Here is a 113,576-nt window from a genome sequence, read left to right as displayed (position 1 = left end):
GCCGTGGAACATGAGGAAGGGTTGGACCCGCATAAATCACTCTCCTGTCAGGGCGCGCGATCCTGCGGGCCCGGTCACTCAGAAGTCCATCGTGGTATAATCGACCTCGTCAGGATAGAGCGTTTCTTCCGCGCTGGCCGTATGCACCAGCGACAGCTTCCCGCCCTCCACCTTGGAGATATACTGCGGACCGAAGACCTGGTGGGTCTTGCCGTTGAAGATCTTGGCGCCCTGCGGATGGGCGGGACCTGCCGGCATCTCCGTCATGGCTTCCACGGCTTCGATCAGCGCCTGACGGTCGTCCTTGGACTGGTAGCCCGCGGCCTCCATCCCGGCCTTGATGACATGCAGGGTTTCCCAGCAGCCGAACATATGCGCCGCCGTCGAGACATCCGATGGGTCAGAGGTGCTGGCCCCGTTTGCATCCAGCCCCACCGCATCGCGGTAGGCCTTGACGTAATCGGGGGCATCGGGCTGCAGGTATCGCGGCATGCCTTCCCAGAAATAGGTGCCCTCCAGGAATTCCAGCCCGGGAGAGTTGATATCCACCGCTTCCAGTGAATCGATGAAGCCGAAGATTTCCGGGCGGGAGGGGCCGAAGAATTCGCCCAGTTCCTTGACGAAGGTCAGCACCGCCGGGCCCACCATGACGTGGTAGATCACCTCGGTGTCGCGCGGGATCTGCGGGAAGTACTTGGTGAAAGAGGTCTCGGTCGGCGGGATCGCGATCTTGCCCACGACCTCGCCGCCCATCGCCTCGATGGCGGGGGTCAGGTTGTCGCGGTGATCATAGCCGAAGCCGTAATCCGGGAAGATCATGGTGACCTTCTTGCCCAGCATGTCGGTGATGAATGGGGCCATGGCGGCAACCTGGCTTTTTACGTCGGTGATGCCCGGCTGGACGGTCCAGCGGTTCAACATGCCGGAGGCCACGTGATGGCCTTCGGAGACCACGAAATAGGGCAGCTTCAGCTCACCCGCTCGCGGTGCGGCGCCGATGACGACATGGGAAAACAGCGTGCCGTAGGCGATATCGCAGTTGGACTGGTTGGCGAATTTCTCAAGCAGTTCGGCGGCGCGGCGGGGATCGGTGCCGTCATCCTCCGTCACCAGTTCGACCATGCGGCCGTTGATGCCGCCGTCACCGTTGATCTTGGCCACGGCCGCCTGGCTGACCCGGTCGTACCAACGGCCATAGGCCGCGCCGATCCCGGTGGCATGCTTGCCGAAGCCGATGCGGATCGGCTCTGCGCTCTGGGCAGAGGCATAGCGCGCCCAAAGGGGCATCGTCGCCGCGGCACCCGCCCCGGCAGCAAGCGTTTTCAGCGCCTGGCGGCGTGTCGGCGCCGCCGGACGATGGTCGGAAGCGGCCACAAGGCCGGTCTTCTTGGTCACGTCACTCATGTTCGGACAATCCCTGTTGGAAAGGTTGATGGCGGTCTTATTAGGCTGACCCTGCGTTACAGTCTGTAGGCGCGCATACGGACCTGTCCAGTTTCTCGTGAGAGGCAAACTTGTTTGTGTGCATCCTTTCTGCCTGCTGCCCAAGGAACAGGCGGCCCCTCACGCCCCGCGCGGAGAGGCCAGAAGCCATAGTCCGAAGAAGGTGTAGAAGATCATGAAAAGCGCCAGCGGCGCCTGGCTGATCGCCGCCCTGCGATGGCTTCCGGTCAGCTGCAGCGCCGCCGCGTGGCTCATCAGGATCGCAAGGATATGCCCCAGCACAACGAAGCCCGCCTCGCTCAGGAAGATCATCCGCACCTTGTCCGGAGAGAAAAGAAACCCGGTGGTGACGTGGTAGCCGGGCCCGCCAAGAAGATGGCTGACCATATCCGCAAGGTACTGCCCCTCGACCAGGGCGACGGGCAGGTAATGGGCCAGGTGGTAGCCGAAGGCGATGGGCAGGATGGCCGGGGCCAGCATGCGGAAGGCCAGGCCGAAGCGCTGCTCGCCCACCAGCCACAGCCCCGCCCGGACCGCCAGCCCGTAGACCGCCACCAGGGCTGCCACGCAAAGCGCCAGCCCCAGGGTGTTCTGCGTGATCACCTGGCTGCGCCCCTCGAAGGCCAGCGGGTTGACCCCGATGGCCGCCAGCCAGCGGAAGGTCTCGTTCAGACCGTCAAAGGACCCGGTGCCCAGCATGATCAGCATCAGCAGCGCCAGCGACCAGCCCGGCACCGGCCCGCGCAGCAGCGACCAGCCGGGCGCGCTCAGCCGCACCGCGCCGCCCGCCCGCCGCAGCGGCGTGAGCTGCGCGTAAAGGCCAAGCGCGACAGAGATCCCCTCGCCCCGGCGCAGCCAGATCGGCCCGAAGGTGACGCAGGCGGCCAGGGTCAGCCCCCAATATCCCAGCACGATGCCCGCCAGGCGGTCCGGATCCGCCGGGGCAATGTCGATCATCAGAAGGGCGCTGAAGCCCACCCAGACCAGCACCGCCGGCCAGTGCCCCAGCCAGCCCGGCCAGCGCAGCAGCCGCGGCAGCCCCAGCAGGCGCAGCACCCCGTAGCTGCCCCGGAATGGGTTCAGCCAGCGCCAGACGTCTCCGAAGACGCCCTGGGCGGCAAACAGGAAGACCCACATGCCGGTCCAGACCAGCAAGGGCAGCGGATTGTGCTTTGGGTCCTGGGCGCCGTGAAAGCCCTCGATCACCGCCCATAGAAGAAGCCCCGCCGACAGGATCGAGGTCAGCAGGGAAAACCGCCCGATCCCCGGCGCCCGGCCCAGGGCCACCGGGCGGAACATCCGCCGCGCCGCGCGCTCCGGAATGGCCAGGATCAGCAGCACCGTGGCGATCACGCTGGCAACACCACCCGCCACGTAGAGATCCGTGGGCAGCAACAGGATGATCCCCCCTTCGGAGGCATGGGCCAGCCCCGCGCCCGGGGCCCCCAGCAGCCCCGCCAAAAGCACGGCCCGCATGGCCGCGCATAGCCTCATGTTCCTATGCATCATCTTCCCCGCCTTGACCGCTCCACCCGGCGCCGATCCTGACCGGGGCCTCATCCAGAGGCAATGGCGGCCTTTCCTGCCCACCCCGATACGGTCAAAGATTGACAGGGCGCTGCTCTTCAGAAAATCATTTGCACACAAACGGATCAGATCGAGGACAGTCATGACGGAAAAGAGCGGCGGAGCGGTCATCGGCGTCGATGTGGGCGGAACCTTCACCGACCTCGTGCTGATGGATCCGGCCACGGGCGACGTGCGGCTGGCCAAGGTGCCCTCGACCCTGGATGACCAGTCGCGCGGGGTCATGATGGCCCTGGCGGAAGCGGGCGCCAACCTGCCCCGCACCGACCTGATCGTGCATGGAACCACCACCACCACCAATGCCGTTCTGGAACGCAAGCTGGCGCGCACCGGGCTGATCACCACCCGCGGCTTCCGCGACGTGCTGGAACTTGGCCGCCGCACCCGCCCGCAGGCCTACGGGATGAAGGGCGATTTCCGCCCTCTCATCCCGCGCGACCTGCGCCTTGAAGTGCCAGAGCGCATGGATGCCGAAGGCCGCGTCGTCACCGAGCTTGACGAAGACGCCCTGCGCGCCGCCGCCCGCGCCCTGCTGGACAAGGGATGTGTCTCCGTCGTGGTTCATTTCCTGCACGCCTACCGCAACCCTGCGCATGAGCTGCGCGCGGGCGAGATCCTGAAAGAGGTCTGGCCCAACGCCTATGTCACCCTTGGCCATGCGCTGCTGTCCGAAAGCCGCGAATACGAACGTGGCGTGACGGCGGCGGTCAATGCCTCTGTCCAGCCGATCCTTGACCTTTACGCCCAGAACCTGGCCGGCAGCCTGGCAGAGGGCGGCTACCAGGGCGAGCTTCTGGTGATGAACGGCAACGGCGGCATGGTCTCGGCCCGCCGCGTCGCGCAGGAGGCCGCGCGCACCGTCATGTCCGGCCCGGCCTCGGGCGTCATGGCCGCCGCCTTTACCGGGCGCGCCGCCGGAATGCCCGACCTGCTGACCTACGACATGGGCGGGACCTCCACCGACGTGGCCCTGATCCGCAACGCCCAGCCCGCCGTCTCCAACGAGATCGAGGTCGAACATGCCATGCCGATCCACGTCCCCATGGTGGACGTGCGCACCGTGGGCGCGGGCGGCGGCTCCATCGCGCGGGTCAATGCCGCCGGCCTGCTAGAGGTCGGCCCCGAAAGCGCCGGCGCCACCCCCGGCCCCATCTGCTACGGGCGCGGCGGGACAGAACCGACGATTTCGGATGCCAACCTGCTGCTTGGCCGCCTGGACCCGTCCCGCCTGAAATCCGTCGAAGGCGGCATCACTTTGCAAAGCGTGCGGGACATATTTGCAAAGAAACTGGGCGATCCCCTGGGCCTGACCCCGGAAGAGGCCGCAGAGGCCGTGATCCACATGGCCAATATCAAGATGGCCGGGGCAATCCGCATGGTCTCCCTCTCCCTCGGGGCGGATCCGCGTGACTTCGCGCTCTTTGCCTTCGGGGGCGCGGGCCCCCTGCATGCCGCCGCCCTGGCGCGGGAGCTTGGCGTGCCAAGGGTGCTTGTCCCCGCCCGGCCCGGCATCACCAATGCGCTCGGCTGCCTTGTCGCGGACCTGCGCCATGATTTCACCCGCACCGTGGCCACCCCGCTCGATACGCTCGACATGACCGCCCTGGCCCGCGTCCTGACAGACCAGGCTCAAGAGGGCCGCGCGCTGATCGGGCGCGAAAGGGTCTCCGTGACAGAGGTGAAGGTGCTGCACTCCCTCGACATGCAGTTCATCGGCCAGACCCACCTGCTGCGGGTCGAACTGGAAGGGCCAGAGATCACCCGCGAGGCCCTGCAAGCCGCCTTTGAAGAGGTCTACTTCAACCGCTTCCGCATCCGCCTGGACCGGATCCGCGCCACGGTGGTCAATGCCAATACCTCCGTCATCGGCACGCGCGAAAGCCTGGATCCGGCGGCGCTGTTGCCCCCCGCCGATCGCAAGGCGACGCTGGCAGAGGCACAGCGCGGCACCCGGCCCGTGCGCTTTGCCGGCACGGTGATGGAGACCCCGCTCTACCAGCGCGGCGCCCTGCCCCTCTCGGCCAGCTTCGACGGCCCCGCGATCCTGGAGCAGATGGACACCACCGTGCTTGTCCCGCCCGGCGACCGCGTCACCCAGGACGCCCTGGGCAATATCATCCTACAGATCGGAGCGGCCCAATGACCCTTGATCCCCTCACCCTCTCCGTGATCCAGGCCGGCCTGCAACAGGTCTGCGACGAGATGGACCTCAGCTTTTCCCGCGCCGCCTTCTCGCCTGTCATCGCAGAGGCCAACGACCGCTCCGATGGCATCTACGCGGCAGAGGACGGCGCCCTGATCGCGCAAGGCTCCCAGGGGCTGCCGGTCTTCGTCGGCACGATGCAATATTCCACCCGCGTGTTGACGGAACGGATCGCGGCCGGGATCACCGCCGCACCGCAGCCGGGGGATATCTACATCGTCAACGATCCCTACCTCGGCGGCACCCACCTGATGGACGTGCGCTTCGTCACGCCCTTCTACCGCGATGGCAGGATCTTCTGCTGGCTCTCCAACACCGGCCACTGGCCGGACACGGGCGGCAGCGTGCCCGGCGGCTTCTCTGCCTCCGCCACGGCCGTGGAACAGGAAGGGCTACGCCTGCCGCCCGTGAAACTTTTCAAGCAGGGCCAGCTCGACCAGGAGATCTACCAGATCATCTGCTCCAACATCCGCGTCGCGGACCAGCGCATCGGCGATGTCCAGGCACAGGCTGCCGCCCTGCTGATCGGCGCGGACCGGCTGGGCGCGCTGCTGGACCGCTACGGGGATGACACCGTGGCCGCCGCCATCGCCGAACTGCGCCTGCGTGCTGCCGCCCAGATGCGCGCCTGCCTGGCCCTGCTGCCCGAAGGCCGGTTCGAAGCTTCCGCCTTCATCGACAGCGACGGCGTGGTGAACGAACCGCTGGAAATCCGCCTCGCCGTCACCCGCCAGGGCGACCAGTCCACCTTCGATTTCACCGGCTCCTCCGCGCCCTGCATGGGGCCGATGAACTCGGTCCTGGCGACCACGCTCTCCTCGGTCTACCTGGCCATGCGCCATATCTTCCCGGAGGTGCCGATTTCCGCCGGCGCCTTCGACCCGCTCATCGTCACCGGCTACGAGGGCACCTTCCTCGATGCCCAGTACCCCCGCCCCGTGTCGGGCTGCGCGGCAGAGGTCAGCCAGCGCATCGCAGAGGCCGTCTTCCTCGCCCTCGCCCCCGCCCTGCCGAACCGCGTGACGGCAGCTCCGGCGGGCACCTCCGGCAACTTTGCCCTGGGCGGCCACGATCCCGAAAAGAACCGCGATTTCGTCATGTACCAGCTCTCGGGCGGCGGCTACGGCGGCAATGCGGACCACGACGGCCTCTCCAACGGCTGCTCCACCATCGGCATCTCAAAGGCGCCACCCGTGGAGATCATGGAAACCCAGTTCCCCGTGCTCTACCACCACTACGCCCTGCACGAGGGCTCGGGCGGCGCGGGGTCCCACCGCGGCGGCTTCGGGCTCGACTACGCGCTGGAGCTGCGGCGCGGCACCGCCACCGCCAGCTTCGTCATGGACCACGGCCGCTTCGGCCCCCCGGGCACCATGGGGGGCCGGGACGGCACCCCCAACAAGGTTGAGATCCACCGCAACGGCACCATCCACGTGCCCGAACACCTCTCCAAGGAACAGGATATCCCCCTGCAGCCAGGCGACCTCGTCCATGTCCGCACCCCCGGCGGCGGCGGCTACGGCGATCCCAGAACCCGCGCACCCGAAAAGGTGGCCGAAGACGTGCGCCTCGGCCGCTACACCGCCGATGAGGCGCAGCAGCTCTTCGCGGTCGCTCTTGGCCCGGACGGCACCCCCGACCTGCCAGCCACCGCCCGCCTGCGCGACTGACGGCCCCCGGCACCGGATCCCCTTCATCTGGCCCGAAATACTTCGGGGGAGTCGCCGCAGGCGACGGGGGCTGGCCCCCACCTGCGCCCCAACTGCCCCCACCCGCTCAAACCGCGCCCCTTTCGTGACGCAGCGAAACGGCTGACAGCCCCGCCGCCCCATGCCACCTCTTGACGCAAGAGGAGGACCCAAATGACCCTGCCAGCCATACTGCAGAACCTGCGACTGCCCCTGATCGGCAGCCCGCTTTTCATCGTTTCCGGACCGGAGCTTGTCATCGCCCAGTGCAAGGCCGGCATCGTCGGCTCCTTCCCGGCGCTGAACGCCCGCGAAGCGGAGGGAGAGCCGCCGCTGCTCGACGCCTGGCTGACCCGGATCAAGGAAGAGCTGGACCGCCACAACCAGGCCAATCCGGACAGTCCGGCGGCCCCCTATGCGGTCAACCAGATCGTCCACCGCTCCAACACCCGGCTGGAACGCGACGTGGAGATCTGCATGAAGCACGAGGTGCCGATCTGGATCACCTCCCTCGGCGCGCGCCCCGAGGTGAACGAGGCCGCCCATGCCGGCGGCGGCCTGGTGCTGCATGACGTGATCAACGACCGTTTCGCCCGCAAGGCGATCGAGAAAGGCGCTGACGGGCTGATCGCCGTGGCCGCCGGCGCGGGGGGCCACGCCGGCCCGCTCTCGCCCTTCGCGCTGGTGCAGGAGATCCGCGCCTGGTTCGACGGGCCGCTGATCCTGTCGGGCGCCATCGCGCGCGGCGATGCCCTGCTGGCCGCCCTCGCCATGGGGGCGGACCTGGGCTACGCGGGCTCGGCCTTCATTGCCACGCAGGAAGCCAATGCCGAGGCCGAGTACAAGCAGATGATCGTGGACAGCGGCGCCTCGGACATCGTCTATTCCGATCTCTTCACCGGCGTGCCGGGCAATTACCTCAAGCCCTCCATCGCGCGGGCGGGGTTGGACCCGGACGCGCTGGAACGCTCGGATCCCTCCAAGATGGATTTCGGGGCGGCAAAGGCCTGGAAGAACATCTGGGGATCGGGCCAGGGCATCGGCGCCATCACCGCCGTGGAAAGCGTGGCAGACCGCGTCGACCGTTTCGAGGCAGAGTACCGCGCCGCCCAGGACCGGCTGGCCGGACAGTTGGGCTGGCAACGCGGCTGAACAGGAAACGGGGCCAGGCTGCGCGCCTTTAGCCGGCCTGCCCCTGCGCCCCACCGGGGCGCATCGCCTGCGGCGGGCGGGGAACGGGGGCGCTGCCCCCGCGCCGGCCTGCGGCGGCTCCCCCCGGGCGGCACCCTGGTCCGGGCGCTTCACGCCCACCGGGTCGTCAGCGCCCCTGCAAACTGCCTCTTCACCCCCGCGCTGCGGCGCCCTGCAAGGCGGCCCAGACCCGCGCGGGGCTTGCGGGCATCTCCGGGGCCTCGACCCCGACAAAGGCCAGCGCATCTCGCACCGCCAGCATCCCCGCCGCCAGCGCCCCAACGGAACCGGCCTCTCCCACGCCCTTGACGCCCAGCGGGTTCAGCGCCGTGGGGACACCCAGGAACGCGGTGCTGAAACCCGGCAGATCCGTCGCGCGCGGCAGGGCATAATCCATCAGCGATCCGGTCAGAAGCTGGCCATCCCCTGCCCCGTAGCGCAGCTCTTCCATGAAGACCTGGCCAAGCGCCTGGGCTACGCCACCATGAAGCTGCCCCTCTGCCAGCTGGGGGTTGAGCACGGTGCCGATGTCCTCCACCGCGCAATATGCGACCGGCCGGGCAAGCCCCGTCTCCCGGTCGACCTCGACCTCGCAGACATGGCAGCCGTTGGGGAAGGTCGGGCCCTGGCTGGTGAAAGAACCCCGCGCGCGCAGCCGAACCCCGGCCTCTGCGGCATGGGCGGCGATATCGGCAAAGGACAGCACGCGGTTGCGCCCCGCACCCCGGAACAGCCCGGCCTCATAGGTGATCTCTGCCTCCGGCAACTCCAGCATCTCTGCCGCCCGCGCCCGCGCCAGCTCCAGCAGCTCCGACACCGCGCCGCGCAGGGCAGAGGCGCCCTTCACCATGGCCCCGGATCCCCCCATCCCGGCGCCGCGCTCCATGACGTCTGTGTCGCCCTGCAGGTAGCCCACCCGGTCCCGCGGCACTGCCAATTCCTGCGCGACCAGATCGCTAAAGGCCGTCTCCAACCCGGTGCCGGTGGAAAAGGCCCCCGCCGCGATCCGCAGCCGCCCATCCGCCAGCAGCTCAAGGTCCGTCCAATCCCGGCCCGGTCCCAGCATCGTGCCCCCGGCCGCCTCGATGCAGAAGGCCAGGCCCAGCCCCCGCAGCTGCCCCCTCTGCGCGCTGGCCTCCCGCCGAGCAGCGAACCCCGCCACATCGGCGCGCGCGACAGCCGCATCCAGGATCTGCTCGAAATCCCCGCAATCGTAATCGAAGACGAAGGGAGAGGCCCAGGGCATCGCCGCCCGCGGGATCAGGTTGCGCCGCCTCAGGGCGATCCGGTCCACGCCAAGCTGGGCAGCGGCGGCATCGACCAGGCGCTCCATGATATAGGTCGCCTCGGGGCGGCCCGCGCCGCGATAGGCCGCGACGGGCACCGTATGGGTCAGCCAGCCATCGATCCGCCCGGCAATCAGCGGCGTGCGATAGACCCCGGCAATGCCGCCGATGTTCAGGATCGGCGTGATCGACCGGCCAGAGGCATAGGCCCCCAGGTTCACATCCTCATGCACCCGCAGGGCGGTGAAATTGCCCTCTGCATCCAGCCCCAGTTCAGCCGTCGCAAGGATGTCGCGCCCGGCCTCGTCGGACAGGAACCCCTCTGACCGATCCGCCCGCCAGCGCAGCGGCACGCCCAGCTTGCGCGCGGCCCAGAAGACCAGCATTTCTTCGCGCAGCATCCCGGCCTTCATCCCGAAAGAGCCGCCCACATCGCCCGCCAGCACGCGGATATGCCCCGCCTCCATGTCAAAGGCCCCGGCCAGCGCGTCCCGCAGGCCCGTGGGGCTCTGGATCGACAGCTCCAGGCCCATCCCCTCCCCGTCAGGCCAGGCCAGCGCCGCGCGCGGCTCCAGCGCCATGGCCGTCACCCGGCTGACCGGAAGATCGACCCGCACAAGGTGGGCCGAGGCCTCAAGCGCCGCGCCGGTCGCCGCCCAGTCCCCCCGGCTCCATTGGTAGCCCAGGTTGCCGGGCCGGCTGTCATGCACCAGCGGCGCCTCGGGCGCGCGGGCCTCGGGTATGGAGATCACGGTGGGGCGTTCCGCGATATCGGCCTCCAGCGCCTCTGCCGCATCCATGGCCTGCGCCCGGGTTTCGGCCACCACCATGGCCAGCGGTTCGCCCAGGTGGCGGATAGGCTCCTGCACCAGAAGGGGGCGCTCCGTGGCCTGCCATTCCTGCCCATCGGGCCCCTCTAGGGCCATCGCGGGTTGGCAGGGCCCGATCCCATCGGCGGCCAGATCCGCGCCCGTGAAGATCGCCCGCACGCCCGGCATGGCGGCGGCCTCCTGCGTGGCGATGCCCAGCAGCTGGCCCGCTGCATGCGGCGCGCGCAAGAAGGTCACCCAAAGGGGCTGACCCGCGCGCCCGTCCCCGGCGCAATCGTCGGTAAAGCGCCCCTTTCCGGTCAGCAGCCTCAGGTCCTCGATCCGGCCTTTCCGCGTCATCCGATGCCCTTCCCCCACGTGGTGTTTCCCGCAGGCTAGCGCCAAGATCCCCGCTTCACGAGTCCCCGGATCCGCCCTTCCCCCGGCCCGATCCAGGCGCTTTTCGGCACAAGCCAGAGTTGACCTTCCGACCGCTGATTGGATATTGCCAAGCATTGTCCCGGTGTTACCGATGCTCGGGCCTTTGGCTTCGGGGCAAGTTCCGTCCCTGGGGACTGTAAAGATTTACCCTGTGGAACAATGTTCGTGTTCAGGGATTAGTTTGTGAGTTTTAGGAATTGAGACAGACTTTTCAGGGGACCGAATGGCCAGTTGGAACGGTGAAGTTGCATCACGGGAAGAGATAAGGGAACAGAAGCGGCGTGCGGCGCTGCGCATCGCCTCTCGCAGGTTCAACGAAAAAGGGTATCACGCAACCTCGCTTGACGAGATCGCGGATGAGATCGGGGTCACCAAGACCGCGCTCTATTACTATTTTCGCAACAAGGAAGAACTGCTCTACGATTGCCTGCAGGTCACGTTCCTCTGCGGGGAAACCGCCCGCACCAAGGCCGAACAATCCGGGGGCAGCGCCCTTGATCGTTTCGCCAATTTCTACCGGGAATTCATCACGCGCACGCTGGTGGAAAACGGCGCTTTCCTGACCCGGCCGAATATCCTCGCGCTTCCTGAGGGTTTGCGCAGCGATATCACCTCCCGCGAAGAGGCGCTGCAGACATATATCAGCGGGCTGCTGTCGGATGCTGCGGCAGAGGGATCCCTGCGCAATATCGACACGAATGCAGCCGGCAGCTTCTTCCTTAACTCGGTCAACTGGTTACTGTCCTGGCATCAGCACGACCAGGAAGCCATCGACCCGAAAGAGCGGTCCGCGAAGTTCCTGGACCACCTCATGAACGGGATCGCCACCAAGGGCTGAAGGACGCGGCACGCCGCCGACAAGGACGGACGATGGGGGCCAGAACGGACCCAGACCCACCGGTCAGGAAAGACGGATCAAGACATTCGGGCAGAACGCCCGGCATCCAGACCCGCTTCCTGACAACGCCCCGCATCACGCGGGCAGAGCATTCCAAGAACAGGATCATCCAAAGGGACCGCCCCGCCAGAAGGCGCGGCGCCAGGGCTCAGCCGTCTGCCCTTACAGGGTGACCACGTGGTTGTCCCAGGCGCAATCGGCCCGGCGCGCCGCGCTCAGGCCCTCTGCGCCCGCCTGCCAGACACCGCCCTGCCCGTCAGTCGCAAGGAAGCCCCCCGGGCTGCCCGCCAACCCGCAGACGTCGCCGCGATGCAGGCTGGCCGCGAAGGCCCCCGTGTCATCAAAGACATGGATCCGCCCCCCGCGCGGAGAGGTGATGCCCACCTGCCCGCCGATGCCGTCAAAGGCGACAGAACCCGCGTAGCCCCGCATCGCCATCTGCTCGCCCAGATCGGCCTCGGCCAGGATCGCGGGCGCGCCACGGCGGTGCAGCCCCAGCAAGGGCACCGGGTCGCTCACCTCGCCCTGCCATTGCATGGCAAAGGCCACCAGCCCGTCAGGCCGGGCCGCCAGGTGGCGGATGGAATTGCGGTGCAGCGCCTCTGGCAGGCGCAGCTCTTCCAGCAGCTCCCCTTGGGGAGAAACATAGGCCAGGCTGGGCTGCATGCTGGGGATGTTCAGCTTGTCGCGGCCCCTGTCGGGGTGCGTCTCGATCCCGCCGTTGGCCACCACCAGCACATCGCCGGGCAGCGCCAGCATCTCATGCGGGCCGATGCCGTGGCTTGGGATTTCACCGATCCGCCGGTAGCCCTGCCGCCGGTCCCACAGGCCGATGACACCCCGGCGCGCGGTGTAATCGTTCTCTGTGGTGCACAGGATGTCACCCCCGGCGATAAAGCAGCCATGACCGTAGAAATGCCGCCCCTCCGGGCTTTCCAGCACCTTCAGGACCTTGCCGTGCACGCAGTCGATCACCAGCCCGAAGGTGCCCGGACGGCGGGCAAAGGCCACGGCCTCAGGGGCTTTGGGATGGGCGGTGCCGGCATGGCCGCGTGCGGGCAGCGCAATGCGGAACAGCGCCGCGCCATCGCCAGCCAGACCGTGCAGCGCATAGCTGCCGTCGGCCTCCCTGGCGGCGGCAAGATAGGCGGGACTGCCCGCATCGGCCCAGCTCAGGCCGGGTGCGGTCGCGGCGGCGGCCAGGGCGGCAAGAAAGGCGCGGCGCGGGATCATGGATCAGTCTCCGTCGGCTGAATTGAAGCCCTGCGTCAGGTTCAGCTGCGCGCCGATCTCTCCCTCGACCGCGCGCCGCACCGCCTGGATGCGCTGTTGCAGGATCTCGACCTTGAGCCGCCCGGTGGGATCCTCCACCCCGGCAAAGACCGGATCGTCCAGCTCCTGCGCCGTTTCCAGCGCCTCGTCAAAGGCTTCTTCGGTGATCGGGATCGGCTGCGCCAGCTGCTCCGCCAGATCGCGCAGCGCGATCAGCGACAGCTCCACGTTGCGCAGCGACCGCTCTGACCGGCGGGCCTCTGCCCGGCGCGGACGGGGGCGATCGAAGGTGCCAAGCGGGCGGCCCAGCCGCGTGTCGGCGGTGAACTCCAGCCCGGTCAGCAGCGTGGTGTAGAAGACCTGCAGCGGCTCGTCCGGGCTGAGGTAGAAGTTGTTCCAGGGCTCGCCCGCGCTCAGCATCAGCGGCGCCTGCTCCTCTTCCCAGTCGGTCGCGATTTCCTGCGCCATGCGGGCCAGATCGGCAGACAGGCGCTGCACCAGGGTGCAGGAATAGCTGCCATCCTCATAGGCGAACTGCGGATCGTACAGCATCATCTCAAGCGCAAAGAGCCCCCGCGCGGCGACCGAGACATGGGCGAAATCCTCCGCGCTGTTCACGACCGGATCCTCCTGCGCGATCAGGCTGCCCAGCTGCTTGGGGGTGAACCCCCGGTTGTCGGGCCAGAAGGCGATGGCAGAGACGCGCCCGTCCACCTCAAGCGGGCCGAAGCGCAGGTGGGACAGCCCCAGCCAGGCATCGAAAGCCGCGTTGTAGGGCCCCTGCACGGCGGCGCTGGTGCAATCTGCCGCGGCGGCCTCCTGCAGCTGGGCGGAGGCCTGGGCAAAGCCGGTGACGGCGGGCATCACGTGCTCCGCGATCGCCTCCTCCGTGCCGGCCATGGCCGTGCTGCCAAGCACCGGCAGGGTCAGGGCGATCAGGGCGGCGCAGGCGGTCTGTCTCATCAAAGGCTCTCCAGGAAGGCGATCAGATCGGCGCGGTCTTCGGGTTCCAGCGCCACGACATGCTCACGGGCGGCCTCGGCCTCTCCGCCATGCCAGAGCACGGCTTCCAGAAGGCTACCCGCGCGCCCGTCATGCAGGTAGGCCTCGTGCCCCGACACCTGCCGCGTCAGCCCGATCCCCCAAAGCGGAGGCGTCTTCCATTCCCGGCCATTGGCGCGGCCCTCGGGACGGTTGTCCGCCAGCCCCTCGCCCATGTCATGCAGCAGCAGGTCGGTATAGGGCCAGATCAGCTGGAAGCTCTGCTCGGGCTGATCCTCAAGCCTGGCGGTGACAAATTTCGGCTGGTGGCAAGAGGTGCAGCCGGCCTCGTAAAAGACCCGCTTGCCGTTCAGCACGGCCGGTTCAGCCACGTCGCGGCGTTCCGGCACACCCAGGTTGCGGCTGTAGAAGGTCACCAGGTCCAGCCCCTCGGCGTCGATCTCCGTGCCGCGCTCATCGCCATCCCCATGCGGGGCGTTCCGGCAGGCCGCCTGGGCCTCGGTGCAATCGCCCCAGGGCGAGGGGAAGAGCGGCGAAGAGATCCCGATATCCCCGGCGAAGGCGGCAGCACTTTGTTCGCGCACGCTTGGCGCCCCGGCCTTCCAGCCGAAGCGGCCCAGCATGGGGCGATCTTCCTCGAAGGACCAGACGATCTGCGGCTTGCCGGAGATCCCGTCACCATCCGCATCCGCCTCATCCGCCAGCGCCAGGATATCCTCTGCCGGGATGGCCTCCAGCAGGCCCAGGCCGATCATCTGCGGCGCCAGGCGCGGGGACAGCATCGTGTCCGGGCCCAGCGGCCCATAACCCAGATCGGTCGCGCCCCAGTTGGGGTTGCGCAGGGTGATGCTTTCCCCGCCGTTCAGCGCGATATCCTCTTCTTCCCAGTCCGCGACGATGCGGTATTCCGCCGTCTGTCCGGCCACGCCGAAATCCTGCATCTGGCCGCCGTAGCTGGGATGCGGTCGCACGCGCAGCGGCTCTTCTCCCCGCGACAGCAGGAAGGATTCGATATCGCTGACATCGTCCTCGGGCGCTGCAGGAACGGAGATCCGCAGGAACAGCGACGTGGCATCATCCTCCGGTCCGGCCGGCAAATGGCCGCGCCCGTCCTTCAGGTGGCAGCGCTGGCAGGAGCGCGCATTGTAAAGCGGCCCCAGCCCGTCACTGGCCAGCGTGGAGGACGGAGAAGAGACCCAGAGCTTCTTGAACAGCCCGTTGCCCACCTTGAAATCCAGCTCGCGCTCGAAGGGCATGTTGGCCGAGGACATGGAAAAGGCATCCGCATCGCTGCGCGCGCGCACCGTGGCGGCCCCGGCCCCGTTCTGCTCGAACTTCTCCGGCGCAGAGAAATCCGTGGCGGGCGCGACCACACCGGCGATGCGCTCGGCCTCTGCGCTGCTGCGGGGCACCTCGTTCAGGTAAGGAAGCACCAGCCCGGCATCCTCTGCCATCCCGGGACCTGCCAGAAGCCCCATGATGGCTGCCCCAGCCCATCTGCACCCAGCTCCCCTGCGCATCGCCGTGCCTCCCGTCCTGTCCGTTCAGATCTGCTCTTGGGCGCTGGCCGACCGCTCCCCGGTCCGCGCGCCCTGTCATCAAGCGTTATGGAACCCGGAGTGCCACGCAAACCTGATCGTTTCAATCGGAAAAGCCTCTGGCATTTCGTCGCGCCCCGCCCGCCGAAAACGCGAAAGGCCCGCCCCGCATGGGGCAGGCCCTCCAACTCTCGCATGGTTGCGGCAAGCTGCCCCTGAAGCCGGGATCGCAGAACGACCCGCGGCCTCAGCGCGCCTTACTCGGCCTCGTTGGCCGGAGAGGCATTCAGCATGCCGTAGTTCTCTGCACCGATGGTGCCATAGAGATCCAGCTGGGTCTCCAGGAAGTCGATATGGCCTTCCTCGTCCGCCAGAAGCTGATCAAAGAGCTCCTTGGTGACGTAATCGCCTACTTTCACGCAATATTCCCGCGCTTCCTTGTAAAGCGTCCAGGCTTCCTGTTCGGCGGCCAGGTCCGCTTCCAGGGTCTCCTTGAGGGTCTCGCCGATGCGCAGGCTGTCAAGCTTCTGCAGGTTCGGGTGCCCTTCCAGGAAAATGATTCGCTCGATCAGCTTGTCCGCGTGGTGCATCTCCTCGATGCTTTCCTCACGCGACTTGGCGGCGATCTTGCCGAAGCCCCAGTCTTCCTGAAGCCTGTAGTGCAGCCAGTACTGGCTGACCGCGGTCAGCTCGCTGCGCAGCGCGGCATTAAGGTATTCAATAACCTTGGCGTCGCCTTTCATTCGATGTCTCCTTTCCCGTAGCGCGGCGAAGACCGCGCAGAATTTCCGGTACTTCGAAACTATCGCATTGGCGCATGGTGTCCATGAAAAGTGGCAGACATCCGCCACACTCGGCCTTCTTGCCCAGGGCGCGGTAGATCTTGCCAGGCGTGATGATCGTGTCGGGATCCGCGGCGCGCATCCAGTCGACGGCAGAACGGATATCGCCGTCCGAGATCTTCATGCAGTGACAGACCATCATGGTTCTCGCCCTTTCTCGTCTCGTATCGGGGGCCTTTTCCCCGGCCTTGTGTCGCTGCCGGGCGGCGGGTCTGCCCCGCCGCCCGGCGCATCGCGTCAGTTCAGATCACTGGAAGACGGCATCCGGATCATCCAGGCTGTCAGAGCCCTCAAAGCCGATTTCTTCCAGCTGCAGGGCCGCCACGGCGCGCTCGATGCCGCGGGTCTGGGCCACCAGCGCATCCACCGCGCCCATGATCAGCGCCTCGCCGGCCGCGTTGCCACGCTCCAGCATCATGTCGTAGGAAAAGCCGCCCTCTGCCGCGACCTTGAGCTCGGTCAGCTTCATCATGGTGGCGTTCAGATCGGCGCTCAGCGCCGCGTCGACCTCGGGATCGGCCGCCGCCACCAGGTCGGAGAGCGACGCCCCCTCCGTCACCGTGCCATCCACGCCGACGTAGCGACCGGTGTAGACATTGTGGATGCCCAGGCCGTCATAGAAGTGGCTGTTGTAGGTGTTGTCGGAGAAGCAGTCGTGCTCTTCCTCGGGATCGTTCAGCAGCAGGCCCAGCTTCATGCGCTCGCCCGCCTGCTCGCCATAGGACAGGCTGCCCATGCCGGTCAGCATGGCGATGATGCCCGCATCCGGATCGGCCAGCAGGGTCTCGCGCGCCTCGCCGCCCGTCGCCCATTGCGCCGCCATCCAGTCCAGGTCCGACACCAGCAGATCGGCCGCGGCGGTCAGGTATTCACCGCGACGGTCGCAATTGCCGCCCGTGCAGTCCTCGCCCGTGGCGTAATCCGTCCAGGGCCGCGCGCCCGCACCATGATCGGTGCCGTTCAGATCCTGACCCCAGAGCAGGAATTCGATCGCGTGATACCCGGTGGCCACGTTGCTTTCCACGCCATCGGCTTCCTGCAGGGTGTTCTCCAGCAGATCCGGCGTGATGGCAGAGGCATCGACGGTTTCCCCCGACAGCTCGAAGCTGGGGTTGGCGATCACGTTGAGCACGGCAAAGGCGTTCTCATCCGTCGCCCCGCCATAAGAGGGATCCACGTAGTCGATCAGCCCCTCGTCAAGCGGCCAGGCGTTCACCTTGCCTTCCCAGTCGTCCACGATCGCATTGCCGAAGCGGAAGGCCTCGGTCTGCTGGTAGGGCACGCGGGCCTGTTTCCAGGCCGCCTTGGCCGCGGCCAGCGCCTCTGCCGAAGGGGCCTCGACCAGGGCCGCCAGCGCGGCCTGCAGCGCCTCTGCGGTGCGCAGGCTGTCTCCGTAGGACGCCGCGGCGATATCGGCATAGGTCTCAAGGACAGCCGTCTTCTCCGGAGCCATGTCCTCGGCAAGCGCGAAGCCCGGCAGGATGGTCAACGCGGCAGTGGCCATAAGAGTGGTACGAATGGACATGGAAACTCCTCTTTTTTCCGTCAATGCAAAGTGTTCGGTGTGTGACTGGGATAGGCCCGGCCCTCGGGCCGCTGGCGTATCAGCTCCAGGCCCAGGGTCTGGGCCAGGGAAACGACGATCGGCGCCACATCGGCCCGCACCAGCAGGCAGGCCATCAGCATGGCATCCTCCCGGTCCCCCGAGGTGGAAAGAGAGACCAGATGCGCCAGGACCGCCTCATCGGCACCGACACAGGAACAGGTCTGTCCATGCCGCATCACCGGGCGGCGCACGTGGCGCAAGGTCAGGCCGAAGAATTCGTCCAGCCGCTCGCTGATGCGCTCCATCCGGTCACGACCGTAAAGCGCGGTCAGCTCCATCTCGAAATCCGCCACCGCATCGGGCCCGTCGCAGCGGGCCCGCAAGGCGCCGATCACGAGCGCCTCGTGAAAAGGCAGGGCCGCGATGGTGGCGACCGGCTCGGATCCGCGCTGCAGGCTCACGCGCCCGCCCCCGGAAAGGCGAAACGCCCCTGCCCTGTGCGGGCGGCGGGACAGATGCGGGATGGTCTGCTGTCCGGGCAAGTCATCGTCGGGCCTCTGTGAAAGCACGCCCCTCAATCGGTCGGGATGAATGGGCGAGGATTCTTGTCAGCTTCATAACTGACTAAAAAGCTCAACCAAGTCAATCCCGAGTATTTTAGTAGTCAATATATCCGCAAATGTCCCGCCAAAAGCCCCCCGCGCGCCCGCACCCCATGCAAGCGCCGTCACCTGTCTTCTTCTTGCCAAAAAACTCTGGGGGGAACGAAACAGGGGGGGCATCGAGCCCCCCTGTTTCGTGGGGGGGGCAAAGCCCCCCTCCAGCGCTTAAGACAGGCCTAACCCCCCGTTCGCTGCGCACCGACGTAATACCGACGTGATACCGACGCAAAACAGACGTGATACCGACGGGTTTCAGAGACCCTCAGTCCGCCGGCTCCCGCACGAAGGTCGCGGCCTCCAGCACCAGCGGATCCAGCCCCTCTCCGCCCGCCGCCACATGCGAAAAGAACTGCCGGCGCATCCTGGGTTCCCAGAAGTCATTGATGTGATCCGCGATCCGTTCAGCCTGCTCGTTCCCCGGCTGGCTGCGGAAGAAGGTGGCGATCTGGTTGGCCATCAGGACAAGTTTTTCAGGCGACATCGCTGGCTCCGGTTCGGATACGGTCGGGGTGGGCATAAAGGTCGAAACTGCGCCCGCGGGCAAAGGCCGCCAGGGTGATCCCGGCCCCTTTGGCCAGGCGCACCGCATGGGCCGTGGGGGCGGAAACCCCAATGATCACGGGGCATTGCGCGACAGCGGCCTTCTGGATCAGCTCCATGGAAATCCGGCTGGTCAGCACGAAGGCACCGCGTGCCGGATCGATCCCGCCGCGCGCCATGGCCCCGATCAGCTTGTCCAGGGCATTGTGCCGGCCCACGTCCTCCCGCGCCAGTACCAGCCCGCGTCCGGGCTGCACGAAGCCCGCCGCATGGACGGCGCGGGTGCGGTCATGCAAGGGCTGCGCGCCCCGCAGCGCCTCTGCCGCCCCGCTGACCTCGGCCGCCGACAGGACCTTGCCCACCGGCACTTTCGGCAGCGCACGGTTCGCCTCTTCCAGCGAGTCGATCCCGCACAGGCCACAGCCCACCGGCCCGGCAAAGGCCCGTCGCCGCGCCTCCAGAGAGGCCCCCCGCCCCGGCTTCAGCCAGAAGCGGCATTCGCTGCCCGCCTCATGCAGTACCAGCTCGAATTCCGCAATATCCTCAACGCCTTCGACGATCCCCTCGGACAGGGCGAAGCCAAGCGCGAAGTCCTCCAGATCCTGCGGAGTCGCCATCATCACGGCCTGGGTGGAGCCATCGAAACTGAAGGCCACGGGCCATTCTTCGGGCAAGGCGCGGCTCACCTCCCGCGCACCCTCAGGGCCAACCGCCAGGCCCGGCAAGCTCAGGACAGGGCTGGCCATCATTCGGCTGCCGGCAGGATGCGCCGGGCGCGCTCGGCCTGCGCCGCGTAGTCTGCCTGCCAGTCCGTTGGCCCGTTCGACAGCGACACCTGCACCGCCGTCACCTTGTATTCCGGGCAGTTCGTGGCCCAGTCGGAGAAGTCGGTGGTGATCACGTTGGCCTGGGTATCGGGGTGGTGGAAGGTGGTATAGACCACGCCAGGGCTGACCCGATCCGTGAGCGTCGCCCGCAGGCTGGTCTCTCCCGAGCGCGAGGCAAGCCGGATCCAGTCCCCTTCCTTCACGCCGCGCAGTTCCGCGTCATGGGGGTGGATCTCCAGCAGGTCCTCCGCATGCCATTCGGAGTTCGCCGTGCGCCGCGTCTGGGCGCCCACGTTGTACTGCGACAGGATCCGCCCGGTGGTCAGCAGCAGCGGGAAGCGCGGGCCCGTGCGTTCATCCGTGGCGACATATTCGGTCACGATGAAGCGCCCCTTGCCGCGCACGAACCCATCGACATGCATCAGCGGCGTGCCATCGGGATTGGCCTCGTTGCAGGGCCACTGGACCGATCCCTTCTGTTCCAGAACCTCGTAGGACACCCCGGCGAAACTGGGCGTCGTGAGAGAGATTTCCTCCATGATTTCCGAAGGATGGGAATATTTCCAGCCTGCGCCCATGGCGTTCGCCAGGGCCTGGGTGACCTCCCAGTCCTCGTAGCCGTTCAGCGGCGCCATCACCTTGCGCACGCGGTTGATGCGCCGCTCGGCATTGGTGAAGGTGCCGTTCTTTTCCAGGAAGGAAGAGCCGGGTAGGAAGACATGGGCGTAGTTCGCCGTCTCGTTCAGGAAGAGGTCATGGACGATGACGCATTCCATCGCCGCCAGCCCGGCGGCCACGTGTTTCGTATCCGGATCGGACTGCAGGATATCCTCGCCCTGGCAGTAAAGCCCCTTGAAGGTGCCATCCACGGCGGCATCAAGCATGTTGGGAATGCGCAGCCCCGGTTCCGGGTCGATCTCCACCCCCCAGGCCTCGCGGAAGACATCGCGGACGTCCTGGCCCTTCACGTGGCGATAGCCCGGCAGCTCATGCGGGAAGGAGCCCATGTCGCAGGAGCCCTGAACGTTGTTCTGGCCGCGCAGCGGGTTCACACCCACCCCCTTGCGACCGATGTTGCCGGTCAGCATGGCGAGGTTGGCAATGCCCATCACGGTGGTCGATCCCTGGCTGTGCTCAGTCACGCCCAGACCGTAGTAGATCGCGCCGTTCCCGCCGGTCGCAAAGAGCCGGGCCGCAGCGCGCAGCTCATCCGCGGGAACGCCTGTCAGGGCTTCGGTCGCTTCGGGGGAATGGCGCGGGTTGCGGATGAACTCCGCGTATTCCATGAATTCTTCCCAGTCGCAGCGTTCGCGGATGAAGGCCTCGTCCATCAGCCCTTCGGTCACGATCACATGCGCCAGGGCAGAGACCACGGCGACGTTGGTGCCCGGGCGCAGCGGTAGGTGATGCGCGGCCTGCACATGGGGCGATTTCACCAGGTCGATCCGCCGAGGATCGATGACGATCAGCTTCGCCCCGGCCCGCAGGCGTTTTTTCAGGCGCGAGGCAAAGACGGGGTGGCCATCCGTGGGGTTGGCGCCGATCACCACCACCACGTCGCTGTCCTCGACCGAGTCGAAGTCCTGCGTGCCCGCGCTGGTGCCGAAGGTCTGGCCCAGGCCGTAGCCGGTCGGCGAATGGCAGACGCGGGCGCAGGTGTCGGTGTTGTTGTTGCCGAAGACCGCGCGCGCCAGCTTCTGCACAAGGAAGGTTTCCTCGTTAGTGCAGCGCGAAGAGGTGATCACGCCGATGCTCTTCTGGCCGTACTTTTCCTGCAGGCCGCGCATCTTGTCGGCGGCAAAGGTCAGGGCCTCGTCCCAGGACACCTCGCGCCAGGGCTCGTCCACACGGTCGCGGATCATCGGGTTCAGGATGCGGTCCTTGTGCGTTGCATAGCCATAGGCAAAACGCCCTTTCACGCAGCTGTGGCCGCGGTTCGCCTGCCCGTGTTTCCATGGCACCATGCGCACCAGCTGGGTGCCGTTCAGCTCTGCCTTGAAGGAACAGCCCACGCCGCAATAGGCGCAGGTGGTGACGACGGACCGCTCCGGCGTGCCCAGGTCGATCACGCTTTTTTCCTGCAAGGTCGCCGTCGGGCAGGCCTGCACGCAGGCGCCGCAGCTGACGCAATCGCTTTCCAGGAAGTTCTCTGCCCCGACAGAGACCCGGCTGTCGAAGCCGCGCCCCTCGATGGTCAGCGCGAAGGTGCCCTGCACCTCTTCACAGGCGCGGACGCAGCGGTTGCAGACGATGCACTTGGCCGGGTCATAGGTGAAATAGGGGTTGCTTTCGTCCTTGGGCATCCAGGCCGGGTTGGCCTCTCCACCGGAGCGGACCTCAAAGTGGTTCGCCAGCCCCTCGGCCTTGGAATAACGCACGTCGCGCAGGCCCACGGCCCCGGCCATGTCCTCCAACTCGCAATCGCCGTTGGCCGCGCAGGTCAGGCAATCCAGCGGGTGATCAGAGATATAAAGCTCCATCACGCCCTTGCGGATCCTGCGCACCTTCTCGGATTGCGTATGCACCACCATGCCAGGGTGCACCGGCGTGGTGCAGGAGGCCGGCGTGCCGCGCCGTCCCTCGATCTCCACCACGCAGAGGCGGCAGGATCCGAAGGCCTCAAGGCTGTCGGTCGCGCAGAGCTTGGGCACCTGGATCCCCGCCTCAGAGGCCGCCCGCATGACGGAGGTCCCCTCCGGCACGGTCACTTCGATGCCGTCCACGAGCAGCTGCACCGGCTTGCCCGTCTTTGCCGGCGTGCCCTTGTCGGTGTCATCCCAGGGAATGATGAAATCCTTCATGGTTCAGCTCCCTTTTTCCGCTAGTTTTTCTGGCATCTGGTCGTGCATGGCGTGGCGCAGCGGCGTCATGGCAAGGTCCTGGCTGTGATCGCTCATTCCGCGGCCTCCCTTGTGCCTGCGAACTCTTCAGGGAAGGTTTCCAGGGCCGAGAGCACCGGATAGGGCGTGAAGCCCCCGAGCGCACAAAGAGAGCCATCCTTCATCGTTTCGCAAAGGTCCGTCAGCAGCTCCACCGCCGCGCCGTCTCCGGCGGCGATCCGGTCCAGCGTCTCCACGCCGCGCACCGCGCCGATGCGGCAGGGGGTGCATTTCCCGCAGCTTTCCACGGCGCAGAATTCCATGGCGAAGCGCGCCATTTTCATCATGTCCGCGCTATCGTCGAAGACGACCAGCCCGGCGTGGCCGATCAGCCCGCCCTGGACATCGAAATCCTCGTAACCAAACGGCGTGTCGAACTTTTCCTGACCGAAGTAGGCGCCAAGCGGCCCGCCGATCTGAACCGCCTTAACGGGCCGGCCGCTTGCCGTGCCGCCGCCGATGTCATTGACCAGCGTGCCCAGCGGCATGCCGAAGGCGGTCTCGAACAGGCCGCCATGGGCGACGTTGCCGGCAATTTGGATCGGGATCGTCCCCTTTGAACGTCCCAGCCCGAACTCCGCGTAAAAGGCCGCTCCCTTTTCGAAGATCACCGGCACCGTGGCCAGGCTGATCACGTTGTTGACCACCGTCGGGCGGCCCAGGAATCCCTCGAGCGCGGGCAGCGGCGGCTTGGCACGCACCACGCCGCGCTTGCCCTCAAGGCTGTTCAGAAGGCTGGTTTCCTCGCCGCAGACATAGGCGCCGGCCCCCATGCGGATTTCCATGTCGAAGGCCCGGCCGGAGCCCAGCACATCGGGCCCAAGCACCCCGGCGGCGCGAGCGATCTGCACCGCCTCTTCCATCACCTCGATGGCATCGGGATATTCCGAGCGCGTGTAGACATAGCCCCTGGTCGCCCCGGTGCCGAGCCCGGCGATCACCATGCCCTCAATCAGGGTGAAGGGGTCGCCTTCCATGATCATGCGGTCCGCGAAGGTGCCGCTGTCGCCCTCGTCGGCATTGCAGACGATGTATTTCTGATCGGCATGGGCCATGCGCACGGTGTCCCACTTGATCCCCGTCGGGAACCCGGCCCCTCCGCGCCCGCGCAGGCCAGAGGTCTTCACTTCGTCCACGATCGCCTCTGCGCTCAGCTCAAGTGCGCGGCGCAGGCCGGCAAGCCCGCCATGGGCCTCGTAATCGGCCAGGCTGAGCGGATCGGTCAGACCGCAGCGAGCAAAGGTCAGGCGGGTCTGGCGCGCGAAGAAGGGGATTTCCTCGGTCAGGCCAAGGCTGTCGATGTTGCCGTCCAGAAGCGCGGGCACCTCTTCGGCGCTGACCGGGCCATAGGCCATGCGGCCGCGGCCGGCGTCGATCTCCACCAGCGGCTCCAGCCAGACCATCCCGCGCGACCCGGTGCGGATCACCTCTGCGCGCAGCCCGCGTGCGACGATCTCCTCCTGCAGCGCCTCTGCAACCTCATCGGCGCCAAACGCCTTGGCGGCGGAATCGCGGGAAACATAAATCTTCATGCCAGCGCCTCCAGGATCTTCGTGGCCTTCGCCTCTGTCAGCGCGCCATGGACGCGGCCATCCAGCATTGCGGCGGGGGCGCAGGCGCAAAGGCCAAGACAATAGACCGGCTCCACCGTGATGCGCCCGTCGGTCGTGGTGCCGTGCCAGTCGACGCCCAGCAGGGACAGGACCCGATCCGCCAGCGCATCCGAGCCCATGGATTGGCAGGCCTCTGCCCGGCACAGCTTCAGCACGTGGCGCCCGGCGGGGGCCTTGCGAAAATCATGGTAGAAAGAGATGACGCCCGTGACCTCGGCCACGCTCAGGTTCAGCGCGCCCGCGATCTGGGGCACCGCCTCTTGGGGCAAGTAGCCGAAGGTGTCCTGAAGATCGTGCAGGATCGGCAACAGCGGCCCTTCCAGGTGCAGATGCTTTCCCAGGATTTCCCTGATTTCCTCTGCGGTTGGCTGCGGGTCCATGGCGTCCTCCTCGCTGGCTGAACCTGCGGGATGCGCCAGATTTGATGCGATTTCAATATCGCATTTCCGTCAGTCGATTGGCAAAAGCTATCAGCCCTCGGCGGTGGCCACCTTGCGCGCAGCCTCCAGAAGCGCCTGGATCACCGGGGTATGGGGCTCTTGCCAGGGGGCGACCAGGCCCACTGCGGGCCCCGGGGTGGCCTGGCCCAGCGGCACCATGGACAGCGCCCGGCCAGAGACCAGCCGCCGCGCCAGCTGATCGGGCAGCACGGTGACCAGCCCGGCCTCTTCCACCTGGCTGGCAAGGACCACGGTGGAGTTCGATTCCAGCACAGCCTTCGGCTGCATCCCGGCCTCTGCGAAGGCCTTGTTGACGATTCGCCGGTTCTGCATGTCCGGCGTCAGCAGGCACAGGTCCTGCCCCTGAAGGTCACGCCACTCCAGCTGCTTGCGCCCGGCCAGCGGATGCTCCGGCCGGCAGATGGCCGCGTAGGTCTCTCGATAGAGAAAGGCGGTAGAGACATGGCCCAGCGGTTCGTTGTCCAGGTAAGAGATCCCGGCATCCACGTCGAAGTTCTCAAGCATCTCCAGGATCTCGGCAGAGTTCCGGCTGAGCACGGTGAAATCGACGTTGGGGTGGGCCTGGCGAAAGGCCGTCGCCAAGTGAGAGGCCCAGGTCAGCGCCGTGGGGATCACCGCGATCCGCAGGTGGCCCGACAGCCCTTCGCGGGTAAAGCGCATCTCTTCGCGCAGGCGCCGAGCATCGCCCACGATCTTGCGCGCCCAGATCAGCGTGCGCTGCCCCTCGGGCGTCAGCCCGCCAAAGCGCGATCCGCGCAGCACCAGTTTCACGCCCAGCTGGTCCTCCAGCTGGCGGATGCCCGTGGACAGGCTGGGCTGCGTGATGCCAAGGCTCTCTGCCGCGCGGCCAAAGTGCTTTTCCTTGGCAAGGGCGATGAGCATTTCCAGTTTCGCGATCATGCGATCATCTGACATGGGGCACGCCCCTTTGAAAAGCGGCATCTGTGCCCCGCCAGCCATCGCGCGAAGGGGCGTTCCGCCAGCCCACTGCCCGCCCGACTGATGACGCAAGGTCATCGCCGCATTTGCGCCCCTCACTTGACCCATGTCACGAAGCCGGCCAACCATCGCGCTATGCTGCGCCTGCAAAATAGCCCTGGGACATCACGATGCAGATCGACAATTTCACCTTCGACGAGCTCACCATCGGCCAAAGCTCCGAACTCCGCCGGCTCTGCACGCAGGATGACCTGATCGGCTTTGCAAGCGTGACCGGCAATCACAACCCGCTGCATCTTGCCTATGCGGACGGGGATGGCGACGGCGTGACAGAGGCGATCACGCCCGGCATGTTCTCTGCCGCGCTGATCTCTGCCGTGCTGGGATCGCTGCTGCCCGGTGCCGGGACGCTCTACAAATCGCAAAACGTGGATTTCCACGGCGTCGCCCATGCCGGGGATGAACTGCTGGTACGGGTGACCGTCACCGGTAAGGACCCGGCGGACAAGACCGTCACCCTTGCGACAGAGGTGCGCCGGATCGCGGATGAGGCCCTCGTGCTCAGCGGGACGTCGATCGTCCACGCCCCGGCCCGCAAGATCCGCATGGACAGCGCCGACCTGCCGGGGCTGATCCTGCAACGGCACCGCCATTTCGAACGCATCCTGAAAGAAGCAGAGCCGCTTGCCGCGCTGCTGACCGCCGTCGTCTGCCCCGAAGAGCCCAATTCCCTGGGCGGGGCCCTGCTGGCCAGGCGGCACACGCTGATAGAGCCGATCCTGATCGGGTCAGAGGCGAAGATCCGCAAGGTGGCCGAAGAGATGAACGCAGATCTGACCGGCATCCAGATCATCGACCTGGCCCACCACCGCGATGCCGCGCGCTGCGCCGTGGACCTGGTGCATGCCGGCAAGGCCCATGCGCTGATGAAGGGGCACCTGCACACCTATGACCTTCTGCGCCCGACGCTGGACAAGCAGACAGGGCTGCGGATGGGGCGGCGCTTTACCCATGTCTTCGTGATGGATGTGCCGGGGCTGCCGCATCCGCTGCTGGTGACGGATGCAGCGATCAACATCTCTCCGGATCTCAAGACCAAGGTCGATATCGTGCAGAACGGCATCGACCTGGCGCGCTCCATCGGGATCCTGGAACCCAAGGTCGGCGTGCTGTCTGCCGTGGAAACGGTGAACCCCGATATCCCCTCCTCCCTCGATGCGGCGCTGCTGTCGAAGATGGCAGAGCGCGGGCAGATCACCGGCGGGCTGGTTGACGGGCCGCTTGCCATGGACAACGCCGTCGACCTGGCGGCGGCCCGCACCAAGGGTCTCCATTCGCCGGTCGCGGGCATGGCCGACGTGCTGGTCGTGCCCAACCTGGATGCGGGCAACATGCTGGCCAAACAGCTGACTTACATTTCGCACGCCGAAGCCGCCGGGCTGGTGCTGGGGGCAAGGGTGCCGATCATCCTCAATTCCCGCGCCGATGACGACATGGCGCGGCTGGCCTCTTGCGCGGTGGCCGCGCTGCACCACGCCCGGATCACGGGGATCACGCCATGAGCCAGGCGATCCTGACCCTTAACGCGGGATCCTCCTCGCTGAAGTTTGCCCTGTTCGACCGCACCGCGCGGGAGCTGGCCGTGGGCCTTGTCGATCATATCGGCACGGGCACCACGCTGCGTCTCACGGACATGACCGGCGCCCGCCTGATGGAACGCGCCCTCAGCCCCAGCGAAGGCGAAAGCCATGCCAGCGCCCTGCTCTGCGCGCTTGATGCGATCCGCACCTGCTTTCCGCAGACCAGTATCACTGCCGTCGGCCACCGGGTCGTCCATGGCGGCACGCGTTGCGCAGAACCGCTGCGCCTGGACGCCGCGGCGCTTGATTACCTGGAAAGCCTGGTGCCCTTCGCCCCGCTGCACCAGCCGCACAACCTTTCAGGCATCCGCGCCGCGATGGAGGATTTCCCCGATGCCGTCCAGATCGCCTGCTTCGACACGGCCTTTCACCGGGGCCATCCCTTCGTGCAGGATGCCTTTGGCCTGCCGCGCTCCTATTACGACGCCGGGATCCGCCGCTACGGCTTCCACGGGCTGAGCTACAGCTATATCGCCGGCCACCTGGCAGAGTCCGAACCCGCGCTCGCAGAGGGCCGCGTGATCGTCGCACACCTGGGCAACGGCGCCTCCATCTGCGGGCTGAAGGGCGGGCGCTCCGTGGCGTCCTCCATGGGGTTCTCCACCATCGACGGGCTGCCCATGGGCACCCGGTCTGGCCAGATCGACCCCGGCGTGCTGCTTTACCTGCTGGATCAGGGGATGAGCGCGCCAGACCTCTCTGACCTGCTCTACCGGCACTCCGGGCTGAAGGGGATGTCGGGGGTCAGCCATGACATGCGCACGCTGCTTGCTTCCGATGTGCCTGAAGCGGCAGAGGCCATCGCCTATTACATCGCCCGCATCAAGCGGGAGATAGGCGGACTGGCCGCGACACTGGGGGGCGTGGATGCGCTGGTCTTCACCGGCGGCATCGGAGAGAACGCCGCCCCCATCCGCGAAAGGGTCTGCCAGGACATGGCGTGGATCGGCATTGCCGTGGACGCAGACAGGAACGCGGCCGCAAAGCGCGACATTTCTGCCCTGGGCGCAAAGGTGCGCACCCTGGTCATTCCGACGAACGAGGAAATCGTGATCGCCCGCGCCTGTGCGGCCCTGGCCTAGCCCCGCCTACCGGCGGCTGCCCGCGTTCGGACAGGCCTGCGACAGGAAAAAGCCGCCATCAACGTGGCGGCCCTTCTGCCCGTTCCGGAGGATGCCCCTGCCCCGGTCGCTTACTTCGTCAGGATCAGTTTACCGGCCCGGGTGATCCGCAGGGTGTAGATCTGTTCGTTCAGGACGATCTGCGCGGTAGAGCCGCCCGCCGTCAGTTCCACGGCATCATGCTGCGGGATCGCGGGGGTCGCGGTCTTGCGGTCGATTTTCTCAGACATCATCGGGTCGTTTCCTTCTTTTCCAGCCGGGCTGCCGTTGTCCCCTTCAGGGGTGCCACCGCTCCGATACGGCTTCATGCTCGTTGCCTCCTCCATTGCATCAAGCTCCCTTGCCCGGGGGGCACACCAGGAAGGTGCCCACATTGGGGGTCGCTCGCGTGTAAGGGGCTTGGCATCCACAAGGGACGAGCTCAGCGCAGGTCATCGTCAGATCCTATTGATTTTCAGAATCGGGCTTCCCCGCGCATGGCGAAGTGGCTGGATAGGGAAAAGTTGACTGATACGATCAGGATTGTCAATCCGTGCCCCTTCGGGAAAGTTGAGCAAACAGTCAAGAAAAGTCCAGTCTGCATATTTTCTGCCGACCGGTTTCAAGCCCCGACCTTGCAGGCAAGGGCCGCCGCGCCGCGCCAGCCGCAATGGCCAGTGACCGCCGGCTGATTGCCCTGCCCCAGACGCGCTACAAGCTGCCCACGATTGCCCGGCCACACAGCCATCTTCGCTCAGCGCCTCAGTTTTTTATTGACCGTACAGTCAAGCTCCGGCTTTCATAAACCTGCAACAAAAATGTCATGGAAAAGTGTCACTGCGCGTCTAAGCGAGCCAGGTCCGTACCGGGACAGGGCCATGCTGACCCGGCGAGCGGAGATTAATCAGACAGGGGAGTTATCGTCATAATGTCTTTCACACGCCGCAATGCCCTCAAGCTGACCGCAGGCGCGGTCGCTGCGCCGGCTGTCCTGCGCGCCTCTGACGCGCTGGCATCTTCCGGCACGGTCAAGATCTTCGCCTGGCAGGATTACATCCAGCCCAATATCGCCGAGAAATTCGAGGCGGAGACCGGCATCACCCTGGACCTGACCACCTTCGGATCCAACGACGAAGCCGAGTCGACCGTGCGCGCCAATGGCGGCAAGGGCTTCGACGTGGTCTTCCCCTCCATCACCAACGTGTCGAACTACTACGACGACAGCGGCGAACACTTCTTCCAGCCGATCCCCGAGGACGTGAACGCGGATGCGGTCATCCCCGCCTTCCTGCGCGACAGCGCCTCTCTTGGCGGCGTGCAGAACGGCAACCAGGTCGTCCTGCCATTCGACTGGGGCACAGAGGGCATCACGCTGAACCGCGCGGCCCTGCCGATCTCGGATGCGGATCTCTCCTATGGCGACATGTTCGCTGACGGCACCGAGGGCAAATCCGCCTTCCGCCAGAAATCCGCGCTGATCGGCGTCGGCCTCTACCTGGATGCGATCGGCGAAGTGCAGTCCAACCGCATGTACGATGTCTACAAGTCCGAGGAAGACGCCCGCCGCATCTTCGGCAAGGTGGTCGAATTCATGGTGGCCAACAAGGACCACTTCGGCGCCTTCTGGAACAACGGCACCGAGGCAACGGCCGCCTTCAAGGACGCCGGCTGCATCATCGGCCAGACCTGGGACACCACCGGGCTGCTGCTGAACCGGGAGAACCCCGATTTCGTCTATCGCGCGCCGAAGGAAGGCATAATCACTTGGCTCGACAGCTTCGGGATGCTGCGCGGCGCGGAGAACACCGAACAGGCCATCGCCTTCATGAACTTCATGCTGACCCCGGAAGTCGGCGGTATGTTCGCCAACAACACCGGCTACAACTCTGCCGTGACCGGTGCCGCGGACTTTGCCTCTGAAGAGTTCCGGGCGCAGTTCAACGAAGTCTACACGCCGGAAGTGCTGGGCAACATGTGGTGGTGGCAGTCCGACACCCCGTTCTACGCGCCTGTCGTGAACGAGATGGTCGAGATCATCACCAACGCCTGATCCGATTGGGGGGCGCGCGACGGCTGTTGCGCGCCCCCATTTTCGCCGCTGCGTCGCACCGAAAGGTCGGATGCCTCCGGCGGGAGTTTATGAAGCAAGAAGAAGAGAGGGGCCGGCGCGCCTTTCCATGAGATCGGGGAATCCATGACTGACCTGGCGATGCGCGGGCGCGATGTGCGTCTTGAGGGGGTGTCGATCACCTATCCCAACGGGTTTACCGCCGTGCAGCCGACCGACCTGGTGGTCGAGGCGGGCGAGTTCTTTTCCATCCTGGGCCCGTCGGGCTGTGGCAAGACGACGATCCTGCGCACCGTTTCGGGCTTCGTGGAGCCCACGGACGGGCGCGTGCTGATCGGCGGCGAGGACATGAAGGGCATCGGCCCCAACGCCCGTCCCACCGCGCTGATCTTCCAGAACTTGGCGCTGTTTCCGCTGATGCCGGTCTGGGAGAACGTGGCCTTCGGGCTTGAGGCGCGCGGCGTGGGCAAGAAGGCGCGGCGGCAGCGCGCCCAGGAATTGCTGGAGCTGGTGGCGCTTGGCGACCAGGGGGACAAGCTGCCCTCTGAATTGTCAGGCGGGCAGCGTCAGCGGGTGGCGATCGCGCGGGCGCTGGCGGTGGAGCCGGCTGTGCTGCTGCTGGACGAGCCGCTTTCCGCGCTGGATCTGAAGCTGCGCCAGCACATGCGGGCCGAGCTGCGCGAGATCCAGAAGAAGACCGGCGTGACCTTCATCTACATCACCCACGACCAGGGCGAAGCGCTGACCATGTCGGACCGCATAGCGGTGATGAACAACGGCGTCATCGAACAGGTGGGCACCGGGGACGAGATCTATTCCGCCCCCGAAAGCGCCTTTGCCGCCAGTTTCGTGGGCGAGGTCAACGCCCTGCCCGGTCACGTGGTGGCCACCGATGGCGCGATGGCGCGGATCGAGACCGCCTCGGGCCAGCTTGTCGGGCGCAATCCCAAGAGTCTTGAACCCGGCGCCCAGGCGATCCTCTTCGTGCGCCCCGAACAGATGGTCTTTGGCGATCCGGGCAATGTCTTCACCGCCGACCTGAAGCGCCGCGATCTGGAAGGGGCCTTCGTGACCTATGAATTCCTGACCCCGACGGGGCAAAGCCTGACCCTGCACCAGACCAACACCGGCACCCTGGCCCCCATGGCGCAAGAGGCGCGGATCGGCTTTGCCGCGCAAAGCGCCGTGATCCTGCCCGAAGGCCCGCTGGCCCGCACCGGCCGCGAGCTGGCCGCGCAATGAAGGGGCTGCTGAGGGGATATGGCCCAGGGCTGACGGCGCTTTTCTTCCTAGCCGTGGCAGCCTGGGGGCTGATGCTGATCGTCCTGCCGCAGCTCTCCATGCTGGAGCGCGCGGTGACCCCGCCGGCGCGGGAGCTAGACAGCTCCATCGCCCTGCGGATCAGCCGCGATGCAAAGACCTGCGCGGCCCTGCTTGAACGCGACATGACCGCCACGCCCCCCGCCACGCGGGGGCCCGGCGGCATGGCTGTGCCCAGCATAGGTGGGGCGACATCCGGCGGCATGGCCACGCCCTCTATCGGCGGCGCAACGTCCGGCGGCATGGCCACGCCATCCATTGGCGGCGGCGTCATGGGCACCCCCTCAATCGGCGGCGCCGCGCCCACCGGCCAGGGGCGCGGCTTCATCATCCAATGTGACCGTGCCACCACCCATTCCCGCCTTGTCCGCGACACCGGCGCGCCGGCGGAATACCTAGACACGCTCTACAATCTGCCCAGCCTCGCCGTGGTTGCCACAGATCCCCTGCCAACCCAGCTCGACACCGCGCAGCAGATCGCCGCGCTTGCCGATGACCTCTTCGCCCGCCTGCAGGCGGAAGAGGCCAACGCCTTCCCCTTCACCCTGTCGAATTTCCAGGCCCTCGCCGCCCCGCGGCTAATCCCCCTGGGTGCAGAGCAGAAGGCACTCGAGGACGCGCGCCTCTCCAACCGCATGCTGGGCCTCCTCGGCCTGCGCTACGAGGTCGAGGGCCAGACCTACGAACGCCTCGGCCTCGTCACCCTCGTGCGCACCATCGCCTTCGCACTGATGGCCACGGCGTTCGCGCTCATCGTCTGCTACCCCATCGCCTACAAGGTCGCCCTGGCCACGCCCCCGGACAAGGCCGTCTGGCTCTTCGTCGGCCTCGTGATCCCCTATGCCATCGTCGAGCTCATGCGGATCTACGCCTGGACCACGATCATCGACAATCAGGGCCTCATCAACTCGCTCCTGATGTGGAGCCACCTGATCAGCGAGCCGATCCAGTTCAAGCGCTTCCCCGGCACGATCTTCGTGGTGATCGTCTACACCTACGTGCTCTTCATGGTGTTCCCGATCTACAACGTCATGTCGACGCTGGACCGCAACCAGATCGAGGCGGCCGAGGACCTCGGCGCCCGGACCTGGCGCGTCCACTGGCGCGTGATCATCCCCCATTCCAAGCCCGGCATCGCCGTGGGCTGCATCGCCACCTTCATGCTTTCCGCCGGTGCCTTCTCCGTCCCCCGCATCATCAGCCGGGGGCTGCAGGCGGAATGGTTCTCCCAGACGATCTACAACAAGTTCTTCGAAAGCGAGAATTCCAACATCGGCGCCGCCTACAGCTTCGGCTACACGATACTCTGCTTCCTTCTGGTGGCGCTCTTCATGTGGCTCATGCGGACGCGCCTGAAAGACTTCGCGAGGGTGCAGTGATGACCAGATCCCTTCATCTGGCCGGAAATACTTCGGGGGGAGTCTCCGGAACGGAGACGGGGGGCTGGCCCCCCGCCCCGGCAGCACAAAGGACCGCGGCATGAAATCCGACCGCCTGTTGAACATCTACACAGGGCTCTTCCTGGTCTTCATGTTCGGCCCTCTGATCCTGATGGTGATCTCCTCCTTCAACAACATCTCGCCGCCCTCGGTGACGGAATGGCGCGGCTTCACGACCAAGTGGTACAGCTTCTTCTGGATGCCCCAGGACGAGCTGCGCGCCGATCCGGTGCTGCGGGTGCTGGATCGCGACCGGCTGATCTCCTGCTTCGGCAATTCGATCTGGGTGGCGCTGATCGTGGTGCCGCTGGCGCTGCTGCTGGGACTGTCCGGCGCGGTGCTGCTGACGCGCTGGCGCTCGAAGGCCAATGGCGTGCTCTGGTGGGTGCTTCTTTCGCCCATGCTGGCCCCCGGCGTGGTGCTGGGCCTGGGCGCGCTGGTGTTCTGGGGCCAGGTCGGCATCAATGCCGGTCTCTTCACCATCATCATGGCACAGGTCACCTTCATCGCCTCCTACCCGATGCTCATCCTCATGGCCCGCCTGCAACGCCAGCCGATCGAGCTTGAGGAAGCCGCGCTCGACCTCGGGGCCTCGCCTTTCCGCGTCTTCCGCCGCCTGACCCTGCCCTACCTCGCGCCCGCGCTGGTCTCTGCCGGGGTCATCGCCTTCATGGCCTCGATCGAGAATTACAACACCACCATGTTCGCCAAGGGCGGGGCCTGCACCCTGGCCACGGAAATCGGCGCCATGGGCCGCAATCCCAATGGCCACCCCCCGGTGATCAACGCTATCGGCACCGTCATCATCACGATCACCGTGGCAGGCGCGCTCTTGCATACCTTTCTCTTGTCGCGCGAGCGAAAAGGCGGCTGACTGCGCCCATGAACGCCCCCCTGATCACCGCCCGCTGCCACCCGGATCTGGAACCGCTGCTGCCCCGGCCCCGGCCAGCGCGCCAGGCCCTGCCCGACTGGCTGCGCGCCATGCCGTCCGAGGCCCCGGCGCCGACGCTGGGCGGCGCGGTGGTGCGTACGCTCAAACATTGCCCGCCCTTCCTGGATGCGCTCTCGCTCGGGATCATGATCCCGCTGGCGGCGGACCTGCATTTCGAGGCCGGCGTGGTCTCCTGGGACTGGGATCCACCCGCCCTGCCGGACACGCTGATCTCCCGCGCGCCGGTGGGGCTGCATGTGCCCGAACAGGCCAGCGGAGCGCCCTACCGGCTGGCGGTCAACTCGATCCTGAAGTTCATGAATTTCTGGACCCTCGAGGCCCCTGCCGGCTGGTCGCTGCTTTTCACCCATCCCCTCAACAGAGAGGACCTGCCCTTCCGGACCCTCTCCGGCCAGGTCGATTGCGACCTCTTCCGGGATGGCTACGTGCATTTCCCCGCCCTCTGGCTGGAAGAAGGTTTTACCGGCACCCTGCCCGCGGGCACGCCCATCGCCCAGGTCATCCCCCTGCCCCGCGCGACCAGTACGCTGGACATCGCCCCGATGACAGAGGCGCAGATCAAGGCGAACCGGGACATGCAGGCGGCGCTCGGCACGGAACCCGGCACCTACCGCAAGCACTTCCGCCACTGATCGAACGCCCGGCCAGGCAAAGCGCAGCTAAGTCCGGGGGCAGAGCCCCCCGTACCCCCGCCGCCTGATAGCCAGCCGGCGAAGGCAAAGCCACGCGGCCTCAAAGCTGCAAGGAAAGCCGCCCTTTCGACGCCCGCGTGACCGCTTTCAGCGCCTGCGCCGGATCGCGCTGCCACAGGGCGGCCTGCAATTCGGCCGCCTCCGGCAGGCGCAACTCTGCCGCGGCGCGATAGAGCATCCCGTCCACCTCGGCATCCCGGCCAGCCAGCGGCGCCAGGACCTCCCTCACCCGGGCATGATCGCCAAGGCGCAGCGCCACGCGGCCCAGGCTGATACGGGCATCCGCATCGCCCGGCGCCGCCTCGACCGACTTTGCAAAGGCGCGCAGAGCCGTTTGCAAATCCTCCAGCTCCAGCGCGGCGCGGCCAAGCTCGTACCAGGCATTGGCGTGGCGCGGATCGGCGGCCAGCGCGCGCTTCAGCCAGGTTTGGGCGGGGCGCCACTTGCCCTGCTCCATCATCACCCGGCCCAGGTTGTAAAAGACCGGCACCCCGGCACCCCTGGCCCGCGCGGCGCGCAGCAACAGCTTCTCTGCCGCCGGCCAGTCGCCCGCGGCCAGCATCCCCGGCAAGTTTTCCAGACCCTTCATGCGGTTTTCCAGCGCTCCCGCCCTTCCCGTTTCATCGCCGTCATGAAACCATTGCCTTGGGCGCTTAACCAGCCCGAAATGAGTCCGGAGACCGCAATGCAACTGACCGCCTTTTCCCGCCCCGGATCCTTCTGGCGCGGCAACCTGCACACCCATTCGACGCTCTCCGACGGGGTGCTCGACCCGCAAGAGGTCTGCCGCCGCTACATGGCCGAAGGCTATGATTTCATTGCCCTGACGGACCACTTCATCGGTCTCTTCGACTACCCCATTGCGGATACGGTCCCCTTCCGCACGAAAGACTTCACCACCCTCCTGGGCGCAGAGCTGCATTCCGGCGCGATGGAGAACGCAGAGCTCTGGCATATCCTGGCCGTCGGCCTGCCGACGGATTTCGCCCCCGGCAACGCGCCCCACTTCCGCCCCGTTCCGGGCCAGGAAACCGGCCCCCAGATCGCCGCCCGCGCGGCAGAGGCCGGGGCCTTCGTCGCCGTGGCCCACCCGCAGTGGTCCGGCCTGACCCTGGCGGATGCGCGCTCCATCCAGGCCGCTCATGCGGTGGAAATCTACAACCACGGCTGCGCCATGGGCTGCGACCGCCCGGACGGGTTCTCCATCGCGGACCTGCTGCTGAGCGAGGGGCGCGACCTCAGCCTGATCGCCACCGATGACGCGCATTTCTCAGAACCCGATCACTTCGGCGGCTGGGTCATGGTCAAGGCCACCGAGAATACGCCCGAGGCACTTCTTCAGGCGCTGAAGGACGGCGCCTTCTATTCCAGCAAGGGGCCGGAGCTGCGCGATATCCGCATCGGGACGGACAGCGTGACGGTGGAATGTTCCGCCGCGGCCTCGGTCATCGTGCAAGGTGCGGGCTCTGCCGCGGTGGCGGTGCACGGCCACTCCATGACCCGCGCAGAGGTGCCCCTGGCGCGCTTTGCCAATTCCCCCTGGATCCGCGTGACGGTGCTGGATGCGGCGGGACAGCGCGCCTGGTCCAACCCCGCGCGGCTGGAGCGCGCCCCCAGCGGCACCCCGGTGGATCCCCGCGTAACCGGCTAGGTCGCAACGTTCCGCTTCCCGCCCGTGGCCTGCCGGGTCTAGGCTTGCCCACGGGAGGATCGACCATGAGCGGAGCGCGCAGTGACCTGGGCACCCACGAGGTGCAGAACCAACCCCCGGCCCGGGGGGATCGTGACCTCTGGGCCCAGGACCAGCCCCTGCGCGAGGCCATCGCGCGGGACGGCGGCCAGGCGCAGGCCCTGGCACCCTATGCCGCCACCCTTGGCAAGGCAGAGATGGCAGAGGCCGCGCGTGACGCCAACCGCCACGGGCCGGAACTGCAGCTCTTCGACCGCGCCGGACGGCGGCTGGACGAGGTGCGCTTTCACCCCGCCTATCACCGCTTCATGGAGGTCTCCGCCCGCGCCGGTTACGCCGCCGTCGCCTGGGAGGGCGCGGCGGGCGGCCATGTCACCCATGCCGCCATGGTCTACCTCGCCAGCCAGGTGGAACCGGGCCACTGCTGCCCGCTGACCATGACCTATGCCGCCACCCCGGCGCTTTCCGCCGCCCCCGGCCTGGCGGAGCTCTGGCACCCCCGCCTGACCGCGCGCGCCTATGATCCCGCCCTCCTGCCCGTGACGCAAAAGCGCGCTGCCACGCTGGGCATGGCCATGACGGAAAAACAGGGCGGCTCGGACGTGCGGGCCAATACCACCTGCGCCCACCCTGATGGAGAGGCCTACCGCCTGACGGGGCACAAGTGGTTCTGCTCTGCCCCCATGTCCGACGGGTTCCTGACCCTGGCCCAGGCCCCCGGCGGGCTGACCTGCTTCCTGGTACCGCGCTGGCTTGAGGGAGATCGCAACACCTTCCGCATCCAGCGGCTCAAGGACAAGCTCGGCAACCGTTCCAATGCCTCCGCAGAGATCGAGTTCGCCAATACGCTCGCCTATCCCGTCGGCGAAGAGGGGCGCGGCGTGCGAACCATTATAGAGATGGTCCACCATACCCGCCTTGATACCGCCATGGCCCCTGCCGGCCTCATGCGCGCGGCCCTGTCAGAAGCGCACCACTGGGCCCGCCACCGCACCGCCTTCCAGCGCCGCCTGATCGATCAGCCGCTGATGATGGCGGTGCTGGCCGACCTGCAGCTCGATGTCGAAGCCGCCCTGGCCCTGGGCCTGCGCACCGCCCGCGCCTTTGACGGCTCCCGCCCCGAAGACCGCGCATTCGCCCGCATCAGCGTCGCGCTTGCCAAGCTCCACAACAACAAGCGCGCGCCGCAAGTGACCTACGAGGCGATGGAGGCCCTGGGCGGCATGGGCTACGTGGAGGAAACGCCCATGCCCCTGCTCTACCGCGAAGCGCCTCTAAACGGGATCTGGGAGGGCTCCGGCAACGTGATCTGCCTGGACATCCTGCGCACCCTGGCCCGGGAACCGCTGGCCGCAGAGACCCTGCAGGCAGAGCTTTCGTCCGCCCTGGGCAGCGACGCGCGCTACGACGCCGCGCTGAAGGCCCACAAGCAGCGCTGGCCCGCCCTCCCACCAGAGGCAGAGGCGCGCTGGTTCGTCGAAAGCCTTGCCCTGCTGCTGCAAGCCTCGCTCCTGATCCGCCACGCGCCCGCGCCGGTGGCGGACGCCTTCACCGCCACCCGCCTGGATGGCCAGGCGGGGCGGATCACCGGGGCAATGGCGGGCAGCGACTGCACCGCGATCCTGGCCCGCATTTGCCCGTAAGTATCGAAAGGGGATTGCCTTTTCCCGGCGGCTTGGTTTCCTGGCGCCATGGTTAAACTGGTTCTCTTGCATCGAGACGACTCGCAATACGATGATGAGCTCGACGTCGTTTACGATTTTCCGAAATCCTACCTGAAAGCCGCCCGCGAAGGGATCGGCGACTGGGCCGTTTACTACGAACCGGTCAAGGCCGGAGCACGGGGCTATTTCGCCGTGGCGAAGATCCGGGACGTCATAGAGAAGCCGGGTTCCGAAGGCCGCTACCTCGCGCTAATTGAGCGCGGCAGTTACCTCCCTTTTGACCAAGAGGTCCCGCGCCTTGTCGATGGCCGCCCGCTTGAACAGGCCCTGATGCACCCAGATGGCACTCCAAAGTCCGGCGGCGCCCAGCAGCTGGCCGTCCGGCGTCTGCCAGAGGCCGATTTCGCCCGCATCGTCGACCTCGGCCTGCCGCAGAACCTGGAAGAGATCGAAGCGGGCCGCTACCAGCCCCCCGGCCACGAGATCGCCGAGCCCGCCGCGATTTTTCACCGCCCGGTCGTGGAACGGCTGACCCGGCGCCGCTTCCGCGATGTCGCCTTCCGCCGCAAGGTGCGCGAGGCATATGACTTCCGCTGCGCCGTCTCCGGGCTTCGGCTGCGGAACGGCGGCGGCCGACCAGAGGTACAGGCCGCCCATATCCGTCCTGTCGAACACAACGGCAGCGACTCCGTCCGCAACGGCATCGCCCTGTCCGCGACCGTCCATTGGATGTTCGATCGCGGCCTGATCTCCGTTGCCGAGGACAACGAGACGATCATGATTTCAAGCAACAAGGTGCCCACTGATGTCGTGCAACGGCTCTTCATGCCGGGCGGCAAGCTCTGCCTGCCCGGCGATCCAAGGGACCGTCCGCATCCGGCCAACCTGAAATGGCACCGTGAGCATGTCTTTGGCCAGCACCTGCCGGGCGAGGATGCCCCCTGGGCCTGACGGCAAACCCGCCCGTGCGGATACATCCTTGACCAATCAAACACGTCATGCTTGCATTCCCCTGTCACGTCCCCGTGGCTCTCAGGGAGGAAAGCATCATGGTCATCCGCAACACCGCCGCCCTGGCGGTGGTCAGTCTTTGCGCCACGCCGGTCTGGGCCGGAGAGGTCGCCACCTATCACTTCGCCTCCGAAACCCTTGGGCGCGACTACGTCTATTCGATCTACCTGCCCGACGGTTACCACGACAGCCAGATGCAATATCCCCACCTCTACCTGCTGCATGGCAATGGCGGGAACGAACGCACCTGGGTCACCGATGGCAACGCCGCCAGCATCCTGGACCAGGAGATCGGGGCAGGCACCATCCCGCCGGCGGTCGTCCTCATGCCCTCCTCTCCCAGCTGGTGGGTGGATGGCTACAACGAACCGGCCGAAACCGCCTTTTTCGATGACCTGATCCCCCATGTCGAAGCCACCTGGCGCGTGATCCCGGAACGTGCCGGGCGCGCCGTCGCGGGCCTGTCGGCGGGGGGCTTCGGCACCGTGAACTTCGCGCTGGAGCATCCAGAGATGTTCGCCGCTGCCGCCGCGCTCTCGCCGGCGTCCTACGTGCCGGTGCCGCCCTCGCATTCCTCGGGAAACCGCAGTGCCAGCTTCGTGGGGCCGGACGGCGCCTTCGATCCGGACAAGTGGGCAGAGCTCAACTACACCGCCTATATCGATGACTACCTGGCGCAGGATGTCGTCGTGCCGATGTATATCAACTCCGGCGACCACGACACTTTCGACATCGCCTACCACGGCGCGGTGCTTTACCAGAAGCTGCGTGAGCATCAGCCCAGGCAGGTCGAATTCCGCGTGGTCGATGGCGATCACGAATGGAAGGTCTGGCAGGAAACGCTGCCAGAGGCGCTGGACTTCGTCTTTTCTCACACCGCACTCCCCCGCGGGGCCATGCCTGCGCCGGTTCCGGACTGAACTCCCCCCGTTCCGGACCGGTCCCATGCAGGACGGCCCCCAAAAGCGGAACGCGCCCGGAAAACTCCGGGCGCGTTCCAACCTGGTCCTTTGATCAGGGATCAGAGCCTGCCTGTGGTGAAGAAGATCATCTTGCCGGAAGGATCGTCCAGGCCGTCAGTGCCGGTCGCGCCATGGGCGGCTCAGACCATCTCCTGCGTGGCGGCCTCTCCCAGCAGGATGCCTTCGGCGTTCAGCTCCGCCATGACACCCATCAGCTTTGACAGCGACCGATAGAGCGTCTTGCGTTCCGTGGCCGAAAGCTTGTCCAGCAGGAACTTCTGCCGCGCCACGCCGATCCGGATGACTTCTTCGGCGACCGCATGGCCTTCTTCCGTCACTTCGAAGATCGCGCGCCGGGCATCCTTGGGATCATTGCCCTTGCGGATATAGCCCCGGTCCACCAGCGCCGCCGCCGCGCGGCTGATCTGGGCCCCGTCCAGCAGCAGCTTCTCGCAGATCTCGCCGTAGGACAGCGGGCCCGCATTTCCCAGCCGGGCCAGCACCCGGCCCTCTGCCAGGGTCAGGCCGAAGTGCCGGGAAAAGTACTTGGAGATATTCCGGTTGAATTCTCCCGACAACATGCCGATACGATAGGTCAGGTAATCCTCATGCGGCATTTCGCTTTGCGCGAGGCCCTGCGACGGATCCTCAAGGAATGCGGGCAGCGGCCAGTAGGGTTGGCTCTTCGGCATGTTTAAGCTTTCTCTCTTCCGGTTCCCCGGAAAACTAGGGGGGGTTGATTGACATGTCAAACAATTGTCCTGCAGAACGAAGCAGGACCGCATTTTCCCCCCGACCTGCGCGCGAATAAGGCAGAAGTGGTGCCGGAGCCGGGCTTTTGAACCGGGCCGGACGCAAGGGGGATCACACCTTGTTCCGGCCCTTCTTTCACGTTTCCGGTCAGCTGCGCAACCGGGCCAGCACCGGCTGGCGCAGGGCCCCGATGGCAGGGACCAGCGCGAAGATCAGCGCGACCAGCGCAAACCCCGCGACCAAGTGGACCTCTGCCCAACCAAGGGTTGCGGGCAGCGCCACGCCGGTGCGCGCACTCAGGATCCGCGCCAGCGCCCAGGAGGCCGCGAAACCGCCCGCCAGCCCCAGGATCGCCCCGCAGCCCAGCAGCACGGCGCAGAAGCTCCAGACCACGGCCAGCACGTAACGGGCCGGGGCGCCAAGCGCGCGCAGCAGGGCCAGCTGGCGGGCAAAAAGCCCGGTCAGGATGAACAGCCCCACCAGCACGCTCACCGCCACCAGCGCCTGTGACAGAAGCGCGATCAGGGACATTGCCGCGCGCAGGTTGCCCATCAGCCCGTATAGCTGCGCCAGCACCGCGCCGGGGAAAAAGGCCATGGTCTGCTGATCCCGCGTCCAGTCAGAGCGCAGCGCATAGCTGGCCGCCAGACCGTCCGCCTTGACCACGATGGCCGGGGTGCCGGGGAAGTACGCGGGATCGAAGGGCCGCCCCAGCGGCGCCTGGCTGTGGCGATGGTCTGCATGTTCGTGATCATGTGTCTCTTCCCCCTCGGCCTCGCCGTCCGGTGCGTGACCATTGGCCAGGCCATGCACCTCCCAGACGGCCTCGATCGGCACGATCAGGGCCGTGTCCCAGGGGGTGCCGGTGACGGGCATCCGGCCCACGACGGTCAACTCGGCATGGGCATGGGCGTGGCTGTCTGCCCCCGCCCCGATCCCATGGGCCGGGGTGAACTGCGCCCCGATGGGCAGCGCTGCATGGGCACCGGCCACGGCCTCTGCATGGGCGGCGAACATCCGCCCCTCGGCCAGCGGGCCGCTCGACAGATGGGAGACGAACTCCGCCGTTGTCCCGACCAGGGGCGCGGCGCCGTAGCTGTCGCCGAAGGCCAGGGGCGCGGCCAGGGTGACACGGGGATCCTGCGCGATGGCCGCGAAGGTCGCGCCATCCAGCAGCGGGGCATCGGTGGGTTGCAGGTAGACGGCGGCCAGCATCATCGTCACCTCGCTGCCCGGCGCGGTGACCACGATGTCAAAGCCGTCCGCCGCCCGCGCGGTGCCCTGCCGCAGCCCGCGTTCCTGCGCGATCAGCCCGACGCCCACGGCGACTGCCAGGGCCACGACCAGCGTGAAGATCCCCGCCGGCCAGCGAAACCGCCAAAGCATCGCGCCCACCAGCGCGCCGGGGGCGAACCCGCGCAATAGGACCAGCGCCAGCACCAGCACCGGGCCGATGAGCGCCGCCAGCATCAGCGCATCCTGCGCCCCTGCGGGCAATCCGTACCACAGGTCCATCATGCCGCGGCCTCGGCCGGGTCGATCATGCGGCCATGATCCAGCCGGATAACCCGGTCCATCCGGGCCAGCAGCGCCGGGTCATGGCTGACCACGATCAGGGAGCGCCGTGCCCTCCCCCGATCCGGCCCCGTGTCGGCCAGCAGATCGCCTGTCAGCGCCTCTGCGGTAGCCGCATCCAGGCTGGCCGTGGGTTCGTCCGCCAGCAGCACCGGCGGGCGATGAGCCAGCGCGCGGGCCACGGCAACCCGCTGCCGCTCTCCCCCCGACAGCCGCGCCACGTCAGCGCCCTTGCCCGCCAGCCCCAGGGCGGCCAGCAACCGCCCGCCCTCCGCCCGCAGGGCGGCGCGCTCTGCGCGTGGGCGGAACCCGGCCTGGATCGCGGCATTGGCCGGGGCGTCCAGCTCCTCGAACAGCATGTGATCCTGGAAGACCAGGCCGATGTGATCGGCGCGAAATGCCGCGCGGCGACGCGCCGGCATGGCCAGCAGATCCTGCCCCTGCCAGCAGATCTGCCCGCGGGCCCCCGGCACCAGCCCGGCCAGCGCGAAAAGCAGCGTGGATTTCCCCGCCCCGCTTGCCCCGGCAATGCCCAGGGCCTCTCCGCGGCGCAGCGACAGCCGGGGGACCTCCACCAGCACCCGGCCCTGTTCGGACCGTACGCAGAGCCCGCGCACCTGCAACATCAGCTCATCCATAGGTCGCATCCATCAGCCGCACCAGGCTCAGGAAGCCGGTCTGGGGATCGCGGTAGCTGCCGATTTCCAGCCGTCCGCGCGCCTCGATCTTGACGTTGAAGGCCGTCACGTCGATGCGCGGGCGCTTGGTATAGACCGCCAGGATGTCATCGGGCCACTCGGCCTCGCTTTCACAGAAGGGGCAGACGGCCATGGGTCGCTGCGTCAGCACGAAGAACCCCGCATCCGCCTTCAGCGGCGGGGCCATGAAGCCGCGAAAGGTCACGCGCCGCCCCTGCAGCCCGCGCGCGAAATCGGTAAAGCTGCGGTCCTTTTCGTAAAGGTCGCGCGGCTTGAAGGGGCTTTCTGGGAGCGCCCCGGCATTGGCCGCCAGCAGCGGCTTTGCCCCGGTGAGGGCCAGACCCGCGCCCGCGCTCAAACCCAGGCCCGCGTTCAGACCAAGGCGAAGGAAATCTCTGCGCTCCATGGAAGGCTCCTTTCCCGGCCTTGCCCGCGCCAGGGGCGTGCCGGGGTCGTCTGGGGTATGTCGAAAGGGGATGCGGAAAACGGCACCGGAAACAGCACCGGGCCCCGGCACTGCCGGAGCCCGATCCCCTTCGCGGATCGCCCCGCTTACTGCGGGTTCACCGCGTGGTTCATGACGTGGAAGATGACGTTCTGTTCGATCGTGCCGCCGAAAAGATGCGCCCAGGGACCCTTGGCATAAAGAGCCACGTCCACGCCCGAATGGCTTTCAGAGCTCTTGGGGATCACCGCCTGCTGAATGTAATCGACGTCCTGCGCCTCTTCCTGGGTGACCTCGGCGCGCCCCTCTGGCGCGGCAAAGGTGCCGTCTTCCTGCTCGGTCAGCATGGAGCCGACGCCGTTCAGGTAGCCCACCACCGTGAAGGGCTTGTCGTCCGAGCCCAGCACTAGGTCATCGGAATGCATGATGCCTTCCTTGGCCACGTCGTAGCACAGACCGTCGATCGGCGTGCCGCGCCCGCAGTAGCCGTTCATGGCGATGGAGTGCTCGTGGTCGGCGGTCACGATGATCAGCGTTTCCGCGTCATCGGTCATCTCGTCGGCCAAGGCGATGGCATCGGCGAACATCTTGCCGTCGATCATGGCGCGCTTGGCGTTGCCGCCGTGGTTGGCATGGTCGACCCGGCCGGCCTCGATCTCAAGGTAGAAGCCGTTCTCGTTCTCGCTCAGCACCTCGATCGCCTTGCGCGTCATATCCGCAAGAGAGGGCTCGCCCGCCGGGCGGTCCGCCTCGTAAGATGCGTGGCTGTCCCCGAAGAGACCCAGCACCGGGCCGCCTTCGACCGCGTCCAGCTCTTCCAGGTTGCCCGCGACCGACACGCCCAGGCCCGCGGCCCGTTCGACCAGGTTCACGTCATCGGGACGACGCCCCTTGCCGCCATTGGGGGTGGCCACGCCTTCGGGAGTGAAGGCCCGCGCGCCGCCGCCGAGGGCCACGTCCACCGTGCCCGCTTCCATGGCGTCGATCAGCTGTGTGGCGATGTCCCGGCTGTCCGTGCCCTCTGCCGGCCCTTCGTTTCCCCAGTTGCGGTTGGCGGTCTGGGCATAGACGGCCGCCGGGGTCGCAGGGGTCAAGCGTGCGGTGGACACGGTGCCCACGGATTTGCCCGCCTCTGTCATGATCTCGGAGAACAGGGTCAGCTCACTGGGGGCCTCGGTGCTGCAATCGCCGTGGATCGCCTCTTCGCCCAGGTTGATCAGGTTGAAACGCTGCTTCACGCCGGTGTTCATCGCCCCGGCAGTGGGGGCGGAATCCGGCGTCTGGGCGTTGATGTTGTAGGTCTTGACCAGCGCCAGGTTCGGGAAGGCCTCCTGCGGCTGGACGTAATCATCGCCAAGCCCGCCGTCCTGCTGACCGCTCCACAGGCGGATCATGTAGTTGGTGGCAACGCCCTGCCCGTCCGCCACGAACAGGATCACGTTGCGGGCCTTGTTGGTGTTGGGCTCAAGCGCCAGGCGCTCTTCGATGGCGGACTGGCCATCGATGAACCACTGGCTGGAGGCCTGCGGCAGCTCCTGGGCCTGGGCGGCAGAAGCCGCGGCCAGCGCCAGCGCGGAAAGTGCGAAACGTTTCATGGGATCCCTCGATCTGGTCGTGTCGAGGGGGCAGATACCGGCGCTTTCGGACGTATGGATGACAGGCGCATGACGCATAAACGACAGCTCCATGACCGTCAGATGACAAACCTTTATACGCGGCTCAGGCGAACGCGACGCGCAAGATGCCGTCCCTGAACAGAGCGAACGCGCCAGCGCCCCGGCGGGGCCGGTTCTGACAATGGGGCGCATTTTCCGCGAATGCGGGATAGAAGGCAGGGGCAAGGGCAGCCGGGCCAAGGCTCCGTTAGCACCTGCGCCTTAGCCTTTGCGCAGATCAACCCGGAGAGTGTTCATGAAGACGCGCGTTACCGCCACTGGACTTGCCCTAGGGCTTGCCCTCTTGCTGCCCTCCCTCGCCGCACATGCCAACCAGCGTGAGCTGGCCTACTGGACCCATGGAAACTGGAACGTCGCGCTGGTCGAGAACATCGAACACGACATCCGTACCTGCCGGGTCTGGACCGGTGGCGACGGGATCGGCACGGTCAGCCTGACCGTGGGCGAAGGCGGCTTTGACGCCGCCTTCAGCTACCAGCCCGTGACCTTCCGGGGCATGGCGCCACCGATGGAGCTGGACGACGACGTGATGATGATCTTCGACGGCCAGGAAAGCTGGATCGCGGAAGAGATGGAGATTTTCGGCTGGTACGACGACTCCGGCATCTACCAGGTCGATGCGGCGCTTTCGAATTACCTTGTCGCGGAAACCGTGCAAAGCCTTGAGGCCGCGAACACGCTTCTGATGGGCACCCACCGGGGCGGCCAGAGCCACGTGATCGACAGCTTCCTTCTGTCCGGGTTCACCGCCACATGGCTGAAGGCTGCCGATTGGTGCGGCTTCGACCCCGACAAGCAGTTCCAGACCTCTTGAGGGGCCCGGGCGCTGCGGGCGGCGCAAGGGGCCAATGCCCCCTGCCCAATGGCACGGGCAGGCCCACCGGCCTTGCCCGCCGCCCTGATGCGGCCTTACCAGCCCGTTGCAAGCTCCGCCTGCGGGGCCGGGCTGCGCGACACGACCTTGCCCCGCGAGATCACCGCCAGCCGCGTGGCGCGCTTGCGGATGGCCTCGACCGGGGTGGTGGCATCCAGCATCACCAGGTTGGCCGGCTTGCCCGCCTCGATCCCCCAGTCCAGCCCCAGGATGCCGGCGCTGCTTTCGGTGACCAGGCCATAGCATTGCGCCATCTGCGCCGGGCTGGTCAGCTGCGCCACGTGCAGCCCCATGAAGGCCACGTCCAGCATGTCCGCGGTGCCCAGCGGGTACCAGGGATCCATCATGCAATCCTGCCCTAAGCCCACCGGGATGCCGTGCTCCAGCAGTTCCGGCACGCGGGTCATGCCGCGCCGCTTGGGGTAGCTTTCCATGCGGCCCTGCAGAGTGATGTTGATCAGCGGGTTGGGGATCGCCGCCACGCCCGCTTCCGCGATCAGCGGCAGCAACTTGGCGACATAGTAATTGTCCATCGAATGCATGGAGGTCAGGTGGCTGCCCGCCACCCGGCCCTGCAAACCGCAGCGGATGGTCTCTGCCGCCAGCGTCTCGATATGGCGCGACATGGGATCGTCGCTTTCGTCGCAATGCAGGTCGACCTGCAGGCCCCGCTCCGCCGCCAGTTCGCAGGCCGCCCGGACAGAGGCCGCGCCATCGGCCAGGGTGCGTTCGAAATGCGGGATGCCGCCCACCACGTCGACGCCCATGTCCAGCGCGCGGATCAGGTTTTCCTCTGCCCCCTGGCTGCGGTACCAGCCGTCCTGCGGGAAGGCGACAAGCTGCAGGTCGATCACGTCCTTGACCTTCTCGCGCACCTCCAGCAGGCCCTCGACACCGGCCAGCCGGGGATCGGTCACATCCACGTGGGTGCGGATCGCCAGGATCCCCTTGGAGACGGCGATATTGCAGTATTCAAGCGCCCGCTCGACCACCTCTTCCGGCGTCAGCACCGCGCGCAGCTCGCCCCAAAGGGCGATGCCCTCCAGCAAGGTGCCAGAGGCATTGATGCGCGGGATGCCGTAGCTCAGCGTGGCATCCATGTGAAAATGCGGATCCACGAAGGGCAGCGACACCAGGCGCCCGGCGGCCTCGATCACCTCATGGGCCTCGGCCTCGATCCGGGGGGCGACCTCGGCGATGCTGGCGCCGGCAATGGCGATATCCACGTTGCGGCCATCGGGCAGTTGCGCGCCCCGGATCAGAAGATCGATCATGGCATTCCTCCTTGGTTTTCCGATCTCTAGCCCCTGCCGCGAGCGGTGGAAAGCACCCAGCCGGGCCCGGCGGGCAATTCCCCGCCCCCGTCGCCCTGTTCGCCCCCCTGTGCGCCGCTGCCGCAGGCATCGGCCAAAGCAGGCCCGCCCGCGCACGAGAGCGCTTGACGCGGCAGGCTGGCAATGCAGGTTGTCTTCATGACCATTCTCGTGAACCCCTGGCGGGGCATTGGCCTCGATATCCCCGAGCTTGAGGATATCCCGGCTCCTTCCACCGATGCGACCCGCGTGCGCGCGCTGCTGACGCGCTGCCCGGTCCATGAGCGCACGCCGCTCACCCATGCCCCGGCGCTGCATCCCGGCCTCTGGCTGAAGGATGAACGCAACCGCATGGGACTGGGCAGCTTCAAGGCGCTTGGCGCGGCCTATGTCATCGCCTGCGATGCCGAAGAGGGCCAGGCAGAGGGGCGCACCTATGTCACCGCCTCGGCCGGGAACCACGGGCTGTCGGTTGCCGCCGGCGCGGCCGCCTTCGGCGCCAAGGCCCAGGTCTATATCGCGCGCAATGTGCCCGAAGCCTTTGCCGAGCGCCTGCGCGAGATCGGCGCAGAGGTGATCCGCGCGGGCAATGATTACGAGCAATCCATGCAGGCCGCCGGTTCTGCCGCGGCGGCCGGTGCGGGGCTGCTGCTGTCGGACAGTTCCTGGCCCGGCTACACCGCCCGCCCCCACCGCCTGATGGAGGGCTACCTGGCCCTGATGGCCGAAGCCATCGAACAGCTGCCCGAGGCCCCGGACGGGGTCTTCCTGCAAGCGGGCGTGGGCGGTTTTGCCGGGGCCATGGCGGCACTGGTCCGCCAGACCTGGGGGGACGCGCCCAAGATCGCCGTGGTCGAACCGGCTTTTGCCCCGGCGCTGCAAAGCTCCATCGCAGAGGGCAAGCCGGTAATGGCACGCGGTCCGGCCTCCTCCATGGGGCGGCTGGATTGCAAGGAACCCTCGCTGATCGCGCTGAAAGGGCTGGCGCGGGATGCCGATTACTTCATCACCCTGACAGAGGATGAAGCCGCCGCCGCCACCCGGGCCATGACCGATGCGGGCTTTGCCACCACGCCCTCGGGCGCGGCCGGCTATGCCGGCATCGTCGCCAGCCGCCTGCCCCCGGAAGCCAAGCTGCTGGCCTTCCTGACCGAGGGGCCGGAATGAGCCCGGCGCGCGGTTTCCCCCCTTCGGAATACCGCGCGCGCGTCGCCCGGGCCCAGGCGATGATGGCGGATGTCGGGCTGGACGCGCTGCTGCTGACCACGGAACCCGGCGTGCGCTACTTCACCGGTTTCCTGACCCGTTTCTGGGAAAGCCCAACGCGCCCCTGGTTCCTGGTGGTGCCCGCCCGGGGCGACCCCGTCGCCGTGATCCCCGAAATCGGCACCCACCTGATGCGCCAGTGCTGGCTGAAGGACATCCGCAGCTTCGCCTCTCCCGAACCGGGTACGCGGGGTCTGGCCCTGCTGCGCGACACGCTGAACGAGCTGGTGCCGGGAGGGCGCATCGGCGTGCCCTCCGGCCCCGAAAGCCACCTGCGCCTGCCGCTGGCGGATTGGGCCCAGCTGCAACCGGGCCTCACCTTCAGCGGCGATGCAGAGATCCTGGCCCGGCTGCGCCAGATCAAATCCCCTGCCGAGGTCGCCAAGATCACCGAAGCCTGCGCGATCGCGGGCCGGGCCTTTGACCGCCTGCCGGAGATCGCCGCCCCGGGCGTGCCGCTTGAGCAGGTCTTCCGCCGCTTCCAGATGCTCTGCCTGGACGAGGGCGCGGACTGGGTGCCCTATCTGGCCGGCGCCACCGGTCCGGGCGGCTATGGTGACGTGATCTCTCCGGCAACGCCGGCCCCGCTGCGCCATGGCGACGTGCTGATGCTGGATACCGGCCTGACCCATGACGGCTACTTCTGCGACTTCAACCGCAACTTCGCGCTTGGCCCGCCCGACGCCCAGCTGCAGGCCGCCCACGCCCGCCTGATAGAGGCGACCCGCGCCGGTTTCGACATCGCCCGCCCCGCCCATACCCATGCCGACCTCTACCGCGCCATGTCCCGCGTGCTGACGCCTGGACAGGGCGCGCCCGGCCGCCTGGGCCACGGGCTCGGGATGGAGCTGACCGAGGGCCCCTCTCTGGTCGCATGGGAGGAAACGCCGCTCAGCCCAGGCATGGTGCTGACGCTGGAACCGGTGCTCCCCCTGCCCTCCGGCGCGCTGCTGGTGCACGAGGAAAACATCCTGATCACCGAAGGCGCGCCGCAATGGCTCTCTCCGCCCGCTGCTCCGGAGATCCCGGTGCTGGGCGCATGAAGTTCGCCTATGACCGCCTGCCCGAAACGCCCCGGCTGGGGCTGATCGTCCTGCAGGCGGATGAAACCATCGAAACGGATTTTCGCCGCCTGCTGGCGCCGGGCGTGCAGCTGCTGGCCTCTCGCATCCCATCGGGCACCGATATCACCCAGGACAGTATCGCAGAGATGGGCGACCACCTGACCGGGGCCGCCGCCCTGCTGCCCCATGGCGCGCAGTTCGATGCCCTGGCCTATGGCTGCACCTCTGCCAGCGCACAGATCGGCCCGGCAGAGGTGGCCCGCCGCCTGCGCCTTGGCACCCGGGCGACGGCGGTGACGGAACCCGTCTCTGCCCTGATCGCCGCCTGCCGCGCCCTTGGCGTGACCCGGCTGGCGCTGCTGTCACCCTATATCGCCCCGGTCTCTGCCCGGCTGAGAGAGGTGCTGGCAGAGGCCGGCATCGCGACCGCCGCCTTCGGCTCTTTCGAGGAATCCCGCGAAGCCATGGTGGCGCGCATCGCACCGCAGTCGATCCGCGATGCCGCGCGCAGCCTCGTGGCGCAGGGCGGCGCGAGCGGCGTCTTCCTGTCCTGCACCAACCTGCGCACCCTGGACCTGATCGCGGACCTGGAGGCAGAGCTTGATCTGCCGGTGCTGTCCTCCAACCAGGTGCTGGCCTGGCACCTGCACCGGCTGGCCGGGCTGGAGGGCGTGATCCCCGGACGGCTGGGCCGCCTGCCCGCCTGAAGCGCTTTGACCGGAGGAACGCTCCGAGCGGGCATCGAGCCCCCTCGAAGCGTCGGGGGCTGCGCCCCCGGCCAGCGCTTACGACGGGCCTAACGCAGCGTGCGCCGCGCACCGACGTAATACCGACATGATACAGACGTAATACCGACGCGGTACAGACACGGGTTTTCGGGCCTTTTCCCTTGCCCTTCGACCGGGGAACCCCAAGTCTTGCCCGGACGCCCCACGGGCCCTATACGCGCCCCAACCGATGACGCAGGCCCCCCGCCAGAAGGCTTCCACGATGTTGCAGACACCCTACTACCTGATCGACAAATCCCGGCTGCTTCCGAACATGGAAAAGATCGCCTGGCTGCGGGAGCATTCCGGGGCCAAGTGCTTGCTGGCATTGAAATGTTTCGCCACCTGGTCGGTCTTTGACTTCATGTCCGACTACATGGATGGCACCACCTCTTCCTCGCTGTACGAGGTCAAGCTGGGGCATGAGAAGTTCCCCGGCGAAACCCATGCCTATTCCGTGGCCTGGGCCGATCACGAGATCGAGGAGGTGCTGGCCTCGTCCGACAAGGTGATCTTCAACACCGCCGCACAACTTCAACGTTTTGAAGAGGTTAGCCGCAACCACACCCGTGGCCTGCGGGTCAATCCCGGTGTCTCCACCTCTGATTTCGACCTGGCCGATCCGGCGCGCCCCTTCTCGCGCCTGGGCGAACACGCGCCCGAGGACATCGAACCGGTGATCGACATGATCTCTGGCTTCATGTTCCACAACAACTGCGAGAACGGCGATTTCGACCGCTTCGACACCATGCTGGGCGTGATCGAGCAACGCTTCGGCCACCTGATCCGCCGCATGGACTGGATCTCTCTTGGGGGCGGCATTCACTTCACCGGCGAAGGCTACCCGCTGCACCGCCTGGCCGAACGCCTGCGCCGCTTTGCGGATGACAACGGCGTGCAGGTCTACCTGGAACCGGGCGAAGCCGCGATCACCGGCTCCACCACGCTGGAAGTCTCTGTTCTGGATACGCTTTTCAACGGCAAGAACCTGGCCATCGTCGACAGCTCGATCGAGGCGCACATGCTGGATCTGCTGATCTACCGCGAAAGCGCGAAGATGGAGGAAAGCGGCGACCAGGACTGGATGATCTGCGGAAAATCCTGCCTTGCAGGCGACATTTTCGGGGAATTCCGCTTCCCCGAGGCCCTGAAACCCGGCGACCGGCTCTCGATCCAGGACGCCGCAGGCTATACGATGGTGAAGAAGAACTGGTTCAACGGCGTCAAGATGCCGGCCATCGCCATCCGCGAAATGGACGGGACAGAGCGTCTTGTCCGTGATTTCGACTATGCCGATTTCGCATCGGCCCTGTCGTAGAACTTTCTGGCAATAAGGGGGAAACCCGAGAAGATGAAACGTACCGTCCTCATCATCGGCGCCGGTGGCGTCGCCCAGGTCGTGGCGCATAAATGCGCGCAGAACAACGATATTCTTGGCGATCTTCATATCGCGAGCCGCACCAAGTCCAAGTGTGACGCGATCATCGAGAGCGTCCATGCAAAGGGCGCGATGAAGGTCGACGGCACGTTCCTGGCCCATGAACTGGATGCCAAGGATACCGCCGCGACCGTCGCGCTGATCCGCGAGACCGGCGCAGAGATCGTCATCAACGTCGGTTCAGCATTCATCAACATGTATGTGCTAGATGCCTGTATCGAGACGGGCGCGGCCTATATCGACACGGCGATCCACGAAGAGCCGGACAAGATCTGCGAAACCCCGCCCTGGTACGCCAACTACGAGTGGAAGAAACGCGATCTCTGTGCCGAAAAGGGTGTCACGGCCATCCTGGGCGCCGGCTTCGATCCGGGCGTCGTCAATGCCTTCGCGCGGTTCGCCATCGACGAATACATGGACGAGGTCAAATCGATCGACATCGTCGACATCAACGCCGGCAGCCACGGCAAGTACTTCGCCACCAACTTCGATCCGGAGATCAACTTCCGCGAATTCACCGGCGTGGTCTACTACTGGGAAGACCAGCAGTGGAAGGAAACCACGATGTTCGCCTCTGGCAAGGACTGGGAGCTTCCCGTCGTTGGCACGCAGCGCGCCTATCAATCCGGTCACGACGAAGTACATAGCCTGGCGGCTAACTATCCCAAGGCCGACGTGCGCTTCTGGATGGGCTTTGGTGAACACTACATCAACGTCTTTACCGTCTTGAAATCACTGGGACTTCTCTCTGAACAGCCGGTGAAGACCGCCGAAGGGCTGGAAGTGGTGCCGCTGAAGGTCGTCAAGGCCGTGCTGCCCGATCCCGCCTCGCTTGCGCCCGGCTACACCGGCAAGACCTGCATCGGGGACCTGGTGAAAGGCGTGAAGGACGGCGAAGAGGTCGAGGTCTTCGTCTACAACGTCGCCGATCACAAGGAAGCCTATGAAGAGGTCGGATCCCAAGGCATTTCCTACACCGCAGGCGTCCCGCCCGTGGCCGCGGCCCTGCTCGTTGCCTCCGGCGAATGGGATGCGCAGACCATGAAGAACGTGGAAGAGCTTGATCCCAAGCCCTTCTTCACGATCCTCGACCGGATCGGCCTGCCCACGCGGGTGGAATTCAACGGCACCGACAAGGCCTGGAACGAATGATCCCAAGGGCCTCCGGCACAGCGCCGGGGGCCCTTTCCACCATGCCGGCGTGAGGCCCGACACCGGCATGACATCGCAGAAACCCCACCCATTCCGGGGGCTTGCAGATCAACGCCCCGCGTCCTGCGGCGCGAAGGCCACGCTTTTCACCACCAGGTGACAGCTCGCCCCCTCCCGCAGATCCATCGCCTTGAGAGAACGCCGGGTGATCCGCGCCAGCATCGCTCCGGCGGGGGTCTCAAGCGACACCAGCACCCCCGGCCCGGTCCCGAGGTGGATGGAAGTGATCCTGCCCGGCAGGATGTTCAGCGCCGACAGCCCACGCGGAGCCTCCGTGGCCAGCATCACGTCCTGCGCGGCGATCCGCAGCCGCACTGCCTGCCCCGGCGCGCCAGAGGTGCGGGGCAGATGGAAACGGGCACTTCCGGCCGCGATCTCTGTCAGGCCGTCCTCGTGATGGGCAAGGATGCGCCCCTCGATCAGCGCGCCCGCGTCGCGCACGCCGGTGGGGGTGAAGGCCGGATCGGCAAAGACCTCGGCCGCGGGCCCGGCGCGGGTGACGCGCCCGTCCTCCATGGCGATCACCGTGGTGGCCAGGCGCGCGACCTCCTGCACGGAATGGCTGACGTAAAGGATGGGCACCTGCGCTTCGTCCCGCAACCTCTCGAAACACGGCAGGATTTCGGCTTTGCGCGCCTCGTCCAAGGCGGCAAGCGGCTCATCCGCCAGGATCAGCTCAGGCGCGGACAGAAGCGCCCGGCCGATGGCGACACGCTGCTTTTCCCCGCCCGAAAGCGCGGCCGGGCGGCGTTCCAGCAGCGGGCCGATACCCAGCATCTCGATCACCCGCGCCACTTCGACCGCGCCGCCACGCCGGCGGGCAAACCAGCGGCCATAGTCCAGGTTCTGGCGGACGGAGAGATGCGGAAACAGCCGCCCCTCCTGGAAGATATAGCCCAGCCTGCGCCGATGCCCCGGCAGCGCGACGCCCGCCGCGCTGTCCATCAGCACCCGCTCCCCAAGCGCCACGCGCCCCCGGTCCACGGGCAACAGCCCGGCCACCGCATTGATCACGCTGGTCTTGCCGGAGCCGGAGCGGCCAAACAGCACCGTGACGCCGGGCGGGGCTTCAAAGGCCGCCTCAAGGCGGAAGGCCCCGAAATCGTGGCTGATATCGACCGAAAGGCTCATGCGCCCGCCACCCTCCTAGCGATGCGCCGGCCCAGGACCTCAGACAGCAGCAAGGCCCCCATGGCGATGACGATGGAGATCGCGACAAGCCGCGCCGCCGCGCTTTCGCCCCCCGGCACCTGCAGGAAGGCATAGATGGCCGAAGGCAGCGTCTGCGTGCGCCCGGGGATGTTGGAGACGAAGGTGATCGTGGCGCCGAACTCTCCCATCGCCTTGGCAAAGGCCAGGATGGCGCCAGCGACGATGCCGGGCAGCGCCAGCGGCAGCGTCACGGTCAGCAGCACCCAAAGACGCCCCGCCCCCAGGGTCGCGCCGGCCTGTTCCAGGCGGGGGTCGACGGCCTCGATCGACAGGCGTATCGCCCTGACCATCAAGGGGAATCCCATGATCCCCGCCGCCAGCGCCGCGCCGGTCCAGCGAAAGGCGAAGACCACGCCGATCTGTCTCAGCGGCCCGCCGATCGGCCCCTCGGGTCCCATGGTCAGCAACAGCAGGTAGCCGGTCACCACCGGCGGCAGCACAAGGGGCAGATGCACCAGCCCGTTCAACAGCTGGCGCCCCGGAAAACTCCAGCGGGCCAGCGCATAGGCGGTCAGCACCCCGAAGGGCAGGCTGACCAGCGTCGCCCAGACCGCCACCTTGAGAGACAGCGCAACGGCCTGCCATTCCTCCGGCCCCAGCATCCTACTGCTCTGCCAGCACGGTAAAGCCCTGGTCGCGGAAGGCGGCAGAGGCCGCCGGCCCCTTCAGGTAAGCCAGGAAGCCGTCCTTCAGCGCGCTGTCACTGCCGGTCAGGCTGGCGGCGGGATAGATGATCGGCGGATGGCTGTCTTCGGGGAAGGTGCCCAGCACCTCCACCCGCTCGGCCGCCACGGCATCGGTGGCATAGACCACCCCCATCGGCGCCGCCCCGGCAGTGACCAGCGCCAGCGCCGCGCGCACATTATCGGCCTGCGCCACCTGGCCTGCGACCTGGTCCCACAGCCCAAGGCTTTCCAGCGCGGCCTTGCCGTAGATCCCCGCCGGCACGGCCTTGACCAGCGCCATGGCAAGATGCCCATCCGGACCAAGCCGGCCGGCAAGGTCAAGCGCCGGCGTGATGTCCACCGGCGCACCCTGCCCAACAAGGACCAGCGCATTGCCCAGAAGGTCAATACGGCTGCCCCGATCCAGCAGCCCCTTGTCCTCAAGCACGTCCATCCAGCCCGGGTTGGCAGAGATATAGATATCCGCCGGCGCGCCCTGTTCGATCTGGCGCGCAAGGGCGGAGCTTCCGGCATAGGAAACGGTCAGGCTGTTGCCCGTCTCTGCCTCGTAGCGCTCTGCCACCTCTGCCATCGCGTTTTTCAGGCTGGCCGCTGCGTAAACCAAAAGTTCATCCGCCTGGGCAATCCTTGGTCCCAGCGTCAGACCAAGCAGAAGGACAAGACGGGTCGCGGTTTTCATGGCATCTCCGGGCGATATGGTTGATGGGAAATATCGGCGCCGCGCCCACAGAAAGGCAAGCGCTATTTTCCTTCGGGAATATCGCCAGCCTCTGCCAGCAGGTCCTGCAGCGCTGCGACATGCGCCTCTCCGGCGTGCCGGGCGGCCTCTTCCAAGCCGCGATAGGCGCTCAGCACCTTCTGTCCGGTCTCTGTCACCTGGGCGCCGCCGCCCTTCGCGCCACCCCGTGAACTCAGAACTAGGGGGGCGGCGAACATGGCGTTCATGACCTCGACAAGCTGCCAGGCGCGTTTGTAGCTCATGCCCATCTCTCGCCCGGCCCCAGCGATGGAGCCCGTGCGGGCGATCCGCTCCAGCAGCTCCGCCTTGCCCGGCCCCATCATGCGCTCCGGGCCGAACAGGATCCGGATGCGCACCCTAGGGTCATCTTCGCTCATGTCACTCCCCCGCGCTTGTCCTGCGAAGCTGGACGGAGCCGCGCCTAGGTTCAAGGTGAAATCACTTGGGGCCCCAGGGCTTACTTGAAGCCCCCGCCCAGACCGCCCCGCGCGGCGTATCGATTTTCACGTTACCCCGCCCTGCTTTGAGTTGAACTTCCCCCATGAATGGCGTTCCTATCCGGATCAGCCCGGCCAGAACACGCCCGGCAAGGAGGGATGAGATGAGTGATTTCGACAGCGCCAGCGTAGAGGCAGAGATCCGCGCCGAGTTCGCCGCCTATGAAGAGGCGCTTTCGGAAAACGACGTCTCCGCCCTATCCGCCTTTTTCTGGGAAGATCAGCGTGCGGTCCGCCTTGGCCCCGACGGCGGGCTGTACGGGCACGACCGGATCCGGGCCTTTCGCCGGGGCCGGGACGTGACGGATATCGCGCGGACGCTGTTTGAAGTGCGCGTCACGGCCCTTGGTCCAGACACCGGCGTTGCCACCTGCGAATACCGGCGGGGCGGGGCGGGCAAGCGCGGAGCGCAAACTCAGGTCTGGAAGAAGTTTCCCGAAGGCTGGCGCATCGTCTCTGCCCACGTCAGCCTGCAAAGCTGACGCCCGAACCACGACGTGGCCCGGGCTACCCGCCGCCCTGGTTAGACCTGCTGTGCCGGGCTCTCTGGGTTTCGCCTTTAGCGACACCCAGAGCGCGCTCACAGAATGAAATCAATGCTGTCCAGGTCCTTGATGTCGACGTTCAACAGGTTGATCTCATTGCCGTTTCCATCCCAGATCAGGACATCGTTGCCGACCTGCGCCATGTGGTTCTTCTGAAGATCCGCAAAGCTGGTGATCGAGCTGACACCGGACAGGTCGATCCGCTCAAAGTCATTGGTGGCTTCGAAATCGGTAATCTCATCCTTTCCGAAACCATCGGTGAAGATGAAGGTATCGGCGTTGAAATCCCCGGTCATTGAATCGTTGCCGGCGCCACCGTTGATCACATCAAAGCCTGAGTGACCTTTGATTGTATCATCACCCGCGTCACCATTGATTGTGTCGTGGCCTTCATTTCCGATCAGCCAGTCATTGTCGTCGCCGCCATAGATCAGGTCATTGTCCGCACCGCCAAAGATCCGATCGCGATGGGCATCACCATGGATGGTGTCGTTGCCTTCATCTCCGAGCAGGCGGTCATCGTCATCGCCGCCATAGATCAGGTCATTGCCTGCACCGCCAGAGATCCCGTCGCGATGCTCATCGCCATAGGCGACGTCATCCCCTTCGCCGCCAAAGATGCGGTCCAGCCCCCGGCCGCCATAGAGTTCGTCATTGCCCGCCCCCCCATAGAGGTTGTCGGCTTTCTCCATCCCGTAAATCAGGTCGTTGCCGGCTTCCCCATAGAGCGAGTCAAACCCGTTGCCGCCAATGATCGTGTCCTTCAGGTCATGGCCCGTGATCGTGTCATCATCGTTGCCGCCATCCAGGTAGTTTTCCCCCCGGCCGCCATAGATCTCGTCGTTTCCGGCATCGCCGTAGATGGAATCATTGCCCAGGCCCCCGTACAGGGTGTCATGGCCATCGTCGCCGTGGATCGTGTCGGAGTCATCCCCGCCGAAGATCACGTCATCATCCGCACCGCCGGCCAGGTAATCCTGCCCCACGCCGCCAGAGATGCTGTCACGACCGGCACCGCCAAAGATCGCGTCATTGCCCACCTCACCGTAGATCAGGTCATCGCCACTGGCGAGCGTCATGTTATCAGAGCCGCCGCCGCCCAGCACGGTGTCGTTTCCGGCCGTTCCATAGACCTTGTCGTTCCCGCCGCCTGCATCGAAGGCGAAGGTGGGATAGATCTGGAACTCGGTCCCGATGTTCTCTCCGACCATGATGTTGGCGTGATCGGCCACATAGCTGTTGAACACCGCGTTCAGCCGGTCGGAATAGCTGTCCCCTGTCGCGAAGGTGAAGGTCGATCCGCCCGTGCCGGAAGGGGTCACGGCATTCATGTCCTCGGTCACGGAGATGACCGTCATCTCCCAGGCGACCATGTCCAGTGTCACGGAGGTATTGGAGCCGTAGAGGATCTGCGTCTTCTCGACCTGGAAGATCGGCGTTTCGCCATCCTTTTCAAAGGCACGGAAGGTGCCGATATGGGCCTCTGTCGGATCCGCGTCCAGGCCGAAGGCCTTGTAGTCCAGCGTGACGGTCACATCATAAGCGGAAGAGGCAAAGGTCACCACGTTGCCGTCGCCCATGACGAAATTGTAGATGAAGACATCATCGGTGCCGTCGCCGTCGACATCGAAAGCGGTCTGGTCCTCGTTCACCTCGTAGCCTTCGACCAGCTCCCGCAGAAGCACGTAGGATGCGCCGCCGAAGCTCACCGCCTGGCTGCCGTCCTCCTCCTGGTCGACCAGGGTGGAGTGCTTGTTCTGCAGGACGGGCCAGACCTGCATTTCATCCACGCCTTCGCGCACGAGCCTATGGAAGGCCGCCACAGTGCCGATACCGGCCTGCGATCCCGTGACGTCGCCTTCCTTGAAAGCGGCGCTCTTGATGTTCCACTCGGTCGCGTAGACCTCGAGATCCTTGCTTTCGGCGCCGTTCTCAGCGGCCCATTCGTCCATGAACATGACCCAGTCGTCGACCAGTCCGATATCATCCAGGATATCGATCACCCCGTCAGAGGTTTCCTCTTCCCAGGGCGTATGCGGGTAAGCGTGGATCGAAACCCCATCGATGGCATTGTAAAAATCCTCGACGGATTCCAGGTGGCTGAACTGTTCATCGAGGGAGTCATCCAGCAGGTTCCTGACCAGCTGGTTGTTGCCCCGGTAGCCCTGCCGGAAAAAGGCCGTCTGCGCGATGATCTCGGGCTCATCCACCAGGTCCATCGTGTCCAGCTCTTCCTGCACCCAAACCGCCAGGTTCCGGGTGATGGCGGAAAAGTCGCTGGCGTGGCTCAGAAGATCACCGTTGTGACCTGCGATCCAGGAGGCGAACTCATTGCCCAGCTCAAAGCCGGAGATCACGCCCCCGTTGGGGTAGGTCATGGCGTTGTGGACAAAGTCCTTCACCATCTGCTCCACCTCGGCCATGGCCGTGGCCGTATTCTCCTGGAAGGCTTCGAAGAAGCGGATCGTGGGGATGACCACCGTCACCTCGGCGTCATTGGCCGCTGCGAAGTCCAGGAACGTGCCAAGGCGCGTGAAGGTCGTGGTTTCATTTGGATCTGCGAAATTGGCGACATCGATGGCATCGGTCGCGCCGACCTCGAAGTGGCGCTTGTCCGTGATATCGAAGTATTTCTCCGCCAGGGTGCCGCCCGGATAGCGGTAGTTCGTGATCCCAAGCCAATCGGCCGCGTCACCGAACCCGCCGTCGGTTTCGATCGTTTCGGCATGATCCTGACGGTTCGCAAGGTAGTTCGAACCAAAGTGACGCTCTGTGACGACTTCACCAGAAGCTACAGAATTGAAGGAAATCACGCTCGACATTTGACACTCTCCACAGCCCACTCAGGGAGAGTATAGGGCAAACCCTTACAACCGGGAGGGAGCGAAACCGACAAAAGCGTGTTTTCTATCTTGCATTTAGACGTAATTTTAAGGGCCAGCGAGGTCGCCAGAGGCAACGCGGGGCCAAGAAAACGCCCTTCATGCAAACCTAAAATATACGCACAGCGGCCATTGATGGGCGAAAACCGACCATTTAGTGAACTTACCGCTGGGTCAACATAACTTACTGAAGGCTAACCTTGTAGGCAAAGCGCTCGGAGGCTCTTGGAAGCAGGGTCACGCAATCCGGACGGTCATAAATTTCCGGTCCGCCTAAAAATCGTGCAGCCATGCCGTGCCAAGGCTCGATACACAGGAATGGAGCCCCCGGCTTCGTCCAGATCCCAAGGTTTGGCGTGTTCTCGAATCGGAAGTGCAAGGCCGGGGCATCCGTCCCAGGGGCGCTATACAGCAGCTCCGTCCCGGCCCCTTCCGGAAAGATCATCGCATCTTCGTCAAATAGAGCAGGCTCCACCGTCAGCTCCCCGCCCCTGAAGGGAGAGGGATAGCGATCTTCCGTCAGGTAGCCATCCCTAAGCCGTGCAAGCGCCGGTTCTGCCCCGTTCTGCAGGGTGACCAAATGCGGCGCGCCCTGGCCGCCCGGCAGCGGCCAGGCAAAGGCGGGATGGAAGCCAAGGCCAAAGGGCATCTCGCTATCATCCAGGTTCGTGACCTCGGCCGTCACGGAAAGAGAGGCGCCATCGACCTCGTAGGTCAGGGCCAGGCGGAAGCGAAAGGGGTAGACGGCGCGGGTGTCCTCACTGTCCTCAAGGACAAAGCGCGCGCGGCTGTCGGTGCTGTACTCCAGCGCGAAAAGGCTGCGCCGGGCGAACCCATGCTGCTTCATCTCTGCCTCGACGCCATTGACCGCTATCCGGTCCTGCGGAGCGCGCCCCACGATGGGGAAAAGCACCGGGGCCCGACCGGACCAGAAAGCGGCATCGCCATGCCAAAGAAGCTCCTGCCCGCCGGCGGTGGTGATGCTCTGCAGCTCTGCCCCGAGCGGGGAAATGGAGACGGAAAGCGCGTCGCTGGAAATGCGGGTCAAAGGCAGGGACATCTGAAATTCTCCTGAAAATGATCGGCCCGGAAAGCCTGTCGGACAATGTCCAACGGTTAGGCCCGCCGCCGCGGAACTGCAACAAGTGAGGGCCAGGGCCGCTCTCACACAGCTTTACCCGGCAGAGCTTCTCACATAGAGTGACGCTATCGGATGCAGAAATCCGTGCAGCGACCGGGCCCCTCTGGCGGAAGTGGCGGCGCTTCCGTGATGTCGGAGCTGCGACCTGATCCAGCCGCCTGGACCAATCCCGTATGGATACATCTTCGTCTCGCAAGGACGTCTCGCAGCCTGACTGCAAACACGGCCTCATGCGCTATTTCCGCTGGTCGTTCATCGTCACCTTCCTTGGCCTAGCCCTTGGCGCCTGGCTGGGCTGGGAATTCACCGGAACACTCTCCGGGATGCTCACCACATTGATGATCTGCTCAGTACTCGCCGTGCTTGAGATCAGCCTGTCCTTCGACAACGCCATCGTGAACGCCAACAAGCTGAAAACCATGTCCCCGGTCTGGCAGCGCCGGTTCCTGACCTGGGGGATCCTCATCGCCGTCTTCGGAATGCGGATCATCTTTCCGCTTCTGATCGTCGTCATCGCGGCCAAGATCGGCCCGGTGGAAGCGCTCTTCCTCGCGGCCTCCGACCCGGACGCCTATGCCCATATCATGCATGACGCCCACCTGCCGATTGCCGCCTTCGGTGCCACCTTCCTGATGATGGTCGGACTGAAGTTCTTCTTCGATCATGAGAAGGAAGTGCACTGGCTGCCTTGGCTGGAATGGCGCCTGGCGCGGGTGGCCTCGATCCGTTCCATCGAGGTGGCGGTCGTCCTGCTGATGATCCTCTGCTTTGCCCAGTTCCAGGACGGAGCCGCGCGCACGGTCTTCCTGGGGGCCGCGCTTTGGGGCCTTGCGACCTTCATCCTGGTGGAGGTCATCGGCCAGGCGCTGGACAGCACCGACCAGGCGCTGAGCACCGCGGCGAAGGGCGGGCTGGGCGCCTTCCTTTACCTTGAGGTCCTGGATGCCAGCTTTTCCTTCGATGGTGTCATCGGGGCCTTTGCCCTGTCCAAGAACCTCTTTGTCATCGCCATCGGGCTGGGCATCGGGGCGATGTACGTGCGGTCCCTGACCATCATGCTGGTCGAAAGGGGCACCCTGACCCAGTACCGTTTCCTGGAGCACGGCGCCTTCTACGCGATCATCGCGCTCTCGGTCATCATGTATGTCCAGACGCTGGTAGAGATCCCGGAGGTCATCACCGGATTGGGGGGCGCCACGCTGATCGGCGTTTCGCTCTGGTCCTCTCTGCGATGGAACCGGCTCTACGGGTCCAAGGCCACCTGAAGGAGATGCGGGAATCGGGTCCACCGGTTCCCGCACCGCCAACCGCGGCGCAACCATAGCGGATGCGCCCACCCCCGCCTTCTCCCCATAGCATTGCAGTGCTCATGAAAAGTCATGTATTCCGCGCATACCTCCTTTCGGGTCCCGGCATGGCTGCTGGAAAGCTGTGACGCCCTTTAGGAAGAAGCCAGAAAACCCGCTTCCCGCAAAGAGAGAAGCCGGCTTTCTGACGCGCCCCTGACGGTCCTTGATTCGTCTGAGAATTTCACTGTCTTTTCAAATACCTTGCGCTGCATCGCGGCATGGCGACCCGACTACGGACTTCCGATCCCCCGCCGCCTCTCAAGATCGTGAAGTCTAATCAGAGCCTTATCGGCACGTCGCCGCAAACTGCGCGATGGCGTGCCCCGCGTCGGATTGACGCCTCGCCTCTCTCGGAAGGCGCGCCTAGTCGCAGGGCGCCATTTCGAATTTCGGCCTTCGTGTCGCGCCCCTGGTCTGTTTCAGCCCTGGGCCGCCCCTGCTCCCCCAGGTCGGGCCGGATAAAAACAAGAGGCTCAAATTGCTCAAAATCCTCAAGCTCCCCTTGCTTACGGCCAGCCTTTTGGCGCTGGCCGGATGCAAGTACGACATACTCGCGCCACAGGGATGGGTCGCGGTGCAGGAACGCAACCTGCTGATCATATCCACCCTGCTGATGCTGATCGTCATCATCCCGGTGCTCTTCCTGGGCGTCTACTTCCCCTGGAAGTACCGCGCCGGGCGGGATGACACATCGGACTACGATCCCGAATTCAGCCATTCCACCAAGCTGGAACTGCTGGTCTGGGGCGTACCGATCGCGATCATCCTCGTGCTTGGCTCCGTCACCTGGGTCTATACCCACCGGCTGGACCCCTATCGCCCCCTGGACCACGTGGAGGGCGAACCGCTGCGCGTTCAGGCCGTTTCGCTCGATTGGAAGTGGCTGTTCATCTACCCCGATGAAGGTGTCGCAGCCGTGAACGAACTGGCCATTCCCGCCGGTCGCCCGATCGAGATCAGCCTGACCTCTTCCACCGTGATGAACACGCTGTCGATCCCTGCCCTCAGCGGCATGGTCTATTCCATGGCCGGAATGGAGACCAAGCTGCATCTCATCGCCGACAACCAGGGGACCTTCGCGGGCCGCTCCGCCCATTACTCGGGCCCCGGGTTCAGCCAGATGACCTTTGACACCAACGCGCTGGATGAAGACGGCTTTGAAGCCTGGGTCGCAAATGCGCGCAAGGCCGGCAAGGCGCTGAGCCGCCAAGCCTACCTTGAGCTTGAGAAACCCACCATCGACGCGCCGGTCGAGCTTTTCGGCAACGTGAGCGACGGATTGTTCGACCGCATCGTCGGCCTCTGTGTCGAGGACGGCAAGGTCTGCATGCATCACATGATGATGCAGGACGAACAGGGGGGCGGCGGGATTGCCGGCCTGCCCAATGCGCCGGCCTACGAATACGACAACCTGCGCCGGATCGATGGTTTCGGGAACCTGCTGCCGCCCAAGCGCGGCGCGGAATACGCCCCCCACCACGATCAGCTGTCGCAATACCCCTGGAACGATCCCGATCAGCTTTGCGGCACCAACGTGAAGCAGGAGAACGCATAACATGGCGACTGAACACCTGCAGCCAGCCGACACATTCTCGCCCCTCTTCGGGCGTCTGAACCTTGGCTGGATCCCCTATCACGAACCGATCCTTGTCGGCACCTTCGCCGGCGTCGCCCTTGGCGGCCTTCTGCTGATCGCACTGATGACCTACTTCAGGCTCTGGGTGCCCTTCTGGAAGAACTGGGTCACCACCGTCGATCACAAGAAAATCGGCGTCATGTACATGGTGCTGGGCTTCATCATGCTGGTGCGCGGCTTCACTGACGCGCTGATGATGCGCGCCCAGCAGGCCCTGGCCGCCGGCGGGGCCGAGGGCTACCTGCCGCCGCACCACTTCGATCAGGTCTTCACCGCCCATGGCGTGATCATGATCTTCTTCGTCGGCATGGCCTTCATCACCGGCTTCATGAACTTCGTGATGCCACTACAGATCGGCGCGCGCGACGTGGCCTTCCCCTTCCTGAACAACTTCTCGTTCTGGATGACGGTCTCTGGCGCGCTGCTGATGAACGTCTCGCTTTTCATCGGGGAATTCGCACGCACCGGCTGGCTGGCCTTCCCGCCGCTGTCCGGGTCTGCCTATTCAACCGGGCCGGGGATGGATTACTACCTGTGGTCACTGCAGATCGCGGGGGTCGGGACCACCCTTTCGGGGATCAACATGCTGGCCACCATCTTCAAGATGCGCGCACCGGGCATGACGCTGATGAAAATGCCGATCTTCACCTGGACCACGCTCTGCACCAACGTGCTGATCGTCGCCGCTTTCCCGGTGCTGACCGCCACGCTGACCCTGCTGACGCTCGATCGCTACCTGGGCATGCACTTCTTCACCAACGACTTCGGCGGCAACGCCATGATGTACGTGAACCTGATCTGGATTTGGGGCCACCCGGAGGTCTACATCCTGATCCTGCCCTGCTTCGGCATCTTCTCAGAGATCGTCGCGACCTTCTCTGGCAAGCCGCTCTTCGGCTACAAGACGATGGTCTGGGCCACCGCCTGCATCATGGTCCTGTCCTTCGTGGTCTGGCTACACCACTTCTTCACCATGGGCTCTGGCGCAGACGTGAACGCCTTCTTCGGCATCACCACGATGATCATCGCCGTGCCGACGGGGGTGAAGGTCTTCAACTGGCTCTTCACCTTCTACAAGGGCCGCGTCCGTATGGAGACGCCGATGCTCTGGACCCTCGGGTTCATCACCGTCTTCACCATCGGGGGCATGACGGGCGTCCTGCTGGCCGTGCCGCCGGTCGACTTCCAGCTGCACAACACGCTGTTCCTTGTCGCGCACTTCCACAACGTGATCATCGGCGGGGTGCTCTTCGGGATCATGGCGGGCGTGAGCTACTGGTTCCCGAAAGCCTTCGGGTTCCGGCTGAACGACACCTGGGGGCGGCGCAGCTTCTGGTTCTGGTTCGTGGGCTTCTTCCTGGCCTTCATGCCGCTCTACGCGCTTGGTCTGATGGGGGTCACCCGTCGCCTGAACAGCTACATGGACCTGGGCTGGCAGATCTACTTCATCGTCGCGGCCTTCGGCGCCGTGCTGATCCTGCTGGGCATCATCTGCACCTTCGTGATGTTCGCCGTCTCCATCCGCGACCGCAAGAAACTGGCCGTGGACGGCGATCCCTGGCATGGGCGCACCCTTGAATGGTCCACCCAATCGCCCGTCGCCCCGTATAACTTCCCGGAGGAGCTGAACGTGGTGGGCCGTGACGAATGGTGGCGCATGAAAGAGGCCGGCTTCCGCTGGTCGGGCAAATACGCCCCGATCCACATGCCAAGAAGCACCGCCATGGGCGTGGTTCTTTCCGGCGCGGCCCTGGTCTTTGGCTTCGCCATGGTCTGGTACATCTGGTGGCTGGCCATCGTCAGCTTCCTGGGGATCATCGCCACCGCCATCGCCCATACCTTCAACTACGACCGCGATTACTACATCCCTGAATCGGAAGTCGCGATCACCGAAAACAAGGGAGCCATGGCATGAGTTCCGTAGATGTGAACCACCCGGCCGCCCATGCGGCCACCGGCGGGCACGACCATGCCCACCACCACGAAAGCCCGACGCCGATCGGCTTCTGGATCTACCTGATGAGCGACTGCATCATCTTCGGCTGCCTCTTCGCAACCTTCGCCGTTCTCGGCGGAGGCTACGCGGGGGGGCCGGGGCCGCTCGACCTTTATGATCCGGCCTTCATCGCGGTCGAGACGGCGCTGCTGCTGATCTCTTCCGTGACTTTCGGACTGGCCATGCTGCAGGCAGAGAAAGGCAAGCTGGACGCCACGACGGCCTGGCTGGTCATCACCGGGCTCTTCGGGGTCGCCTTCATCTGCATGGAGGTCTACGAGTTCCGCCACCTGATCCACCTTGGCGCGGGTCCGGACCGCTCTGCCTTCCTGTCGGCCTTCTTTACGCTGGTGGGCACGCACGGGCTGCACGTCACGGCGGGCATCATCTGGCTGGTCACGCTGACAGTCCAACTGCGCCAGCGCGGACTGAGCACGGAAAACATGCGCCGTCTGTCGACGCTCAGCATGTTCTGGCACTTCCTCGACCTGATCTGGATCGGGGTCTTTTCCTTCGTATATCTCGTGGAGCTGGTCTGATGAGCGACGCAACACATTCCCACGGCACCATGGGCCGGCTGATGATCGGTTTCGCCCTGGCGGCCCTTCTGACCATCATTCCCTTCTACCTGGTCATGGCCGATGTCGACCTGCCCAGGAACACGCTGATCGGGATCATCATGGGCCTGGCAGCGGTTCAGATCATCGTGCACCTGGTCTTCTTCCTGCATGTCAACGGCACAGCGGAAGGCGGCTGGACCCTGGCGGCGACCGGGCTTTCGGTGGTGATCCTCGTGATCGTCCTGGCCGGTTCTCTCTGGGTCATGCACAACATGAACGAGAACATGATGCCGATGCCCCACGACGGCGAGATGATGCAGATGCCAGATGCGCCGCAGCTCTCGGTGGAGCCTGGCAGCCACAGCTGATCCTTTACACAGTTGAAGGGGGCCGGTCCTGCCGGCCCCTTTTCCTTTTTCAGGCTGCGGTTCACGCAGCCGTCCTACCAGGAGGCAGACATGAATGCTTCGCTCCGCTGGCCCCGCCTGATCATCGTCACTATCCTTGGCATCGCCTTGCTTGCCGGGTTTCTCAGCCTGGGCACCTGGCAGGTCCACAGGCTGCAATGGAAGACCGACCTGATCGAAAGGGTCGATGCACGGGTCGGGGCCCCCGCCGTCCCTGCCCCCGGCCCCGCAGCCTGGCCTGGGATCACGCGCGAAGGTGACGAGTACCGCCACGTGACCCTGTCGGGCCGTTTCCTGAACGCGCAAGAGGTGCAGATCTACACGCCCTCCGACCTTGGCCCCTCTTACTGGGTGCTGACGCCGCTGCTGCGGGACGATGGCACGATCGTCATGGTGAACCGGGGCCTGGTGCCCGAAGCACTGAAAGATCCCACGAGCCGTCCAGCGCTGGAAGGTCCCCAGCAGATCACCGGCCTGCTTCGCATTTCAGAAGACGAAGGCTGGCTCTTTTCCCGCGACAACAGCCCGGAAACCCGGACCTGGTACCGCCGCGACATCGGCTCGATCACGAAGACGCTGGGACTCTCGCCAGCGGCCCCCTACTTCGTCGATGAAGAGCTGACCGATCCGCAAGCCTGGCCCCTGGGCGGCCAGACCGTCATCACCTTCAGGAACGCCCACCTCAGCTATGCGCTGACCTGGTATGGCCTCGCTCTGCTGACCCTTGCGGGCTATGGGCTTTTCCTGTGGACGGAGCTCAAGGGGCGGCGCGAAGATTGATCCGCCCCCCGCTCAATGCAGCTTGTGTTGATCGGGAACCGTCGCGCGCAGTTGGAACCGGCCACGTTTCCGGCGCAGCTCCATCTTCAGATCCTCAGCGGGGAGACCAAGCGCCACGGACAGGATGTCACGCGCATCGGCCAGGCGCCGCTCCAGCTCCATCAGCGAAGCGGGGCTGCCCGCGATCCAAGCAGGATGCACGTCCGTCACAAGGATAGTGGCCGGGCGTTCGGCTTTTTCCATCAGCTTGCGCAGCGCAAGCCCGGTTTCAAGCAAGGACATCTGCCCCGTCACTAGGTCCGTCACGCGCAACTCAGGCCCGCAGGGCTTGTCCAGGCGGATCCAGAACCAGGGATCCGCAGGCAGGCAGGCCTGCAAGGAATAATCCTCGTCGACGATCATGACATCATCCGGGAATGACTGGGTCTCGCGTGACGCTCTCTCTGCCAAGGCCCCCTCCGGTCAGGCAAGACGTGTATGGAAACGGCAAGGCCGCAGGCTGCCGGAACGTCATTCGAGTATGCACGCATGGAAAGAGCCACTCAATCCCCCGGGGTCAGTTTCAGCCGCAGGGCACGGCGGACAGGGCCACCGCCCCTTTCCCAGGGCCGCGCACGATTGAAGGGATCGAGGCTGCGGTCATCGCCCGTCTCACGCAGGCAGCGGACCATCTGCTGCACCATCTCCAGATCCACGTGGGCCATCGCGATGACCTGCCCCTGCCCGGCAGACCGCCTTGCCGTGTCCCGTTGTGGGCGGCGACCGGGCGATGGAAATTCTATGACACTTTGCATGGTCCGATCCTGTCGAGGTCTGCCAACACTCTCAGGACAATCTGGTTAAGATTGGATTTATGGCGTGGGATTTCGGCCCCTCACCCGATCCGCCGGCGCACGGCCAGCAGGGTAATGTCATCCGCCTGCGGCGCGCCATCAGAGAAGGCCGCGATATCCCGTTGCAGCCCCTCGACCAGTTCCTGCGGTGCGGTCTGCCCGTAAGCCGCCGACATCTGGCGTGCACGCTCGTCCCCCAGCAGTTCGCCGCTGTCCGTCTGGGCCTCGTCGAAACCGTCGCTGTAGACCAGCAGGGTATCCTCGGGCGCGATGGCGATCTTCGCGGGCTCAAACGGGAAGCCCTCAAAGGCGCCCAGCACGATGTTGTTGGGGGGCGTGAAATGCTCTGCCGTTTTGTCCGGGCGGATCAGGAAGGGCTGGCAGTGGCCGCAGTTCACGCATTCGCCCTGCCCCGTTTCCGGGTCGATCACGGCGAAGAACATCGTGATGAACAGGTCTTCGGTATTGTGCTCGCACAGTTGATCGTTGGTTTCGGAAACAATGCGGGACAGGTCATCGAACTTGCTGGCATTGGCCCTGAGCACCATGGAGGCGCGCGCCGCGAAGAGCGCAGGCCCGATCCCCTTGCCGGAGACATCCGCGATCAGCAGCGCGATACGGCCATCCTGCATTTCGAAAAGGTCGAAGAAATCGCCGCCAACCTCTTCCGCCGGCTGCATCGCTCCGAAAAGCGACAGTTTCGGGGTCAGGTCGAACTCCGACGGGACAAGCGACTGCTGCACGTTGCGCGCGGCGGCCAGCTGGCTGTCCAGCTTTACCAGCCGGTCCCGTGCCTCTTGCCCGGCCCGCACGCGCTCCACCGTGTCGATCAGCGCCTGGATCTCTTCCGAGGTCTGCATGGGCTTCATCGTCAGCGTGGTGGAGCCGCTTTCCATCTGCTGGAGCAGCTTTACCACGGCGCCCAGAGGGCGGAAGGAGACCCGCAACACCCGCATCAGCGTTCCCAGCGTCAGCAGGATGGCCAGCAGCAGCATGACAGCCGCGACGGTCCCGTAGGTGAAGTGGCGCTGGCTTGAGGCGGTCACGTCCCGCAGGCTGACGAAATCGGCCAGCAAGGCCCCGCTGTTGTCGCGCAGGGGAATGAAGGCGGCCACGTAGCGCGCGCCATCGTCCCGGAAGGACAGGCTGGTGGCGGTTCCGGTACAGCAGTTCTCCGAAAGCACGCGCAGTCGGTCCGGGGCGGCGCGGTTCATGCTAAGCACCCCGCCGGGAGAGCTGATGCCGATCGCCTCTGCCCCGCTCAGGAAGCGCCCGGTCCGATCTAGCAGATCGAGCGAGGCGATGATCCGTCCAGTCACCCGCGTCCCCTGCCGGACAGGTTCCACCGCGACAAGGCGCACGTCGCCCTCCAGGGTCATGTTCAGCCCGTTCGCGGCGCGGTCACTCTCCATCTCTTCCCCGATCAGGGCCGTGCCAAGACGCGCGACAACCGTGCCACGCTGATCCAGCACCGTCACGGCAAGCTGGGCCCCGGTGGCATCCACGGCCACGGCCACCAGGTCACGGATCTCCGCAATCGCGGCCTCTTCGCTGGTGGCCAGCAAGGCATCGACAGAGGGCTGACGCGCAAGGTCCGACGCGATCCGCTGCAGAAGCGCCGCGTCCAGGTCGATCACGGTGGTCAGAAGCTCTGCGTTGCTGGCCAGCTGGTCGGCAGCGAAGCGTTCGCGCAGAAGCTTCGCCCGGCCTTCCGCGTAAAGCAGCATGATCGCCGTCACGATCAGCAAGGCAATGGCGGTGATCAGGGCGATACGACCGCGAAGAGACGCCGTTTTCAGCATGTGGCGGACCTGCAGTAGCTCAGGGTGGCAGAGATGCGATCCACCTGCCGTCCCGACCACCCCTGCGACAGCAGCGCGCAATGCGCATCGATCGCACCCTGGGGCGGCAAGGTCAGGCTCTGGCCCCCAGGCGCGCTATCTGGCCAGCCGTTGACGGGCATTTCCACAATGAAGCGGTGCTGCCCGTAGTAACTGAAATCGTGGCTGACCACGGCCATGCCTTCCTCAAGCAGGTTGCCAAGAGAGACATGGTTCCAGGGAGAGACAAAGGCCTTCGCCGCCTTGAAGCCCGCATCAAAAAGCGCCGCACTGCGCAGGCGGATCAGGCACCTCTGCCAGCCCCTTCCCCGCGCCTGAGCGCGCATAGCCGTGCCGAAAAGCAGGCCCTTGTCGGTCTCCGCGGCGAACAGCCCGGTCATCCGGGCCGCAGGCCCGACGACGGAATAGCCCACCGCCTGCCCCTTTTCATGGATCAACAGGATCGCGGCGCCGTCGTCATGGATCCTGGCGAAGAAGCTCTCATCCTGCCGGCCGTAGATGTCCTCGCCAGTGTAGGCGACCGCTTCGGCGTTGATGTTAGCCAGCGTGGTGAACTCCGCCGGACCGGCCAGGGTCACCTGGCCGCCTTCGGGAAGGGAAGTCGCGCTAAGACGCTGACGCAGGGCGTCTTCAAGTGACATCTACTGCGTTCCCTCAACGATTTCCGCGTAATCCATCAGCGAAAGCGCGGGCAGGATGCCCAGCCGCTGCGCCACGTCCAGCCTGACGCGATAGGAAAAGCTGGGCAGCGTTTCCGCCGGGATCGTGCCGGGATCAGCCCCCTCGAACAGGATGGCTTCGGCCTTTTGCGCGGCGAAGCGGCCCACGTCGTAATAGGGCGCGACCAGACCATAGAGCGCATCCGAAGAGGCAAGCGACCGTTCGGTAGAGGCAAAGGTTGCAAGGCCAAGCTCATTGGCAGCATCCGCAATCTCGCTGGCGTATTCCCCAAGGAAGGAATCCGGGCCCAGGTACAGGAACTGGGGGCCGGCCGCCGCGGCCTCTGCCACCAGGTCGGGGATGGAGGACGGATCGGGCTGGCCCTGCGCATCCAGAGGCACGGTATAGGCATCCACTCGCAGCCCGTAAGCCTCGCCCACGGATTTCAGCGCCTGCACCGCCTGGATCGAGTTCGGCTCTGTATCCGTGTAGATAGTCGCAATCCGGTCGACGGGCATATAGGCCTGCATCGCCTGAACCTGCGTTTCCATGGGAACGACATGGCTGACGCCGGTCACGTTGCGGGCGCTCAGCTGGGTGTCGTCCACGATGCCGGAGTCGACGGGCTGGGACACCATGGCAAAGACGATGGGCCGGTCGGTGATCTGCGCGGGATACTCCACGCCGCCTGCCCGGTTTGGATCCTGCCCGGCGATGGCCAGCGTGACAGGCGTGCCCCAGGTATAGACCAGGTCTGGATCTGCGGCCTCGATCTGCTCCAAGATCTCGGGGATGTTCGACACGTCCCTCTCGACAGAGACGGTCTGGTAGGTCACCGGCAGGCCCTGCTCTTCGAAGTAGCCGCGAAAGCCCTGCTCCACCTCCGTTTCCCCACGCCAGAGAACCATGAAGATGGATTTCGCCTCCTGTGCCTGAGCCGGCGCCTGCACCACCAGGGACGCGGCCCCCAGCAGCAGGGCAGTGCAGGAACGCAGAAAGGTCTTACGGGCGGACAAGCAATTCATCTATGGCCTCTTCTTCGTCGCGTTCGCCGACGATCAGGAAATAGGTGCTCGCCACCCCGGCCAGCATCATGGCCGCAAGGCCGAGGATGAGCAGGGCCTGGGTAGGCGACACGATGACAAGGAGCGCGGCACCGATCAGCGGCCCGGCGAGGGAGCCGAGCCGCTCCATGAAACGATACTGCCCGATGACGGTGGCGGCGCCGAAGCGCTCTTGTTCACGGGGCGTGAGATGCAGCAGGAAGGACATCTGCGAGGGCACCGACATGGCCTGCCCGGCGGCAAAGAGCGCCACGCAGAGGATGAGTGCCCAGCTGGCATCCAGCAGCTCCGGCAAGGCAAGCGATAGCGCCGACAGGATCGTACCGATGCAGACCACGGGGGCCACCAGCTGCCACTTGTCGATCGCCCGCGCGATCCAGGAGGCGCTGAGCAGCACCACCAGCCCGTAGATCATGAACAGCTGGCCCGCGGCGGCGGCGCCACCACCGGCAGAGGCCACGGCCAGCGGCAGGCAGAGGAAAAGCCCGCCATTCAGCAGCAGCTTCGCCGGTACCGCCATGCCGAAGATCAGCGCCATGTAGCGACGGTTGCGCAGCACCGCCATCGTGGGCACGAAACGCTCCCTGAAGGCCGGGCGCGGCGGCTTGGGCAGCGGTTTCTCGGACGGCAGAATGCCGAAGGTGGTCAGGAAGGACAGCGCCAGTGCTGTCGTCGCCATCAGGAAGGCCGCGTCCATGCCCAGCCGGTCGGCCAGGATACCGCCGATGGCCGGCCCCACGATATCCGCCCCCACCACCGCGATGAAGAAAAGCGAGAAGCCGGTCGTGCGGCGGGTCTTGTCCGAATGCTCCACGATATAGACCTGGGCGGCCGCGTAGACGATGCCGTACCCCAGGCCCGCGATTCCACGGAACAGCACGGCCTCCCAGACATTGGCAACCAGCACATGGCCCAGGGTGCCCAGGGCGCTGATGATGATCCCCATAAGGATGACGCTCTTGACCCGGCTGCGGTTGCAGAACCGCGCGCCCAGCACGATCCCGAACAGCGAGGCCAGCAGGAAGGCCGCCATGGCAAGACCGACCTGGAAATCCTGAGGACCGCCACGCAGCGGCACGATGCCCTGCAGGAACAGCGGCAGGGAGGGCCGCAGGATCGCCTCTGCTAGGAAGAACAGGATCAGCGGCAGACGGATCAGGTGGGCAACCGGCGCACGCCATAGTGTCGGATGACCGCTTTCGGGCATGTCCAGTCCCTCGGGCGCGCGGGTGCCCCCTGCCCGGGTGATGGCACTGCGGATGAAGCGGTTGGTCTGGCGGATCAGCTCTGCCGTACCGAAGGGGCCCGATGCGCGGGCGGTATGGCGCAGATCGCCGGCGCTCAGTTGCTCCGTCAGGTAGCGCAGGGCCGTCAGGGGCCGCAACAGGCTGACCCCCGCGATCAGCAGCAGGCATTCAAAGCCAAGCAGCATGGCAGCCGCGAAGACGATCAGCATGTTTACCGTCAGGTCGCGCCGCAGCGCGGTCAGCTGGTCCGTGTCCGTGCCCAGGAAGACGTAGCCCGCCGGATCCTCCATTTCCCCGATGGGAAGGCGGGTGATCAGGTAGTTCTCAGCGATATAGCTGCGAGAGGCCCGGGCGATCTTGTCCGAAGAGATGAAGGAATTGAAGAAGGCATCCACCTTGTCTTCGAGGTAGGCGCGCAGCCCGGGCAGGTCCTCTTCCTGCTCGCCCGCCATGACCTCTTCCAGGTCGGGAATGACGCGTGGGTCCTGCGCGATCACCTGCCCGGCGGCATCCGTCACGACGATAAAGGCCGTCTCCGGAGAGTTTCGGGAGGCATTGACCAGCACGTCGTCGACGTCTCTCAGCGCGGCGAGGTCCCCGAACAGCCGCAGGCCCAGGGACAGGCGGCGCTCGATCCCGCTGGCGACGACCTCGGCGCGTTCCTCGTATTGCGGCAAGAGGGCCTGTTCGTAGATGCCGAAGGTATAGACCCCGAAGAGCATGAAGGGCGCCAGGATCGCAGAGGCCAGGGCAGAGGCGGCCAGCCAGGCCAGAAGCCGGGTCATGATTTCTGCTCCGTTCCGCGCAAACGGGCCGAGATCGAGGCAGCAGCACGCAGTAGCGGGCCTTCGCTTTGCGGCACGGGCCGGTCGATCCCGTCGGCAAGGTCATGCATCACGTCGGCCATGTGCTGGAAACGGCGGTCGAAGGGGATCATCACCAGCAGGGCGATCAGGGCGATGATCGGAAGAGAGATCAGCGCCACCAGCGGCGCGGCAGAGGCGATGTCGCGGCGCAACTGGGCCGTCACTTCGAAAAGGCGCTGCGAGGGGAAGACCAGAACCAGCGTGCCGATCCTCCTGCCCTGCACTATCAGCGGCTGTCCGGTCATGACGTCATCCGGCGCCAAGGCATGCCACAGCCCGCTTCCGCCCTCCGGCGCGGTGAGGGCGGCGGGCGGATCCCCTGCCCCCTGGCTGGCGTGGATCACCGTGCCCTCTGGATCGGTGACGAAAAAGCGGATGGCCCCGTCGTAGAGCTGCGCGCTGCGGTCGATGGCCACCTGTACGGCCAGGTTGGATTCCAGCGACAGGCCGGCACCGAAGCTGCTTTCGATGGTGTCGCTCAGCTCTCGGGCCACGGAGTCATAGCGGATCTCTGCGGCGTCCTGGAAGGCGCGTTCAAGGCGAAGCACGTTCAGCCCGGCGGCCAGGATCAGGCTGGCCGTCATGATCAGCGCGACCGGAAGCAGGATCCGCAGGAAGAAGGAAAAGAAGACCCCCTTGCGTTCCCGCGCCGTCGGCGCATGCAGCCCACCGGAGGGCCGGCGCTTTGGCGTCGGAACGGGTTGTTGGGTGGCTTGGGGCGCGGCGTCTTCCGCGCCCTCGGGCTGTTCGACCGTGCGAAAGACCAGCGTCAGGCGGTTGGTGCCGCCGTCGCGTTCGTAGTCCTGCCGGTCCGACAGGCGCCGCACCATGTGCAGGCCCAGCCCCCCGATGGCACGGTCCTCCACCTCCATGTCCAGGTCCGGTTCCGGCCCGGCATCAAGCGGGTTGAAGGGGTCCCCGTCGTCTTCGATGATCAGGGTCAGGGCGTCCGGGCTTTCCAGAAGGGCCAGCCGCGCTTCGCCCTCTGCCCCAGCATAGGCGTGATGCGCCAGGTTGAGGAACAGTTCCTCAACAGCCAGTTCGATCCGGGTGACAATGGCTTGCGGGGCCTCTTCCGGCAGGCCCGTTTCCTCAAGCCACGCGTTGACGCGCGGTAGCAGATCCGCCTGCGCCGGCAGGGTCAGATCAAAGCGGCGCGGTGCGTCATGGTTCCGGTCTTGCGTCATAACAGAACTTTCCGGCAACCGCTTGGACGGCGCCTGGCACGAACCCGCTTCAGTGGTTGAACTCAAGAAGCAAGCTTGCCTTGCCTCCCTTGGAAGAAACGCTGACCCGGTCGGCCAGGCGCCTGATGAGGTTAGTTGACATCTCGCTCAACCCAGCGTCAAGCGCGGCGTCGTCCTCTGCGTTCAGAAGCGCCTCGAGGTCCGGAGCAGCCGTCTGTTCAAGCCTGGGCTTTTCGCCCTCGTAGGTGATCGTGCAGCGCAGGTTGATCTCGTCGAAGCGGGTCGTCAGCGCCACGGCGCCCTTGATGAAACCGCCATCGTTCAGCAGTTCCAGGGCCTCGCCCACGGCCATGCCACCGCGCATCACTACTTCGCGGCGCGCGCCCCATTCGGCACCCCAGTGTTCCAGGTGCTCTGCCGCCTGCACGGCCCGGGGCGTGCCCTCTTCGAACTGCAGCGTGACGGTCCGGCTGGTCCCGATGCGAAACAGCGCGTTCAGCACGATGGCTGTCAGCACGGCAACCGTCAGGCCCGACGCGGCAATCGTCCGGCTCCATTCCGGCAGGTTCTGCACCAGCGCCGGCAGGGTGACGACGGTGAAGCCGATGACGATGGAAAAGCCCACGGTGAAGGACCGCTTGGAGTTCATCATCCGCGACAGCACCAGCTCCATCCCGGCGATGATCATGAAGGCCGCGGTGTAGATCAGCACGCCGCCCACCACGGGGCCCGGCGTCAGGACGATCACCAGCGCCACCACGGGCACGAAGGAGAGCAGCATCATCAGCAGACCGGTCCCGATCCCCACGAAGCGCGACATCACCCCGCTGGCATGAGCCAGGCCGATGTTCGCGGTAGAGGTCGCCCCGGTCAGCGTGCCAAGGGCGCCGCAGACCACGTTGCCGATTGCATTGGCCATGGAGGACCGCGCGGTGATCGACATGTCCGCCCGCACCCAGTTCTTGTCCGACAGCTTGTCCATGGTCAGCGCAGAGGCCACCTGGTCCATCAGGTGCACCAGCTCGATCACAGTATAGGCCAGGATCGCCGCCGGCACGAAAGTGGGCCAGGCCGCAGCCGGGCTGGGCAAGGGCGTTGCGAAAAAGCCAAGCTCCGGGATGTTGTCGAGAGAGGAGAAATCGAAGGCGCCCAGCAACAGGGCGATGACCGTGCCGATCCCGCAGCCCACGATCAGTGACATGACCCGCAGCCGCACCCCGCCCCAGATCGAACAGAGCACGATCGCCGCCAGCGTCACGACCGATGCGATCATGGAGGGGGCAGAGATGATCCCCGCCGCGTCCGGCGACAGGCTGCGCTGGATACCCTCGGGAATGATCATCACACCGATCATGAAGACCGCGACGCCCGCCACCTCTGGCGGGAAATATCCCCGCAGACGGGGCAATTGCGGGGTGATCAACAGGATGATAACATTGGCGCTGATGACCGCGCCCACGGCCGCCGACGGCCCCCAGGCGCTGATGATCCCGATGTAGGTCCCGAAGGCCACCGGGCTGGGAATGGCCACCATCAGCATCCCCGGGGTCAGGCGCGAGCGCAGCCCCTGCAGAAGCGTGGACAGGCCGAAGCCGAAAATACATGTGCTGGTGAAGCGAACGACCCCTGCCGGATCAAGCCCCATCCGTTCGCCGGTGATCACGGCGTAGACCAGCAGCATCAGCATCAGCATGGCCTGCTGGACCACGGCGATCATCGTCACACCTGCCGGAGGCCTGTCTTCCGTGCCGTAAAGAACGTCGTCCGGACGTGCTTTGGGTGCGGATATCGGAACGCTGGTCAGCCAGTCGACTGCCCGGCGCATCCCCCCTCCGGCCGCGGGCATCAGCTTCCGCCGGTCTTGAGGATGGCCGCGATCGCCTCCGGCGTGCTCCCATGGATCTCGAGCACGGAAGAGAAGCCGCTGATATCGAAGACCTCCCGCACCTGCGGCGTCAGGCCCGCCAGCACCAGACGCGCGCCCGACGAGCGGGCCGACTTGGCCCCCTTGAGAACGACGCGAAGGCCGGCAGAGCTGACATAATCGACATGCTGAAGATCCAGCACCAGGGCGGGAACCGACGGGATCCGCGCCAGGATGGCGGTTTCCGCTTCGGCTGACGTCGTTCCATCGATCCGCCCGCTGATCGACATCACTGCAACGTCACGATCCGTGTACTCGGTAATATTCATAGGTCCCCACAGGAATTATTCTATTCTTGTCCCCGGCGCGTATCGCTCTGGCCGCTGTGATTCCGCAATAGCCCCAATGGGCACGGAATACGACAGCCGCTCAATTCGGCCTGCCTGAGGCGATCCTACACCATTTCTGAGCAGGAAACTTCCACAACATAGACTGCCACGTCAAGTTGAGTGACCGGAAGCGCATGATTTGGCCGTGAGATTTTGCAATTATTTTCAGCCGCTTCGAATAATTCATCCAAGCGGCGAAACCCGGGCGAATGCCCAAGGGGAAACTTTACCCCCCCTGTCGCCGAATTGTTTCTTGAATAGAGGGACCGCTGTCCTTACCGATGATGCATAAATACAAGTTGGACCCGCATGCCCAGAGAAACCCAGCCGAGCGCCCGTTTCGTGGGCCTGCTCTTCATCGCAGTCCTGCTTCTGGCAGGCGTCGGTCTGTTCAGCACCAGCTACATGCAGAGCGAAAGCGAAAAGGCCCTGGACCAGGCCGTTCAAAGTGCAGAGCTTCTGGATGACGCGCGCTCCGCCCAGGTCAATTTCAAGATCCAGGTCCAGCATTGGAAGAACTTCCTGCTGCGCGGACACAATGCCGAAGATTACGAAAGCTACATTAACCGCTTCAGGCAACAGGCTGATCTGGTTCAGGAAGATCTCTCTGCGGTTCTTGCATTTCCAACCTTCGATCCCGGGCTGCACGATGAAATTGCCGCGATCCTGGAAGAGCACGCTCGCTTGGGCGAACTCTATTCCGACGCGATGGAGCGTTTCGATCCCGACAATCCGGCTTCCGGTTTCGCGGTCGATCGGTCCGTGCGAGGCATTGACCAGGATCTGACACAGCGCATCGATACCGCCGCCGATCAGATCCTGGCTGTCGAACAGGCGCGCGTTGCAAAAATCACCTCCGCCCTCGATGAGCATTTTGAACGTGCCCGGCTTTTCACCAGCTTGGCGACGGGCCTTGTCCTGCTGATGGTCATCCTGCTGGTCTGGCGCCTGCGTCAACGCGGCCGCACATAAGAATTAACGGGTCTTTTCCATGGTCGAGCTTCTCGCCCTGTTCCTTGCAGGTCTGAGCCTCTTCTTCACCGGCGTCGCCGGCGTGAAAGGGCAACTCCAGCGCATGAGCGGCCGGCGCCTGCGCAAGATGCTGGCACGAACAACCGGCAACCCGGTTCTGGGAACGCTTACCGGCGTGCTGGCTGGGGCCATTTCGCAAAGCGCCTCGGTCGTGGCCTTCATCCTTTCGGGGCTGATCGCCACCGGCCTGATCCCGGTCCGGCGCGCGCTGCTGGTGGTCGCAGCCTCCAACATCGGCACCGCCGTGCTGGTCTTCCTGGCCGCGATCGACCTGCGGCTGGCGATCCTCTACATCATCGGGCTGACCGGGCTGGCGATCAACTTCAGGATCGCGGTGCGCCTGTCGTCGGTCTTCGGGGCGCTCTTCTCCATCGGGTTGCTGTTCTTCGGGCTGGACCTGATGAAACAGGGCTTCGCCCCCCTGCCCCAGATGCCCGGCTTTATCGCGCTGGCCGCCCTGCTTCAGGACTGGGCCGTGGCCGCGCTTCTGCTGGGCGCCGCCTGCCGGATGTTCATCCAGAGCTCCTCGGCCATCGGGGTAATCGCCATCACGCTGCAGGCCAGCGGCATCTTCACAGAGCTTCAGGCGATGCTGCTGATCTGCGGTTGCGGCCCGGGCGTGGCGCTGGCCGGCATGTTCCTGTCCTCCACCCTGCAGGGCGCGCCGCGCCAGGTCATCGTCTTCCAGGGCATCATCAACCTGATCTCGGGATGCAGCATGGCGGGGCTGCTACTGATCGATTCCGGGCTGAACGACGGGGCAATCCTGCAGCACTTCGAGGCGCTCACCAGCTCGCCCTCCCAACGGGTTGCCCTGCTCTTCCTGGCAAACATGGTGCTGTGCTGGCTGGCCGCGCTGATCCTGCTACCTTGGATCGAAGGCGTACTGGACCGGATCGAGCCGCCGACCCAGTCAGAGGATATCTCCCGCCCCGCCTACATCCATGACGAGGCGCTGGATGTCCCGGAAACCGCCACGGAACTGGCCGCGCGGGAACAGCTTCGCCTGCTGAACCTGACCATCCAGCTTCTGGACTGCGTGCGCACGGACCAGACCTGGGGCGAATACGATGATCCGGACGCCCTGCACGAGGGCATGCAAAGGCTGCGCCCGGAAATCAGCACCTTCATCGCAGAGATCGTGAACCGGGAACTGGACCGTGAGACCACGAAAGAGGTGCTGACCCTCGAACGCCGCCAGGAACAGCTGGATGCGCTGGAGGAAAGCGTTGCCAAGTTCATAGACCTGCACCGGAAGACCGGCTTCACGGGACGCGGCGCGCAGCTGATCGACAGGCTGACGGAATCCCTCAGTGTGATCCTGCTCACGGCCCAGGACGCCTGGGTCAGCGGCGATGCATTCGAGACAGAGATGCTGATGTCCCTGACGTCAGATCGCGGCGAGATGATGGAGAAGATCCGCGTGGCCTTCCAGGAAGGCGCGCGTGCCGGTCTGGATGAGGAAGCCGCGATCTTCTACGCCACCGCCCTGTTCGAACGCATGCTCTGGCTGGTGCGCCAGATCGCGCAAACCTTGCAGACAGCGCCGCGCGCCGCCGCCTGACAGGCGGATCAGGCCTGCGGGCGCTCCTGCAGGAAGGCGGCCACGAACTGGCGGCTACTTTCGAAATGCGCGGCCAGAAGATCCGGCGCCGCCACGTCCCTTGCGATCACGGCGTCGCGGAGCGCGTTATGCTCGGCCACGAAATCGGCGATGTTGTCCGTCGTGAACTGCGTCAGGCGCAACGCCCGGTACCGTTCGGTCTGATCCACCATCTGGCCGATCAGCCGCAGCAGACGTGGCGCAGGCGCAGCCGCGATGAGGCTGGTGTGAAAGGCCCGGTGGCGCGCTTCCCAATCACGCAGGGCGGCCCCGCTGGCTGGCGCCTCAGGCAAGGGCGCATGGGCAAGGCGGTGCGCCGCAGACAGGATCTGCCCTTCCCAGTGGTCATCCCCGTGCTTCATCGCCAGCACAAGTGCCTCGCGTTCCAGCGCGATGCGAATGCGGTAGATGTCGTTGAGGTCCTCGACCGTCGGCAGGGGCACGCGTACGCCGCGATGGCTGGCGGCCTCCAGCAGACCCTCCGCCACCAGGCGGGCCAGGGCTTCGCGCAGCGGGCTGATGCCGCAGCCGTAACGCTCTGTCAGTTCCCGCGTCAGCAGCGACTGCCCCGGCAGCATCACACCGGTCAGCACGTCCTCCTTGAGGGCGCCATAGGTGGTTTCGGCCACGGTACGGGCGGCGGGTTTCTTCGCAGAGCGCGTGTCGGTGTTCATTATGTGACATAGGCCCCAGCCTGCACAGGAAGTCAACGTTCCAATAAACCCGTATTTTCCAAAACTCACGTATTTTGGAAAATCCTGTTGACCGAACGGCAAAGCCGCACATAGCTTGAGCGCAGTCGGCCGGATCCAGAGAGGCAAACCCCGCTTCCGGCCGTGAACCACGACCCCAACAAGGAGTTCCCCATGACACGCGCTACCCCCCTGCTGGCCCGCCTGGCCGCCCTTGGTACGGCGGCCCTGATGGCCAGCACCGCCCTCGCCGATGACGTCACCCTACGTTTCTCGACCGCCGGACCCGCCGCGGACTTCCTGGCCAAATCCATGGAAAGTTTCGCCGACAAGGTCGCGGAGGCCGATATCGGCGTCACGGTGGAGGTCTACCCCGGCGCCTCGCTGATCCGTCAGGGCGCAGAGGTCCCGGCCCTGCAGCGCGGCAACCTGGAAATGTCGACGATGAACACCTTCGAGGTCTCTTCCCAGGTGCCCAGCTTCGGTTTCCTGAACCGCGCTTTCCTCTTTGCTGATTACGACCAGATGATGGCCGCGATGAACGGTCCCGTGGGTGACGCGCTGAAGGCCGCCACGGCCGAGGAAATGGGGATCGAGATCCTGTCGGTCGCCTACCTGGGCTCCCGCCAGCTGAACCTGCGCGACGCCATCGACGTGACCGGCCCCGAGGACCTGACAGGCGTTCAGGTGCGCATGCCCGCATCCCCCGAATGGCTGCTTCTGGGCGAAAGCCTGGGTGTCTCTCCGACCCCCATGGCGATGTCTGAAACCTACGTCGCGCTGCAGACAGGCGCGGTGGACGGGCAGGAAAACCCGCTCTCCATCCTCAAGGCCGCGAAATTCGACGAGGTGACGAAACAGGTCGTGCTGACCTCTCACCTGGTGCAGCCGGTCTTTTACGCTATCGCCAAGCCGGTCTGGGACGACATGACCCCGGAGCAACAGGAGATCGTGCAAAGCGCCGCCCTGGAAGCCGCGGAAGAGAACAACAGCGCCCGCCTGGCGGATGAGGCCAAGGTGGCTGATATCCTGAAATCGGAAGGTCTGCGCGTCGATGCCATCGACCTGGCGCCCTTCCACGCCAAGGCCGACGAAGTCTACGGCGCCTCTGACCTGGCTGCCGAATGGGACCAGGACCTGATGCACCAGGCCATGGGCGACTGACCTTCCCATGACGTCTCAGAGCACCTTTCTGCGCCGGCTCGAAAGGGCCGGCGTTTGGCTCCAGCGAGGGGCGGAAATCCTGACCTCGCTTGGCTTCATCGCGGTCAGCGGCGCCTTCATCTGGACCGTCGTCTGCCGTTACCTGCTGCGCGATCCCTCCCACACGAGCGAGGAACTGGCCATCGTCATCTACCTCTGGGTCATCACCATCGGCGCCTCGCTGGCCGTGCGGCTGGAGGAACACGTGGCCTTCGACCTGCTGGCCAGCCTTCTGCCGCCGCGCGCCACCGCGCTTCTGGTCGGGCTTGGCTCACTGGTGGCCGGGGGGATCCTGCTGGCCGCCCTGCCCTTCACCATCGATTACATCGCCTTCCTCTGGCGGGAGAAGACAACCGTCATGCGCATCCCTCTCAACCAGCTCTATGCCTGTTTCGCCGTTCTTCAGGGCGGGCTGGGCGTCAAGCTGGTGATCGAGGCCGCGCGCCAGGCGGTCATCTTCAGATCCGGCAGGGTGGCGAAATGAGTATCGGCCTGACAACGCTCGTCCTGGCCTTCGCCTTGCTGGCGCTGGCACGGGTGCCCATCGCCGTCTCCATGCTGGTCTCTGGCTTTGCCTACCTTGCCGTCACCGGGCAGGACCTCGGAATCGTCACCGACCAGGTGATGAACTCGCTCTACGGCAGCTACGTCCTGCTGGCCGTGCCCATGTTCATCCTGGCCGCCAACATCATGACGGCCGGTTCCATCGCCGAACGGCTCTGGAAAGCGGCTGACGCGGTTGTCGGCTGGCTGCCGGGCGGTCTGGGGCACGTCACCGTGCTGACCTCCATGCTGTTCTCCTCCATGAGCGGTTCGGCTTTGGCCGATGCCGCGGGGCCAAACCTGATCGCGCTGAAGATGATGCGGGACATCGGCGGCTTCCGGGCCGGTTTCGCCACCGCGCTGACCGCCGCCGCCGCCGTCATCGCGCCAATCATCCCGCCCTCCGTGCCGATGATCCTCTACGCGCTGAACTCCGGCGCCTCCGTCGGGGCCCTGTTCCTGGGCGGGATCGTTCCGGGACTCATGCTGGGCTTTGCGCTGATGATCGGCCTGGCCCTCATGGCCAAGCGCCGCAACCTGCCGAAGGGCACCCGCCTGCCCTGCAAGGAGCTGGGCCCGCTTCTGGGTCGCGCGGTGATCCCCATGTCCATCCCCGTCGTGCTTCTGGGCGGGATCTGGACCGGCGTCTTCACCCCGACGGAAGCGGCCGCGGTCGCCGCCGCCTATGCCCTGTTCCTGGGCGTGGTGGTCTACCGGGCGATCAGCTGGAACAGCTTCTGGACCGCGATCACCGAAAGCATGCGCACCTCCTCCTCGGTCATGCTGCTGATCGCGGGCGCCTACATCATGAACTACGCCATCACAGCCGAACGCCTGGACCGCGATCTGGCCGCCTGGATCGAGGCCGCCGGCTTCGGGCAGATCGGCTTCCTGCTCAGCATCAACCTGATCTTCCTGCTGCTTGGCTGCCTGGTCGATACCGGGACGCTGATCCTGGTCTTCGTGCCCATGCTGCTGCCCACGGTCCGCCTGCTGGGCATCGACCCGGTGCATTTCGGCGTGCTGATGACGGTCAACATCATGATCGGCCTCGTGACCCCACCCTTCGGGATGCTGCTCTTCACCCTCTCCAAGCTGGGTGACGTCCCCCTGCGCGAGGTGATCGGAGAGATCTGGGTCTTCATCGGCATCCTTGTGCTGGTGCTTCTGGTGATCACATTCGTTCCGGGAACCGTGCTCTGGCTACCCCGGCTCTTCGGCTTCTGAGCCAAAAGGAAAGACATGACGACGCGTTTCAACCTGGCGCCTCAGCCGCCTTTGCCGGTGCCTGCCGCCAATGCCTATGCAGAGGCCGCCCTGGCAGCCTCAAGCGGGCCCTGGGAGGCTGTCGAAGAACACCGCGACCTCTCCTTCGGCCCCCAGGACTGGCAAAGCTTCGACCTGTTCACGCCCACCAATGGCACGGGCAGCGACATGCTGATCTTCGTGCACGGCGGTGGCTGGACGAACGGCTACAAGGAATGGTGCGGCTTCATGGCCCCGGCGCTGGCCGCGCGGGGCTGTGCCCTGGCCGCGGTCAGCTATCGCCTGGCCCCCGGCATCCGCTATCCCGTGATGCTTGAGGACGTGCTGGATGGCGTCTCTGCCGTGATCAGGCACCTGCCCGACGTGGGCTGCGCAAGCGATCGCGTATTCCTCTCCGGGCATTCGGCGGGCGGTCACCTTGCTGCCCTTGCTGCCCTGCGCCCCGATCTTTGGGCGGCGCATGGCATCCCGGAGGGCGCGATCCGGGCCTGCGCCCCCATCAGCGGCATCCTGGACCTGCACCACCCGGCCCCGCCCCCCGGCTCACTTGAGGCCATGGTCTATGAAAAGGTGCTGGCCCGCCCCGAAGACGACGGCGTTGCCAGCCCGCTTTCCTGGCTGGCGGACAACGACCTGCCCCTCTTCCTGAGCTGGGGCAGCGCGGACAGCGACAGGGTGCAACGCGCCAACCGGGCGGCGCGGATGGTCCTTGAGGGCGCCCCGACCACGGCGCGCTTCCTGGAAATGGACCAGGACCATTTCGGCACGCACCTGGCCCTGCGCGATGCGCAGCACCCCTGGTACGACATTTTCGACGACATGCGGAGACTGACCAAATGACGAAGACGGCACTCGACATCGGCCTGCCGACACCGGGCCAGCCCTTTTCCTGGGCGATCATGGACGGGGACATGCTGTACACGACCCATGCGGCGGTGACCCCCGAAGGCGGCATCCTGCAAGAGGATGTGGAGGCACAGGCCCACCTGACCTTCCAGAACTTTCGAAAGACGGTCGAGGCGGCCGGCGGAACGATGGACGATTTCCTGCAGCTCACCATCTACATCACCGACGGGGCGCATATGGCCGCAGTGGACAAGGTCTACGAAAGCTACTTCCAACCGCCCTATCCCAACCGCGCGACCCTGATCGTCGCCGGGCTTGTCGGCCCCGGCATGCTGATCGAGGTCACGGGCGTCGCCCGCATCAAGGGCTGAGGTCAGCCCCGGATCATGCCCAGCAGCGCCCGGGAAAGCGGCGTATCGGCATCGCAGAGCTCCATCAGGATGTCGAAATGGTTGCGGCCGGGCACTTCCAGGCAGCTGACCTGCGCGCCCGTGGCCCGCCAGGCGGCGGCAAAGGCTGCGGATTGGCGCTTGAACCCCGCCGGGTCCGTCTCTGCCCAGGCTAGGGTCAGGGTCGGACCGGCTTGCGGCAGGTGGCGCAGCGGGCTTAGCGCCGCCACGTCCGCCTCTGTCAGGGACAGCCACTCCTGCGGGGCAGAGGCCCTGATCGGCGAAAGGTCGAACAACCCGCTGATCGGCAGGCCTGATTTCACCACGTCCTCCGGCAGCCACAGCTCTGTCTGCCAGCCGCCCGCCAGCACCATGCCGGCCAGGTGCCCGCCAGCAGAACTGCCCCCGACATGGATGCGATGCGAGTCCAGCCCAAGCTGGCCGCCTTCCTTCCAGAGAAAGGCCACGGCGGCGCGCACCTGTCGGGTGATCTCTGCCAGGCTGACAGAGGGGGCCAGGTCATACTCCACCACCGCAGTGGCAATCCCCTGCATGGCCAGCATCCCGGCCATCATCGCCGAGTCCCGCTTGGACAGCGCGCGCCAGTAGCCGCCGTGGAGGAAGACGAAAACCGGGCAGGCCTCCATCCGTTCGGGGCCGAACAGGTCCAGCCTCTGGCCGCTGGCCGTGTCATAGACCACGTCTAACCGGCGCCCCCAAGGCCCGCGCATCTGGTCGGAGACCGCGCGATAGGCGGCCATCTCTGCCGTGAAACGCTCTGCGCTGACCGTGCCGCGTGGCTGGTAATCGGCGTCAAGGCGTTCCGCGGGCCAGTGCCCCTCTGCCACCAGGTCGATATCGTTCATTCCACTTTCCTTCAGATCCCGACGTAGCCGCGCACGGTGTCGTGGTCGCGATCCAGCGCGCTGCCGTCGCCTGACCAGACCGTGCGCCCCTTCTCGATGATGTAGTGCCGGTCCGCGAGGCGCTTGAGCACGGCTAGGTTCTTGTCGATCAGCAGGATCGATTGCCCCTCTGCGCGAAGCTGCGCCACGACCTCCCAGATCTCCTGGCGGATCACGGGGGCCAGCCCCTCTGTCGCCTCGTCCAGGATCAGCAGGCGCGGATTGGTCATCAAGGCGCGCCCGATGGCCAGCATCTGCTGTTCCCCGCCCGAAAGCGTCCCGGCGGCCTGCCCGGCGCGTTCCTTCATCCGCGGAAACAGCGCGTAGATGCGATCCAGGGTCCAGGGGTCCCCGCGCTTGAGCCTGTTGGCCGCGGTGGCGACCAGGTTCTCGCGCACCGTCAGCGTGGGAAAGACCTGCCGGCCCTCCGGCACCAGACCGACACCCAGGCGCGCGACCCGTTCCGGCGCCATGCCCGTCACCGGTTCGCCGGCGATGGAGACGCTTCCGCCCCGTGGTCCCAACAGTCCCATGATGGTGCGGATGGTGGTGGTCTTGCCCATCCCGTTGCGCCCCATCAGCGATACCAGTTCGCCCTCCTCGACCCGCAGGGAGATGTCGAACAAAACCTGGCTCTTGCCATAGGCGGCTTGAAGGTTCTCCACGTTCAGCATGACTCCTCCTCTCCACCCAGGTAGGCCTCCCTGACCTCGGCGCTGTCGCGGATCTCATCCGGGGTGCCGGTCAGGATGATCCGCCCGTAGACCAGGACCGAGATCACGTCGGCCAGGGCAAAGACCGCGTCCATGTCATGTTCCACCAGCAGGATCGTGACCTTGCCGCGCAGACCCAGCAGGAAGGCCACCATTTCCTGGCTCTCGACCGGCCCCAGACCCGCCATCGGCTCATCCAGCAACAGGATCTTCGGCTCTCCCGCCAGGGCGATCAGCAGCTCAAGCTGCTTGCGTTCGCCGTGGGACAGGTCCGCCACCGGCGCCTCGCGCCGCTCCTTCAGGCGCGAGTCCGCCAGCAAGGCATCGGCGCGTTCCCAGATCGCGCGGCGCACGGCCACCCGATCCCAGATCCGGAAGTTGCCCCCGCCATGCGCCTGAACGGCCAGGCCGATGTTCTCGCGTACCGTGAAGTCATCCAGCAGGGAGGGCACCTGGAAGGTCCGCCCCACCCCCAGCGGCACCCGGTCGGCGGCGGCCATATGGGTGATGTCTCGCCCCATCAGAGTGATGTGGCCCGCATCTGGCGCGAGCTCACCGCAAAGCTGGTTGATCAGCGTGGACTTGCCCGCGCCATTGGGCCCGATCAGCGCATGGATCAGCCCGTCGCGCAGATCAAGGGTCACGTCATCCGTGGCGACCAGACCAGAGAACCGCTTTACCAGCCCTTCGACAAACAGGATCGTGCTGCTCATGACCGGCCTCGCGTCAGGCGGGACAGCAGTCCCGAAAGGCCGCCGCGCGTGCCAAGGACGACCACCAGCAGGATCAGCCCGAAGACAAGCTGCCAGTGCTCCGTCCAGGCGGAAAGGTAGGTCTGAAGGAACAGGTAGGCCGCCGCCCCCAGCACCGGCCCGAAGAAGGTCCCGACCCCGCCCATGAGAACCATGATCATCAGCTCTCCGCTTTCGGTCCAGTGCAAAGTGTCAGGCGAGGCAAAGCGCAGGAAGACCGCCATCAGCCCGCCGGCCAGCCCTGCCCCCATCCCCGCCAGCACGAAGCCGTATAGCTTGTAGCGATAGGTGGAGATGCCAAGCGCGGTCATCCGCCGCTCGTTCTGCCGGATGCCCGCCAGCACCGCCCCGAAAGAGGAATTCACCACCCGCCAGAGCGCGGCGAAGAACAGCACCATGATCACAAGGATGACGTAGTACATCACCATCTTGTCCCGCAGGTTCAGCCCGAACAGCTGGTTGGACTTGCGGATGATCATCCCGTCATCGCCGCCGTATTGCTGCAGGGAGACGAAGAAGAAATAGAGCATCTGCGCGAAGGCCAGCGTGATCATGATGAACTGCACGCCCCCGGTGCGCAGCGCCATGGCGCCGATGGCCAGCGCCGCGATCCCGGCCACGATCACCGCTGCTGGCAGGGTTATCAGAAGCTGGTCCGTACCGGGGATGATCCCCCAGAGCGGCACGCCCTCGGCATGGTGATAATACAGGATGCCCACCACGTAATTGCCGATCCCGAAGAAGGCCGCGTGGCCGAAGGACACCATTCCGCCATAGCCCAGGATCAGGTTCAGGCTGGCGACGGCGATGGCATAGATCATGATCCGGGCCACCAGGCTGGGAAAGGACCGCTCGCCAAGCGCCTGGGAGATGGGCGGGACCAGGGCCAGCACCAGGATGACCAGGGCCAGGCCCAGGGCAATGGAAACTGTGCGCGACATGGCTCAGCCCCCCACCGGAAACAGGCCCTTGGGCCGGAACAGCAGCACGATGGCCATCAGCAGGTAGATCCCCATGGAGGCGATGCCGATGCCAAGGCTGTGCGCCTCCGGACCCGGCATGAAGGTCGCCAGCATCCCCGGCAGGAAGGCGCGCAGGCAGGTATCTACGACGCCCAGCACGATCCCGGCGATGAAGGCCCCCTTGATGGAGCCGACGCCGCCGATCACCACGACCACGAAGGTCGCCAGCAGGATCTGTTCACCCATGCCAACCTGCACCGCCAGCACCGGACCGGTCATGAAGCCCGCAAGCCCCGCCAGCAGCGCGCCAAGGCCGAAGACGGCGGTGTAAAGCAGCCGGATATCCACGCCAAGCGCGCGCACCATCTCCCGGCTGGTCGATCCGGCGCGCACCAGCATGCCGATCCGGGTCTTGTTGATCAGCAGGTAAAGGCCAAGCGCGGCCAGCAACCCGGCCAGGATGATCAGCAACCGGTAGGGCGGATACGGCAATCCGGGCAGGATCTCGATCGGGGTGGCAAGGGCATCGGGCAGCTGGGAAAAGATCGGCTGGCGCCCGAAGATGATCGTCGTCGTCTCGTTGAAGATCAGGATCAGCGCGAAGGTGGCCAGCACCTGGTCCAGGTGGTCGCGCGAATAGAGCCTTCGCATCACCACCAGCTCCACGATGAACCCGGCAATCATCGCCGCGGGCAGCGCCGCCAGCAGCCCCAGCCAGAAGTGGCCGCTTTCATTGGCCACCCAGGTCCCCACAAAAGCCCCCACCATGTAGAGAGAGCCATGGGCCAGGTTGATCACGCCCATGATCCCGAAGATCAGGGTCAGCCCGGCAGCCAGCAGGAACAGCATGACCCCGTAAAGCAGGCCATTGAGAAGTTGTTCGAAAATCAGGGTCATCGAGGATCACAATTCATGCGCAACCGGCCCGAAGGATCGGGCCGGGTCATGTCGGAATGGGGCGGCACCCGGGCCGCCCCGACGGCTCACATCTCGCACTGGTCCGCGTAGACGTCGCCATAATCCTCGACCAGCTTGGACTGCACGACCGTGGTCGGCACGCCGGTTTCGCCCATCTCGACCTTGACCAGGTACCAGTCCTGAACCGGGTGCTGGTTCTTGCCAAAGGCGAAATCCCCCCGGACGGAGTCGAAATCGGCCTCGCGCAGGGCGTCACGGAAGGCGTCGATATCCTCGACCCCGCCCGCCTTTTCCAGTGCGGAGGCGATCAGCAGACCGGTGTCGTAGCCCTGGGTGCCATAGTAGGTGATCGGACGGTCGCCGTATTTTTCATCCCAGGCCGCCTGGAAGTCCTTGTTGGCGGCATTGTCCAGGTCCGGGGACCAGTGACCGGTGGCATAAAGCCCCACGACCGCCTCGCCGAGCGCCTTCAGGATCACGCCATCCGCATTGGGTTCGGACATGACCATGGGCGTACTCTCCAGCAGGCCGGCCTGCTGGTACTGCTTAGCAAAGGCGATGCCCAGGCCGCCGGGGTGGAACTGGAAAACCACGTCCGGATCCGCCGCACGGATCTGCGCCATCTCGGTCGAATAGTCGGTCTGGTCGAGCTGGGTGTAGCCTTCGCCCACGACCTCGCCCTTGAAGGTGCGCTTGAAGCCGGTCAGCGCGTCCTTGCCCGCCTGGTAGTTGGGCGCAAGGATATAGGCGGTCTCGTAACCCAGCTCATTGGCCGCCAGGCCAGAGGCTTCGTGCAGGGAATCGTTCTGCCAGGAGGTGACGAAATAGTTCTCGTTGCAGCCTTCGCCCGCCATGGTGGAAGGCGCGGCATTGGGGCTGATGTAGATCGCGCCCTCGTCCACCACGTCGGGAACGGTGGCCCCGGCGATGTTGGAGAAGATGATCCCGGTGACGATCTTGATGTCTTCTCCGTAAACGTAGTCTTCCGCGATCTGGCGCGCATGGGCCGGGTCACGGCCGTCATCGGTCACGACAAGCTCGACCGGGGCGCCGGTCTTCTCGATCGCCAGCGCCAGCCCGTCCCGGACATCCGCGCCCAGGTAGCCAGCCGGACCGGAGAGCGTGGTGATCACCCCCACCTTGACCGGATCCTGTGCCAGCGCGACACCGCCCAGGCTGCACATTGCGAGCGCGAGGGGAATGGAATGCAGTTTCATGTTAACTCCCTGTCGTTGATGTTTTCTGTTGGTGTATCAGTCTTGTTTATTGCGGCAACGCCATGATCTAGCGGCACCGATCCGTTTAACGGGAAAAATCAGAGTTTCACCCAACCTTCGGGCGCTTCCTTTCCCGGGTGGACGCTGCCGCAGTCAGGGCAGGTCCGGGCCGCTTCATCGGCGTAGAACGCTTGGTAGATCGGCGGCAGGTCGTCGACGATGGACTCCAGGTCCACTTCCGCACGATGCACGCGGGAATTGCAATCAAAGCAGTACCATTCAATTGCATCCAGCGCGCCTTCGGGCCGCGCCGGTTCAATCACCAGCCCGATGGAGCCCTCCTGCGGGCGTTGCGGCGAGTGGCGGACATGCGGGGGCAGCAGGAAGATCTCTCCTTCCCGGATGGGCACGTCGTAGAATTCGCCGGTGTCCGTGTCATGCAGCTTCAGCAGCATGTCGCCCTTCAGCTGGTAGAAAAACTCTTCTACCGGGTCGTCGTGGTAATCGGTCCGCTTGTTCGGCCCCCCCACCACGGTGACCATCATGTCCGCGTCCTTCCAGACCTGCTGGTTGCCCACTGGCGGTTGCAGCAGGTGCCTGTGCTCGTCGATCCATTTCTGGAAGTTGAAAGCGCTCAGTTTTCCCATGGTTCCCTCCTGTTGATCAGACCTTCAGGCCGCAGGCCCTGAAGGCGGCCTTTGTCCGGTCCTTCTCCTCTTGCGTCAGTTCCAGCATCGGCGCGCGCACCGGCCCGCCCACCTGCCCCAGCAGCTCCTGCCAGTATTTCTGATGTGCAAAGGGTTTTTCGGCCGGTTTCGTGCTGCGGATCGCGGCGCGCACGGGCTCCAGCGATTGCCAGACCGCGCGGGCCTCCTCTGCCTTTCCGGCAAAGGCGAGCTCGGTATAATCCTTCATCCGCAGGTCGCCCGCCGTCTGCAGCAGGTAGGGCGGAGAGGAACAGAGATAGAGCTGCCAGCCCAGGTCCAGCACGTTCTCAAGCCATTCCTCTTCAGAGGCGGTGGAAACGATGATCCTGTCGCCGGCCAGCCGCGTCAGCTCGGCATACATCTCACGGGGCACGGAATACTTGATCGCCACGACCGTCTCGATCTCGGCCAGGCGGGCACAAAGCTCTGGGCTCATCAGGTAGCCGCTGTCGGGGTGGGACCAGAGCGCGATGCCGATGTCGACCTCCTGCGCGATGGTCTCGTAGTAGCGCACCAGGGTCTCTTCCTGTGCTTTCAGGAAGTTCAGCACCGGGGCATGGACGACGATGTAATCCGCGCCGCAGTCCTGCGCGTGACGCGCAAGCTCCAGCACCACCTCCATGTTCTGGTCAGAACAGGACATGATCGTCTGGGCGCGATCCCCGCAGACCTCGACCGCCAGCGACATGATCCGCTTGCGCTCTTCCAGGCTCATGGAGAAGAACTCGCCCTGCTTGCCGGCAATGAAGAAACCGTCGATCTTCAGATCCTCAATCCAGTGTTCCATGTTGGCCCGGAACCCGGCCTCGTCTATGGCGCCCTCCGCGTCGAAGGGGGTGTTCGCCGCCGCCCAGATGCCCCGCATCGTCGCGCGGGAATGGGCCTTGGCCTGGGATCGGGTGTATTTCATGGGGTCTCCTCGGTCGCCTGCATGGCGCGCCAGATCTTTTCGGAAGTCAAAGGAAAGTCTAAATCATCCTCGGTGAAGGGGCTGAGCGCATCCTGAACCGCATTGGCCAGCGCCGGGGGCACGGCGATGCAACCGGCCTCTCCTACGCCCTTGGCACCCAGCTCATTGGCGCCCGACCGGGTTGGCGCGCTGTGGAAGTGCACGGCGCCGGGCATGTCGGTGGCGCGGGGCAGCGCGTAATCCATCAGGGAGCCGGTCAGAAGCTGATCATCCGCGTCATAGGCAATGCGTTCCATGAAGGCATGACCCATCCCCTGCGCCAGCCCGCCCATCATCTGCCCTTCCAGCAGCATCGGGTTCAGCACCCGCCCCGCGTCATCCACCCAGGTGATCCGGTCGGTGCGGGTCACCCCGGTGTCCCGGTCGATGGTCACTTCGGCCAACACAGCGCCAGAGGCCCAGGCCTCCTGCGGGGCGGTATAGGTCTCTTCCGCGACCAGAGTGCCCTCGCTGGCGATCTCGGCCCATGTATATAGCCGGTTGCCCCAGGCAAAACCGCCGTCGACCTGCAGGATCTCCGTCTCTGCCACGCCTCGGGCGCTTGCCAGACGTGCCCGCGCCAAAGCCGCCAGTCCGGCAGAGGCACGCATCATCGCGGTGCCGCCGATGGCCGTGCTGCGACTGGCCAGCGCGCCCAGCCCGTTATTCAGGCGGGCCGTATCGCCTTCGGCCACCGCGACCTGGTCCGGGGTGACACCCAGCTCTTGCGCAACGATCTGGGCAAAGGCCGTCTCTCTGCCCTGCCCCTGCGCGGAGGCGCCCGTCTCTGCCTGGAAGCGGCCGTCGGGCAGAAGGCTTAGCCGCGCCGTCTCCCAGCCCTGCCCACAAGGCTCCAGGTAAAGGGCCAACCCAAGGCCGCAGACCTCGCCCGCGGCGCGGCGCGCCTGCTGGCGCTGGCGCAACTCCACGTAGCCGCTTTCCTGCTCCAGCCGGTCCAGCAAGGCCGGCAGATCGCTCAGGTCCATCAGTTCGCCGGTCGGGCTTTGATAGGGAAAATCGCCGGCGTTCAGCATGTTGCGGCGACGCAGCTCCAGCGGGTCCACGCCGGCCAGGCGCGCGGCCTTGTCGATCAGGCGCTCCATCAGCATCACCGCCTCTGGCCGCCCGGCCCCACGATAGATGCCCATGGGCGCGCGGTTTTCAAACCGGGTCGTAAGCTGAATATCCACCGACCCCACGCGGTAGGGCCCCGGCAGGATCCGCGCCGCGTTGCGCGCCGGGGCATAGGCCGAATAGGGCGTCCAGGCCCCCAGCGGGAAATCCAGATCGGCACGCAGCGCCGTGATCTGGCCCTCCCCGTCCAGGCCGATCTCTGCCCCGGTCGCGGCCCCGCGCCCATGGGTGGCGGCCTGAAGCTCCTCTGACCGGCTGGCCACCCATTTCACCGGCCGCCCAAGCACCTTGGCCGCGAAAGCCACCGCGACCTCTTCAGGATAGATGGAGGCCTTGCCACCGAAGGCTCCGCCCACGTCCGGCGCGATGACCTGCACCTGGTCCGGTTCCAGCCCGAGGATCCGCGCCAGATCCTCTTTCGCGCGGAACGGGGTCTGGGTGGACAGGTGGACCCGCAGCAGCTCTCCGTCCCATTCCGCGAGGGCCGCGCGCGGCTCAAGCGCGAAGGGGGCGACGCGGGCATGATCGACCCGCACGGCACAGCGCAGCGCCGATTTGGAAAGCGCCTTGCCCGCATCCCCGGTCCGGTACTGCGCCGTGGGCACATCGGAGCGGTCCAGCGTCTCTTCTGCCTCAAGGTCCAGCCACACCGCCTCTGCCCCGTCCATGGCCTGGGCCGGGCTTTGTGCGACAACGGCCACCACCGGCTGACCCAGGGCCGTCACCTGTTCGCCCGCCAGCACATCAAAGGATTTCGCCCGCGCGCCCGGGATCAGCATGTTCACCGCGGAGTGCCCCGACAGGCCCAGGTCCGCTGCGGCAAAGACCGCGAACACGCCATCTGTTTCGCGCGCGGCGTCCAGTTCCAGCGCCGTGATGCGCCCGCTGGCTTGGGGCGCGCGGAAGAACTCAAGGAACAGGCACTCCGGCGGCGTATGATCGGCCACGAAGCGCCCCTCGCCGCGCAAAAGCGGCGGGTCCTCGCGGCGCGTCATCGCCGCGCCGATCCAGTCCTTCTTCTCACCTTCGAACACGCAGCGGGCCTCTCTGGCTGTCCCCGCGATCAGGCCAAAGATATTTTCATATGAAAACCCACTCAGACGTCATAAATTCATTAGGAATAGCTCATGAGTGTGTGATGAAACCCAGCCTGCGCCAGATCGAGTGTTTCCGCGCCGTCGTCCAGCTTGGCAATTTCTCCCGCGCGGCGGAGCGGCTGGGGGCAAGCCAGGCCGGGGTCAGCCACATGATCCGCGACCTGGAAAGCGCCCTTGGCGCCCGGCTTTTCGATCGCACCACCCGCCGGGTCGACCTGACAGAGGCGGGACGCCAGTTCGCGCAAAGCGCCCTGCCGGGGCTTGAGGGCATCGACCGCGCCGTCGAACGGATGCGCGATCTTGAAGCCCTGCGCCTGGGCCAGGTGCGCATCGCTGCTCCGCCCCTGATCGCCGCCACGGTCCTGCCGGAGCTTCTGCAGCAGGTGCGGCAGGCCCATCCCGACCTGCGCGTCCAGATGGAGGACACCGGCACCGACCAGATCGTCGCCGGCGTCCGCGAGGGGCGCTGCGATATGGGCGTGGGCAGTTTCGCACAAGAGCTGGAGGGCGTGGAGCACCAGACCGTGCTGCGCGACAGGCTCATGGTCTTCGTCCCCCCCGATCACCGCTTCCGCCACGAGGCTGAGGTGCCCTGGTCCGCCCTTCAGCCCGAACGCATCGTCACGCTGACGCGCGAAAGCAATATCCGCCTGCTGACCGCCATCGGGTTTCAAAGCGCCGGCCTGCCCCTGCGCCCGGAACTGGAAGTGCACCAGATCTTCACCGCCCTTGCCCTGGTGGAAAGCGGCGCGGGCGTGGCCATCCTGCCCACCTATGCCTTCGCCGCCCTGCGTGGCCGGCGCATCATCGCCCGCGCCCTGACCGCCCCCGACATCACAAGAGAGGTGCGGATCATCACCCCCCGCGACCGCAGCCCCTCTGCCGCCACCAACCGCGTCCGCGAGATGCTGCGCCGCGTCCTGCGCGACATGGTGCCAGAGGTCGTCTAACCGAGGTCCAGGAAGGCCTTCAGCAGGTCCGAACGGCTGAGCATCCCCACCAGGATTCCCTCGCTCAGGACCGGGAAGGCTCGATAGGGCATGGCCTGGAATCTCTCCGCGGCAGAGACGATGTCCAGGGCCTTGTCCATGACCTCCACGTTTTCGCTCATGTAGCGCGCCACGCTGTCGCTCCAGCGCTGGTAATAGGCCGAGTTGAGCGCGGCGGCGAAGCAATCCTTCTGGGACAGGATCCCCAGCAGATGCCCTTCGTCATCCACCACCGGCGCGACAGAGCTTTGCGTTTCCACCAGACGGGCGACGGCCTCGCGCATCGGGGTGGCCGGTGTGACGCTCAGGAAATCCCGGCGCATGAAATCCGCGATGGTCCCGTCACGCATCCTACGCCTCCTCTGCCCTGGCACGGCGCGGGCAGACGGCGCATTGGCCGCCACCGATGCAGGCCACGCCTTCGCAACTGGTCTGAAGCGGCTTGCCGCGCAGCATCAGCCCCAGGGCCAGCCCAAGGCAGGACAGAAGGACAATCAGGACGGCGATCAGGATCTCCATGGCATCCTCACAGGCTCAGGGCGAAGGCGCCCGTGGTTTCGGCCCGGACCACACCATCCTGAACCCGCAGGAACAGGCTGTCGAGGCCGTGTGCACGGGCCAGCTGCGGCCCCGCCACGCCCCCCGCTGCCATCAGCGCCGTGGCCCAGCCATCCGCCTCCATCCCCGTGCCCGCCCGAACAGAGACGGAGGCGAGCGTGCCCGCCCCCACCGGCCGGCCCGTGGCCGGGTCGATGATATGGCTGTAGCGCTTGCCGGCCAGCTGGTAGCTGTTGTCCTTGATACCCGATGTGGCGATCGCCCCGCGCAGGGCCACCTGACCCACCAGCGACGCCCGCCCGGGCCGGGGATCTTCCACCCCGACCTGCCAGGGGCGCCCCGCCGGATGCAGGCCGCTGGCCCGCAGCTCCCCTCCGATTTCCACCAGGTGATCGCCAAGCCCCCGTGCCAGCAGAAGGTCCGATATACGGTCCAGCGCCCGGCCCTTGGCGATGCCGCACAGATCCAGGGTCAGACCGTCGCGGGCCTTGTCCAGGCGCGCGCCGTCGCAGGAAACCCCCTGCCAATCGGGGGCCGCTCCCTGCGCGATCGGGCCAAATCCCCAGCGGGCAACCTCCGGCCCCACCGTGGGGTCGAAGGCGCCACCGCTTGCGGCCGAAATCGACAGGGCAGCCTGCGTCACACGCGCCAGCTCCGGCCCCACGCCCATGGCGCCGGCAGGGGCCCTGTTGACCGCGCAAACCTCGCTGTCCGCCCGCCAGGGGGACATCTGCCGGTCAACCTCTGCCAGAAGCGCCTGGACCGGTGCGCGCAAGGGCGCAACCGCGACGCCAGAGGGCAGCACGATCCGCCATCCGGTGGCAAAGGCCCGATCGCTCAGGGTCACAACTGGCGAAGGCTCGGCCCGCACTGCGGGCGCGGCCAGAGCCAGCCCCATCGCGGCACTTGCGCGGGCAAGGAACAGGCGCCTGTCGGGGGAAACGGGGTGATCCATGGTCAGGCTCCGAAATCGTCGTTGAAGATGGAATGACGCTCCACCCCGAGGGACAGCAGGGTAGAGATCACGGCGGAAATCATCATCGGCGGGCCGCAAAGGTAGTATTCGCAGTCCTCCGGCACGGGATGCTTGCTCATCACGGCCCTAACGCGCTCATGAACAAAGCCGGTGGCCCCGGTCCAGCGATCTCCAGGCGCGGGATCGGACAGCGCGGGTTCCCAGGTGAAGCCGGGGTGGGCCGCGGCGATGGCATCGAACTCGTCCACGTAGAACAGGTCTATGGCCGACCGCGCGCCGTAGAAATAGCGCATCCGGCGTGGGGCCCCTGCCGCCACCTGCTCGTGGATGAGGGCGCGCAGGGGGGCCATGCCGACGCCGCCTCCGATGAAGACCATCTCGCGCTCTGTCGGCTGGGCGCGGAACTCGCCGTACGGGCCGGAGATATCCAGCCTGTCGCCAGCCCCCAGCGAAAAGATGTGGGACGACACCACCCCGGGCGGTATCCGGCCCTCCTGGCCCGGCGGCGGCACGGCCAGGCGAATGTTAAAGACCACGCGCCCCGCCTCCGTATCCTCGGGACGGTTGGCAATGGAATAGGCGCGGGTCACGGGCCGGGGCGAATGGCCCGTCAGCGTGCGCCAGCCGGAGTCGGTCCAGACCGGGGAAAAGGCCTTTGGCACTTCAATATCCGCGAAATCCAGCGCGTAGCCCGGCGCGGTGATCTGCATGAAATTGCCCGCGTGGTAGCTGAAGTCATGGCCCTCCGGCAGTTGCAGCACCAGTTCCCGGATCAGCGGGGCGAGCATGCGGTTGGAGATCACCTGGCAGGACAGCGTCTCGACCGAAAGCAGGTCCTCTGGCACGGTCACATCCACCGGCCCGCGCACCGTCACCTGGCAGGCCAGCCGCAGGTGATCGCGGCGTTCGCGGGCCAGCAGCACGCCCTTTTCGGTTGCCTGCGCCTCTCCGGCGCCTGCCCCCGTGGCATGGACCCGGCACAGACCACAGGTGCCATTGCCTCCGCAGCCCGCCGGAATGCCCAGGCCCGCGCCATGCAGGACGGACAGCAGGGTCTCTCCGCGCTGCGCGGCGATCTCAAGCCCGCCGTTCACGCGCACCAGCGCCGCCCCCTTCGGCACCAGGCGCGCGCGCGCCGCCAGCAGGGCCGCCGTGAGAAGCAGGATCAGAAGGATGATCACGACAGAGCCGATGAGGATCTCGATCATTGGGCCACCATCTGCGCGAAAGAGGAAAAGCCCAGCGACATCATGCCCGCGAGGATGAAGGTGATGCCCAGCCCCCGCAGCCCGTCCGGCAGATCCGCATAGCTCAGCCGCGACCGGATGGCCGACAGCATCACGACCGCAAGCGCGAAGCCGGCCCCGCTGCCCAGCCCGAAGACCAGGCTTTCGGACAGGTCGTAGCGGCGCTCAACCATGAACAGGCTGCCGCCAAGGATCGCGCATTGCACGGTCAGCAGCGGCAGGAAAACCCCGAAGGCCGCGTGGATCGCGGGGAAGAAGCGTTCGATCACCATCTCCAGCAACTGCACGGTGGCGGCGATCAGCCCGATGAAGGCCAGCAGGTTGAGGTAGGACAGGTCGATGTCCGGGCGCCCGGCCCAGCCCCAGGCCCCGGGGGCCAGAACGTGGCTGTAGATCAGCTGGTTGAGCGGCACGGTCAGCCCCATCACCCCGATCATGGCGATCCCCAGGCCCAGGGCCGTCGCCGGGCGCCGCGACAGGGCCAGGAAGGTGCAGAGCCCCAGGAAGAAGCTCAGCGGCATGTTCTCCACGAACATGGCATTCAGGAACAGGCGGCCCAGGTCCCCCATCAGCGCGGCTCCTGCGGCTCGGGGGGCGTGACCTCGGGCGCCTCGGCCTGCTCGGGCAGGACAGAGCGCAGGGCCCAGACCAGCCCACCCAGCAGGAAGAAGGCCGAAGGCGCCAGCAACATAAGCGACAGCGGCGTGAACCAGCCCCCCTCTTCCGCAAGCGGCAGCACCACGTGGCCCAGCAGCTTGCCCGCCCCGAACAGCTCCCGCAGGGCGGCGATCACGATCAGCACCAGCGAATAGCCCAACCCGTTGCCAAGCGCATCGACGACGGAAGGCAACACCGGGTTCGACCGCGCGAAGCTTTCCGTGCGGCCCAGCACCAGGCAGTTGGTCGTGATCAGCCCCACGAAAACCGAAAGCCGCTGGCTGATGTCGAAAAAATAGGCCTGCAGCACCTGGTCGATCACGATGACCAGGGAGGCCACGATGACGATCTGCACGATCAGCCGGATCGTGCCGGGGATATGGCGGCGGATCAGGCTGACGATGGCCGCCGACAGGACCAGCACGATGGTCAGCGACACCGACATCGTCAGCGCCGTGTCGAGCGAGGTGGTCACCGCCAGCGCCGAGCAGATGCCCAGGATCTGCAGCGTCACCGGGTTGCGCTCCAGCAGCGGGCCGGTCAGCGTGGCAAGAAGTCCTTCCCTGGCCAGCATGGCTCAGAACTCCCCCCGCTGGACCGCGTCGATCAGCGGACCGTACCCCATGGGCCCCAGCCAGAAGCGGATCATGCGCGTCATGGCATTGCCGGTCCGGGTGGCACCGGTGATCCCGTCCACCTCATAAGGACCGCCCGCAGGTCCCCGCGCCACGGCAAAACGCATCTCTCCGCTGGGATCCTGGTAGCGGGTACCGGCGAAATCGGCCTGCCAGGCGGGCTCGGTGATGCGCGCACCCAGGCCCGGTGTCTCAGATTGGTCGGTGATCGTGATGCCCGCGATGGTTTCCATGTCGCCTTCAAGCGCGATCATCGCCTCGATCGGGCCGTTGTAGCCCGCCCCGGCAATGGGCAGGACCATCAGCGCCACCCGGTCCTCTTCCCGCAGGATGTAGACCTGGGCGAAATCCGGGCGGCTGCCGATCCCGGCCAGGTCCTGTTCCGGGCTCAGCGGCGTCCAGCTGGAGGTATCAAGCAAGGTGGTCTCAAGGCTCTCGGGCGTGACCGCCTCCGCCGCCTGTCCGCGGTCCAGATCGATGACCAACGTGCTCAGGCTTGCCGCGTCACTGGCCGCCAGAAGATCGGCCATGCCGGGGATGGCCGAAAGCAGGGACTCCAGCCGCAGCTGCACCTCGGCGGCGCGGTTGGCGGCCTGGATCGGGCGCAGGATCACCGTGGCCCCGCTGACGAAGACCGCGCAGACCGCCGCCGTCAGGAAGGCCACGGCCACCGTCTTTGCGCGGCTGTCGTTGGGCAGCGCCAACAGGCGTTTCCAGGCATGGATCGGGTTCAGGTCAGCCATGTCGTTTCTTCCGTTTCAGGACCCAGAGGCCGATGGCGATCTCATCGAAGAGCGGCGCGGCAAGCGATGTGAAAAGCGCGGCAGAGACCGCCAGTTGCACCGGCGCGGCCCCCTCCCATGCCACCACGAAAAGCGTCACGAGACCGCCGTAAAGCAGCCCGTTCAGCCAGCGCCCCGGTGCGGTCGCCGCACTGGCCACGGGTTCGGCCACCAGCACCACGAGCACCACGGCAATGGCGGCGTAGCTGGCGGTGAAATCCACGCCAGCCAGCCAGGCCACGCCGAAGGCCAGGGCGGCCCCCAGCAGGATGCCCGGTGCCATCACGCCGAAGACCATGCCGATCAGCGCCGCGGGCAGCGCCGCCCAGCCGATCTGCACCGCCAGCTCCGGCCAGGGCGCGGCAGGATAGCCAAAGCCCATGAAAGCCAGCGTCACCACCGCCGGGTTCAGCACGTTGCGCCCCCAGCCGCCAAAGGCCAGTTCTGCCATGACGACCCCGAAACTGGTGGAAAGCACCAGCGCCGGCAGGCCCAGCTCCTGCGGGGCCAGCAGGGCCAGCGCCAGGGCCGTCAGTACGCCCGCGAAACTGGGCGGCTGGGCGCGCGCCAGCATCCAGACCAGGTGCCAGATCCCGGCCACGACCAGGAAGAAGACCAGCCGCCAAAGCCCCTCTGCGCCCGCCACCGAAAGCCAGGTCACCGCGATGGGAAAGATCGCCCCCAGCAGCACCAGGGCCACGGTCTCCCGGTCCCAGATCCCGCGGCTCATGCGACCTCCTCCTGCTCGATCCGCTCCAGCAGCCCGGCCAGCAGGGCCGATAGCGCGGGCTGCGCGCAGGTCACGTAATCCGCCAGCGCCAGGTCCTCGGGCAGCAGGGAAAGCACCCCAAGCCGGATCGCCGTCTCCGCATCCCCCGAAGACAGCGCGCGTAACAAAGGCATGGCCGCAACGCCCCCGCCAAGCGCTTGGTCCGCCGCGGCGGTCGGGATCAGCGGCAGCGGACGCGAGGCACGGCTGAGCGCGGAGCGGAACCAATGCGCGCCCTCCTTGCGCTCCCTGCGCACACGGGCCGTGACCTGCCGGTCCCCCGGGCGCAGCCAGCGCGCCTCTTGCCCCTCCAGAAGAGAGCCCGACAGGATCGCCGACGGACCGGGCCGCAGCAGGCCCCGGCAAAGCCCGCGCAGATCGGCCCAGGGCTGGGTGCGGATCAACCGCCCCTCCCGCAGGGCATCGCCGCTGACAGAGACCAGCCGCGTCTGTCGCAGGTAGCCGGTCTCAAGCAGTTCGCCGATGGCCAGCACGTCCTCTGCCCCGATATCCCAGACCGGCGCGCCCGGGCGTGCCGGGAAATGGCGATGCACCTGGACGCCGGCCAGCCCCTGCGGATGGATCCGGGGCACGGTCAGGATCTTCACGCGGCGGGGCAGGATGTTGCGGGCAATGACCTCCGCCCCGGCCTCCTGGCAGATAAGGACCGGCCCCTCTGTCAGTTGGGAAATCGCCCTCACGCCGATCTCGAAGGCCCGTTCGCCACCCGCGATGGCAAGCCGCGGATCGGCCGCCCCGGGCCGGGTATCGAGCACCATGACGCAAAGCGCTGCGGGCACTTCCGCGGGAAGTGGAAACCGCCCGAAAGGCCGCGAGCGGAAGGCCTGCCAGAGCCCGCTGTCCTGCAACAGGCGCCGCAGCGCCGCAGGCTCCTGCGCCGCGGCACCCGGGTCATGGCGATAGCGCCCTGCCCCGTCGTCGTGAAACAGCGCGATCCGGCGCAGCCGATGGCCCAGGTCCAGGTCCAGATGCGCCACCATGCCTGCCATCGGGGCGGTGATGGCGACCTCGGGATGACGGCGGAACCGGAACAGCGGCGCGCCCTGGGCCACGCTGTCGCCCCGCGCCACCAGCGGCTCTATGCGCAGGTCGTCCTCTGCGCTGGCCAGCAGCGCGGCCTCTTCAGAGATCCGCGTCTCGATCTCTGCGGGCTCCACCGGGGCCGGCGCATTGGCCACGGGCACATCCAGCCCCCGCGACAGGCCCCTTGCCCAAGCTTGTGTCCACACTCCCGGCACCTGCATCCCCATCCGCCAGCGGCGCCCCAATTTGGGCCGCCATTTTCATCGGCCTGTTTCGCCACCGGCAATAACAATCAGAATAACATTGTCAGCCATTCCACCAACTGCAATGATAAGCTTACTTCCTCATTGCAATTCATCAAGCGGTATTCCGATGCAAGACAGCGACCGATTCCGTAAATGCACCCTTTCCGCATTAGCCGCGGGGCTTGCCTTGACGCTGCTTGCATTCGCGATGACGCCGGCGCCCGCCACCGCGCAAGAGGGCGCTGACAGCGCCGATACCCTGCCCACATACGTCCTGCCGCCCAGTGGTCCCTTCTCTCCCGAGCGGGTCGAGATCCCGAATATGCGCGCCATTTCGGCGTGGATCCGCTCAGGCCATTCCGACGCCTCGTCAGAGGCTTTCAGCCATTGGAACGACGACGGGGAAATCCCCGCCCGCTGCGCGACCTGCCATGCCGGCGCGGGGTTTCGCGACTTCCACGGGCTTGATGGCACCGCGCCGGGCAGCATCGACGGGACCATCCCGGCCGGGGGTGTGGTGGATTGCGCAACCTGCCATGACCCCGGCCTGGGGGCCGTGACGCAGATCACCCTGCCCTCCGGCGTCGAGCACCCCGTCACCTCCGCAGAGGCCGCCTGCGTGACCTGCCACCAGGGCCGCGCCGCCGGCCAGACGATCACCGATGCGATTGCGGACAAGCCCCTGGACACCCCGGATGCAGAGCTTGGCGCGATCACGCCGCATTACGCCATCGCCGCAGCCAGCAGCCTGGGCAGCTACGGGGGCCTCGGCTTCCACTACCCGGACAAGAGCTATTCTGGGCGTTTTCTTCATGCAAAACCTGTGGATAGCTGCCTGTCCTGCCACAACCCGCACAGCCTTGAGGTGGCGCAGGACACCTGCCTGACCTGCCACCAGACCGGCCTGCCCGCTGATATCCGTATCTCTCGCGTCAGCTACGATGGCAGCGGCGACCTGGCCAAGGGCATCTCTGCGGATATCGAGGCCAACAGCCGCCTGCTGATGGACACAATCCTTGACTATGCCTCCCAGGTGGCCGGGCTTGCCGCCGTCTACGACGCGCACAGCCGCCCCTATTTCTTTGCCGATGCCAATGGCGACGGGCTGGCCGATCAGAAGGAGGGACGCCCCGTGGTCTATCCCAACTGGACGCCGCGCATGGTCCAGGCCGTCTACAACTACAAGGTCGTGACCTCGGACAAGGCCATCTTCGTGCACAACCCCCACTACGCGCTGGAGCTGCTCCATGACTCGATTGAGGATCTCTTGACCGCCATGGGCCGGGACGTGACCCAGACTGGCATCCAGCGGTGACACCACCGCCCGTTCTGGAGTATTCTCGAGAGCAATCAATTGGTTGAATTGATCAATTCAATATGTTCCTTTTGAATTACGGGACAGACACCAAAGATAACATTAATCTGCGACTCCGCATTAATTCGGAGACGCCGCGTGAATTATCGCGCGGCCTGGCGGATTCTGCTTTTCGAGCGCACAAAAACAGGGCGCGCATTTAATGCACGCCCTGCTCGTCGCCTCACTCTGTCAATAACCGTCGCGAAACGCCCGCCTTCCGAAGGCCACGTTCCAGCAGGCACCGGACCGTGACGCCCCGGCCCAAGGGCTCCCCTCACGCCGCCAGCAAGTCCCGCAGCGCGGTCAGCTCGCCCTGTTGCAGCTCATGTCCCCCGGCATGCACCTCCGTCGTGACCTCCGCGCCCTGGTCGCACAGCCAGGTCACCAGCGCCTCCGTCATCGGCCAAGGGCAGATCGGGTCACGGCGCCCCGCGGTCACCAGCACCCTGCGTCCCGCCAGCCCGGCCACCGGCGCGGGCGACCAGGGGATCAGCGGATGCAACAGGCCGATCCGGTTGAACAGCTCCGGCTGCTTCATCGCCACGGCTGCCAGGATATTGGCCCCGTTGGAATAGCCGTAGCCATAGACGGGCGTCTGCGGATACTCCGCCTTGTGCGCCGCCACGAAGCCCGCCATCCGCTCCACCCGCCGGGACAGGTCCTCCATGTCGTAGACCCCCTCGCCCGTGCGGCGGAAGAAGCGCAGCGCCCCCTGTTCAGAGACATCCCCCCGGGCCGAGATCACCCCCGCCCCCGGCAGGATCTGGCGCGTGATCTCGAAGAACTGGTGTTCATCCCCGCCCGTGCCATGAAAGGCAAAGACCAGCGGAGCACCGGCCTCGGGCGGCTGGATGAGCGCGTGATAGGCATCTTTGGTCATGTCGTTCCCCTTCAGCCTGCCAGCTCCGGCAGGACGTCCTCGATCTGGCTGCGGTATTGTTCATAGCGCGTGGGCAGCTTCAGCGCGGTCCCCAGGTTGGCGGTATCCTCGTCCCGGTCGAAACCGGGTTCATTGGTCGCCACCTCGAACAGCACCCCGCCCGGCGTGCGGAAGTAGATCGCCCAGAAGTAATCCCGGTCAATCACCGGCGTCACCTGGTAGCCCGTGTCCATCAGTGCCTGGCGGACCTCCAGCTGGGCGGCGCGATCTTCCACGGCAAAGGCGATGTGATGGACCGATCCCGCCCCCTGGCGCGCCGCGGCACTGCCCGGCAGGGCTTCGATATCGATGGTGTCGGCCGCATTGCCCCCTTCGATCACGAAGCGGGTCAGCCCCTTGTCCTCCCCGGCCTTCTGGTAGCCCATGAAGCCCAGCAGCTCTTCCGTGGCGCCCGCCTCGCGCAGCCGGAACCGGGCGCCGTGGAAGCCCAGGATGCCGACCTCTTCGGGAATGTCCTCTCCGGTCCAGGGGGTGCGCCCGCGCGGCGCGGTTTCGACCAGCGCGAAACCGTCCCCGTCCGGCCCTGCGAAGGACAGGCGCGCCTCTCCGAAGGCGGTCTCTCGCGCCATGCCGGTGACCCCGGCGGCGGCCAGGCGCTCCTCCCAGTAGTGCAAGGCACCGGGGGGCACGGCGAATTCCGTCACGCCGACCTCTCCGATCCCGCGCTTGCCGCGTGGCATGTCGCCAAACGGAAAATAGGTCATGACGGAGCCGGGCGTGCCGACCTCGTCCCCGTAGTACAGGTGATAGACCTCCGGCGCGTCGAAATTCACGGTCTTCTTCACCCGGCGCAGGCCAAGGATGTGGGTGAAGAAGGCATTGTTCTCATTGGCATCTGCGGCCATCGACGTGACGTGGTGCAGGCCCTGGATCTGGCGGATCATCTTGGGTCTCCTTGCAGGCTCTGAAAGCATCGGTTGCCGATCAAGATAGTCCGCGCACCGCCCTGCGGGAACAGCAGTGCTTTCGCATTTGCCTTTGCAGCCGGGAAAAGAATGACGCGCATGGACGAAACAAAGCCCTTTCGCGTCTTCCATGCGGTCGCCCGCCTGGGAAAGGAGCTGGGCCAGCAGCGGGGCGCTGGTCGCCATCCTCTCCGATTTCGCGGAAACCGCGGCGCGGGAAAACACCCCGCAAAGCTTTGACTGGGGGCAATGCCCAAGGGGTGGGCACCTCCGCCGAAGATTCACCAAAAGGAAACAAGTTTTCTTTTAAGGAAACACACGCCATGCTACCGCAAAACGGAAATTCCACCAGATTCGGAGGTTCGGAATGTGTGGCATCGTGGGTTTGTTTCTGAAAAGGGACGCGCTGCAACCGCAGCTTGGCCAGCTTCTGACAGAGATGCTGATCACCATGACGGATCGCGGCCCTGACAGCGCCGGGATCGCCGTCTACGGCGGTGAAGACGCCTTCAAGCTGACCGTGCAATCGGATGACCCCGCCGCCTTCGACGGGCTGGACACGGCCCTCTCCCAGGCCCTTGGCACGCCTGTCGAGATGCGCGTGATCTCCACCCACGCGGTGCTCACCCTGCCCCAGGAGCACGAAGGGCAGGCCCGCGCCGTCCTGGCTGACCGCGGACTGCGCCTGATGGGCGCCGGCACCTCCATGGAGATTTACAAGGAGGTCGGCCTGCCGCGCGACGTGGCCGACCGCTTCGGCATCCGCGCCATGTCGGGCAGCCACGGCATCGGGCACACCCGCATGGCCACGGAAAGCGCCGTGACCACGCTGGGCGCGCATCCCTTCTCTACCGGGCCGGACCAATGCCTGGTCCACAACGGCTCTCTCTCCAATCACAACGCCATGCGCCGCACCCTGACGCGGCAGGGCTTCCCTCCCGCGACCCAGAACGACACGGAGGTCGCCGCCTGCTACATCTCTTCGCGCCTGGCCGCAGGCGATGACCTGGGCGGCGCGCTAAAGGGCACGCTGGCCGACCTCGATGGCTTCTTCACCTTCGTCGTGGGCACGAAGAACGGCTTCGGCGTGGTCCGCGATCCCATCGCCTGCAAGCCCGCCATGATGGCCGAGACCGACGATTACGTCGCCTTCGGCTCCGAATACCGCGCGCTGGCCACCCTGCCGGGGATCGACCAGGCCCGCGTCTGGGAACCCGAACCCGCAACCGTCTACTTCTGGGAGCGCTGATCGATGCAGACCCTCGACCTGGCCACCATGCCCCTGCGCGAGGTGAACGCGCAGCTTCAGGGGCAGGCCCCCGACACCAACCAGACCCATTGGGTGATCGAGAACCCGCGCGGCGGCCATGCCATTGCCGCCGGTCTGACCACCCCGATCGAGGTCACCGTCAAGGGCTCCACCGGTTATTACTGCGCCGGCATGAACGAAGGGGCCACCGTGCACGTCGAAGGCTCTGCCGGGCCGGGCGTGGCGGAAAACATGATGTCCGGCACCGTGGTGATCGACGGCGACGCCAGCCAATACGCCGGGGCCACGGGGCACGGCGGGCTGCTGGTGGTGAAGGGCAATGCCTCCTCCCGCTGCGGCATCTCCATGAAGGGGATCGACATCGTCGTGCATGGCAACGTCGGCCACATGTCCGCCTTCATGGCGCAATCCGGCGCGCTGGTGGTGCTGGGGGACGCGGGCGATGCCCTGGGCGACAGCCTCTATGAGGCCAAGCTCTTCGTGCGCGGCGCGGTCAAAAGCCTTGGCGCGGATTGCGAAGAGAAAGAGATGCGGCCCGAGCATATCGCGCTGCTCACGGACCTGCTGGCCCGGGCCGGGGCCGATGCGAAACCCGAAGAGTTCCGCCGCTACGGCTCTGCCCGCAAGCTCTACCATTTCAACGTCGATCACGCGGGAGACTACTGATGGACCGCACCCCACGCACCCTGCCCCGCTACTCCGCCACCTTCTCGCCCGAGGCCCAGTCAGAGATCCGGCGCGCGGCGGCCACCGGCATCTACGACATCCGCGGCGGCGGCGCGAAACGGCGCGTGCCGCATTTCGATGACCTGCTGTTCCTGGGCGCCTCGATCAGCCGCTATCCCCTGGAAGGCTACCGTGAGAAATGCGCGACCAACGTGACGCTGGGCACGCGCTTCGCGAAAAAGCCGGTTGAGCTTGAGATCCCGATCACCATCGCGGGCATGTCATTCGGCTCTCTCTCCGGTCCGGCGAAAGAGGCGCTTGGCCGGGGCGCGACCATGGCGGGCACCTCCACCACCACCGGCGATGGCGGCATGACCGAAGAAGAGCGCGGGCATTCCGAAAAGCTGGTCTATCAGTACCTGCCCTCACGCTACGGGATGAACCCACGCGACCTGCGCCGCGCGGACGCCATCGAGGTGGTCGTGGGCCAGGGCGCGAAACCCGGCGGCGGCGGCATGCTGCTGGGCCAGAAGATCACCGAGCGTGTCGCGGGCATGCGCAACCTGCCCGAGGGGATCGACCAGCGCTCGGCCTGTCGTCACCCGGACTGGACCGGCCCCGACGACCTTGAGATCAAGATCCTTGAGCTGCGCGAGATCACGGGATGGGAGAAACCCATCTACATCAAGGTCGGCGGCGCCCGGCCCTATTACGATACCGCGCTGGCGGCCAAGGCGGGCGCGGATGTGATCGTGCTGGACGGCATGCAGGGCGGCACGGCGGCCACGCAGGATGTCTTCATCGAACACGTCGGCCTGCCCACGCTGGCCTGCATCCGCCCCGCCGTCCAGGCGCTTCAGGACCTGGGCCTGCACCGTGAGGTGCAGCTTGTGGTCTCCGGCGGCATCCGCACCGGCGCGGATGTGGCCAAGGCGCTGGCCCTTGGCGCGGATGCGGTCTCCATCGGGACGGCGGCACTGATCGCCCTTGGCGACAACGATCCCAAATGGGAGGCCGAGTATCAGCAGCTGGGCACCACCGCCGGGGCCTATGACGACTGGCACGAAGGGCGCGACCCCGCCGGCATCACCACCCAGGATCCGGACCTGATGGCCCGCCTTGACCCGATCGAGGCCGGACGCCGGTTGCGCAACTACCTTTCGGTGCTGACGCTTGAGGCACAGACCATCGCGCGCGCCTGCGGCAAGAGCCATGTGCACAATCTTGAGCCGGAAGACCTCTGCGCGCTGACGATGGAGGCCGCCGCCATGGCAAAGGTACCGCTTGCCGGTACAGACTGGTGGCCGGGCAAGCCGGGGTTCTGAAAGATGCGTGAAATCACGCACCCTACCCGCCGCGTAGGGTGCGTGTTCACACGCACCACCGGACACAACGGGGACCGAAGGTGGGTTACACCCACCGCCCGACCAACGACCACCCGGCACGGGCCGGGCATGACAACCCGCCGGGCGGCTCCGCCCGACGACCGTTCAAGAGGGCCGCAAGAGCCCCGCGACACGACAGGGAAAGGAACTGCCATGACCGACCTCGCTGCCTTCGCGCGTGACAAGGGCGTGAAATACTTCATGATCTCCTACACGGACCTCTTCGGTGGCCAGCGCGCCAAGCTGGTGCCCGCCGCCGCTATCGCGCAGATGGCAGAGGATGGCGCGGGCTTTGCCGGCTTCGCCTCATGGCTGGACCTGACGCCCGCGGATGCCGACATGCTGGCGGTGCCCGACCCGGCCTCCGTCATCCAGCTGCCCTGGAAACCCGATGTCGCCTGGGTCCCGGCCAATTGCGTCATGTCCGACGCCGGAGAGCTGGACCAGGCCCCCCGCAACGTGCTGCGCCGCCAGATCGCCCAGGCCGCCGACATGGGCCTGACCGTCAAGACCGGCGTGGAGGCCGAGTTCTTCCTGCTCCAGCCCGACGGCACCGCGATCTCTGACCCCCAGGACACCGCCGCCAAGCCCTGCTACGACCAGCAGGCGGTGATGCGGCGCTACGATGTGATCGCGGAGATCTGCGATTACATGCTGGAGCTGGGCTGGGAGCCCTACCAGAACGACCACGAGGACGCGAATGGCCAGTTCGAGATGAACTGGGCCTTCGACGAGGCCCTGGCCACCGCCGACAAGCACTCCTTCTTCAAGTTCATGGTCAAATCCGTGGCCGAAAAGCACGGGCTGCGCGCCACCTTCATGCCCAAGCCCTTGGCCGATCTCACCGGCAACGGCTGCCATGTGCATGTCTCTGTCTGGAACGCGGATGGCACCAATGCCTTTGCCGATGACAGCGCAGAGCTGGGGCTTTCCGCCGCCGGGCGCAACTTCCTGGGCGGGATCATGACCCATGCCACCGGCATGACCGCGATCACCAACCCCACCGTCAACAGCTACAAGCGCCTCAACGCCGCCGGCACGCTTTCCGGGGCGACCTGGGCGCCCAATACCGTGACCTGGACTGGCAACAACCGCACCCACATGGTGCGCGTCCCCGGCCCCGGACGGTTCGAACTGCGCCTGCCCGACGGCGCGGCCAACCCCTACCTGCTGCAGGCCGCCGTGATCGCGGCCGGCCTGTCGGGCCTGCGCGCCAAGGCCGATCCCGGCCCGCGCTCGGACTTCAACATGTACGCGGAGCCGGAAAAGGCGAAGGAAGCCGCGAAACTGCCGATGAACCTGCTGGATGCCATCCGCGCCTTCCGGGCCGACAGCGCCCTGACCGATGCTCTGGGCGAGGGTCTGTCCAGCGCCTACGTCAAGCTCAAGACCGATGAATGGAACGATTACGCCGCCCATCTCTCGGCCTGGGAAAGCGAACACACGCTGGACATCTGACCAGCCCTTCCGAAGCAGGACAGCCCGCCGGACCCCCACGCGCCCCCGCCCTGTCCCGGACAGCCGGGGGGCCCGCACTTATCCGATGCCCCGCCTGCGCCTCGCGGCATCCAAATGGCCGCTACGTCACCCGCCAGACCGCCATGGGGCGTTGACAGCGGCGCAAAACCGGCAGAAACCCCCGCTACGCTGCGTGAAAAGCGGCGCCGGCTGCGCTTTCGCCATATACTTCCCCCGCGTCTTTCGGTACAACCACTGGTCTCCCGTCCCTACGGCTGTCCCTTTCACGCCCTTCCCTTCCGGCGTCCCCGCCGCTTTCCATGGAACTTTCCCCGCTATGATCACTCCCCTGTCCGAAGCGCTTACCGAGCGCGGATATGACACACTCACCCCCGTCCAGGAGGCCGTGAGCGCACCCGATCTGGCCGGGTCTGACCTGCTGGTTTCCGCCCAGACCGGCTCTGGCAAGACGGTGGGCTTCGGCATCGCCATCGCCCCCACCCTGCTGGGCGAAGACACCCAGTTCGGCCCCGCCGCCGCGCCCCTGGCGCTGGTCGTCGCGCCGACCCGCGAACTGGCCTTCCAGGTCATGAGAGAGCTCGACTGGCTCTATTCGCGCACCCGCGCCATCGTGACCTCTTGCGTGGGTGGCATGGACATGCGCCAGGAACGCCGGGCGCTGGACCGCGGCGCGCATATCGTCGTCGGCACGCCGGGCCGCCTGCGCGACCACATCGAACGCGGCTCCCTCGACCTCAGCGAAATCCGCGCCGTTGTCCTGGACGAAGCCGATGAGATGCTTGACCTGGGCTTCCGCGAAGACCTGGAATTCATGCTGGGCGAAGCGCCCGAGGAAAAGCGCACCCTGCTCTTCTCCGCCACCGTGCCGCCGATGATCGCCACCCTGGCAGAGAAATACCAGCGCAACGCCAAGCGCATCAGCACCATCAGCAAGAACGACCAGCACGCCGACATCTCCTATCAGGCGCTGCGCGTCGCGGCCTCGGACAGCGAACACGCGATCTTCAACCTGCTGCGCTTCCATGACCAGGAAAGCGCCATCGTCTTCGCCAATACCCGGGCAGAGGTGAACCACCTCTCCGCGCGGCTGGCCAACCGGGGCCTGGCGACCGTCAGCCTGTCGGGTGAGCTCAGCCAGACCGAACGGACCCATGCGCTGCAAGCCATGCGCGATGGCCGCGCCCGCGTCTGCGTCGCCACCGACGTGGCAGCCCGCGGCATCGACCTGCCCAACCTGAACCTGGTGATCCACGCCGATCTGCCCAGCAACACCGAAGGCCTGCTGCACCGCTCTGGCCGTACGGGCCGCGCCGGGCGCAAGGGCATCTCTGCCCTGATCGTCCCGCCGCGTTCCGTCAAGAAGGCAGAGCGCCTGCTGAAATGGGCCAAGATCACCGCCGAATGGACAGAGGCCCCCTCGGTCGAGGATATCCTGCGCAAGGACGAAGAGCGCCTGCTCTCCGATCCCGCCTGGAACGAGGCCCCCACCGAAGAACAAAGCGCCTTTGCCGCCAAGCTGCTTGAGCTGCACAGCCCCGAAGCCATCGCGGCGGCCTACCTGCGTCTCTACCAGGCCAACCATTCCGCCCCGGAAGAGCTTCAGGCGCCCGATACCAAGGCCGCGCCCCGCGCGCCGCGCGATTTCGGCCCCAGCCGCTGGGTCTCGCTCTCTGTCGGTCACGACGACCGGGCAGAGGCGCGCTGGATCCTGCCGCTGCTCTGCCGCGCCGGCAACATCGACAAGACCGCCATCGGCGCGATCCGCGTGCAAAAGGGCGAAACCTTCGTGGAACTCTCCGAACCCAGCATCGACGGCTTCATGTCGACGCTGGGGGCGGACGGCGTCCTTGAAGAAGGCATCGCCGCCACGCTGCTGGACAGCCCGCCCAACCTTCCCGCGCCCAGCCGCGGCCCGCGCGACGATCGCTCCGGCCCCCGTGGCCCGCGCGGCTCCGGTCCCAAGTCCGGCCCGCGCTCCGGCGGCCCCAAGTCGGGCATCCACGAAGCAGGCCGCGACACCAGCCGCGACAAGCCGGGTGTTTTGGGTGGCGACAAGCCGCGCGAGCAGTCCGGCCCGCGCAAGGACTACGGCGAAGACCGCAAGCCCCGCCACAAGGCCCCGCGCGAAGAGGCCGCCCCCGAACGCCTGCCCACCGAAGGGGCGGTCAAGGCAAAGGCGCCTGCGCCCGCGTCCAAGCCGAAATCGGATGGCTACAAGCCCAAGTCCGACGGCTACAAATCCAAGTCCGATGGCTACAAGCCCAAGTCGGATGGCTACAAGTCCGGCCCGAAATCCGGCGGCAAGCCCTTCGGCAAACCGGGTGGCAAGCCTGCCGGCAAGCCGGGCGCGAAACCGGCCGGCAAATCCTTTGGCAAGCCGGGCGGCAAACCCGCCGGTGCCGGCAAGCCCAAGGGCAAGCCCGCTGCCGGGAACGACGCCCGCGACAGCTCCAAGCGGTTCACCCCGCCGGGCAAGGCAAAGGCCGCACCGCGCAAGCCCCGCGCCGGTGGCGACGCTCCGCCCCGCCGCAGCAAGAGCTGAGCCCGGCCTAGGCGCGCCTCACCCCTTGACTAGCTGACAAACGAAGACCCCGCGCCACCCGGCCCGGGGTCCTTTTTTGCACGCGATAGCCGCTTCAGCGAAAATGCCGGAACAGGCCCGATCCGATGTCCACCAGGTCCAGCAGCCGCGCATAGAAATGTTCGCGCGCGGCAAAGGGCCTGGGGGTCGCCCCGCCAAGGTCGCGCTCCAGCGCATCCACCAGCCGGTTCAGCCGCGCCCTGTGCAGCCCCAGGCGGGCCTGCAGGGGATCGGCCAGGATGCCGGCAAAGGCCGTGACCACGGAAGCCAGCGCTAGCAGCAGGACCAGCGTCACCGCCACCTGCCAGCCCGTCGCCGCCACCGGAAAGGCCCCGTACCAAAGCGCCCCCAGCCCCGATCCCAGCGGGAAGGTCGCAATGGCCGCATCCTGCACGAAGCCATTGGCCAGGTTCGGCGCGACAGACAGCATCCCCGGCGTCAGCCGATGGAACATCCAGGCCCCGAAGGCGACGGTCAGCAGCGCCGTGGTCAT

At 66.0% G+C, this 113,576-nt stretch carries 104 protein-coding genes (1 of these 104 running past the window's edge); 42 read left to right on the top strand and 62 right to left on the bottom strand.

The window, feature by feature from the left end:
• From HCZ97_RS01290 to HCZ97_RS01280, 3 genes are all read right to left on the bottom strand, one after another.
• Positions 1-33, bottom strand: partial view of a VOC family protein gene (locus HCZ97_RS01290; RefSeq protein ID WP_167686850.1) — the 5' end (the start) only. It extends 348 nt beyond the left edge of the window; the window shows 33 of its 381 coding nt (coding positions 1-33); its start codon is at positions 31-33; its stop codon lies off the left edge, out of view.
• A gap of 45 nt (positions 34-78) precedes the next feature.
• A complete protein-coding gene (locus tag HCZ97_RS01285) occupies positions 79-1,404 on the bottom strand; it encodes an ABC transporter substrate-binding protein (protein ID WP_167686849.1) in 1,326 nt (441 codons plus the stop codon).
• Between the two features lie 159 nt (positions 1,405-1,563).
• On the bottom strand, positions 1,564-2,919 hold the full coding sequence (locus HCZ97_RS01280) for a hypothetical protein (RefSeq protein ID WP_217701708.1): 1,356 nt from the start codon (positions 2,917-2,919) through the stop codon (positions 1,564-1,566).
• Between the two features lie 193 nt (positions 2,920-3,112).
• On the opposite strand from HCZ97_RS01280, the gene HCZ97_RS01275 reads away from it, so the two are divergent.
• The 3 genes from HCZ97_RS01275 to HCZ97_RS01265 all read left to right on the top strand — a co-directional run bounded on the left by HCZ97_RS01275 (position 3,113) and on the right by HCZ97_RS01265 (position 8,073).
• Positions 3,113-5,173: a hydantoinase/oxoprolinase family protein gene (locus tag HCZ97_RS01275; protein WP_167686845.1), complete on the top strand. Its 2,061-nt coding sequence runs from the start codon at positions 3,113-3,115 to the stop codon at positions 5,171-5,173.
• Positions 5,170-6,903 (top strand): hydantoinase B/oxoprolinase family protein, encoded by a 1,734-nt coding sequence (locus HCZ97_RS01270; RefSeq protein ID WP_167686844.1) that lies wholly within the window; start codon positions 5,170-5,172, stop codon positions 6,901-6,903. The genes HCZ97_RS01275 and HCZ97_RS01270 overlap by 4 nt, the downstream gene beginning before the upstream one ends.
• A 192-nt stretch (positions 6,904-7,095) precedes the next feature.
• Positions 7,096-8,073, top strand: coding sequence for a nitronate monooxygenase family protein (locus HCZ97_RS01265; RefSeq protein WP_167686843.1), 978 nt, complete (start codon positions 7,096-7,098; stop codon positions 8,071-8,073).
• Positions 8,074-8,263: 190 nt separating this feature from the next.
• Here HCZ97_RS01265 and HCZ97_RS01260 read toward each other — a convergent pair whose 3' ends face one another.
• Positions 8,264-10,567: a xanthine dehydrogenase family protein molybdopterin-binding subunit gene (locus tag HCZ97_RS01260; RefSeq protein ID WP_167686842.1), complete on the bottom strand. Its 2,304-nt coding sequence runs from the start codon at positions 10,565-10,567 to the stop codon at positions 8,264-8,266.
• Between the two features lie 304 nt (positions 10,568-10,871).
• On the opposite strand from HCZ97_RS01260, the gene HCZ97_RS01255 reads away from it, so the two are divergent.
• Positions 10,872-11,486 (top strand): TetR/AcrR family transcriptional regulator, encoded by a 615-nt coding sequence (locus tag HCZ97_RS01255; RefSeq protein ID WP_167686841.1) that lies wholly within the window; start codon positions 10,872-10,874, stop codon positions 11,484-11,486.
• Positions 11,487-11,708: 222 nt separating this feature from the next.
• Here HCZ97_RS01255 and HCZ97_RS01250 read toward each other — a convergent pair whose 3' ends face one another.
• The 13 genes from HCZ97_RS01250 to HCZ97_RS01190 form a co-directional block, all read right to left on the bottom strand.
• The gene (locus HCZ97_RS01250) at positions 11,709-12,779 is read right to left on the bottom strand and encodes a DUF1513 domain-containing protein (RefSeq protein ID WP_167686840.1); all 1,071 of its coding nucleotides are present in this window, start codon (positions 12,777-12,779) and stop codon (positions 11,709-11,711) included.
• 3 nt (positions 12,780-12,782) lie between these two features.
• On the bottom strand, positions 12,783-13,781 hold the full coding sequence (locus HCZ97_RS01245; RefSeq protein WP_167686839.1) for an imelysin family protein: 999 nt from the start codon (positions 13,779-13,781) through the stop codon (positions 12,783-12,785).
• The gene (locus HCZ97_RS01240; RefSeq protein ID WP_254871289.1) at positions 13,781-15,274 is read right to left on the bottom strand and encodes a di-heme oxidoredictase family protein; all 1,494 of its coding nucleotides are present in this window, start codon (positions 15,272-15,274) and stop codon (positions 13,781-13,783) included. The genes HCZ97_RS01245 and HCZ97_RS01240 overlap by 1 nt, the downstream gene beginning before the upstream one ends.
• A gap of 341 nt (positions 15,275-15,615) precedes the next feature.
• On the bottom strand, positions 15,616-16,101 hold the full coding sequence (bfr, locus tag HCZ97_RS01235; RefSeq protein WP_167686837.1) for a bacterioferritin: 486 nt from the start codon (positions 16,099-16,101) through the stop codon (positions 15,616-15,618).
• On the bottom strand, positions 16,076-16,342 hold the full coding sequence (locus HCZ97_RS01230; protein ID WP_167686836.1) for a bacterioferritin-associated ferredoxin: 267 nt from the start codon (positions 16,340-16,342) through the stop codon (positions 16,076-16,078). Before HCZ97_RS01230 ends, bfr begins: the two co-directional genes overlap by 26 nt.
• A gap of 105 nt (positions 16,343-16,447) precedes the next feature.
• A complete protein-coding gene (locus HCZ97_RS01225) occupies positions 16,448-17,653 on the bottom strand; it encodes an imelysin family protein (RefSeq protein ID WP_254871288.1) in 1,206 nt (401 codons plus the stop codon).
• A 92-nt stretch (positions 17,654-17,745) separates the two neighbouring features.
• Positions 17,746-18,207 (bottom strand): hypothetical protein, encoded by a 462-nt coding sequence (locus tag HCZ97_RS01220; protein WP_167686834.1) that lies wholly within the window; start codon positions 18,205-18,207, stop codon positions 17,746-17,748.
• A 463-nt stretch (positions 18,208-18,670) separates the two neighbouring features.
• On the bottom strand, positions 18,671-18,889 hold the full coding sequence (locus HCZ97_RS01215) for a formate dehydrogenase subunit delta (protein ID WP_167686833.1): 219 nt from the start codon (positions 18,887-18,889) through the stop codon (positions 18,671-18,673).
• Positions 18,879-19,694, bottom strand: coding sequence for a formate dehydrogenase accessory sulfurtransferase FdhD (gene fdhD / locus HCZ97_RS01210; protein ID WP_254871285.1), 816 nt, complete (start codon positions 19,692-19,694; stop codon positions 18,879-18,881). The genes HCZ97_RS01215 and fdhD overlap by 11 nt, the downstream gene beginning before the upstream one ends.
• Positions 19,694-22,576, bottom strand: a complete 2,883-nt coding sequence (gene fdhF / locus HCZ97_RS01205) for a formate dehydrogenase subunit alpha (protein WP_167686831.1) — start codon at positions 22,574-22,576, stop codon at positions 19,694-19,696. The genes fdhD and fdhF overlap by 1 nt, the downstream gene beginning before the upstream one ends.
• Before the next feature lie 92 nt (positions 22,577-22,668).
• The gene (locus tag HCZ97_RS01200) at positions 22,669-24,186 is read right to left on the bottom strand and encodes an NADH-quinone oxidoreductase subunit NuoF (RefSeq protein WP_167686830.1); all 1,518 of its coding nucleotides are present in this window, start codon (positions 24,184-24,186) and stop codon (positions 22,669-22,671) included.
• A complete protein-coding gene (locus HCZ97_RS01195; RefSeq protein WP_167686829.1) occupies positions 24,183-24,647 on the bottom strand; it encodes a formate dehydrogenase subunit gamma in 465 nt (154 codons plus the stop codon). Before HCZ97_RS01195 ends, HCZ97_RS01200 begins: the two co-directional genes overlap by 4 nt.
• Before the next feature lie 90 nt (positions 24,648-24,737).
• Positions 24,738-25,628 carry a LysR family transcriptional regulator gene (locus HCZ97_RS01190; RefSeq protein ID WP_167686882.1) on the bottom strand — a complete coding sequence of 297 codons (891 nt, stop codon included), beginning with the start codon at positions 25,626-25,628 and terminating at the stop codon, positions 24,738-24,740.
• A gap of 209 nt (positions 25,629-25,837) precedes the next feature.
• Here HCZ97_RS01190 and HCZ97_RS01185 point away from each other — a divergent pair, with 209 nt between their 5' ends.
• Together HCZ97_RS01185 and HCZ97_RS01180 are read left to right on the top strand one after the other, a co-directional pair.
• Positions 25,838-27,229 (top strand): bifunctional enoyl-CoA hydratase/phosphate acetyltransferase, encoded by a 1,392-nt coding sequence (locus HCZ97_RS01185; protein ID WP_167686828.1) that lies wholly within the window; start codon positions 25,838-25,840, stop codon positions 27,227-27,229.
• Positions 27,226-28,389 carry an acetate/propionate family kinase gene (locus tag HCZ97_RS01180; protein WP_167686827.1) on the top strand — a complete coding sequence of 388 codons (1,164 nt, stop codon included), beginning with the start codon at positions 27,226-27,228 and terminating at the stop codon, positions 28,387-28,389. Before HCZ97_RS01185 ends, HCZ97_RS01180 begins: the two co-directional genes overlap by 4 nt.
• 110 nt (positions 28,390-28,499) lie before the next feature.
• Here the strand turns inward: HCZ97_RS01180 and hemP are convergent, their stop codons facing one another.
• A complete protein-coding gene (gene hemP / locus HCZ97_RS01175) occupies positions 28,500-28,661 on the bottom strand; it encodes a hemin uptake protein HemP (protein WP_167686826.1) in 162 nt (53 codons plus the stop codon).
• A 674-nt stretch (positions 28,662-29,335) separates the two neighbouring features.
• Between hemP and HCZ97_RS01170 the strand changes: the two genes are divergently transcribed.
• The 5 genes from HCZ97_RS01170 to HCZ97_RS01150 all read left to right on the top strand — a co-directional run bounded on the left by HCZ97_RS01170 (position 29,336) and on the right by HCZ97_RS01150 (position 34,821).
• Positions 29,336-30,457, top strand: coding sequence for an extracellular solute-binding protein (locus HCZ97_RS01170; protein ID WP_167686825.1), 1,122 nt, complete (start codon positions 29,336-29,338; stop codon positions 30,455-30,457).
• 159 nt (positions 30,458-30,616) lie between these two features.
• A complete protein-coding gene (locus HCZ97_RS01165) occupies positions 30,617-31,717 on the top strand; it encodes an ABC transporter ATP-binding protein (RefSeq protein WP_167686881.1) in 1,101 nt (366 codons plus the stop codon).
• Complete coding sequence (locus HCZ97_RS01160) at positions 31,714-33,174, top strand: ABC transporter permease subunit (RefSeq protein WP_167686824.1); 1,461 nt, start codon at positions 31,714-31,716, stop codon at positions 33,172-33,174. The genes HCZ97_RS01165 and HCZ97_RS01160 overlap by 4 nt, the downstream gene beginning before the upstream one ends.
• 100 nt (positions 33,175-33,274) lie before the next feature.
• Positions 33,275-34,108, top strand: a complete 834-nt coding sequence (locus HCZ97_RS01155) for an ABC transporter permease (protein ID WP_167686823.1) — start codon at positions 33,275-33,277, stop codon at positions 34,106-34,108.
• Between the two features lie 8 nt (positions 34,109-34,116).
• Complete coding sequence (locus HCZ97_RS01150) at positions 34,117-34,821, top strand: hypothetical protein (protein ID WP_167686822.1); 705 nt, start codon at positions 34,117-34,119, stop codon at positions 34,819-34,821.
• A 100-nt stretch (positions 34,822-34,921) separates the two neighbouring features.
• On the opposite strand, the gene HCZ97_RS01145 is transcribed toward HCZ97_RS01150, so the two are convergent.
• Entirely contained in the window at positions 34,922-35,470 is a 549-nt protein-coding gene (locus HCZ97_RS01145) for a lipopolysaccharide assembly protein LapB (protein WP_167686821.1), read from the bottom strand.
• Positions 35,471-35,566: 96 nt separating this feature from the next.
• Here HCZ97_RS01145 and HCZ97_RS01140 point away from each other — a divergent pair, with 96 nt between their 5' ends.
• The 4 genes from HCZ97_RS01140 (at position 35,567) to HCZ97_RS01125 (ending at position 40,166) form a co-directional block, all read left to right on the top strand.
• Positions 35,567-36,532, top strand: coding sequence for a PHP domain-containing protein (locus HCZ97_RS01140; protein ID WP_167686820.1), 966 nt, complete (start codon positions 35,567-35,569; stop codon positions 36,530-36,532).
• A 65-nt stretch (positions 36,533-36,597) separates the two neighbouring features.
• A complete protein-coding gene (locus tag HCZ97_RS01135; RefSeq protein ID WP_167686819.1) occupies positions 36,598-38,214 on the top strand; it encodes an acyl-CoA dehydrogenase family protein in 1,617 nt (538 codons plus the stop codon).
• A 48-nt stretch (positions 38,215-38,262) separates the two neighbouring features.
• On the top strand, positions 38,263-39,186 hold the full coding sequence (locus tag HCZ97_RS01130; RefSeq protein WP_167686818.1) for an HNH endonuclease: 924 nt from the start codon (positions 38,263-38,265) through the stop codon (positions 39,184-39,186).
• A gap of 98 nt (positions 39,187-39,284) precedes the next feature.
• Positions 39,285-40,166, top strand: coding sequence for an esterase family protein (locus HCZ97_RS01125; protein ID WP_167686817.1), 882 nt, complete (start codon positions 39,285-39,287; stop codon positions 40,164-40,166).
• 182 nt (positions 40,167-40,348) lie between these two features.
• Here the strand turns inward: HCZ97_RS01125 and HCZ97_RS01120 are convergent, their stop codons facing one another.
• The 5 genes from HCZ97_RS01120 to HCZ97_RS01100 form a co-directional block, all read right to left on the bottom strand.
• Positions 40,349-40,900, bottom strand: coding sequence for a MarR family winged helix-turn-helix transcriptional regulator (locus tag HCZ97_RS01120; protein WP_167686816.1), 552 nt, complete (start codon positions 40,898-40,900; stop codon positions 40,349-40,351).
• A gap of 208 nt (positions 40,901-41,108) precedes the next feature.
• Complete coding sequence (locus tag HCZ97_RS01115) at positions 41,109-42,479, bottom strand: ABC transporter permease (RefSeq protein WP_167686815.1); 1,371 nt, start codon at positions 42,477-42,479, stop codon at positions 41,109-41,111.
• Positions 42,476-43,174, bottom strand: coding sequence for an ABC transporter ATP-binding protein (locus tag HCZ97_RS01110; protein ID WP_167686814.1), 699 nt, complete (start codon positions 43,172-43,174; stop codon positions 42,476-42,478). Before HCZ97_RS01110 ends, HCZ97_RS01115 begins: the two co-directional genes overlap by 4 nt.
• Entirely contained in the window at positions 43,167-43,640 is a 474-nt protein-coding gene (locus tag HCZ97_RS01105; RefSeq protein WP_254871284.1) for a hypothetical protein, read from the bottom strand. The genes HCZ97_RS01110 and HCZ97_RS01105 overlap by 8 nt, the downstream gene beginning before the upstream one ends.
• A gap of 146 nt (positions 43,641-43,786) precedes the next feature.
• Positions 43,787-45,274, bottom strand: coding sequence for an alkaline phosphatase (locus HCZ97_RS01100; RefSeq protein WP_167686813.1), 1,488 nt, complete (start codon positions 45,272-45,274; stop codon positions 43,787-43,789).
• Positions 45,275-45,590: 316 nt separating this feature from the next.
• Here HCZ97_RS01100 and HCZ97_RS01095 point away from each other — a divergent pair, with 316 nt between their 5' ends.
• On the top strand, positions 45,591-46,169 hold the full coding sequence (locus tag HCZ97_RS01095) for a hypothetical protein (protein WP_167686812.1): 579 nt from the start codon (positions 45,591-45,593) through the stop codon (positions 46,167-46,169).
• A gap of 95 nt (positions 46,170-46,264) precedes the next feature.
• Here HCZ97_RS01095 and HCZ97_RS01090 read toward each other — a convergent pair whose 3' ends face one another.
• On the bottom strand, positions 46,265-47,503 hold the full coding sequence (locus tag HCZ97_RS01090) for an amidohydrolase family protein (RefSeq protein ID WP_167686811.1): 1,239 nt from the start codon (positions 47,501-47,503) through the stop codon (positions 46,265-46,267).
• Between the two features lie 198 nt (positions 47,504-47,701).
• On the opposite strand from HCZ97_RS01090, the gene HCZ97_RS01085 reads away from it, so the two are divergent.
• The 5 genes from HCZ97_RS01085 to HCZ97_RS01065 all read left to right on the top strand — a co-directional run bounded on the left by HCZ97_RS01085 (position 47,702) and on the right by HCZ97_RS01065 (position 53,229).
• Positions 47,702-48,709 (top strand): pyridoxal-phosphate dependent enzyme, encoded by a 1,008-nt coding sequence (locus tag HCZ97_RS01085; RefSeq protein ID WP_167686810.1) that lies wholly within the window; start codon positions 47,702-47,704, stop codon positions 48,707-48,709.
• Positions 48,706-49,851: a Xaa-Pro peptidase family protein gene (locus HCZ97_RS01080; RefSeq protein ID WP_167686809.1), complete on the top strand. Its 1,146-nt coding sequence runs from the start codon at positions 48,706-48,708 to the stop codon at positions 49,849-49,851. The genes HCZ97_RS01085 and HCZ97_RS01080 overlap by 4 nt, the downstream gene beginning before the upstream one ends.
• The gene (locus HCZ97_RS01075) at positions 49,848-50,579 is read left to right on the top strand and encodes an aspartate/glutamate racemase family protein (RefSeq protein WP_167686808.1); all 732 of its coding nucleotides are present in this window, start codon (positions 49,848-49,850) and stop codon (positions 50,577-50,579) included. The genes HCZ97_RS01080 and HCZ97_RS01075 overlap by 4 nt, the downstream gene beginning before the upstream one ends.
• Before the next feature lie 286 nt (positions 50,580-50,865).
• The gene (locus tag HCZ97_RS01070) at positions 50,866-51,957 is read left to right on the top strand and encodes a carboxynorspermidine decarboxylase (RefSeq protein ID WP_167686879.1); all 1,092 of its coding nucleotides are present in this window, start codon (positions 50,866-50,868) and stop codon (positions 51,955-51,957) included.
• A gap of 33 nt (positions 51,958-51,990) precedes the next feature.
• The gene (locus HCZ97_RS01065) at positions 51,991-53,229 is read left to right on the top strand and encodes a saccharopine dehydrogenase family protein (protein WP_167686807.1); all 1,239 of its coding nucleotides are present in this window, start codon (positions 51,991-51,993) and stop codon (positions 53,227-53,229) included.
• Positions 53,230-53,337: 108 nt separating this feature from the next.
• On the opposite strand, the gene modC is transcribed toward HCZ97_RS01065, so the two are convergent.
• The 4 genes from modC to HCZ97_RS01045 form a co-directional block, all read right to left on the bottom strand.
• Positions 53,338-54,420 carry a molybdenum ABC transporter ATP-binding protein gene (gene modC, locus HCZ97_RS01060; protein ID WP_167686806.1) on the bottom strand — a complete coding sequence of 361 codons (1,083 nt, stop codon included), beginning with the start codon at positions 54,418-54,420 and terminating at the stop codon, positions 53,338-53,340.
• Entirely contained in the window at positions 54,417-55,103 is a 687-nt protein-coding gene (gene modB / locus HCZ97_RS01055) for a molybdate ABC transporter permease subunit (protein ID WP_167686805.1), read from the bottom strand. The genes modC and modB overlap by 4 nt, the downstream gene beginning before the upstream one ends.
• Before the next feature lies 1 nt (position 55,104).
• On the bottom strand, positions 55,105-55,866 hold the full coding sequence (gene modA / locus HCZ97_RS01050; protein ID WP_167686804.1) for a molybdate ABC transporter substrate-binding protein: 762 nt from the start codon (positions 55,864-55,866) through the stop codon (positions 55,105-55,107).
• A gap of 62 nt (positions 55,867-55,928) precedes the next feature.
• Entirely contained in the window at positions 55,929-56,303 is a 375-nt protein-coding gene (locus HCZ97_RS01045) for a winged helix-turn-helix domain-containing protein (protein WP_167686803.1), read from the bottom strand.
• 224 nt (positions 56,304-56,527) lie between these two features.
• Between HCZ97_RS01045 and HCZ97_RS01040 the strand changes: the two genes are divergently transcribed.
• Positions 56,528-56,905, top strand: coding sequence for an AtzH-like domain-containing protein (locus HCZ97_RS01040; protein ID WP_167686802.1), 378 nt, complete (start codon positions 56,528-56,530; stop codon positions 56,903-56,905).
• Between the two features lie 98 nt (positions 56,906-57,003).
• Here HCZ97_RS01040 and HCZ97_RS01035 read toward each other — a convergent pair whose 3' ends face one another.
• The gene (locus HCZ97_RS01035) at positions 57,004-59,790 is read right to left on the bottom strand and encodes a calcium-binding protein (RefSeq protein WP_167686801.1); all 2,787 of its coding nucleotides are present in this window, start codon (positions 59,788-59,790) and stop codon (positions 57,004-57,006) included.
• Between the two features lie 244 nt (positions 59,791-60,034).
• Positions 60,035-60,910, bottom strand: a complete 876-nt coding sequence (locus HCZ97_RS01030) for an aldose 1-epimerase family protein (protein ID WP_167686800.1) — start codon at positions 60,908-60,910, stop codon at positions 60,035-60,037.
• 254 nt (positions 60,911-61,164) lie between these two features.
• On the opposite strand from HCZ97_RS01030, the gene HCZ97_RS01025 reads away from it, so the two are divergent.
• The 6 genes from HCZ97_RS01025 (at position 61,165) to HCZ97_RS01000 (ending at position 67,719) form a co-directional block, all read left to right on the top strand.
• Positions 61,165-62,256 carry a DUF475 domain-containing protein gene (locus HCZ97_RS01025; protein ID WP_167686799.1) on the top strand — a complete coding sequence of 364 codons (1,092 nt, stop codon included), beginning with the start codon at positions 61,165-61,167 and terminating at the stop codon, positions 62,254-62,256.
• 586 nt (positions 62,257-62,842) lie between these two features.
• Positions 62,843-63,895, top strand: coding sequence for a ubiquinol oxidase subunit II (gene cyoA / locus HCZ97_RS01020; RefSeq protein ID WP_254871283.1), 1,053 nt, complete (start codon positions 62,843-62,845; stop codon positions 63,893-63,895).
• 1 nt (position 63,896) lies between these two features.
• Positions 63,897-65,891, top strand: a complete 1,995-nt coding sequence (gene cyoB, locus HCZ97_RS01015; protein WP_167686798.1) for a cytochrome o ubiquinol oxidase subunit I — start codon at positions 63,897-63,899, stop codon at positions 65,889-65,891.
• A complete protein-coding gene (gene cyoC / locus HCZ97_RS01010; protein WP_167686797.1) occupies positions 65,888-66,511 on the top strand; it encodes a cytochrome o ubiquinol oxidase subunit III in 624 nt (207 codons plus the stop codon). Before cyoB ends, cyoC begins: the two co-directional genes overlap by 4 nt.
• Positions 66,511-66,900 (top strand): cytochrome o ubiquinol oxidase subunit IV, encoded by a 390-nt coding sequence (gene cyoD / locus HCZ97_RS01005; RefSeq protein WP_167686796.1) that lies wholly within the window; start codon positions 66,511-66,513, stop codon positions 66,898-66,900. The genes cyoC and cyoD overlap by 1 nt, the downstream gene beginning before the upstream one ends.
• A gap of 90 nt (positions 66,901-66,990) precedes the next feature.
• Entirely contained in the window at positions 66,991-67,719 is a 729-nt protein-coding gene (locus tag HCZ97_RS01000; protein WP_167686795.1) for an SURF1 family protein, read from the top strand.
• 12 nt (positions 67,720-67,731) lie between these two features.
• Here the strand turns inward: HCZ97_RS01000 and HCZ97_RS00995 are convergent, their stop codons facing one another.
• From HCZ97_RS00995 to HCZ97_RS00955, 9 genes are all read right to left on the bottom strand, one after another.
• Positions 67,732-68,169, bottom strand: a complete 438-nt coding sequence (locus tag HCZ97_RS00995) for a hypothetical protein (protein ID WP_167686794.1) — start codon at positions 68,167-68,169, stop codon at positions 67,732-67,734.
• 92 nt (positions 68,170-68,261) lie between these two features.
• Positions 68,262-68,423, bottom strand: coding sequence for a hypothetical protein (locus HCZ97_RS00990; protein ID WP_167686793.1), 162 nt, complete (start codon positions 68,421-68,423; stop codon positions 68,262-68,264).
• A 170-nt stretch (positions 68,424-68,593) separates the two neighbouring features.
• A complete protein-coding gene (locus HCZ97_RS00985; RefSeq protein WP_167686792.1) occupies positions 68,594-70,354 on the bottom strand; it encodes a PP2C family protein-serine/threonine phosphatase in 1,761 nt (586 codons plus the stop codon).
• Complete coding sequence (locus HCZ97_RS00980) at positions 70,348-71,034, bottom strand: hypothetical protein (RefSeq protein ID WP_167686791.1); 687 nt, start codon at positions 71,032-71,034, stop codon at positions 70,348-70,350. Before HCZ97_RS00980 ends, HCZ97_RS00985 begins: the two co-directional genes overlap by 7 nt.
• Complete coding sequence (locus HCZ97_RS00975) at positions 71,035-72,078, bottom strand: ABC transporter substrate-binding protein (RefSeq protein ID WP_167686790.1); 1,044 nt, start codon at positions 72,076-72,078, stop codon at positions 71,035-71,037.
• Positions 72,056-74,149 (bottom strand): MFS transporter, encoded by a 2,094-nt coding sequence (locus HCZ97_RS00970; protein ID WP_167686789.1) that lies wholly within the window; start codon positions 74,147-74,149, stop codon positions 72,056-72,058. Before HCZ97_RS00970 ends, HCZ97_RS00975 begins: the two co-directional genes overlap by 23 nt.
• A complete protein-coding gene (locus HCZ97_RS00965; RefSeq protein WP_167686788.1) occupies positions 74,146-75,417 on the bottom strand; it encodes an ATP-binding protein in 1,272 nt (423 codons plus the stop codon). The genes HCZ97_RS00970 and HCZ97_RS00965 overlap by 4 nt, the downstream gene beginning before the upstream one ends.
• A 49-nt stretch (positions 75,418-75,466) precedes the next feature.
• Positions 75,467-77,242 carry a solute carrier family 23 protein gene (locus HCZ97_RS00960; RefSeq protein WP_167686787.1) on the bottom strand — a complete coding sequence of 592 codons (1,776 nt, stop codon included), beginning with the start codon at positions 77,240-77,242 and terminating at the stop codon, positions 75,467-75,469.
• A 20-nt stretch (positions 77,243-77,262) separates the two neighbouring features.
• Positions 77,263-77,610 carry an STAS domain-containing protein gene (locus tag HCZ97_RS00955; protein WP_167686786.1) on the bottom strand — a complete coding sequence of 116 codons (348 nt, stop codon included), beginning with the start codon at positions 77,608-77,610 and terminating at the stop codon, positions 77,263-77,265.
• 369 nt (positions 77,611-77,979) lie between these two features.
• Between HCZ97_RS00955 and HCZ97_RS00950 the strand changes: the two genes are divergently transcribed.
• Both HCZ97_RS00950 and HCZ97_RS00945 read left to right on the top strand, forming a co-directional pair.
• The gene (locus HCZ97_RS00950; protein WP_167686785.1) at positions 77,980-78,642 is read left to right on the top strand and encodes a hypothetical protein; all 663 of its coding nucleotides are present in this window, start codon (positions 77,980-77,982) and stop codon (positions 78,640-78,642) included.
• Between the two features lie 19 nt (positions 78,643-78,661).
• Positions 78,662-80,266 carry a Na/Pi cotransporter family protein gene (locus HCZ97_RS00945; RefSeq protein ID WP_167686784.1) on the top strand — a complete coding sequence of 535 codons (1,605 nt, stop codon included), beginning with the start codon at positions 78,662-78,664 and terminating at the stop codon, positions 80,264-80,266.
• Positions 80,267-80,274: 8 nt separating this feature from the next.
• On the opposite strand, the gene HCZ97_RS00940 is transcribed toward HCZ97_RS00945, so the two are convergent.
• Positions 80,275-80,979, bottom strand: a complete 705-nt coding sequence (locus HCZ97_RS00940) for an FCD domain-containing protein (RefSeq protein WP_167686783.1) — start codon at positions 80,977-80,979, stop codon at positions 80,275-80,277.
• Between the two features lie 192 nt (positions 80,980-81,171).
• On the opposite strand from HCZ97_RS00940, the gene dctP reads away from it, so the two are divergent.
• From dctP to HCZ97_RS00915, 5 genes are read left to right on the top strand one after another with little or no spacing between them, the layout of a single operon-like run.
• Positions 81,172-82,161 carry a TRAP transporter substrate-binding protein DctP gene (dctP, locus tag HCZ97_RS00935; RefSeq protein ID WP_167686782.1) on the top strand — a complete coding sequence of 330 codons (990 nt, stop codon included), beginning with the start codon at positions 81,172-81,174 and terminating at the stop codon, positions 82,159-82,161.
• A 7-nt stretch (positions 82,162-82,168) separates the two neighbouring features.
• Positions 82,169-82,684, top strand: a complete 516-nt coding sequence (locus HCZ97_RS00930; protein ID WP_167686781.1) for a TRAP transporter small permease — start codon at positions 82,169-82,171, stop codon at positions 82,682-82,684.
• The gene (locus HCZ97_RS00925) at positions 82,681-83,970 is read left to right on the top strand and encodes a TRAP transporter large permease (RefSeq protein ID WP_167686780.1); all 1,290 of its coding nucleotides are present in this window, start codon (positions 82,681-82,683) and stop codon (positions 83,968-83,970) included. Before HCZ97_RS00930 ends, HCZ97_RS00925 begins: the two co-directional genes overlap by 4 nt.
• Positions 83,971-83,985: 15 nt before the next feature.
• Positions 83,986-84,849, top strand: coding sequence for an alpha/beta hydrolase (locus HCZ97_RS00920; protein ID WP_167686779.1), 864 nt, complete (start codon positions 83,986-83,988; stop codon positions 84,847-84,849).
• Positions 84,846-85,226, top strand: a complete 381-nt coding sequence (locus tag HCZ97_RS00915; protein WP_167686778.1) for a RidA family protein — start codon at positions 84,846-84,848, stop codon at positions 85,224-85,226. The genes HCZ97_RS00920 and HCZ97_RS00915 overlap by 4 nt, the downstream gene beginning before the upstream one ends.
• Positions 85,227-85,228: 2 nt before the next feature.
• Here HCZ97_RS00915 and HCZ97_RS00910 read toward each other — a convergent pair whose 3' ends face one another.
• The 9 genes from HCZ97_RS00910 to HCZ97_RS00870 form a co-directional block, all read right to left on the bottom strand.
• Positions 85,229-86,110 (bottom strand): alpha/beta hydrolase, encoded by an 882-nt coding sequence (locus tag HCZ97_RS00910; RefSeq protein WP_167686777.1) that lies wholly within the window; start codon positions 86,108-86,110, stop codon positions 85,229-85,231.
• Positions 86,111-86,121: 11 nt separating this feature from the next.
• The gene (locus tag HCZ97_RS00905; RefSeq protein WP_167686776.1) at positions 86,122-86,823 is read right to left on the bottom strand and encodes an ABC transporter ATP-binding protein; all 702 of its coding nucleotides are present in this window, start codon (positions 86,821-86,823) and stop codon (positions 86,122-86,124) included.
• Positions 86,817-87,575 carry an ABC transporter ATP-binding protein gene (locus HCZ97_RS00900; RefSeq protein ID WP_167686775.1) on the bottom strand — a complete coding sequence of 253 codons (759 nt, stop codon included), beginning with the start codon at positions 87,573-87,575 and terminating at the stop codon, positions 86,817-86,819. Before HCZ97_RS00900 ends, HCZ97_RS00905 begins: the two co-directional genes overlap by 7 nt.
• Positions 87,572-88,555, bottom strand: a complete 984-nt coding sequence (locus tag HCZ97_RS00895) for a branched-chain amino acid ABC transporter permease (RefSeq protein ID WP_167686774.1) — start codon at positions 88,553-88,555, stop codon at positions 87,572-87,574. Before HCZ97_RS00895 ends, HCZ97_RS00900 begins: the two co-directional genes overlap by 4 nt.
• 3 nt (positions 88,556-88,558) lie before the next feature.
• A complete protein-coding gene (locus HCZ97_RS00890; protein ID WP_167686773.1) occupies positions 88,559-89,473 on the bottom strand; it encodes a branched-chain amino acid ABC transporter permease in 915 nt (304 codons plus the stop codon).
• 86 nt (positions 89,474-89,559) lie between these two features.
• On the bottom strand, positions 89,560-90,711 hold the full coding sequence (locus HCZ97_RS00885; protein WP_167686772.1) for an ABC transporter substrate-binding protein: 1,152 nt from the start codon (positions 90,709-90,711) through the stop codon (positions 89,560-89,562).
• 98 nt (positions 90,712-90,809) lie between these two features.
• A complete protein-coding gene (locus HCZ97_RS00880; RefSeq protein WP_167686771.1) occupies positions 90,810-91,358 on the bottom strand; it encodes a 3-hydroxyanthranilate 3,4-dioxygenase in 549 nt (182 codons plus the stop codon).
• A gap of 16 nt (positions 91,359-91,374) precedes the next feature.
• On the bottom strand, positions 91,375-92,328 hold the full coding sequence (locus tag HCZ97_RS00875) for a dihydrodipicolinate synthase family protein (protein ID WP_167686770.1): 954 nt from the start codon (positions 92,326-92,328) through the stop codon (positions 91,375-91,377).
• Entirely contained in the window at positions 92,325-94,535 is a 2,211-nt protein-coding gene (locus tag HCZ97_RS00870) for a xanthine dehydrogenase family protein molybdopterin-binding subunit (protein ID WP_368484303.1), read from the bottom strand. Before HCZ97_RS00870 ends, HCZ97_RS00875 begins: the two co-directional genes overlap by 4 nt.
• Before the next feature lie 104 nt (positions 94,536-94,639).
• Here HCZ97_RS00870 and HCZ97_RS00865 point away from each other — a divergent pair, with 104 nt between their 5' ends.
• Positions 94,640-95,548: a LysR family transcriptional regulator gene (locus HCZ97_RS00865; RefSeq protein ID WP_167686769.1), complete on the top strand. Its 909-nt coding sequence runs from the start codon at positions 94,640-94,642 to the stop codon at positions 95,546-95,548.
• On the opposite strand, the gene HCZ97_RS00860 is transcribed toward HCZ97_RS00865, so the two are convergent.
• Genes HCZ97_RS00860 through HCZ97_RS00820 form a run of 9 tightly spaced genes read right to left on the bottom strand, consistent with a single transcriptional unit; the run spans position 95,545 to position 102,461 of the window.
• Positions 95,545-95,937 carry a CBS domain-containing protein gene (locus HCZ97_RS00860; protein ID WP_167686768.1) on the bottom strand — a complete coding sequence of 131 codons (393 nt, stop codon included), beginning with the start codon at positions 95,935-95,937 and terminating at the stop codon, positions 95,545-95,547. The genes HCZ97_RS00865 and HCZ97_RS00860 overlap by 4 nt on opposite strands.
• 1 nt (position 95,938) lies before the next feature.
• A complete protein-coding gene (locus HCZ97_RS00855; protein WP_167686767.1) occupies positions 95,939-96,106 on the bottom strand; it encodes a hypothetical protein in 168 nt (55 codons plus the stop codon).
• 7 nt (positions 96,107-96,113) lie between these two features.
• Positions 96,114-97,100, bottom strand: a complete 987-nt coding sequence (locus HCZ97_RS00850) for an FAD:protein FMN transferase (RefSeq protein ID WP_217701707.1) — start codon at positions 97,098-97,100, stop codon at positions 96,114-96,116.
• A 2-nt stretch (positions 97,101-97,102) separates the two neighbouring features.
• A complete protein-coding gene (gene nqrF / locus HCZ97_RS00845; protein WP_167686766.1) occupies positions 97,103-98,329 on the bottom strand; it encodes an NADH:ubiquinone reductase (Na(+)-transporting) subunit F in 1,227 nt (408 codons plus the stop codon).
• The gene (nqrE, locus tag HCZ97_RS00840) at positions 98,326-98,937 is read right to left on the bottom strand and encodes an NADH:ubiquinone reductase (Na(+)-transporting) subunit E (RefSeq protein WP_167686765.1); all 612 of its coding nucleotides are present in this window, start codon (positions 98,935-98,937) and stop codon (positions 98,326-98,328) included. The genes nqrF and nqrE overlap by 4 nt, the downstream gene beginning before the upstream one ends.
• Complete coding sequence (locus HCZ97_RS00835) at positions 98,937-99,599, bottom strand: NADH:ubiquinone reductase (Na(+)-transporting) subunit D (protein ID WP_167686764.1); 663 nt, start codon at positions 99,597-99,599, stop codon at positions 98,937-98,939. Before HCZ97_RS00835 ends, nqrE begins: the two co-directional genes overlap by 1 nt.
• Before the next feature lie 3 nt (positions 99,600-99,602).
• A complete protein-coding gene (locus HCZ97_RS00830; RefSeq protein ID WP_167686763.1) occupies positions 99,603-100,403 on the bottom strand; it encodes an FMN-binding protein in 801 nt (266 codons plus the stop codon).
• Positions 100,396-101,172, bottom strand: coding sequence for an RnfABCDGE type electron transport complex subunit D (locus HCZ97_RS00825; RefSeq protein ID WP_167686762.1), 777 nt, complete (start codon positions 101,170-101,172; stop codon positions 100,396-100,398). The genes HCZ97_RS00830 and HCZ97_RS00825 overlap by 8 nt, the downstream gene beginning before the upstream one ends.
• Positions 101,169-102,461, bottom strand: coding sequence for a Na(+)-translocating NADH-quinone reductase subunit A (locus HCZ97_RS00820; RefSeq protein WP_368484302.1), 1,293 nt, complete (start codon positions 102,459-102,461; stop codon positions 101,169-101,171). Before HCZ97_RS00820 ends, HCZ97_RS00825 begins: the two co-directional genes overlap by 4 nt.
• Before the next feature lie 226 nt (positions 102,462-102,687).
• On the opposite strand from HCZ97_RS00820, the gene HCZ97_RS00815 reads away from it, so the two are divergent.
• The gene (locus HCZ97_RS00815; RefSeq protein ID WP_167686760.1) at positions 102,688-103,815 is read left to right on the top strand and encodes a cytochrome C; all 1,128 of its coding nucleotides are present in this window, start codon (positions 102,688-102,690) and stop codon (positions 103,813-103,815) included.
• Positions 103,816-104,131: 316 nt separating this feature from the next.
• Here the strand turns inward: HCZ97_RS00815 and HCZ97_RS00810 are convergent, their stop codons facing one another.
• Both HCZ97_RS00810 and HCZ97_RS00805 read right to left on the bottom strand, forming a co-directional pair.
• A complete protein-coding gene (locus HCZ97_RS00810) occupies positions 104,132-104,737 on the bottom strand; it encodes an alpha/beta hydrolase (RefSeq protein ID WP_167686759.1) in 606 nt (201 codons plus the stop codon).
• A gap of 11 nt (positions 104,738-104,748) precedes the next feature.
• Complete coding sequence (locus HCZ97_RS00805; protein WP_167686758.1) at positions 104,749-105,681, bottom strand: VOC family protein; 933 nt, start codon at positions 105,679-105,681, stop codon at positions 104,749-104,751.
• 388 nt (positions 105,682-106,069) lie between these two features.
• Between HCZ97_RS00805 and HCZ97_RS00800 the strand changes: the two genes are divergently transcribed.
• The 5 genes from HCZ97_RS00800 (at position 106,070) to HCZ97_RS00780 (ending at position 113,044) form a co-directional block, all read left to right on the top strand.
• Positions 106,070-106,951: a glutamine amidotransferase family protein gene (locus HCZ97_RS00800; protein ID WP_167686757.1), complete on the top strand. Its 882-nt coding sequence runs from the start codon at positions 106,070-106,072 to the stop codon at positions 106,949-106,951.
• A 3-nt stretch (positions 106,952-106,954) separates the two neighbouring features.
• Complete coding sequence (locus HCZ97_RS00795) at positions 106,955-107,638, top strand: GXGXG domain-containing protein (RefSeq protein WP_167686756.1); 684 nt, start codon at positions 106,955-106,957, stop codon at positions 107,636-107,638.
• Positions 107,638-108,963, top strand: coding sequence for an FMN-binding glutamate synthase family protein (locus HCZ97_RS00790; RefSeq protein ID WP_167686755.1), 1,326 nt, complete (start codon positions 107,638-107,640; stop codon positions 108,961-108,963). Before HCZ97_RS00795 ends, HCZ97_RS00790 begins: the two co-directional genes overlap by 1 nt.
• 213 nt (positions 108,964-109,176) lie before the next feature.
• Entirely contained in the window at positions 109,177-110,481 is a 1,305-nt protein-coding gene (glnT, locus tag HCZ97_RS00785; RefSeq protein WP_167686754.1) for a type III glutamate--ammonia ligase, read from the top strand.
• 337 nt (positions 110,482-110,818) lie between these two features.
• Positions 110,819-113,044, top strand: a complete 2,226-nt coding sequence (locus HCZ97_RS00780; protein WP_167686753.1) for a DEAD/DEAH box helicase — start codon at positions 110,819-110,821, stop codon at positions 113,042-113,044.
• A 94-nt stretch (positions 113,045-113,138) separates the two neighbouring features.
• Here the strand turns inward: HCZ97_RS00780 and HCZ97_RS00775 are convergent.
• A partial coding sequence (locus tag HCZ97_RS00775) for a DUF6635 family protein (RefSeq protein WP_368484301.1) occupies positions 113,139-113,576 on the bottom strand: 438 nt, incomplete at its 5' end.

This window comes from Pseudooceanicola sp. HF7, from assembly GCF_011806405.1.
Classification (GTDB): domain Bacteria; phylum Pseudomonadota; class Alphaproteobacteria; order Rhodobacterales; family Rhodobacteraceae; genus Pseudooceanicola.
Note: the sequence above shows the minus strand (reverse complement) of the source record. Positions and strands in the feature narration are given on the sequence as shown.

Coding starts and splice junctions, on each gene's coding strand:
- HCZ97_RS01285 (WP_167686849.1), bottom strand. CDS start 1,404: ATGAGTGACGTGACCAAGAAGACCGGCCTTGTGGCCGCTTCCGACCAT.
- HCZ97_RS01280 (WP_217701708.1), bottom strand. CDS start 2,919: ATGCGGGCCGTGCTTTTGGCGGGGCTGCTGGGGGCCCCGGGCGCGGGG.
- HCZ97_RS01275 (WP_167686845.1), top strand. CDS start 3,113: ATGACGGAAAAGAGCGGCGGAGCGGTCATCGGCGTCGATGTGGGCGGA.
- HCZ97_RS01270 (WP_167686844.1), top strand. CDS start 5,170: ATGACCCTTGATCCCCTCACCCTCTCCGTGATCCAGGCCGGCCTGCAA.
- HCZ97_RS01265 (WP_167686843.1), top strand. CDS start 7,096: ATGACCCTGCCAGCCATACTGCAGAACCTGCGACTGCCCCTGATCGGC.
- HCZ97_RS01260 (WP_167686842.1), bottom strand. CDS start 10,567: ATGACGCGGAAAGGCCGGATCGAGGACCTGAGGCTGCTGACCGGAAAG.
- HCZ97_RS01255 (WP_167686841.1), top strand. CDS start 10,872: ATGGCCAGTTGGAACGGTGAAGTTGCATCACGGGAAGAGATAAGGGAA.
- HCZ97_RS01250 (WP_167686840.1), bottom strand. CDS start 12,779: ATGATCCCGCGCCGCGCCTTTCTTGCCGCCCTGGCCGCCGCCGCGACC.
- HCZ97_RS01245 (WP_167686839.1), bottom strand. CDS start 13,781: ATGAGACAGACCGCCTGCGCCGCCCTGATCGCCCTGACCCTGCCGGTG.
- HCZ97_RS01240 (WP_254871289.1), bottom strand. CDS start 15,274: ATGGCAGAGGATGCCGGGCTGGTGCTTCCTTACCTGAACGAGGTGCCC.
- bfr (WP_167686837.1), bottom strand. CDS start 16,101: ATGAAAGGCGACGCCAAGGTTATTGAATACCTTAATGCCGCGCTGCGC.
- HCZ97_RS01230 (WP_167686836.1), bottom strand. CDS start 16,342: ATGATGGTCTGTCACTGCATGAAGATCTCGGACGGCGATATCCGTTCT.
- HCZ97_RS01225 (WP_254871288.1), bottom strand. CDS start 17,653: ATGGCTCCGGAGAAGACGGCTGTCCTTGAGACCTATGCCGATATCGCC.
- HCZ97_RS01215 (WP_167686833.1), bottom strand. CDS start 18,889: ATGTCGCCTGAAAAACTTGTCCTGATGGCCAACCAGATCGCCACCTTC.
- fdhD (WP_254871285.1), bottom strand. CDS start 19,694: ATGGCCAGCCCTGTCCTGAGCTTGCCGGGCCTGGCGGTTGGCCCTGAG.
- fdhF (WP_167686831.1), bottom strand. CDS start 22,576: ATGAAGGATTTCATCATTCCCTGGGATGACACCGACAAGGGCACGCCG.
- HCZ97_RS01200 (WP_167686830.1), bottom strand. CDS start 24,186: ATGAAGATTTATGTTTCCCGCGATTCCGCCGCCAAGGCGTTTGGCGCC.
- HCZ97_RS01195 (WP_167686829.1), bottom strand. CDS start 24,647: ATGGACCCGCAGCCAACCGCAGAGGAAATCAGGGAAATCCTGGGAAAG.
- HCZ97_RS01190 (WP_167686882.1), bottom strand. CDS start 25,628: ATGATCGCGAAACTGGAAATGCTCATCGCCCTTGCCAAGGAAAAGCAC.
- HCZ97_RS01185 (WP_167686828.1), top strand. CDS start 25,838: ATGCAGATCGACAATTTCACCTTCGACGAGCTCACCATCGGCCAAAGC.
- HCZ97_RS01180 (WP_167686827.1), top strand. CDS start 27,226: ATGAGCCAGGCGATCCTGACCCTTAACGCGGGATCCTCCTCGCTGAAG.
- hemP (WP_167686826.1), bottom strand. CDS start 28,661: ATGATGTCTGAGAAAATCGACCGCAAGACCGCGACCCCCGCGATCCCG.
- HCZ97_RS01170 (WP_167686825.1), top strand. CDS start 29,336: ATGTCTTTCACACGCCGCAATGCCCTCAAGCTGACCGCAGGCGCGGTC.
- HCZ97_RS01165 (WP_167686881.1), top strand. CDS start 30,617: ATGCGCGGGCGCGATGTGCGTCTTGAGGGGGTGTCGATCACCTATCCC.
- HCZ97_RS01160 (WP_167686824.1), top strand. CDS start 31,714: ATGAAGGGGCTGCTGAGGGGATATGGCCCAGGGCTGACGGCGCTTTTC.
- HCZ97_RS01155 (WP_167686823.1), top strand. CDS start 33,275: ATGAAATCCGACCGCCTGTTGAACATCTACACAGGGCTCTTCCTGGTC.
- HCZ97_RS01150 (WP_167686822.1), top strand. CDS start 34,117: ATGAACGCCCCCCTGATCACCGCCCGCTGCCACCCGGATCTGGAACCG.
- HCZ97_RS01145 (WP_167686821.1), bottom strand. CDS start 35,470: ATGAAGGGTCTGGAAAACTTGCCGGGGATGCTGGCCGCGGGCGACTGG.
- HCZ97_RS01140 (WP_167686820.1), top strand. CDS start 35,567: ATGCAACTGACCGCCTTTTCCCGCCCCGGATCCTTCTGGCGCGGCAAC.
- HCZ97_RS01135 (WP_167686819.1), top strand. CDS start 36,598: ATGAGCGGAGCGCGCAGTGACCTGGGCACCCACGAGGTGCAGAACCAA.
- HCZ97_RS01130 (WP_167686818.1), top strand. CDS start 38,263: ATGGTTAAACTGGTTCTCTTGCATCGAGACGACTCGCAATACGATGAT.
- HCZ97_RS01125 (WP_167686817.1), top strand. CDS start 39,285: ATGGTCATCCGCAACACCGCCGCCCTGGCGGTGGTCAGTCTTTGCGCC.
- HCZ97_RS01120 (WP_167686816.1), bottom strand. CDS start 40,900: ATGCCGAAGAGCCAACCCTACTGGCCGCTGCCCGCATTCCTTGAGGAT.
- HCZ97_RS01115 (WP_167686815.1), bottom strand. CDS start 42,479: ATGATGGACCTGTGGTACGGATTGCCCGCAGGGGCGCAGGATGCGCTG.
- HCZ97_RS01110 (WP_167686814.1), bottom strand. CDS start 43,174: ATGGATGAGCTGATGTTGCAGGTGCGCGGGCTCTGCGTACGGTCCGAA.
- HCZ97_RS01105 (WP_254871284.1), bottom strand. CDS start 43,640: ATGGAGCGCAGAGATTTCCTTCGCCTTGGTCTGAACGCGGGCCTGGGT.
- HCZ97_RS01100 (WP_167686813.1), bottom strand. CDS start 45,274: ATGAAACGTTTCGCACTTTCCGCGCTGGCGCTGGCCGCGGCTTCTGCC.
- HCZ97_RS01095 (WP_167686812.1), top strand. CDS start 45,591: ATGAAGACGCGCGTTACCGCCACTGGACTTGCCCTAGGGCTTGCCCTC.
- HCZ97_RS01090 (WP_167686811.1), bottom strand. CDS start 47,503: ATGATCGATCTTCTGATCCGGGGCGCGCAACTGCCCGATGGCCGCAAC.
- HCZ97_RS01085 (WP_167686810.1), top strand. CDS start 47,702: ATGACCATTCTCGTGAACCCCTGGCGGGGCATTGGCCTCGATATCCCC.
- HCZ97_RS01080 (WP_167686809.1), top strand. CDS start 48,706: ATGAGCCCGGCGCGCGGTTTCCCCCCTTCGGAATACCGCGCGCGCGTC.
- HCZ97_RS01075 (WP_167686808.1), top strand. CDS start 49,848: ATGAAGTTCGCCTATGACCGCCTGCCCGAAACGCCCCGGCTGGGGCTG.
- HCZ97_RS01065 (WP_167686807.1), top strand. CDS start 51,991: ATGAAACGTACCGTCCTCATCATCGGCGCCGGTGGCGTCGCCCAGGTC.
- modC (WP_167686806.1), bottom strand. CDS start 54,420: ATGAGCCTTTCGGTCGATATCAGCCACGATTTCGGGGCCTTCCGCCTT.
- modB (WP_167686805.1), bottom strand. CDS start 55,103: ATGCTGGGGCCGGAGGAATGGCAGGCCGTTGCGCTGTCTCTCAAGGTG.
- modA (WP_167686804.1), bottom strand. CDS start 55,866: ATGAAAACCGCGACCCGTCTTGTCCTTCTGCTTGGTCTGACGCTGGGA.
- HCZ97_RS01045 (WP_167686803.1), bottom strand. CDS start 56,303: ATGAGCGAAGATGACCCTAGGGTGCGCATCCGGATCCTGTTCGGCCCG.
- HCZ97_RS01040 (WP_167686802.1), top strand. CDS start 56,528: ATGAGTGATTTCGACAGCGCCAGCGTAGAGGCAGAGATCCGCGCCGAG.
- HCZ97_RS01035 (WP_167686801.1), bottom strand. CDS start 59,790: ATGTCGAGCGTGATTTCCTTCAATTCTGTAGCTTCTGGTGAAGTCGTC.
- HCZ97_RS01030 (WP_167686800.1), bottom strand. CDS start 60,910: ATGTCCCTGCCTTTGACCCGCATTTCCAGCGACGCGCTTTCCGTCTCC.
- HCZ97_RS01025 (WP_167686799.1), top strand. CDS start 61,165: ATGGATACATCTTCGTCTCGCAAGGACGTCTCGCAGCCTGACTGCAAA.
- cyoB (WP_167686798.1), top strand. CDS start 63,897: ATGGCGACTGAACACCTGCAGCCAGCCGACACATTCTCGCCCCTCTTC.
- cyoC (WP_167686797.1), top strand. CDS start 65,888: ATGAGTTCCGTAGATGTGAACCACCCGGCCGCCCATGCGGCCACCGGC.
- cyoD (WP_167686796.1), top strand. CDS start 66,511: ATGAGCGACGCAACACATTCCCACGGCACCATGGGCCGGCTGATGATC.
- HCZ97_RS01000 (WP_167686795.1), top strand. CDS start 66,991: ATGAATGCTTCGCTCCGCTGGCCCCGCCTGATCATCGTCACTATCCTT.
- HCZ97_RS00990 (WP_167686793.1), bottom strand. CDS start 68,423: ATGGCCCACGTGGATCTGGAGATGGTGCAGCAGATGGTCCGCTGCCTG.
- HCZ97_RS00985 (WP_167686792.1), bottom strand. CDS start 70,354: ATGCTGAAAACGGCGTCTCTTCGCGGTCGTATCGCCCTGATCACCGCC.
- HCZ97_RS00980 (WP_167686791.1), bottom strand. CDS start 71,034: ATGTCACTTGAAGACGCCCTGCGTCAGCGTCTTAGCGCGACTTCCCTT.
- HCZ97_RS00975 (WP_167686790.1), bottom strand. CDS start 72,078: ATGAATTGCTTGTCCGCCCGTAAGACCTTTCTGCGTTCCTGCACTGCC.
- HCZ97_RS00970 (WP_167686789.1), bottom strand. CDS start 74,149: ATGACCCGGCTTCTGGCCTGGCTGGCCGCCTCTGCCCTGGCCTCTGCG.
- HCZ97_RS00965 (WP_167686788.1), bottom strand. CDS start 75,417: ATGACGCAAGACCGGAACCATGACGCACCGCGCCGCTTTGATCTGACC.
- HCZ97_RS00960 (WP_167686787.1), bottom strand. CDS start 77,242: ATGCGCCGGGCAGTCGACTGGCTGACCAGCGTTCCGATATCCGCACCC.
- HCZ97_RS00955 (WP_167686786.1), bottom strand. CDS start 77,610: ATGAATATTACCGAGTACACGGATCGTGACGTTGCAGTGATGTCGATC.
- HCZ97_RS00950 (WP_167686785.1), top strand. CDS start 77,980: ATGCCCAGAGAAACCCAGCCGAGCGCCCGTTTCGTGGGCCTGCTCTTC.
- HCZ97_RS00945 (WP_167686784.1), top strand. CDS start 78,662: ATGGTCGAGCTTCTCGCCCTGTTCCTTGCAGGTCTGAGCCTCTTCTTC.
- HCZ97_RS00940 (WP_167686783.1), bottom strand. CDS start 80,979: ATGAACACCGACACGCGCTCTGCGAAGAAACCCGCCGCCCGTACCGTG.
- dctP (WP_167686782.1), top strand. CDS start 81,172: ATGACACGCGCTACCCCCCTGCTGGCCCGCCTGGCCGCCCTTGGTACG.
- HCZ97_RS00930 (WP_167686781.1), top strand. CDS start 82,169: ATGACGTCTCAGAGCACCTTTCTGCGCCGGCTCGAAAGGGCCGGCGTT.
- HCZ97_RS00925 (WP_167686780.1), top strand. CDS start 82,681: ATGAGTATCGGCCTGACAACGCTCGTCCTGGCCTTCGCCTTGCTGGCG.
- HCZ97_RS00920 (WP_167686779.1), top strand. CDS start 83,986: ATGACGACGCGTTTCAACCTGGCGCCTCAGCCGCCTTTGCCGGTGCCT.
- HCZ97_RS00915 (WP_167686778.1), top strand. CDS start 84,846: ATGACGAAGACGGCACTCGACATCGGCCTGCCGACACCGGGCCAGCCC.
- HCZ97_RS00910 (WP_167686777.1), bottom strand. CDS start 86,110: ATGAACGATATCGACCTGGTGGCAGAGGGGCACTGGCCCGCGGAACGC.
- HCZ97_RS00905 (WP_167686776.1), bottom strand. CDS start 86,823: ATGCTGAACGTGGAGAACCTTCAAGCCGCCTATGGCAAGAGCCAGGTT.
- HCZ97_RS00900 (WP_167686775.1), bottom strand. CDS start 87,575: ATGAGCAGCACGATCCTGTTTGTCGAAGGGCTGGTAAAGCGGTTCTCT.
- HCZ97_RS00895 (WP_167686774.1), bottom strand. CDS start 88,555: ATGTCGCGCACAGTTTCCATTGCCCTGGGCCTGGCCCTGGTCATCCTG.
- HCZ97_RS00890 (WP_167686773.1), bottom strand. CDS start 89,473: ATGACCCTGATTTTCGAACAACTTCTCAATGGCCTGCTTTACGGGGTC.
- HCZ97_RS00885 (WP_167686772.1), bottom strand. CDS start 90,711: ATGAAACTGCATTCCATTCCCCTCGCGCTCGCAATGTGCAGCCTGGGC.
- HCZ97_RS00880 (WP_167686771.1), bottom strand. CDS start 91,358: ATGGGAAAACTGAGCGCTTTCAACTTCCAGAAATGGATCGACGAGCAC.
- HCZ97_RS00875 (WP_167686770.1), bottom strand. CDS start 92,328: ATGAAATACACCCGATCCCAGGCCAAGGCCCATTCCCGCGCGACGATG.
- HCZ97_RS00865 (WP_167686769.1), top strand. CDS start 94,640: ATGAAACCCAGCCTGCGCCAGATCGAGTGTTTCCGCGCCGTCGTCCAG.
- HCZ97_RS00860 (WP_167686768.1), bottom strand. CDS start 95,937: ATGCGTGACGGGACCATCGCGGATTTCATGCGCCGGGATTTCCTGAGC.
- HCZ97_RS00855 (WP_167686767.1), bottom strand. CDS start 96,106: ATGGAGATCCTGATCGCCGTCCTGATTGTCCTTCTGTCCTGCCTTGGG.
- HCZ97_RS00850 (WP_217701707.1), bottom strand. CDS start 97,100: ATGGATCACCCCGTTTCCCCCGACAGGCGCCTGTTCCTTGCCCGCGCA.
- nqrF (WP_167686766.1), bottom strand. CDS start 98,329: ATGATCGAGATCCTCATCGGCTCTGTCGTGATCATCCTTCTGATCCTG.
- nqrE (WP_167686765.1), bottom strand. CDS start 98,937: ATGGGGGACCTGGGCCGCCTGTTCCTGAATGCCATGTTCGTGGAGAAC.
- HCZ97_RS00835 (WP_167686764.1), bottom strand. CDS start 99,599: ATGCTGGCCAGGGAAGGACTTCTTGCCACGCTGACCGGCCCGCTGCTG.
- HCZ97_RS00830 (WP_167686763.1), bottom strand. CDS start 100,403: ATGGCTGACCTGAACCCGATCCATGCCTGGAAACGCCTGTTGGCGCTG.
- HCZ97_RS00825 (WP_167686762.1), bottom strand. CDS start 101,172: ATGAGCCGCGGGATCTGGGACCGGGAGACCGTGGCCCTGGTGCTGCTG.
- HCZ97_RS00810 (WP_167686759.1), bottom strand. CDS start 104,737: ATGACCAAAGATGCCTATCACGCGCTCATCCAGCCGCCCGAGGCCGGT.
- HCZ97_RS00805 (WP_167686758.1), bottom strand. CDS start 105,681: ATGATCCGCCAGATCCAGGGCCTGCACCACGTCACGTCGATGGCCGCA.
- HCZ97_RS00800 (WP_167686757.1), top strand. CDS start 106,070: ATGTGTGGCATCGTGGGTTTGTTTCTGAAAAGGGACGCGCTGCAACCG.
- HCZ97_RS00795 (WP_167686756.1), top strand. CDS start 106,955: ATGCAGACCCTCGACCTGGCCACCATGCCCCTGCGCGAGGTGAACGCG.
- HCZ97_RS00790 (WP_167686755.1), top strand. CDS start 107,638: ATGGACCGCACCCCACGCACCCTGCCCCGCTACTCCGCCACCTTCTCG.
- glnT (WP_167686754.1), top strand. CDS start 109,177: ATGACCGACCTCGCTGCCTTCGCGCGTGACAAGGGCGTGAAATACTTC.
- HCZ97_RS00780 (WP_167686753.1), top strand. CDS start 110,819: ATGATCACTCCCCTGTCCGAAGCGCTTACCGAGCGCGGATATGACACA.